Source organism: Shewanella sp. ANA-3, from assembly GCF_000203935.1.
Taxonomy (GTDB): domain Bacteria; phylum Pseudomonadota; class Gammaproteobacteria; order Enterobacterales; family Shewanellaceae; genus Shewanella.
Genome location: NC_008577.1, coordinates 1,956,248 through 2,071,590, shown reverse-complemented (window position 1 = coordinate 2,071,590; position 115,343 = coordinate 1,956,248). Strand labels below are relative to the sequence as shown.

Genomic DNA, 115,343 nt, shown 5'->3' with positions numbered 1-115,343 from the left:
CAGGTACACCACTCGTACCCTATCCCCCGCATTGAACACCATGCCGGGATCATAATCTTGGATCACCATGACTTGCGTGCCATCTTCCTGAGTGATCATCAGCTCCACTAGCTTAAGTGATTGCACCGTAGTGCCACTGCCATAACGATTGCCAACACCAGCGCCAATCAACGCCCCCAACACTGTCGCGATATCTTGGCCTGAGCCGCCACCAAATTGATGCCCAATCACCCCACCCGCTAAGGCGCCACCAAAGGTTTTCCAACCTTGGTTTCTGTCTTCAATCAATTGGGTTTCGGTGATATTGCGTACCGAGTTAATATCGCCATAGAGGACTTTTTCGACCGGCACAGCCTGATTACGATCGTAGCCTGCTTGCACGGGAGAAATCACTAAAGCACAAATAAACATAAAGCTCACTAGTGTAGGTTTCCACATATCCGAATTTCCGCTAACTTAATATAAGGGTCTATTACTGAATCATACGCAATTGTGAACTCACTGTCTTTTCTGAATCACGAATTTGAAGCTTTTCCTTCGCCCGAACTCGCTCTAACTGATCCAAACGGTTTATTGGCGATAGGCGGCGATCTTCGCCCTGAACGTTTATTGACCGCATATTATCATGGCATTTTCCCTTGGTTTAACGCCGACGATCCCATTTTGTGGTGGTCACCGGATCCACGCGCCATTTTTATTCCTGGCCAAGTGAATATCAGCACCAGTTTGCGTAAATATTTAAAAAAACAGCCCTGGCGTTTCACCATCAACCATGCCTTTACCGATGTCATGGCGGGCTGCGCTCAACCTCGGCGTAAGCAAGCCGGCACTTGGATAACCCATGAAATTCAAATGGCTTATCGCGAGTTGCACCATAATGGCCATGCCCATTCCGTCGAAGTCTGGCACGGCGAGCGTTTAATTGGCGGACTTTATGGCATTGCCATCGGCCAAGTCTTTTGTGGGGAATCCATGTTCCACCGCGAAACTAACGCATCCAAGGCGGCCATGGCGGTGTTGCAACAGCATCTTATCAAAATGAATTTTAAACTGATTGACGCACAAGTGATGAATCCCCACCTTGAGAGCTTAGGGGCCAAACCGGTGAAGCGCGCTGATTTTATTCAACTCTTAACTCAGTTTAGGGATAAGCCAGTCAACCCTGCGGCTTGGATACCAAGTGAGGTCACACTTGAACTCTAACGCAAGTAACACGCCCATCGCTATTGGGATCAGCCAAATCTTTCCCTGCAGTTATCTGGATGGACAGCAAGAACAACTGTTGGTGATCCAAGAGGAAACACTCGACCCGATTTTATTTGATCGCCTATTAGCCATCGGTTTTCGCCGCAGTGGCAGCGCCATCTATAAACCGCGCTGCCCTCGTTGCAGTGCCTGTCAGCCGATTCGGTTACCGATTAATGAGTTTATGCCTTCTAAACGGCAAAAACGCACCTTAGCACATAACCGCGATTTAACTTGGCGTATGACCTCTGAACATACCGAGGCCCAATATGCCCTGTATGAAAAATACATCCGTGAGCGCCACTTCGATGGCCCCATGTTCCCCCCGAGTAAGTCGCAGTATGAGCAATTCTTATTTTGCCATTGGCTACCGCCAACCTTTATCGAAGTCTATGATGGTAATCGACTTTTAGCGGTGGCCGTGACAGATACACTCCCCAATAGTTTGTCGGCCATTTACAGTTATTTTGACCCCGACGAAGAACGTCGCTCCCTTGGCTCACTGCTGATTTTACTCCAGTGCCGCTTAGCAAAATTACAAGACAAAGAATTTCTGTATCTCGGATATCAAATTGATGCCAATCGAAAAATGTCCTACAAGCGCTTATACCGCCCTTATCAGATTTTAACCCCCCAAGGCTGGGAGTATTCCCAAGTTTGCTAGGCACTTCCCCTTTACAGCAAGGTGAATTTGCGGCATGATACGCCCGTTTTTTATATTCGAAGGCTAATGGGATAACTAATTAATGGCGAAAGAAGACAACATTGAAATGCAAGGCACTATCCTTGAAACCTTGCCAAACACAATGTTCCGCGTAGAGCTTGAAAATGGTCATGTGGTGATAGCCCACATTTCTGGCAAAATGCGCAAAAACTACATCCGCATCCTGACTGGTGACAAAGTTACCGTTCAGTTGACTCCTTATGATCTGACCAAAGGTCGTATTGTCTTCCGCGCACGCTAATAGTACCCCTTAGTTGAAAAACCCGGCGAGGCCGGGTTTTTTTGTTGGCGAAAGATCAGAAAAATGGCTGCAATTGCAGCCATTTTATTGGTTTTCAAAGCATTTACGCTTTGCTGGTACTCTTCTCATGCCGTTCGGTGTGGATAACGATTTCCCCTTCCTTCGCATCAACATGGGCAATACCGCCATGCTCAAGCTCACCGAAGAGGATTTCATCCGCTAACGGACGTTTGATAAGCTCAGTCACCACACGGGCCATTGGCCGCGCGCCCATGCTCTTATCATAGCCTTTCTCGGCGAGTAAGGTTCTGGCTTCATCGCTGACTTCAAGCACCACATGCTTTGCATCCAGTTGCGCCTGCAATTCCACCAAGAATTTATCCACCACTTTGGCAATGATGGTCATGTCTAGATGGTTGAACCAAATGATGGAATCTAAGCGGTTGCGGAACTCAGGCGAAAAGACCCGATTGATTTCCGACAGGGCATCTTGGGTATGATCCTGCTGAGTAAAGCCAATGGACTTACGGATCGTTTCCTGAACCCCTGCGTTTGTCGTCATCACTAAGGTGACATGCCTAAAATCCGCCTTGCGACCGTTGTTATCGGTCAAGGTGCCGTGATCCATGACTTGCAGCAACAGGTTATAGACATCGGGGTGAGCCTTCTCAATTTCATCGAGCAGCACCACGCAATGGGGATTCTTAATCACAGCATCTGTAAGTAAGCCACCTTGGTCGTAGCCCACATAACCTGGAGGCGCACCAATTAAGCGAGAAACCGTATGGCTTTCCATGTACTCAGACATATCGAAGCGAACCAGTTTCATGCCAAGGCAACTGGCTAACTGATTGGTGACTTCTGTCTTACCAACCCCTGTTGGGCCTGCAAATAAGAAGCTGCCCACAGGCTTTTTATCGGTACCTAATCCACTGCGAGATAAGCGAATCGCCGAACTTAATGACTCAATCGCCTTATCTTGACCAAAGACTACCATCTTGAGATTGCGCTCAAGATTACGCAGTAAGTCTTTGTCCGTAGCAGACACAGACTTTTCTGGGATCCGAGCAATCTTAGCCACTATGGTTTCAATCTCGGCCTGACCTATGGTTTTCTTACGTTTGCTCTGTGGCAACATGGCCATGCGCGCACCCGCCTCATCGATCACATCGATGGCTTTATCGGGTAAATGCCGGTCATTGATGTGTTTTGCCGACAGCTCAGCCGCGCTGTTAATCGCCGCTTGGGTATAACGCACCCCGTGGTACTCTTCGTACTTGGCCTTGAGCCCCATCAGAATTTTCGTGGTTTCGGCCACTGAAGGCTCATTGATATCAACCTTTTGGAAACGACGCGCCAATGCCCGGTCCTTCTCAAAAATACTTTGATATTCTTGGAAGGTGGTCGAGCCCATGCAGCGCAAGTTACCGCTCGATAATAACGGCTTAAGCAGGTTCGACGCATCCATCACCCCACCCGATGCGGCGCCCGCACCAATGATGGTGTGAATTTCATCGATAAATAAAATAGCGTGCTTATCGGCGCTAAGCTCCTTAAGCAGACTCTTGAAACGTTTTTCGAAATCGCCACGGTATTTAGTGCCAGCAAGCAAGGAGCCTAAGTCGAGGGAATAAACCGTCGCCTGCGACATCACCTCTGGCACTTGATTATTAACGATTCGATAGGCTAAGCCTTCAGCAATCGCAGTTTTACCCACACCGGCCTCACCCACCAATAGCGGATTATTTTTACGGCGACGGCATAGGGTCTGAATTGCCCGTTCAATTTCTTGATCGCGGCCGATGAGTGGGTCGATAATCCCTTGTTTTGCAAGCTGGTTTAAATTGCTCGCAAACTGCGACAACATGCTGCGCTCTTCACCCGCTTCGGCTTGATCTTCGATGCGTTCGTGATCTTGATGGGCGTCGCTGTCCTCATTTTTTGAAAAACCATGGGAAATATAGTTCACCACATCTAAACGGCTGATGTCGCTGCGACGCAGCAGATACACGGCTTGGGATTCTTGCTCACTAAAAATGGCCACCAGCACATTGGCACCAGTGACTTCATTGCGGCCCGAAGACTGCACATGGAAAACGGCGCGTTGCAGCACCCGCTGAAACCCAAGCGTTGGCTGGGTCTCTTTATCATCATCCATATCTGCAATGATTGGGGTGGTTTGTTGGATAAAGCTTGCTACTTCATCTCTGAGTTTATCTAAATTCGCTCCACAGGCGATTAGCGCTTCTTGAGCCGCAGGGTTGTCGATCAGAGCCAATAACAGATGTTCAACTGTCATATACTCGTGACGTGCCTCTCTGGCTTGCTGAAACGCCAGATTTAAGGTGACTTCCAGATCTTTGTTCAGCATAAGCACCCCCAAAATTAACAACTGACAACAGAGTAAGCGCGGTTAAGCCTTCTCTAACGAACACAGTAACGGATGTTGGTTTTGTCTTGCAAATTGATTTACTTGTATCACCTTAGTTTCTGCAATGCCGTAGGGGAAAATCCCGCAGATACCCTTTCCCTGGTGATGAATAGTCAACATGATATCTGTGGCTTCCTGCTCATTCTTGCGAAAGAAGATTTGCAGCACTTCGATCACAAAATCCATTGGAGTGTAATCGTCATTATTGAGGATCACCTTATACATCGAAGGTGGCATTAACTCAGATTCCACACGCTCTTCAACGTGTTCTATGTTTCCTGTCTTACCCATTTTTTAATACTAGCCTCTCGTGTTGGCCTCTTCCAATTGCTATCTTCAAATTAATTAGTTGTTACCTCTTTGTTAATTTTAGCTTGACTTCCGCTTTTACTCCTTACATTCTGTAGCTCAGACGGTGAAACAATCCCGTCTATACAGGTTTTACTATCTTACTGGTAAGTAGACAACAGAAGGAAGTGGAAGTATGGCAAGCGGAACTGTTAAATGGTTCAACAACGCCAAAGGATTCGGGTTTATTTGCCCTGATCAAGGTGGCGAGGACGTTTTTGCACACTATTCTACCATTGAAATGGAAGGCTATAGAACTCTAAAAGCAGGCCAACCAGTTCAATTCGAAGTAGAACAGGGTCCAAAAGGAATGCACGCTTCAGCCATTTCACCAACAAAATAACGTTTGGTGAGGCCAATGATCTAAAAGGCAGGGATTATATCCCTGCCTTTTTATTGGGCGATTGACAACTTTTCTCAAAGATTGAGTCTGATAAAAAAGGCCTGCAATGCAGGCCTTTTCAGTATTAATGCTAAGTTAACGATAAATCGTTAAGCAATTAATAGCTTGTTCAGTGTCTCGCTTGGGCGCATGGCTTTTTCAGCTTTTGCGGCGTCTAAACGATAGTAACCGCCTAAATCCACTGGCGCACCTTGCGCATTGTTTAGCTCAGCAACAATCACTTGCTCATTTGCGCTTAACGCGTGCGCTAATGGAATAAAGTGAGCTTGTAACTGCTCGTCTTTGGTTTGAGCGGCTAACGCTTGTGCCCAGTACATCGCCAGATAGAAATGACTACCACGGTTATCCAGCTCACCAACGCGTCTTGATGGCGACTTGTTGCTATCTAAGAACTGACCGATGGCTTGATCTAAGGTATCTGCCAGTACTTGTGCCTTAGGATTACCCACAGTTTGGCTTAAATGCTCTAAAGAAGCCGCTAAAGCCAGGAACTCACCTAATGAGTCCCAACGTAAGTGACCTTCTTTTTCAACCTGTTGTACGTGTTTAGGCGCACTACCGCCCGCACCCGTTTCGAACAGGCCGCCACCATTCATTAATGGTACGATAGACAGCATCTTAGCACTGGTACCCAGTTCGAGGATTGGGAACAAGTCAGTCAGGTAGTCACGCAGTACGTTACCGGTAACAGAAATAGTATCTTTACCTTCTTTAATGCGCACTAATGAGAAACGAGTCGCTTCTTCTGGTGACATGATGCTGATGTCTAAACCGTCAGTATCATGCTCAGGTAGATATTGCTTCACTTTAGCGATCAGCTGCGCATCGTGGGCGCGATTCGCATCTAACCAGAATACCGCAGGAGTATTGCTTAAACGTGCACGGCGTACAGCTAATTTCACCCAGTCGCGAATTGGAGCGTCTTTAACTTGGCACATTCTCCAAATATCGCCCGCTTCGACGTTGTGGCTCATTAACACTTTGCCACTGGCATCAATCACGTTAACCACGCCATCCGCTGGGATTTCGAAGGTTTTATCGTGGCTACCATATTCTTCGGCTTTTTGCGCCATCAGACCCACGTTTGGCACGCTACCCATAGTGCTTGGATCGAAGGCACCATGCTCTTTACAGAAAGCGATGGTTTCTTGATACACACCCGCGTAGCAACGGTCTGGGATCAGCGCTTTAGTATCGTGCAATTTGCCATCAGGACCCCACATTTGGCCTGATGAACGAATGGCCGCTGGCATAGAAGCATCGATAATGATGTCGCTTGGTACGTGTAAGTTGGTGATGCCTTTGTCAGAATCTACCATCGCCAGCGCTGGGCGCTCAGCATAAACGGCGGCGATATCGGCTTCAATTTGTGCACGAACATCGGCAGGTAAACTAGCGATTTTGGCATATACATCGCCAAAGCCGTTGTTCACATCAACGCCTAGCTCAGCAAATAATGACGCATGTTTATCAAACACAGGTTTGAAGAATACTTTGACTGCGTGACCGAACATAATCGGATCGGACACTTTCATCATGGTGGCTTTAAGGTGCAGTGATAACAACACGTTTTCGGCCTTGGCATTGGCGATCTCACGCTCAAAGAAGCTAACTAGGGCTTTTTTGCTCATCACTGACGCGTCGATGATCTCACCAGCCAGCAGTTTCAGGCCAGATTTCAATACCACTTCTTGACCGTCTTTTTGCGACAGTACGATGTTAACTGTGTCAGCGTTAGCCAGCGTCACAGACTGCTCGCTACCGTAGAAGTCACCTTCGCTCATGTGAGCAACGTGTGATTGAGACTCTTTGGTCCACTTACCCATTGAGTGTGGGTTTTTCTTAGCGAAGTTTTTCACTGACAGCGGCGCGCGGCGATCAGAGTTACCTTCACGCAGTACAGGGTTTACCGCACTGCCTTTGATCTTGTCGTAACGCGCTTTGATAGACTTTTCTTCGTCAGTCTTTGGCTCGTCAGGATAATTTGGAATGTCGTAACCTTTCTGTTGAAGCTCTAAAATACAAGCTTTTAACTGCGGGATTGACGCACTGATGTTTGGCAGTTTGATGATGTTAGCTTCAGGTTGGTTCGCTAATTCACCCAGCTCAGCTAAGTGATCGCCAATCTTTTGCGCGTCAGTCAGTTTTTCAGGGAAATTAGCAATCACACGGCCCGATAAAGAAATATCACGGGTTTCAACCGCAACACCCGCCGCATCGGTAAAGGTTTTGATGATAGGTAACAGAGAAAGCGTTGCTAGCGCTGGTGCTTCATCGGTTTCGGTATAAATAATTGTTGGTGAGTTATCTTTCATGTTACATCCTACATTATTGTAAAATTATAATATTTTTATAATAATTTTATATCATGACGAACAAACATTGGCACGGCGGAATTCTCTATCGAGGCAATCGTGAACGCCTCTGCAACCTCAAAACCCGCGGCAACATCCTCTTTGCGTTCGCCAACGTGGGTAAATCGACTCATTAATACCTAACAAACATTTAGGCGTAGATCACATTTTCAGGCCGACATCATAGAGCATTCGCAGTAATATTCAAATTCCACTAACGGCGAATGCCAAGTACACTGTGTACAGATTATTGATACACGTCCTCAAACTTTTAAGTTCGGTCGTCAGCTTACAGCGACTATTAGCCACAGCATGAACAAAAACAGCACGCCAGCAACCGCATCCAGCCCACGCGCCAGCGGCAAACGCCCCGCAACAGGGCGCGCCAATCCGGCGGATAACCGCAATAGCGCCAAGAAACCCCATACCTTCGCCAAGAATGCCAAGCCAAGTTTACAGCAAGGGGCTAATTCTGAGAGACACAGTGCCAAGCGAAACAGTGCTGAGCGCAGCGGCGCCAAGTCTCGCCCGCAACAGCGCTCAACGGCTGCACGCACAAAACCCCAAGGCGAGCCGATGATCGTCTTATTTAATAAGCCGTTCGATGTCCTATGCCAATTTACCGATGAGCAAGGCCGTAAAACCTTAAAGGATTACATCCCGATTCCGGGAGTGTACGCTGCAGGACGATTGGATCGCGACAGTGAAGGCTTGTTACTCCTCACCAACGATGGTCAACTTCAGGCCAAACTCACTGAGCCGAAAAAGAAAACCTTTAAAACCTATTGGGTGCAAGTCGAGGGAGAACCCACGGATGCGGATTTAGCAAAATTGCGCCAAGGGGTTGAATTAAAAGATGGTATAACACTCCCCGCTAAGGTCAGCATCATGGCGACGCCGAATGTTTGGCCGCGTAATCCGCCGATTCGTGAGCGAAAAAACATCCCTACCACTTGGCTGGAGATTCAAATCCATGAAGGACGCAATCGCCAAGTTCGGCGGATGACGGCCCATATTGGTTTTCCAACCTTAAGACTCATTCGTTATAAAATAGGCCAATGGAGTCTAGATGATTTAGCCACGGGTGAGCATAAATGCATCCAAGTGACTCAAAAGGCTTAATGATTTAACAACACTGCGAATGCAATAAACAGGATGTCATTGTGCCCAGCCAACAGATAAAAAGGTGATTAGCGTGGCAGAAAAACTCAGATACAAACCCAATGTGACTGTGGCCTGTATTATCCACGCTCCTACCGAAGATAAGTATCTGTTGGTAGAAGAGTGGATTGATGGCGAGCAGCGCTTTAACCAGCCCGCCGGACATTTAGAAGCGAATGAGAGTCTGATCCAGGCCTGTAAACGTGAAGTGTTCGAAGAAACTGGGCTTACTCTTGAGCCGCAGGGTTTAGTGGGGATTTATCAGTTTAGTGCCAGTGAAGCCCTCGCTTTTGTGCGCTTTACCTTTTTTGTACAAGTCGATGCGCTGCTCCCACCTCAGCCACAGGATGGGGATATTGATGCCGCCCATTGGCTGAGCTTTGAGCAAATCGAGGCCAAAACGCAACAACTTCGTAGCCCATTAGTGCTCGATTGCCTTAAGGATTACCGCCATCAGCAGCAACAGGGGCAAACCTATTCCCTCGAATTACTCAATAGTCAGCGTCTGACGGGATGTCAAAGATAGCCCCAAGCGACAAGGCGTGATAGAATATGCCCCCGCGTAAATTAGCGATTCAACACGGCATTTAAGCGCTGTTTTAGCAAACACTCGCTCGATGAATCGCCCGCTTGCCTGCCATCAAACACAGTCAAAGCGAAAACGCAGATTTTAACGTGAGAGTGGCCAACCAAGGTGAGTCATTCTCACGGCTAACCAATACATATACTCAATGGTTTTTAGGATCTATGACATCAATCGAACCCACTCATACAGGAAAAAAAGTCATTGTCGGCATGTCCGGCGGTGTTGATTCATCTGTTTCAGCCTATTTGCTTATGCAGCAAGGCTATCAGGTTGAAGGCCTTTTCATGAAGAACTGGGAAGAAGATGACAACGACGAGTATTGCGCGGCCGCCGAAGATTTAAAGGATGCTCAAGCCGTTTGCGACAAGCTTGGGATCAAACTGCACACGGTCAACTTTGCCGCCGAATATTGGGACAATGTGTTCGAGTATTTCCTCGCCGAATACAAGGCGGGTCGTACCCCTAACCCCGACATCATGTGCAACAAAGAAATCAAATTTAAAGCCTTTTTAGACTTTGCCGACGATATCCTCGATGCCGACTACATCGCCATGGGTCACTATGTGCGCCGCCGCGATAATGCCGATGGCACCACGCAAATGCTACGCGGTGTCGATAACAACAAGGATCAGAGCTACTTCCTGTATACCTTAAGCCATGAACAAGTGGCGCGGAGCCTGTTCCCCGTCGGTGAACTCGAAAAGCACGAAGTGCGTGAAATCGCTAAGAAAATGGGCTTAATTACCCATGATAAGAAGGACAGCACCGGCATTTGCTTTATCGGTGAACGTAAATTCACTGAGTTCTTAGGTAATTACTTACCGGCGCAACCTGGCAATATCGAAACCGCCGAAGGCGAAATCATTGGCAAGCACCAAGGCTTGATGTACCAGACCTTAGGTCAACGTAAAGGTCTGGGCATTGGCGGCATGAAAAACAGCAACGACGATCCTTGGTACGTGGTCGATAAAGATCTCAAACGTAATGTCTTGGTGGTTGGCCAAGGTGGGCATCACCCGCGTTTGATGTCCAACGGCATGCTCGTCAATCAATTGCATTGGGTCGACCGCAAAGGTCCCGCCGAAGGCAGCCAGATTGTGGTGAAAACCCGTTACCGCCAACAGGATATCCCCTGCACCCTCACCTATCTTGATGACAATACCCTCAAGGTGGTGTTTGACGAGCCTGTTGCCGCCGTGACGCCTGGCCAATCAGCGGTATTCTACGATGGCGAAGTGTGCCTAGGTGGCGGGATAATCGATCAACTGATCCGAGGATAAGCCGTGAACGAGCAGCTCCATAATCGCACTATGGCCTTTGCAGGAATACTGCAGGCCATTGCGCAAGTTCAGCATTTAGCCCGTCATGGTGAGAGTGACACGGATGAGCTGGCGGCCAGCTTAAACACTATTTTAGTGACAGATCCTGAAAGCGCCGCCGATGTCTATCAAGACAAGGCTGCCCTGCACAAAGGTTATCAGTTGGTGTTAAACCAACTGGGCGACAGCAGTCAAAAGGATGTGGAAATCACCCGCTATCTGGTCGGCATTTTGGCACTTGAACGTAAATTAACTCGCTCGAACAGCGGGTTAGCCATGCTTGCCGAACGCATCAATCAAGTGAATCGTCAGCTACATCATTTTGCGATCACCGACGAGCAAGTCATTGCTAATCTAGCCAGTATTTATAGCGACATTATCAGTAATCTTGGACCTAAGATTCAGATCTCAGGCAATCCGCTGTGTCTGCAACGTCCACTGGTACAACACAAAATTCGCGCCCTGCTGCTCGCAGCCATGCGCAGCGCCGTGTTATGGCGACAACTGGGCGGTAAACGTCGACACTTAGTCTTCGCCCGTAAAGCCATCATAGACACAGCCAAGAAAAGTCTTACCCTATAATAAAATAAGTTTTCATCAAGGAGCTTCACATGGATCTTTCCGCACTAACTGCTATCTCTCCGGTAGACGGCCGTTACGGTAGTAAAACAGCGTCATTGCGAGGGATTTTCAGCGAGTTCGGTCTTACTAAGTACCGTGTTCAAGTTGAAATCAACTGGTTAAAATTACTCGCCGATTGCCCAGAAATCACCGAAGTGCCGCCACTGAGCGAATCTGCTATCGCAGTATTAGATGCAATTAAAGACAATTTCAGCGAGCAAGATGCGCTACGCGTGAAAGCCATTGAAAGCACCACCAACCACGACGTAAAAGCGGTTGAATACTTCATCAAAGAAAAAATCGCAGACAACGCTGAACTCGCCGCTGTGGGTGAATTTGTTCACTTCGCCTGTACCTCTGAAGACATCAACAACCTGAGCCACGGCTTAATGTTGACCGAAGCCCGTGAGCAAGTGGTTCTGCCATACTGCAATGAACTGCTCAGCGCCATCAAAAAACTGGCCGTTGAATACCGCTCAGTGCCATTGATGTCACGCACTCACGGTCAACCCGCTTCACCTTCGACTTTAGGTAAAGAAATGGCGAACGTTGCGGTGCGTTTAGAGCGTCAAATCAAGCAGATCGCAGCTGTTGAAGTCATGGGTAAAATTAACGGCGCCGTGGGTAACTACAACGCCCACTTATCTGCTTACCCAGAAGTGAACTGGCATGCACTGTCTGAGCGTTTTGTCACCAGCTTAGGCCTGCACTGGAACGCTTACACCACGCAAATCGAGCCACACGATTACATCGCCGAACTGTTTGATGCCATCGCACGTTTCAACACTATCCTGATTGACTTCGACCGTGACGTTTGGGGTTATATTGCCCTTGGTCACTTCAAGCAACGTACCGTTGCCGGTGAAATTGGTTCATCAACCATGCCACACAAAGTCAACCCAATCGACTTTGAAAACTCAGAGGGTAACCTCGGGATTGCTAACGCACTGATGCAACACTTAGCGTCTAAGCTGCCGGTTTCAAGATGGCAACGTGACTTAACTGACTCAACCGTACTGCGTAACTTAGGTGTAGGTATTGCCCACTCGCTGATCGCCTACCAAGCCACCTTAAAAGGCATCAGCAAGTTACAAGTGAACGAAGATCATTTACGTGCCGAACTCGACCAAAACTGGGAAGTCTTAGCCGAGCCAGTACAAACCGTTATGCGTCGCTATGGTATTGAAAAGCCATACGAGAAGTTAAAAGAACTGACTCGCGGTAAGCGTATTGATGCCCAGCAATTAGCGGTATTCATCGACGGTTTAGCCCTGCCTGAAGAAGTGAAAGCAGAGCTGAAGAAGATGACGCCAGCCAACTACATTGGCCGTGCTGAAGCCTTCGTCGACGAGCTTAACTAATATTTTTAGCTCTGCGGGGTTTGCTCACAAAGTAGCAAGAGCAAACATTCGCGAGCTGATATTGTTTATCAGCCACAAATAAGGATTAAGGCGGTTACATTCGTTGTAGTCGCCTTTTTTGACACTATGTATACACTCAATCTCGATATCGCCCAATTCCTCAAGGAACACTGGCAACAAAAACCTGTAGTCATCAAGGGGGCTTTCCCTGACTTTGAAGATCCGATCAGCGCCGATGAGCTTGCAGGCCTTGCCTGTGAAGAAGAAATCACCTCGCGCATTGTGGTCACTCAAAAAGACAACTGGGAAGTGATCCAAGGTCCGTTCGAGGATTACGACAATTACGGTGAAACCCACTGGCAATTACTGGTGCAAGCCGTAAACCACTGGTATCCGGACTCTCAGCCGTTAGTGGAAGCGTTTCGTTTTCTGCCCGACTGGCGATTCGATGATTTGATGGTGTCCTTCGCGACCCCGAGTGGCGGTGTCGGTCCACACGTTGATAACTACGATGTGTTTATCATCCAAGGTGAAGGCGAGCGTCGCTGGACTGTGGGAGCTAATACGCCGCAACAACGCCGTGGCGGCAACCCGAACTCGCCACTGGTGGAAGACTTCGAGCCAATCATCGACGTGGTATTAGAAAAAGGCGACGTGCTATATATTCCGCCTGGCTACCCACACTGCGGTGAAACCTTAACCTTAGCCTTAAGCTATTCAATTGGTTACCGTGCGCCGAGCCAACAGGAGCTCGCCAGTGAAGTTGCCGATTACTTGCTCGACAATAACTTAGGTCAGCAGCGTTTTACCTCGGCGACTGAGCCTGCAAATCCTGGCGTGATCAGTCAAGATCATCAGCTCGGGATCATGTCGCTCTTAAGTCAGCTCGCCCAAGATCCAACAAGCTACCAAGTGGTGCTAGGTAAACTGTTGAGTCAAAACCGTTTTGAACTGGATATTTGCGAGGGTGAAGAAGCCTATAACGCCGACGATCTGCAGGATGCCTTCGAGCAAGGTGCCGGCGTTAATCGTATCGGTGGCTTAAAAGTGCTGCGCTTAGAAAACGACACTCAATCACGCTTATTCATCAATGGCGAAATTTATGAGCTGCCCAATACGCCAGAAGCCGTGTTAATCCAGTTAAGCGATCATGTCAGCTTTGATAGCGACAGCGCCATGGCACTGTGTGAGCATGCTGAAGTGCAAGAACTACTGCTTAAGCTTATCAATCAAGGCTTATATTATTTAAGTGACGATGAAGCTTAAGCCTTAGCTCACTATTGCGTTAGGTCGACAGATTAGCGTCACCCAAAACAATAAAGGCACTCAACTGAGTGCCTTTAGTTTTACGCTAACACTAAATTAAGCATTGGTATTCCAAAGCTTTTCGTCATTGTGCATACGATACAAGCTCTCAGCACGTGATACTAATAACTGCGCAAATTTTGCCTGCGTCGCATCACGTTGAACCGCGCCTGAGCGGATCAGGTTTTCGGCCTGCATCTGCCACATCATAGAGAAGTGACGAATCGCATCGCGCGCCGTTTTCGCGACTTTGACGTCGACAAAATCCGACGGTAAATCGCCAGACATCACCCAATAGGTTTTGGCCGAAGGACGCTTAGATTCCATTTTCCAAATCGCTAAATAAGGCGCCAGATAACGGCTTTCGTCGGCTAACACTTTGCTTGGGATCACCCCTTTTTCCGCTAAAAAACGGTTCGCTTTTTGGAATTGAGTTCTGACCCACTCTTGGCGCAGTTTCTCCATTTCTTCTGGAGAGATTGTTGGTTGAGCCTGGTCGACAGCTTGTTCAGTCATACTTCCGTCCTATCTTATTGTTATTACGCGGCTCTCATTCTTGGGACAGCACGCGAATCGTTCTAATGTCTGAGATTATCCCAGTAAAAACTGGTTTCACACTAAAAACCTTACGTTTACGTAAAGTGGAAAGCTAGATTGCCACAAATAATCTATTTATTCGGTCATTATGCATGGTTGAGAGTATCGCTAAATGCTATGGTTCTGCAATAAATATAACGAGCTGTCGATGGGAAGTGATTCCATCGACGTTTTATTGTGTATAGCGGAGAACTTCACGTGGCTGTATTTAATCATGTATCCTTTGATGAACATGAACAGGTCGTATTCTGTCATGATAAAGAGAGTGGCTTAAAAGCCATCGTTGCCATCCATAACACCAACTTAGGTCCTGCTGTGGGTGGCTGTCGGATGTGGAACTACCAATCCGACGATGAAGCCCTGACAGACGTATTACGCCTCTCCCGCGGTATGACGTACAAAAACGCCCTCGCAGGTTTGACTATGGGTGGTGGTAAGTCAGTAATTATTGCCGATCCTAAGCGCCCTGATCGCGAAGCCCTCTTCCGTGCTTTTGGCCGTTTTATCAATAGCCTGGGTGGACGTTACTATTCAGCAGAAGACGTAGGTACCACTACAGCGGATATCATGATCGCCCATCAAGAAACCCCATACATGGCGGGTCTTGAAGGCAAGAGCGGCGATCCATCACCCTTTACTGCATTAGGCACCTATTTAGGGATCAAAGCAGCCGTTAAACACAAACTCGGTTTAGACAGCTTAAAAGGCCTTAAAATTGCCGTTCAAGGTGTGGGCCATGTAGGTTACTACCTGTGTAAACACCTGCATGAAGAAGGTGCAGAGCTTATCGTCACCGATATTCACCAAGCTTCACTCGACAAAGTGGCTACCGACTTTGGCGCCATCGTCGTTGCCCCACAGGATATCTATGCCCAAGACGTTGATGTCTATGCGCCATGTGCATTAGGTGCCACCTTAAACGATGTGACCTTGCCACAGCTTAAAGCTAAGATTGTTGCCGGTTGCGCCAACAACCAATTAGCCGAAGTTCGCCATGGCGAGCAGTTAAAAGAAATGGGCATTCTGTATGCACCAGACTATGTGATTAACGCTGGCGGTATCATCAACGTGTCATTTGAAAAAGACTATGACGCGGCGAAATCAGAAGCTAAGGTCAGAGAAATCTACAATACATTGCTGAAGATTTTCACTAAAGCCGATGCTGAAAACCGCACTACTGCGGCGGTTGCAGACGAAATGGCCCGTGCCATTTATCAAGCGGCAAAAGCTTAACACTGCTTTCGGCGGACAACGACTTGTTGTCCGCCTCAACCTCTTCCCTCGCTTCGCTTATCCAGCTAAAAAATAAATTCCTCTTAATACCAATCAGATACCAGAACGCCACGTAAAATTCACTTTTCTGTAGTGGAAAAGCCTATGTGCCTCTGCTTGAATTAATCACTCGTCTGTCAGTAAAGGGATTGCATATGGTCAGTTTTAAGTACGAGTTAAATCAGGACTCGGTTGAGCTACAGGCCAGTGATTGGTTTGGAATTGAACGTGTGTTCGTGAATGGGCAGATGGTGTCACGCAAATTCAACTTTGGCCCGAACAGCGTACATAAAGTACAGCTCAATGATGGCCATCAATGCAGTTTCAAGCTGTTTATCGATCCTCAAACCGATGAGCTCACTTGCCGAATTTATAAACACAATCAACTTATTACCAGCTTAAAACAAGGTAAAAACAGCCTTATTCAAGGCCAACGCCTGCTGCAACAGGGGTTACTGCTGGGCTCCAGTTTAGTGCTGCTTGCCGTGCTCTTCCCTTTCTAAGCCGATGTTAAAAATTCAGTAATAAAAAACCGCTATTGCCTAAACAATAGCGGTGTAATCCAAACTACTCTGACGTATTACTTCAGCATATAAACCCGCATCATAGTCTGCTGCGCAGTGCTACTGCCATCATTCATTTGTACACGTAAATGCACAAAATTACCCGCGGCAGTATCATTAGGAATGGTCGCAACCCACTGACCATCGACCATTTTGACTTCTGCCGTTTTCCATGCACTTTCAGCAAATTTACTCGCTACGGGGCAGTAAATCGATACAGAGACTGCTGCCAGAGAACACTCTTGGCCATAACCGTACTCTAAGCTGACATCAGCCAAGTCAACTTGACCTATGCCATCCATCACACCCGCAAGCTTGACGGTAACCGCTTCACCCGCAGCCACAGTGTTATCAAGCGCGATAGGGATATCAATTTTAGGTACCAATACCGCCTGAACACCTTGCTTACTCGAATCCGTGCTGAAGTGATAAATCCCTTGGTAGAAAGAGCCTAAGTTATCTTTAATCGGCGAGCTGCTACCGACACCTCGGGCGTAGGAGCGAATTTCGAGCTCTACTTGAGCATTCGAGTCAGGAAGCGTCAGCAGCCCACTGTCGAGATAAGTGTTCTGACCATTCACTTTCAACCCATAGAGAGACTGTGAATTGTAGCCACCTTTGCCATCATGCCCTGCCGCATCACCGAATCGCACAATACTTAAATCGATAGTATTAGTGTCGCGATAGGCAATCGCACCACCATTAGTGAGCAAACTACCCGCCTTAGGTCCTTTAAGCCAAGAGGTGCTCTCAACGGTGCCTTCGGTCATCATACGTGGACCATCGAAGTAAGCGCCTTCGGCCGTCATCGCAGAGCCGGGCATAACGATGTTGGTCCACATATTTTTACGGGTTGCCGTGTAGTATTCATCACGGATTATCGGTGTCATCACCATTTGCGTGCTGCCCGTGGAATAGAACTCGCCCGTACTATTGGTCATCCCCATCACATCCACAAACACAGGACGTTCATCATTTTGTGAATGATAGGCCGCACTAATTTTCTGCATCTTGTGCTCTTGCAGCACCACTTGCCCACCATCGATACGCCCGTCAGTGATATGGTTAATGGAATAAGCATAGGGTGTACGCTCAGCGGCAATTCCTGACCAACTCACCAGATTGTTGCCCGCTTCGACCTGCGCCAATAGGGCTTCACCTTGATCTGAACTGATCCCTACAGCAGGAATGCGCGGCGTGCCACCAATCGTTCCCTTGTAACGCCCCTTAAGACCAGGACGATAGAAAATCACCCCAATCGCGCCATTTTTCAGGGCATTGTTCACCATGGTGGAGGTCAAATAATAGGGATTGCCTATGAGTGCAATGCGTCCCTTAAGATCGAACTGAGTCCAATCCGTGCTGTAACCGCCATCGCCCACAAATACCACTTCTGCTCGGCCTTGGCCATTGAAGGACATTGCCAAACCTTGCTTGTTATACTCCAGCACTTCCCCATTTTGCATCGTCAGCACAGCTTCGGGGGCAATAGCACGAGTCGTCACGAAGGAGCGGAATCTGTCATCGTGCCCCTGTGACCAAGTGTACATATCCTTCACATAGTCAGGTGCAAAGTCCATCGCCGCCAATTTTGCGAGCTTGTTATCATCCAATGCGTAGGTAAATCCAAAGGAGAAACCTTGCGTCGCTAACGGCTTGCTGGCTTTAAACTGCAGTTTTTCAGCATTACGGGCATCAAACTCAAGGTGGGTATCTTGGCTTAACTTGCGATTAAGCACCGCCATTTGTGTCGCCGATTCCACTAAACCATTTGAAGTAAAATCATTGTCATAGGTCATAACATTAGCGACGATTGAATAGTTACCCTCAGGCACTTTCACGCTCGCTTGGCCATTGGTTAAGCTTACGGCTTGTCCCCAATCATCTTCCTCATTCATCAAATACACTTTTGATGGCGAGGTGGCAGGATGACCACGCATATCGGTCACACTTAAGCTCAAGTTTACCTGCGGCGGCTCAATCCAAAACGACACAGGTACAGTGACCCGTTCATCGGATTTACCCGTTGTTGTACCTTCGATGCGCCCAGTGATAGTGCCATAGGCGCCACTACGCAGTGCCACACTCGAGTCTATCCACACAGGGATCTCAGCACTCCCCTTAGCAGGGACGGTAATACTGTTAAGGCTTAATCCCGCTAGTGTGGCTGGCATACGGGTTTTACCATCTTCACCTATCAAGCTCATTTTCAGCTTAAGATTGATGTCCTTGTCAGATAAGTTGCGCAAACTAATGGTTTTTTCTGTAACGCCAATATCCTGATCATAGGCAAAGGAGCCAAGCTCCATATTGGGCGGCGCGATAATGCTTTGAGCGATTGCGCGATTCACATCCATAGGCCCAGCTCCCTGCTCAAGCACGTGTGAATCGTTCGGTAATACCGAAGAGGTCAACACTTCTTTCACTTGCCGCGGACTCAATTCGGGTCTGGCTTGCATCACAATCGCCGCGCCGCCTGACACATGGGGCGCCGACATGGAGGTACCCGACAGAGCGCGATAGGCCGTCGAGCCAAATCCCCCAGAAGCTGCCGACACGACATCCACACCTTGTGAGGCGATATCGGGTTTTGCAGAATGACCATCAGGAGAGGGTCCACGGGATGAGAAAGATGCAGTGTGATTATCGCGGTCAACGGCTCCCACAGTTAACGCACTCGGGGCACATCCTGGGATCCCCACCGTCTCGCGGGTAAAACTATTGCCCGCCGACACCACAAACAAGGCTTTGTCACTCAAGGCTTCGACCATATCGACAAGCGGCCCAGTACAGCTAGTGCCACTACCACCTAAAGACATGCTGACCACATCGGCGCCTTGAGCCACGGCCCACTGCATACCACTCAAGATCCCACTAGTAGAGCCGGAGCCCGCATTTGTCAGCACCTTGCCCACCAGCAACTTAGCTCCTGGCGCCATGCCCGCCCAGCGACCATTAGATTCGACACCTGTGCCTGCAATGGTGGCCGCAGTATGAGTGCCGTGGCCATTGAGATCGTCTATCCCATTACTGGAATAGGTAAAATCTTTACTGACAAGCACTTGCTCTGCTAAATCGTTATGATCAAGATCATAACCAGTATCAAGTACTGCAACAGTGACACCTTGACCATTGAAGTGCTTGGCTAAATTGCCATAGGTACCGGTTAACGGCACGGTTGGGGTTAAGTTTGCCAAGGCATTCACGCCATTTGGCACCTCTTTATCGGCATGCACCACGGCATCTAACCATACAGATTTCACCGAAGCATCCGTGCTGAGAGTTTCCCATACCTTGGCCGCTTTCGACTTACTCACACCAAAGGCGGCGCTGTCGATAAGCTCAATTTCATCGGTTAATGTCGCCCCTTCAATCGGATTCGGTACCGCAGAGCCCGCCAGCGTGCCATCTTGGTATTCGATAATCACGGGCAGCTTATCGGTGGAAGCATCGTCATAGCCCGCTGCATGTAATTTAGTGATGTTAAAAAGCTCTAAATCGACGGCTTGGGATGTCACCAGAGGTTGGGCTTTGGGTGTAATAAGATATTGGCCATTCGCATTTTGAAAAATACTGGTGATCACCTCGGCCCCATGTTCACCGAGCAAACGGATCCCGCCGAGTGAGCCATCAGCACGCACGACTGCTGTGACCACCTCACCGGTAATTAAGGTAAATTGCACCGCACCAGACTGTGCATCCACGAACGCGCTATCATCCGCCAGTGTGGCGTAACTGGTCGCGAGCCCCATTGCCATAAGACAGGTCGCAGCAATACGGCTGCGCTTAAAGAGTTGTTTCATTTCATGTTCCCTGAAAAATCACCTTGTAATTGCTCAGTCGACAAACCAATCTGAGCAATGGTTTTTGTGTTGGAATGCAAGCTTCCAGTGCAACAAGATGGCGTCCAGTGAAACATTTTTGCAACAATACTCGGGTAGCAATTTGTACTGCTGGTTAAAACAAGAATGAGTAATAGGCCGGAGTATTAGTAACAAACCAATACGCTGAGAAAACAAACATTGTGATAGCAGTTTAATCGCCGTTAGCGAATGCGTGGAGACGGTTAAACAGCATTGTCTAAGGGCAGAGCTTACAGCTCTGTGAGTGAAGGTAAGCGATTTATCTTATTGAGTAAGCGCATAAACTGCTGGCGCTCCTCTTCGCTGAGATTGGACAGGTATTTTTCATTGACCCGCTCAGCCTCACGGATCAAATCCTGCTCCAGCGCTTTAGCCTCATCGGTGAGGAAAATCTGGAATGCACGGCGGTTATCGAGCTCTTGGTGACGGGTGATCAATCCCTGAACCTGCAACTGATCGAGCAAACGGGTCATGGTATAGTTGGCCACATCGCAACGCTTAGACAGCTCGGTCTGAGAGATCCCCTCCTCCTGCCAAAGCGCGAACAACACTGGCCACAACTTAATGTCGAGCTGATAGCGTTTCAGCTGTATATCGAGCTCATTTTGCAGCTCAATATTCAAGTGGGAAACAAGATAGCCTAAGCTTTCATAGCGGTTCAAACAGCACCTCCGAAAACACCATTTAGCCCCAACAACACTGACCCAAACCCGAGAAGGATTGGCCGAGGTCAGTTTTAATACTATCACTTAACCCGTAATAAACTAGTCAGCTTGCCCAAGTAATTGCAATCAAAATCTTTACGCATCTGCCTCTTCGTCGTCGGGTAAATTGAATTCATTCACAAAATTATAGTAACAAGCACGGCTCAATTTTCCCCATAGGCCGCGCTCTAGCGGCAGATAAATCCCAAAGTCGGTGAGCTTTAAGTGATTGAGTGTCGCCAGATAATGCTCAGTGCCAATACTACTGCGCAGCGTTAAACCCGATGCTGTTTCATCTTTCACATAATCGACAATCAACAGTGGCGCATCATCCACCTCGACTCGCACCTTCTCGACTGGCGTGATCAGAAAATGTTCGCCATCGATACCATGTAAAATACTGGCAAATAACTTGGCAAACTTGGTCGGTAATGGGCTGTCCTGATATATCCAGTCACTGGAGAGTTGGATACGAAATAACGCGACTTCACTACACAGCGCCGTTGGCTGTGTGACAACATCCGGCGCTGGCTTGCTGGTGAATTCCTGTAGCGTGTCGATAACATTGTCCGTGTGTTTTTCCATAGCGTCCCCTCAATAAAAAAACCAGCCTGACGACTGGTTTAGTGTGGCATTGCTGTAGGGATTATCCAATCCCTAATACAAAATTGCGTTAAGCCTTAACGAGCTCCAATAAAGCCTCTAATGGATGTTTTGGCTTGTAACCGGCGAAACGTTTCACTTGGCTGCGACAAGAGTAGCCAGAGACTAGCACCTGCGACGCGTCTATCCTGCTTAAAGTGTCTTTCCACGACATATCAAACAAGGTCTTAGAACGCTCAAGATTCTCAGCCTCATGGCCGTAAGTACCCGCCATGCCGCAACAACCCAGATTCACCGCGGTTAATTTAGCGCCAAAGTGAGTGAAGATTTTGCTCCACTCATTGGCGGTATTGGGTTTAGCCGTAGACTCAGTACAATGGCTAAACCAGGTAAATTGCTTATCTTGCATGGCCTTAGTCGGAATATCCTGCAGAATGCTAAGCAGCCACTCGTTAGCCAGTTTCACCTCAAACGCGCCGCGATTCGCCCCTAAGATTTCTTTATATTCATCGCGATAACAGAGCACTAAGGCGGGATCGATACCCACCATAGGCATGCCTAACTTATGCACTTGGTTTAAGAAATCCGCGCTCGACTGCGCCGTTTTAGCAAATTTATCCAAGAAACCCTTAATGTGGGTCGGTTTACCATTGGGTTTAAAGGGCAATAGAACAGGCTTTAATCCTAACGTTTCAATCAGTTGGACAAAGCGATACACCAAGCCAGCATCGTAGAAACTGTTAAATGGATCTTGCACCACTAACACAAATTTGGCGCGCTCATCCGCGGGAATGGCCTGCAATGCCGCCAGATCATAACCACGGCTCGCATGACCATCGAGCCGTTGTTTTAATGTCGGCACCGACAGCGCTGGCGCATCCACATAACCGATGGCCTTTTTGATCACCCATTGGCTGAGCGGGTTTTGCGAGGCGAAATTGGTCAGCCTTGGCGCCGCCGCCATAATGGGCAGACTGTCTTCGATGCCCGCCACCAGATAATCTTTAGCCGGACGCAGATAACGTTGATAGTAAATATTAAAGAACTGCGCCCTAAATTTAGGCACATCCACTTTCACAGGACATTGGCTCGAGCAAGCTTTACAGGCCAAACATCCCTTCAGTGATTCCATCACTTCGTGGGAATAATCGTAATCGCGCTTCGCATTGATGGTATTTTGCATGCGCTGCAAAATACCTAAGGGTTTAGCTCTGGCCAGCGCATTGACATCGACGCCTTCGGATTCGAGTAAACGCAGCCACTCACGCATTAAGCCCGCGCGACCTTTAGGCGACTGAACTCTGTCCCCCGTCACTTTAAATGACGGACACATAGGTGAGAAACTGCTGTAGTTAAAGCACAGGCCATTACCGTTACAGTTCATCACATCGGGATAGGCATCGCGTACTTCGACCGGAATTTGCCGGTCAAACTTGCCGCGCTTGGTACTGTCCACATCAAAACACAGGCCACCCGCTTGCTTTGGCGCCACTAATTTGCCTGGGTTGAGTCGATTATCAGGGTCAAATAGGCCTTTAATATCTTGCAGCACGCCATAAAGCTCATCACCAAACACCGAAGGACCATATTCGCCGCGCACGCCCTTACCGTGCTCGCCCCACATCAGGCCACCATATTTGAGTGTCAGCGCCGCGACTTGATCGGAAATCACCCTCAGCAGTTTTTCATCTTCGACATCGCACATATCCAGCGCAGGCCTAACGTGTAATACGCCCGCATCCACATGGCCAAACATGCCGTATTGCAAATTGTGACTATCGAGTAGTGCGCGAAACTCCATAATATAATCGGCGAGCATTTCGGGCGGCACTGCCGTATCTTCGGCAAACGCAATGGGTTTGCGACGTCCTTTGGTAGCACCGAGTAGGCCCACAGCTTTTTTACGCATGCCGTAGATTTTCTCAATGCTGGCCTTATCTTGAGTGACTTGATAACCAACCACGCCACACTCACCACGGTTGATTTGTTCGGTCAGCACGGCTTCGAGTGCCGCAAGCTTTTCGCTCACCTCAACGGCGTCGCCAGCAAACTCGACCATATTGAGCCCATCGATCACTTTGCCCGGTACTTCTTGAATAAGGTCTGAAACCGAATGCCAAACAATGTCCTCACGGGCAAGGTTAAGCACTTTTGAGTCCACGGTTTCAACCACAGTGGCCCGCGCCGCCACTAAGGATGGCGCATGCCGCAGTGCGGACTGGAAGGAGTCATACTTAATGTTCACCATCGCTCGCTCACTCGGCAGTGGTGTAATGTTGAGTTTCGCTTCGGTGATCACCGCCAGCGTGCCTTCAGAGCCAGTTAAAATACGTGAGAGGTCGAACTGGGTTAAGCCGTTGTTCCAGACATTCTTTAAGTCATATCCGGTTAAGAAACGATTGAGCTTAGGAAATTGTTGTTCGATCAGCGCACGCTTCTCGCGGCACACCTCGGCAATCGCAGAAATCAGTTTTTGCCCAAGTGGATTATCGCTCACGTTATCCGGGTTACATAACAGACCCGCATCGAGGGGACGCGTGTCGAACACACTGCCATCAATCAATATGCTGCGTAGCGCTAGCACATGATCTGAGGTTTTACCGTAAACTAAGGATCCCGCGCCCGAGGCATCGGTATTAATCATGCCGCCGATAGTGGCACGGTTTGAGGTTGAGAGATCGGGGCTGAAGAAATAACCGTGGGGACGCAGCGCATCGTTTAGCGCATCTTTGACTACACCCGCTTCGACGCGCACCCAGCCCTGCTCATGGTTCACTTCCAATACGCGATTCATGTAGCGTGACACATCGAGGATCAAGCCGTGGGTCAGCGATTGGCCATTGGTGCCCGTACCACCGCCTCTGGCACTAAAAGTCACACCCGCAAATTCTGCTTTTGCCGCCAGCGACAAGGCAATTTGAATATCTTTTTGATGCTTAGGATAAAGCACTGCCTGCGGCAAAAATTGGTATACGGAGTTATCCGTAGCTTGCACGAGGCGCGCGCTGTAGCGCTTATCGATATCACCGGCGTAGCCACTTTGCGCTAAGGCATCAAGATAGGCCAGATAGACAGGTTCTAACGTTTGTTGGTGTGATAACAGAGGTAACATGAGCGGCTTCAGTCAATTATTGTTATGCGGCCCATTATAAACAAAAAAAAGCCGCTAAAAAGCGGCTTTTTTAACACCTTTATAAAATTACAACCGAGATCAACCGTGCGCTTCGGCTAAATATAACCAAGTATCAATCACTGTATCAGGGTTTAACGATACGGTATCGATGCCTTGTTCAACTAACCAAGCCGCGAAATCGGCGTGATCTGAAGGTCCTTGACCACAGATACCGATGTAAGCGCCCTTCGCCTTAGCCGCTTTAATGGCCATAGACAGCAGGATCTTAACGGCTTCGTTACGCTCATCGAACAGGTGGCTGATGATGCCAGAGTCACGGTCAAGACCGAGTGATAGCTGAGTTAAGTCGTTTGAGCCGATAGAGAAACCATCGAAGTGCTCAAGGAATTGATCCGCTAACAGCGCGTTTGACGGTACTTCACACATCATAATGACGCGCAGACCATCTTTACCACGCTCTAAGCCCTGCTCTTTCAGCAGTTCAATCACTTGCTCGGCTTCTTTCACGGTACGGACGAATGGGATCATCACTTCAACGTTTTTCAGACCCATCTCGTTACGCACGCGCTTAATCGCTTCACATTCTAACGCGAAACAATCGCGGAATGATTCAGAGATATAACGGCTTGCACCACGGAAGCCCAACATTGGGTTTTCTTCCTCTGGCTCGTAACGGTCACCACCCACTAAGTTCGCGTATTCGTTAGACTTGAAGTCAGACATACGCACGATCACTTTCTTCGGATAGAAAGCAGAACCGATTGAGGCGATACCTTCGACTAAACGGGCAATGTAGAACTCAACTGGAGAGTCGTAACCTGCGATCATCTCGTTGATTTCTTCCTGCAGCGCAGCGTCTTGTTGGTTGAATTCAAGCAGCGCTTTCGGGTGAATACCGATCATGCGGTTGATGATGAATTCTAAACGCGCTAGACCCACGCCTTCGTTTGGTAAGCGAGCAAAGTCAAAGGCGCGATCTGGGTTACCCACGTTCATCATGATTTTCATCGGTAATGCAGGCAGAGCGTCAACGCGGTTAGACACCACTTCGAACTCTTGCTTACCTTCGTAGATGTAACCAGTGTCACCTTCGGCGCAAGAAACAGTCACTAACTGACCATTCTTGATACGGTCGGTCACGTCACCACAACCGACTACCGCAGGTACGCCTAATTCACGGGCAATAATCGCCGCGTGACAGGTACGGCCGCCACGGTTAGTCACGATGGCGCTGGCGCGCTTCATGATAGGTTCCCAATCTGGGTCAGTCATATCGGTCACTAACACATCGCCAGGTTGGATTTGATCCATGTCAGCGATTGAAGTTAATACCTTCGCCACACCTGAACCCACTTTATGACCGATAGCGCGACCTTCAGAGATCACCGCGCCACGGCTCTTTAAGTGGTAACGTTCAATTAATTGTACGTCTTCACGGCTACGAACCGTTTCTGGACGCGCTTGAACGATATAAAGTTTGCCATCGTTACCGTCTTTTGCCCACTCGATGTCCATTGGACGACCGTAGTGTTTTTCGATAACCATAGCTTGTTTAGCCAGTTCCATCACTTCGGCGTCGTTGATGGAGAATTGACGACGTTTTTCAGCAGCAACGTCTTCAATTTTCACTTGTTTGCCGTGAGAAGCATCATCGGAATACACCATCTGGATGAGCTTGCTACCGATATTACGGCGAACAACGGCTTTATGGCCTTGAGTGAGGATAGGTTTGTGAACATAGAATTCGTCAGGGTTTACCGCACCTTGAACAACCATTTCACCCAGACCGAAAGATGAAGTGATAAACACTACATCGTTGTTGCCTGATTCAGTGTCCATGGTGAACATTACACCTGATGCAGCTTTGTCTGAACGAACCATGCGTTGTACGCCGGCAGACAGGGCAACACCGTGGTGCTCATAACCTTGGTGAACACGGTATGAAATTGCACGGTCGTTAAAGAGTGACGCGAACACGTGCTTAATCGCCACGAGTACTGAGTCAAATCCTTTCACGTTTAAGAAGGTTTCTTGCTGACCAGCAAAAGAAGCATCTGGCATGTCTTCTGCGGTAGCAGAAGAACGCACCGCGAATGATGCATCGCTCGTTTCAGCGGCAAGTTTGTCGTAAGCTTCACGAATCGCTTGCTCTAGAGCTGGTTGGAACGGGGTATCGATAACCCATTGTCTGATCTGTGCACCTACTTGTGCCAGTGCATTGACATCATCTACATCCAATGTTGCTAGGATGTCATAAATCTTCTGGTTTACTCCACTTTGTTCAAGGAACTCATTGAACGCATAAGAAGTAGTCGCAAATCCGCCAGGTACTTGAACACCGGCATTAGCTAGATTGCTGATCATCTCGCCAAGAGAAGCATTTTTACCGCCAACCAAGTTGACGTCACCCATGCCTAATTCCTGATACCAGAGTACGTATTGCTGCACAGTTCTATCTCCGCAAGTTTATTTCAGTGGCCCCTTCACACGAGGGCAGCGGCATTTTACACTCCCGCCGAAGCAGCGTAAATCTATAATTTTATTTGTAATTTTATTACTACAAGAGGTCAGTATGGCACCAAAGGTATTTTACATCTCCGACGGGACAGCGATCACAGCTGAGGTTTTTGGGCATGCAGTACTCTCGCAATTTCCATTAGAATTTGAGTCACTTACAATTCCATTTGTTGAAACATTGGCAAAAGCCGAGAACGTTAAACGACAAATTAATGATTGTTTTATTACAACAGGTGAAAGGCCGTTAGTGTTCCATTCGATCGTAAAACCTGAAATTCGGGACATTATTTATTCGAGTGAAGGACTCGATTACGATTTTTTAAATACCTTCGTTGCACCACTTGAACAACATTTAGGCGTTAGCGCCTCTCCGGTGTTACATCGCACCCACGGGAAAGCCAATCACGGCTACGAAGCCCGTATCGATGCCATCAATTTTGCGATGGACAATGACGATGGCCAAACCATGAAACATATGGATCAGGCGGATTTAATCCTGCTTGGCGTGTCACGCTGCGGTAAAACACCGTCCAGCCTCTATTTATCGATGCAGTTTGGTATTAAAGCGGCTAACTATCCCTTCACCGAAGACGATATGGATAACCTGAAACTACCTGAAGCGTTAAAACGCAATAAGAAGAAGTTGTTCGGCTTAACCATCGATCCGGTGCGCTTACATGAAATCCGCCAAAGCCGCATGGAAAACAGCCGCTACTCGTCCTTAAAGCAGTGTCGTTTAGAGGTAAAAGAAGTCGAGATGATGTTTAAACGTGAACGTATTCCTTATATCGACACCACCAACCACTCGGTCGAAGAAATCGCCACTAAGATTTTGGATGTGACAGGCTTAGAACGCCATATGTTCTAATCTTGATGATTTCGAACGAGGCAATCGAGTCCCTCGATTTAGGCTAAATAGGTCTAACTTAAATCAAATTCATTGCACAGTTGCCGACAATTAACACAATTGGCACTGTGCAATGCTGTTCGATTCGTTATAATCCGAGGCAATCTGGCGAAAAGCGCCGCACGCAAGCTCGGTATTTTGAATGACCATTAAAACAGACGAATTACGCACTTCCTTATTAGCTAAAGTCATCTCACCTGCACAACTGGCATCTGAGTACCCGTTAACCCAAGATGCAGCCGATTATCTCGTTCAGCAACGTCGTGAAGTCGAAGCCATTATTATGGGCGAAGATCAACGCCTATTAGTGATCATTGGCCCCTGCTCCATCCATGATACTCAAGCCGCCCTCGACTACGCTCGCCGTTTAGCAGTATTGCATCAAGAGTTGAAGGACGATCTCTGCATTTTAATGCGCGTATATTTTGAAAAGCCACGCACTATCGTCGGTTGGAAAGGGTTAATCTCCGATCCTGATTTAGACGGCAGCTTCGAGCCAAATAAAGGTTTACGTATTGCACGCGAGTTATTGCAGCAAATCACAGAGCTCAAATTACCGATTGCCACCGAATTTTTAGATATGGTGAACGGTCAATACATTGCCGACCTAATCACCTGGGGCGCTATCGGTGCCCGCACCACCGAAAGCCAAGTCCACCGCGAAATGGCCTCGGCACTCTCCTGCCCCGTGGGCTTTAAAAACGGTACCGATGGCAATATTAATATCGCCGTCGATGCGGTGCGCGCAGCAAAAGTGCCACATATCTTCTATTCGCCTGATAAAGACGGTGCCATGTCTGTCTATCGCACCCATGGTAATCCTTACGGCCACATCATTTTACGTGGCGGTAAAAAGCCGAATTACTTTGAGCAAGACATTGAAGAAGCAAGATTAAAACTTGAGTCTGTCGATGTAACACCACGTATGGTGGTTGATTTTAGCCATGGTAATAGCGAAAAGAATCACCTGAAGCAGTTAGTTGTTGCCGACAATATCATGGCGCAAATGCGCGCAGGCAGCACGGCAATTGCGGGGGTGATGGCCGAAAGTTTCTTACAGGAAGGCAATCAAAAAGTGGTTGAGGGTCAACCTCTGTGTTACGGCCAAAGCATCACAGATGCGTGCCTGCATTGGGATGACTCGGAAAAGTTACTGCGCGATCTGGCTAAAGCCTCCCGCGATAGACGTGAGTTTCTCGGCAAATAAGTCGATGACCCACGGCAAAAGGCTTCCACTGGAAGCCTTTTTACTTTTCGTGCAGTCTTAAAACCTAACGATATAGCCGTTTTCTACCATTCAAATTGAAAACTCACTATAATTGCGCCTCTTCAAAAATGCATAACCTCAGGTTGCCGTATGCCAAACTCGCTCGACTCTAGCCGCCCCGCCTTTTCTGACGCCATCGAACAGCGGATCAATCAATCCGAAGCGCGGGTGATCAAGGCGGTATTCCCGTCTATCACCAATCACCACAACACCTTATTCGGTGGCGAAGCGTTAGCCTGGATGGATGAAACCGCCTTTATTGCAGCGACTCGCTTTTGCCGCAAAACCTTAGTGACTGTTAGCTCCGACAGAATCGACTTTAAAAAACCTATTCCAGCAGGCACCTTAGCCGAACTCATCGCCCGCGTGATCCATGTGGGTAATACCTCGTTAAAGGTGGAAGTGAATATTTTCGTCGAAGACATGTACCAAGATCATCGCGAGCATGCGATCCGCGGCGTATTCACCTTTGTTGCGGTTGACGAACAACGCCACCCAACCCAGGTGTGGACCGCTGAATAAGATTTAGTCAGCCAAGATAACGCACTCTCGCCCTTAAACACGCTCGTTTGAGGGCGTGTTTTTGTTTGAATAATCCGCCCACCTTTGATAGACAAAAGTATAACAACCAGAAACATATAAAAATTTTGTCAATCTTACTGCATAAAGCAATAGGATCCTCGATTACTTTTCTGTTACATTGGGTTTAATCTTCACGTGCCACGAACATAACCAACAAAGCCATGAAGCTAGAAAACTTAAATATAATTATTGCCGATGACCATCCATTGTTTCGAAATGCACTACGTCAAGCCCTCAGTAGCGCCTTTGAGCACACTCAATGGTATGAGGCCGACAGTGCCGATGCATTGCAGTCAGTGTTAGATTCACAAACTGTGAATTACGATTTGGTTTTGCTGGATCTGCAAATGCCTGGCTCCCATGGCTATTCGACGCTTATCCACCTGCGCTCCCACTACCCTGAACTGCCAGTGGTGGTGATTTCGGCCCATGAGGATATCAATACTATTAGCCGTGCTATCCATTATGGCGGCAGTGGTTTTATTCCTAAATCGGCCTCGATGGAAACCTTAAAAGAAGCGCTCACCGCCGTATTATTTGGGGATATCTGGTTACCTGCTGGCGCCGAAATCATCCCGATTGAAGATGATGATACGGATAAGATGGCGAATAAACTTTCCGATCTGACGCCGCAGCAATATAAAGTACTGCAGATGTTCGCCGAGGGCTTACTCAATAAGCAAATCGCCTATGACTTAGGTGTGTCTGAAGCCACCATCAAAGCCCACGCTACCGCGATTTTTAGAAAGCTGGGTGTGCGTAATCGTACTCAAGCCGTTATTGCCTTAGGCCAGCTTGAAATGGATAAAGTGGATTTGACCTAATTCGGCCGTGACTGCTGTCAATTTCGCATAAAAAATGCCGCATTCATTGCGGCATTTTTTATTGTCTCTAACAACCGCGAATCAACGCATTGGCAAGTTTTTATCGGCAAACATTTCATCAATCAATTGCTGATCGCGTAATGCCACCGCCTTTTCAACGACATCGCGAGTCAAATGCGGTGCAAAGTGTTGAATAAAATCATACATATAACTACGTAAGAAACTGCCTTTTCTAAAACCAATCTTAGTCGTGCTGTGGGCAAATAAATGGCCCGCATCGATAGCCACTAAGTCTTTATCGATATTAGGGTCAATCGCCATCGAGGCTATCACCCCGACTCCTAAGCCTAAACGTACATAGGTTTTCAGCACATCGGCGCTGGTCGCACTAAAGACCACCCGCGGCTCGAGGTTTGCGCGGTTAAAGGCTTTTTCAATTTCCGAGGCACGGTCAAAACCAAACACATAAGTGACTAATGGGAAACGGGCTAAATCTTCAATACTGATATGGGTACGGGTCGCCAAGGGATGATCTTTGGGAACCACAACCGAGCGATTCCAATGGTAACAAGGCAACATGATTAAGTCGGAATACAAGTGCATCGCTTCGGTGGCAATCGCAAAGTCAGCATCGCCACGCGCCGCTTGTTCGCTGATCTGCGATGGCGTGCCTTGGTGCATATGCAGGTTGACTTTAGGATAACGGTCAATGAACTGGCGAATGATATGGGGTAACGCATACCGCGCCTGCGTATCCGTGGTCGCGATATTCAATTCCCCCTGATCAGGTTTAGTGTATTCCTCGGAGACTTTTTTGATGCTTTCAACTTTGCCTAAGATGTCATTGGCGATATTTATCACCTGTTGTCCGGCGGGTGTCACGTGGGTCAAATGTTTACCGCTGCGACCGAAGATTTGAATGCCTAATTCATCTTCCAACATGCGAACTTGCTTACTGATCCCAGGTTGCGATGTATATAAATTTTCCGCGGTGGCCGATACGTTAAGGTTGTGTTTGACGACCTCAGCAATATACCTGAGCTGTTGCAGTTTCATCTTATGTCCTTGTCTCAAACAGGCTGAATTGGATTGGCGAAAATGGCACAACTCAGTATCAGCTATAATCAATCGTTATAGTATATAGTAAAAATTAAAGCAAATAGGAATATAGAGCACAAGTCTTAAGTTTCATACGACAGAAATGATAACCTAGGCTAAGATAACTATGCTAGTTTATTGATTTATTGTAGCATTAGCCCAATTAGATAAATAATGGAACAGCTATGACATTCACCTTGGTTCTGATCCTCATCGGTGCACTTTTACTGCTTGTTATCGGAATTAACGTTATACAACAACAAAAAGAACGTGCTGAGGCTGAACGTCGCATAGAATTTGCCCGTCAACGCGCAATTATTGATGAAACTGAAACCGTATTGTCCAACACAGGGATGATCCCTTGCAGTACACACATCATTTTAGTGCTCTATCGTCGCGTGCAAGAAGCGTTAGAAATCGCCACCACTTTAAGTGCGAGTCAACAGCAATCGGATTTTCAACGTCGTCTTACCGATCTCAAGTCACAAATCGAGACATTGCAATCTAACACGCCACAGATGCCCCCTATTGAGAATTTTAGATTGCCGGATAATGACAAGCAGATCTTAGTGTTAGTACAAACACTCAAGAAACTGAAAGCCATTTTACGTGCAGAGCACAACAAGGGCCGAGTCGACCCCAATGTTTTTGCTCAGGAAGAGAATCGTATCGATAGTTTACAGCTACGGATTAATGTTGATTCCATGCTGTCCCGTGCCCGTGCCGCGAGCTTTATGAAGCAATATGGTTCGTCTAAGCAAATGGTCACAAAAGCTTTAGCAACCCTACACGCTATTAAAGCGCAAACACCGAATGATCCTTTTATTGCCCGCAAGGTCGATGAAGCCAAAATGTTGTTAGATGAGATTATGGGTGCACAAAAGCTTTCTGCGCCGAGTGCGCCTAGACCCAAAAATGAAGAAGATGACATCGATATGCTGTTTCAACCGAAGAAGAAATGGTGATATCGCATTGCTCAATTAAGAACGTTTTCCATAAAAAGCCAAGTCTGTGACTTGGCTTTTTTATGCGTGGTATTTTTATTCACAATATCTCGGTTATCGATACGCCAACATCATTACTGCAATCGGCGATTGTAAGAACCCTAGATAACAAAATGGGCTCACCTAAGTGAACCCATTTATAACCACGAAGAAAAGGATCCTAAACCCTATTCAGATCAGGTTACTTCTTAGCTTTCTTCGCCGTCGATTCAGTCACCCATTTACCATTCACATAATGCGCCGACCATCCGGTTGCTTTACCATCAACTTCGGTCGCCACATATTGCTCTTTGGTCTTACGGCTAAACTTAACCGCCGCTTTATTCCCCTCATCATCGGCGATAGGAGCATCGGCAAGATACTGATATTTTGGCCACAATAGCTCGCGATATTTCACTAACTCTTCAACCAGTGGCGCCCGGGTTTCCCGAGATTTAGGGAAAGTACTGGCTGCCAAGAAAATCCCTGCCGCACCGTCACGCAGCACAAAATGCGCATCAGACTTGCTGCATTTCAGCTCTGGCAGATAAATAGGATCTTCTTTTGGTGGCGCAGCTTCACCGTTTTTCAGTAACTTACGAGTATTCTTACATTCCTCGTTAGTACAACCAAAATATTTACCGAAACGGCCGTTTTTCAGCTCCATATCATGGCCACAGCGGTCACATTCAATTAATGGACCTTCGTAACCTTTGATCTTAAATTGTCCTTCTTCGACTTCATAACCCTCACAGATGGGGTTATTACCGCAAACATGCAGCTTACGCTTTTCGTCGATAAGATAGCTGTCCATCGCAGTGCCACAAATGCCGCAACGATGCTTGGCGCGTAGCGCATCGGTTTCAGCATCTTCACTGTCGCTAATCGCTTCAATGCCTGGCGTTAAGTTCATGGTGGTTTTGCAGCGCTCTTTCGGTGGCAACTCGTAACCCGAACAACCCAGGAACACCCCAGTTGTGCCGGTACGGATCCCCATGGGGCGACCGCAAGTCGGACACTTAATATTGGTCATCACCATTTGATTGAGGCGCATACCGCCTTCTTCTGGTGCCAATTCCGCCTTCTCGAGTTGTTTAGTGAAGTCGGCATAGAAACCATCGAGAACCTTTTTCCAATCCAGCTCACCACTGGCGACATCGTCAAGGGTCTGTTCCATGCTGGCGGTAAAGTCGTAGCTCATCAGCTCAGCAAAACTACCGACTAAACGCTCACTGACAATCTCGCCCATTTTCTCTGCGTAGAAACGGCGGTTTTCAACTTTGACATAACCCCGCTCTTGAATCGTCGAAATAATCGTGGCGTAGGTTGAAGGACGACCGATACCACGCTTCTCTAATTCTTTTACCAATGACGCTTCGCTGTATCTGGCAGGCGGCTTAGTAAAGTGTTGCTTAGGCTCTAGTTCAACCAGAGACAACAGATCACCTTCGTTCACCGATGGCAAGGTATTGTCTTCTTCATTTTTCTTTTTCAATGCGGTTTGAACACGAGTCCAACCGTCAAAGCGCAGGATACGTCCCGTCGCTTTCAGTTCATAGTCACCCGCCTTAACCGTGAGTTTGGTCGCATCGTATTGGGCAGGTGTCATCTGGCATGACACAAACTGACGCCAAATCAGCTCGTAGAGACGCTGTGCATCACGTTCCATATCGGTTAATGCAGCCGCTTCGACCTTCACGTTTGATGGACGAATCGCTTCGTGCGCCTCTTGTGCGCCTTCCTTAGAGCCGTAGCGAATTGGTTCGGCAGGTAAATACTTGGCGCCGTATTCCTTGCCGATCATCTCACGCACACTGTCTAACGCTTCTTGGCTTAAGTTTGTCGAATCGGTACGCATATAAGTGATGTGACCCGCTTCGTACAAGCGCTGGGCCATCATCATGGTTTTCTTCACCCCAAAGCCTAGGCGAGTACTGGCCGCTTGTTGTAGGGTTGAGGTAATAAAAGGAGCCGAAGGTTTACTTTGAGTCGCTTTATCTTCACGAGCGATCACTTTAAAGCTGGCAGAGGATAAGGCTTGAACGGCGGCTAACGCTTGCTGCTCGTTTGTGGGCTCGAAGGCTGAGTCTAAGTACTTTACCACTTCCATGCGTAGCGCTTCGCTCGCAGGCGTATTCAGCTGTGCGTGCACATCCCAAAACTCTTCAGGTACGAAGGCTTTGATTTCGCTTTCACGCTCCACCACAAGACGCACGGCCACGGATTGCACCCGTCCTGCGGATAAGCCGCGGGCAACCTTTTTCCACAACAGTGGAGACACCATAAAGCCGACGACACGGTCTAAAAAGCGTCGCGCCTGCTGGGCATTCACCATATTAGTGTCGAGGGAAGAAGGTTTACTAAAGGCTTCTTGAATCGCAGATTTGGTGATTTCGTTAAATACAACGCGTTGATACCGTGAAGGATCGCCACCAATCACCTCTTGCAAATGCCAGGCGATGGCTTCCCCTTCACGGTCTAAGTCCGTTGCAAGATAGATTTGGTCAGCAGAATCGGCTAAGGCTTGCAGCTCTTTAACGACTTTCTCTTTACCCGGTAGGATTTGATATTTAGCCGCCCAGCCCTTTTCAGGGTTAACGCCCATACGCGACACCAGCGCCTGGTGCTCTTTCACCTTTTTATATCGCGCCTTTTCTTCTGGCGACATCTTCTTCACTTCGGCGGCGGATTTCACCTTTTCATTGCCGTCAGATGAAGAAGAGGTTGGTAGGTCACGGATATGCCCCACGCTCGATTTAACGATGAATTCTTTGCCAAGATATTTATTAATAGTCTTAGCTTTGGCCGGTGATTCGACAATAACTAGCGATTTACCCATAGTTTGATTTGCGCCAAAAAATCTCAAGAAGGTGGAAATTGGCTCCATATATAGAGGGTTGCATTGAGAGTTTCAAGCTAATCCCTCTTTTATATGTACCAGCGAGTCACTTTTTAATCAAAGTTGAAAAAATGTAAAAAAATAATATTGCGTAATTAAAAACTAATATTTCATTATTTGCCAGCAAGCAAGAAATAGTTATGCATTTATCGTGAAAAAGTCGCTTTGAGCACAAAACCGTGCGCTTGTGCCCACAAAAACCTTCAGTATACTGGGTCGCTTCAGGGACCATTTGAATAAATAATAACCTTCCCTATCACAAGGATAAGCAATGAAGCACTTTGAAGCGAATTTCGACGGACTCGTTGGGCCAACCCACAATTATGCCGGTTTGTCTTTTGGCAATGTGGCCTCACTCAACAACGCCGCTTTAGTCTCAAATCCTAAAGCCGCCGCTAAACAGGGTTTGCAAAAAGCCAAAGCACTCGCTGATTTAGGGATGATCCAAGGCATGTTAGCGCCACAAGAGCGCCCAGATCTTAATACACTGCGCCGAATTGGTTTTTCTGGCAGTGATGCCCAAGTTTTACAACAAGCCGCTAAAACCGCGCCTGCGCTGCTTAATGCCTGTTGCAGTGCTTCAAGTATGTGGACGGCGAATGCCGCAACCGTGTCGCCCAGTGCCGACACCCGTGACGGTAAACTGCATTTTACCCCTGCCAACTTAGTCGATAAGTTGCATCGCAGTATCGAGCCCACCACAACGGGGCGCATCTTAACAGCAACTTTCAACGATCCCCACTATTTTCATCACCATAATCATTTACCTGAGCATAATAGCTTCGGTGATGAGGGCGCCGCGAATCATACTCGCCTGTGTCAAGAATATGGTCATGCTGGGGTCGAGCTGTTTGTTTACGGCCAAGAAGCCACCAATCCTAATGCACCAAGACCACAAAAATATCCCGCCAGACAAACCCTCGAAGCGTCGATGGCGATAGCAAGATTGCACCAACTCGAGGAGGATAACTGCGTCTTTATTCAACAAAATCCCGATGTCATTGACCAAGGGGTATTCCACAATGACGTGATCGCCGTGGGTAACCAAAATGTGCTGTTTTACCATGAGCAGGCATTCTTAAATACACAGGCTAAATTGGATGAAATAAGACGAAAACTCGATACCGAATTATTCTTTATCGAGGTTCCAACCACCAAAGTGGCGATTAACAATGCGGTAAAGAGTTATCTATTCAATACCCAAATCATCACTCTCCCCTCTGGCGAAATGGCCATCATTGCCCCAACAGACTGCCAAGAAAATCCTGCTGTTTATGCATATTTAAATGAGCTACTCACGTTAAATACGCCAATCAAGCAAGTGCTGTATTTCGATGTGAAACAAAGTATGCAAAACGGTGGCGGCCCCGCCTGCTTGCGTTTACGGGTTGCCATGAATGAGCGAGAAGTGGCTGCTGCGAATCAACACACTTTACTTAACGATGCTTTATTCGCGCGTTTAAATACTTGGGTGGATAAACACTACCGCGACCGTTTATCGACTCAAGATTTAGCTGATCCGCAATTAGTGGTTGAATCACGCACCGCATTAGATGAGCTCACCCAAATCATGAAATTGGGAAGTGTGTATCCATTCCAAAGATAAACCTCTATCTAACCACGCTAAACCACAAAAATTAAAGGCGATGCTCTGATCGCCTTTAATACTGTTAAGTGAATATTAAGCAGGCTGATTAACCACCATCTTTGACATTCACTGTCACACTCACAGGCGAACCTTTTGGTGTTTTTACGGTTATGACAAGAGCACCAGAGAGCTTTTGGTTAGCTTGGTCTTCTTGACCAATAGTAAATGCATATATTAACGGTTTATTAGATGCATTACTCGCGATTGAGTAACTCCCTCCCACAGGGACTATGAGCTTTCCATTGTCTATTGATGTCGTTATTTTAGTCTCGTAAGGTAATGTATTGTTATTTACATCAGAAACAAACAGATAAACTGTTTGAGGCTCTTTTTCTATCGGGTTTAGTGGATCTGTTCTGTCAATCAAATCTATTTCTGTTACTGCTGTCATCGTGTCTTTATCAGCTGGATCAATCTTTACTAATCGAACCATTGGTGTACTACCAGACATAACAATTGGAATATTTCTGAAGATATTTAGTTGAGCTCGATTATCATCTAAACCAGTGTCAGTGCAAGCAGCACTCGAACCAGAAGCACATAATAGCCCTGTGTATTTATTGTCAGCTTTATTAAAGATGCCATCAAAATTGTAATCAACAAACTCCTCATTCACCGAACCTGCTGGTTGAATAGGTAAATCAGCTAATGAGGAAGGTGAAGCTTTCCGGTAATAACCATCTTCATTATGATCAGTAAAAGCTTCGGATCTGTCAGTAAATGGTTCATTTGTATCAAATAAACCATTGCCATTTAAATCCACAAAACTTTCCTCACCAATAGCATAAGCTGTGATAGTCGCTCTACCTGGCCTAGGTTCTGTCAATATTGAATTGATTCCTGAATCAAACAGACTCTTTGATGGCCCCATACAAGGAGGATTAATATCTCCATAAAATGGTACAGGACATTGCACTACTGTACTCGAAAATGGTCGTGGGCTCTGGCTCCGCCACTGAACACCACAAGCCCCATCAGGATTAGTTAAACCACCAGTTGTACAAGAGCCAGGTATTGCACCGCCTTCTGCAGTGAAAACAATTACTGTGCCAGCGGGTACCATGTTATTAAAATGATCAGCCGCCAATATATTAATATCTACTGTTTCATTATCGTAATCCCAACCTTCAGGATTAAATATGGATGCTGATACAGAAAAACTGTCATCATCAGCAAGGCCTGTTGTGATTGCAAGTTGATCTGACACATTTGAAATAACGCCATTATGGCCATCCGCAGAACTCCCTGCCCATAATGCAAAAACTTTTACAGGAGTCGCTCTATCACCACTTCTTACAATAACAGAAGCGAGTCCTGCACTGTCCGTTACGGCAACAGCATACTTATTAGGCACACTTAAATCAGCAGGATAGTTAGGAGAATTTGGTTTCGGGAAATTAGGGCAATCGAGATAATCTTGCGCTAATGGAGCAGGACTTAGGCTAATCCCTCCTACTTCGGTGCTTAATTCAAAACAAACTCTTTCTTGTCCCGCTGGTGCAGCTGTTTCATCTAACAGCTTGAATGTTACTACTGATGTTTCAGAACGAGCACCCGCACCTGCGATCCCTCCAGTTCCTTGTAAAGCCAACAATGTCGGGCTAGCCGTAACATATTGCAAAGCTCCAACTTTAATAGAATCAATATTGATTACAGCTGTTGAACTTACACTTCCTCCGCCTGTTATAGCAGAAACTGATACTGTGTCCTGTGTTTCGCAACCAGTACTTCTATAAGTCGCGTATCCCTTTCCACCATTTGTAATAACAGGTGAGTCAATTATTGCTTTATTGGATGCTTGGCATTCAGAAGTAAATACAAGAGTAAAAGGTTGACCTGTTGCTAACGAACCGTCTGGATTTAAAACAGTAACATCCAAAATGGTGGAACCACCAGCTGGAAGTAAATTACCGCCAAGGGAAGTTTCTAGTTTAAGTGAAATATTAACCCTACCAATTTCAAAAGCTTTGGTGGCCGTTACATCTTTCACTTTCAGTGAAATCTCTCCAGCTCCAACATTGCCATTCGCATATAAATCGAGAATTGCTTTACCTTCAGCATTTGTAATAGCAGTGCCTGAGCTTGGGCTAATTGCCCCTATAGTAGTCGCAGCAGTAATCAACACTTGTTGCAAAGCTTGTGTGCTGCCGGAACGAGTCACTTTAGCACCGACAATGCCGGGTTTATCATTAGTAATATTGTCTGTAGCCTTACAAACTTCGAAGTTCTTTAACGCTTTATCCCAAGTTGCAACATCATTACAATCATAGATATCAAAGCTAATTTCAGGGCTTGCTTCAACAGGGTCAATTTCATCTCCCGCGGTTACAAATCCAATAATCGCTTTTGCAGTTCCATAAGTTGCAGTAATTTCACCAGCACCTTCAATACTTCCCGCGGTTAATGTAATAGATGCACGGCCAAGAGAATCTGTTAACGCTGTTCCTTGAGTCGGTAGAAAGTTACCTAATGTACTACTAAAACTAACAACTTTACCAACCAAGGGAGTCGAATCTTTATCCACTAAAGCAACAGTTACTTTACCAGGCTGTGTAGCACTAATATCGGTGGTTGGAACCCCTGTCTGACTATTTGTCAGCTGAATAGACAAAGAATTTGCTTCGCCATTACCACCAGGAGCATCACCTGCAACTTCAAAGTTAAAGCTATCAGTTATTGTTTCGTTTTCAAGTGAAAAACTTGCTGTGACAGTACCAGCCCCAGCATTAGTACCAGTCACTAAGGTCACTGATGCATGACCATTCAAGTCAGTTAATGCAGTTCCAGATGAAGGATTTAATGTACCCTGGCCTGTTAAATTAAATGAAATTGTTTGGTAACTAGTTGGAACCCCATCTTTTCGCAGAGTTGCAATCACAGAACCTGGAACACTATGACTAATATTCCGTAATTCTTGACCTTGTGAATCTGTAATCGTTAACGCAATGCTATAGGCATCAATTGGTTTAACAACAACTTCATCGCCTAAGGTATTAAATCCAAAAGCTTCTGACTCTGTATCATCAGCTTTTGCAATAATTTTACCAGCACCAGCGACAGTTCCTGCTGTTATAGCTATTTTAGCAAGACCCTGTGTATCTGTCAGAGCAGTACCTGATTCAGGCTGAAATTTACCTAACGTAGAAGTAAAGGTAATAACCTTACCTACAAGAGGCTCGTCTGAACTATTAGTATATAGTGCTTTAACAACTCCAGGAGTTGCTGTACTAATGCTTGTTATGGCTTGCCCTTGAGCATTCACAAGAAATAGCTTTAGTTTATTTCCCGTTCCCGGATTAATGGCTCCATCGCCTTTAGAATAAAATCCAATACTAGCGGACTCACCTGTTACAATACTAGCAGTCACACTTCCTGCACCTGCTAAATTCCTCGTTTCAAGCTTGATCTTCGCAACCCCAGATGAATCAGTTAACTGAGTACCAGTGGAAGGCGTAAAAGTGCCCAATTCGTCATTGTCGAGCTTAAATGTAACGACAATACCAGCCTTAGGTCCTGTTTTAGAATCCACAACGGTAGCCTGCACTTCCGCAGGAGTATCAAGTGAAACATTGTCACTATTCGAAATACTAAGAGTGACAGTCACTACACTAGGCTGGGGTGTCGTTCCTGTGCCATCGTCGGAGATACTGCCTCCGCCGCCACATGCGACCAAGAAAAGTGAACATAATCCTGCGAGAAAAACCTTATACGCTGACTTCATTGTCAGGCTCCCTGTTACTCTGATGATAATACCAAGATTGACGCTTTTAACTTATAGGCTAACATTACACAATTTTCACCTAACTTTTCCAATACTCTCTCATTTTATTTCTCATATTTTGCAGTCAGTTTAACATCGGAACTCATTTAAACTTCTGCATTTTCTTGCTAGGCTTGTCGTCGCCAATATTAGAATGTATAAAAAACACACAGGAATCCCCATGGCAACCTTATTACAAAAGAAATTCGGCCTTACAAGCAAAATTCTGTTCGGTATGGCAACAGGTATTGCTTTAGGTCTCATACTCCGCAACGTCTTTCCAGAAAGCGATATCGTAAAAGACTATATTACTGAAGGTTTCTTACATGTTATCGGCACTATCTTTATCTCAAGTTTGAAAATGCTAGTGGTTCCACTGGTATTTATTTCATTAGTTTGTGGCACTTGCTCACTGAGTGAACCTTCAAAATTAGGTCGTTTAGGCGGCAAAACATTAGCCTTTTATTTATTCACAACAGCGATTGCTTTAATTCTCGCCATTGTCAGCGCGGTATTAGTTCATCCAGGTAATGCTTCGCTCGCTTCCGAAAAAATGGAGTACACAGCCAAAGAAGCGCCTAGTCTTTCGAGCGTCCTAATCAATATAGTGCCAACGAATCCGATGCAAGCCATGAGCGAAGGCAATATGCTGCAGATTATTATCTTTGCGGTGATTTTTGGCTTTGCGATTGCGCATATTGGCGAACGTGGGAAACGTGTTGCCGCGTTATTTGAAGATTTAAATGAAGTGATCATGCGGGTCGTTACGCTGATCATGCAGCTTGCGCCTTACGGGGTGTTTGCACTGATGGCAAAACTGGCTTTAACGCTAGGTTTGGGAACATTCGAAAGTGTGGTCAAGTATTTCTTTGTCGTGTTGGTGGTGTTACTCATCCACGCCTTTATCGTCTACCCGACCCTGCTTAAGTTATTCTCAGGCTTAAATCCGCTGATCTTTATTCGTAAGATGCGTGATGTGCAGTTGTTTGCCTTTTCAACCGCAAGCTCAAACGCCACCTTACCGATTACGATTGAGGCGTCTGAGCACAGACTCGGTGTTGATAATAAAATTGCCTCTTTCACCCTGCCATTAGGTGCCACCATTAACATGGATGGCACGGCGATTATGCAAGGTGTCGCTACTGTATTTATCGCCCAAGTCTTTGGTATTGAGTTAACCATTACCGATTATGCTGCCGTTGTTGTCACCGCGACCTTAGCGTCAATCGGTACTGCTGGGGTTCCGGGCGTAGGCTTGATCATGTTAGCTATGGTGCTTAACCAAGTTGGTCTGCCCGTTGAAGGTATTGCCCTCATTATCGGGGTTGACCGACTGCTGGATATGGTGCGCACCGCGGTTAACGTAACAGGCGATTGCGTCGCGACTGTGGTGATTGCCAAATCTGAAGGCGAATTTAACGAAACCGTATTCAACAATACTCAAGCCGGTAAAGTCGCCAGTAACTTCGATGAACAAGTGCATAAAGTAGAGTAATCCTCACTTTCGAATGCATCTATATCTACTAAAAAGCCCAACTCAGTTGGGCTTTTTTATTTGTCTTATCCTAATTTTGTGAACAAGCAAATAGAATAGTCCTTTAAAACCCATTACATTAGACCTCGTCAATATAGAAAGATAGAGAGGAAAACTATGTGGTGGAGAGTGAGCTGGATTATTGTCGCCTTTTGGCTGTTAAGCGCGCATTTTCTACGCTATGACCAGCTTGTATTAACTGGCCTATTTGCATTCGCGCCTCTTGGTTTACTCATCAAACACCCTGTCGTCATTCGACTACTGCAGGCGATATTATTCATCAGTGTGGTTATCGTTTGGGGCACAACCGCGATCGATGCAGTACAAGTGCGTATCGCCCACGGCGCGCCTTGGATAAGGCTGGCAATCATCATGGGCGGCGTGATGCTCTTTAGTCTTGGGGCGGTCTGGAGTGCGAACGGAATTTGGCGCAAAAGAGCGCGTTATAGCAAGTCGGCATTCTAGCAATCCGAGACATCACTAAATTGCTTTAAAGACAATAAATTAGTACTTATTTTAGCCACTACTTTAGCTTGGTCAGCCGAGGTTAAGTTGCCATTGGCTAAAATAAGACAATATTTGGCTCCCGCGTATATTTTGCGTACACTGAGTCCAGTCGACTTTAAGGCATGAGAATTATGAGAATTTTGGTTGTTGAAGATGATCTTATTTTATCCCACCATCTAAAAGTACAGTTAAGCGATTTGGGCAACCAAGTTCAAGTCGCCCTCACCGCCAAGGAAGGATTCTTCCAAGCGACTAACTATCCCATCGATGTGGCCATCGTCGATTTAGGTTTACCCGATCAAGACGGCATTAGTCTTATACAACAATTACGCGAAGAAGGCGTTAAGGCGCCTATCTTAATCCTAACGGCCCGAGTTAACTGGCAAGATAAAGTTGAAGGCCTCAACGCGGGTGCCGACGACTATTTAGTCAAACCCTTCCAGAAAGAAGAACTGGTTGCCAGACTCGACGCCTTAGTCAGACGCAGCGCAGGCTTTGTTAAACCCGTTATCACCAGTGGTGAGTTAAAACTCGATCTTGCCGCTAAACAGGTCACCCTCGCGAATGAAGTCATGGAAGTCACTGCCTTTGAATACCTCATCTTGGAATATCTGATGCGCCATTGCCATGAAGTCGTCGCCAAACAGCGGCTACTGGATGTGATTTACGGCGACAAAGAAGGCGATCCTAACACCATTGAGGTTATGGTGAGCCGTCTACGTAAAAAACTCACCCGCGACGGCATAGACAACCCTATTGTGACCATCCGTGGCCAAGGTTATAAATTCAATCTGCCATGCAATTAAGACTCAAAATGAAGAAACGTCTGCTCACGCGGATGTTTCTCACCTCATTATCAATCATCACCTTAGTCGGATTTGGCCTCGCATGGATGGTCAATATTCTGCATGCGCAAAATAGCTACAACGAAGAAACTGCGCAGCTGATCGCCGAGATCCCCCAAGTCGCCGCCGAGTTGAGGGAACATGACTTGATCCCCGACACCAGCGCTTGGTTGGAGGAAAATAACAAGCAAGAACGCTATGTGATGGCGAGCTGCGATGAAAAATTTAAGCAAGTGTGGACATCTTCCCTCGCAGTTGACCGAGGATTGTTTGATACCTGCGAGCGTTTCAACGAAATCCGTAATGACTCCCCGCCCTACTACCTAACTATGGCCGATGACAGAGGCTACTTTGTGTATTTACTCGCTGTCGAAATCGCGGGAGTACATTACAACCTGCTGGTGATGAAGGATGCCGCCAAACTCGAGCAGGAATACAGCAAATTCAGTAAACGCACCTATATACGTTTAGCCATGGTGCTCGCCCTCGCGCTCATTCTGCTGGTCAGTGCGGCTTATTGGGGGATGCGTCCGTTGGTACGGATGCAAAATGAACTGCAATCGATTAACCAAGGTAAGACGAAATCGCTTTCAGAGGGTTACCCTGTTGAGCTTGAAGGGGTTACTCAAGCCCTTAACCAACTCTTACAACAATCAAGCGCGCAACAGCAACGCTATCAAAATGCGATGAACGATCTGGCCCACAGCCTAAAAACCCGTCTTGCCGCCGTTCATGCCATTACCGATGACACGAGTCTCAGTAAACAATCTGCCAATGAAAAAATCATGGAGCAGATCAGCCAAATGGATCAACTGGTTAAATATCAACTTAAACGTGCCATGTTGGGTCGCCAAGGCTTAAAGCAGGAACACACCGCCATCGCCCCGCTCGTCGACCAACTCGCGCAAATGTTGTTTAAAATTTATCGCGAAAAACAGGTGCAATTTAAGGCTAACATTCCCACAAACCTGCAGTTTCCGGGCAATAAGGGCGACTTGATGGAGCTATGTGGCAACCTGATGGAAAATGCCTTCCGTTTGTGTATCAGCCAAGTTCAGGTCAGCGCCCGCTATACAGATCAAGGTGATTTTGAATTAATCGTCGAAGATGACGGACCTGGGGTTGAAGAGAAGCTGCGCCAAAAAATCATTCAACGGGGCGTGAGAGCCGACACCCAATCTCCAGGCCAAGGTATTGGCTTAGCCGTATGTGATGAGATTGTCAGCAGTTATGGCGGCGAACTCAGCATTGAAGAAAGCCATTTAGAGGGCGCGCGCTTTCGCATTCGCATCCCCGTCTAAATAATTCCTAGAATTTTATGCATATACCGCGTATAACTGCTCGGCGCGGTTAAACATTACCCATGACGTGGCAATATATTTATCGTTACTGATCGGCATATTGCCGCGATGGGAATGGGTAAAGCCCGCGGGCGCAATCACCATAGTGCCTTTCTTTGGCGAAATCTTACGCTGCTGGTAATAAAACTCGGTTTCTCCGCCCTCTTCCACATCGTTCAAATAAAACATATACAGCACGACACGGTGCAGCGCCTCATTGTGGTTTAGTTGGGGAAATTGCTCCGAATGCCAGTGGGGATATCCGCCTTTATTTTGCTGATATTGCTGCACATTGATACTGCCACTGCGGTACAAATATTTGACTAAGGCTTCGGCTCTTGGCTTGCCGAGGCGCTCAAAATTATTCGGCGTTAAGGTTACCGCTTGGCCTTGCTCGTCACTCACCGAAACCGCCACCGCGCCCATTAAGGCCATCGAATACTTAGTAAAATAATCCGTTGTGCCCTTTAGGGTATAAGATAACAGTTCATTCTTGATGGGTTGTAAATCGGCAAAATTATCTAAGGTGAGATCGCGGCTGATCTTCTTTTCGAGGTCGACACCATTACCCGTTTGACCATCGACCACACCGGCATGTTGTTCAAATGCAAGAATGAGACGATCACATAGGTCATCGGGTAACGCATTAGGGTATACTTCAATAAAGTCCATATATGCTCAGTGCTTCGGCTATTTTCTACCCTTACTATGCTGACACGTTAGTTAAGTAATTGTAAAGCTGCATCATTGATATAAAATAACCCCATTGGCTTCACGATAACAAGAATATGAAAAAAAGCTGTAAAGTTTCAGTTCATCAATTACAGGTCGGCAATTTTGTGCGTTTGCCCGTGGCTTGGAAAGATCACCCTTTTTTATTCAGTAGCTTTCACATCAAACAAGCTGCGCAGATTGAGCTCATTAAAAATCTGGGCATCGAATTCGTGATTGTCGATTTAGAGCGCAGTGAAACCTCCCCCTTAAATCCAGATGCCGTTAATCCAATAAAATTGCCGCCGACGGCCGAGATCAATGTGTTAAAAAACGACATGGATCAATACAAGGCCGAGCAAATTGAAGTGCAAAAAAAGCTGCGCCGCGATATCCATAAAACCGAGCAAAACTTTACCCGCTCAGTAGCTATGATGCGCAGTCTTATTGCTAAGCTTCGCAATCGCCCACTCAATGCAGTAGATGATGCCAAGGATTTAGTCCATACCATTGTCGAGCAATTGTTAACCTCCGATAACCTAGTACTGCATTTAATGAGTGATGCCAAACAGGATGAGAGCATTTACTACCACTCATTAAACGTAGCCATTCTCTCTATGCTCATCGCCAAAGAGATGGAATGGGATCGCAGCGAAATCGAATTAGTAGGCTTAAGTGCGTTATTTCACGATGTCGGCAAACTCAAAGTGCCGCCGCAAATTTTGAAAAAGACTACACCTTGGTCGGCGCCAGAGCTGAATTTTATCAAGCAACATCCGCTGCTGGGGATTGAACTGCTTAAACTGGCCGATAACTTCCCTGAAGCCGCCTTGCCTCCTATTACCAATCACCATGAGTTTCTCGATGGTACGGGTTATCCAAAAGGGTTAAAGGAAGCAGATCTGGATAAAATCTCCCAGTTGTTAGCCGTCGTAAACGAGTACGACTCGCTTTGTTATCCGAGTAATCAGGGTAAGGCGCGTATGCCCTATGCCGCCTTGGGCTATTTATATAAGCAGTACAAAACCAAATTAAATCAGGAATATATTGGTAAGATGATCAAAATGCTCGGCATTTATCCGCCAGGGAGCGTGGTGGAGTTGTCGAGCGGTCAATATGCCATGGTGATGTCGGTCAATCTGCAAAAACTACTTTGCCCGAAAATCCTTGTGTATGATGCACTGGTGCCCAAAGATCAGGCGCCGATTGTCGATCTTGAAGTCGAAGGGATAACGATAGTCCGCTGTCTGCCGCCCGCCGCACTGCCTGAAAAAGTACACGAGTACCTCAATCCTCGCGAGCGCGTGAGCTACTATTTTGGCGGCGATAGTCGTAAATAATCCATAAAGAGATTCATTTGCCCAATAAAAAGCCGGAGTGACTCCGGCTTTTTGTCTCTTTCGAAATCATTGAATGTCTATTACAGCCAATGCTTACGTTTAAAGAAGAAATACGTTCCCGCAGCACTGGCGAGCATCATCATGATTGCCATCGGATAACCATATTGCCAACCTAACTCAGGCATACCATGGAAGTTCATCCCGTAACTGCTGGCAATCAAGGTGGGCGGTAGGAACACCACAGCGGCAACCGAGAAGATTTTAATGATCTTATTCTGCTGTAAGCCACTGAAACCCATGGCAGCATCGAGCAGGAAGTTTAACTTATCGAAGATAAACTGACTGTGGGGCATTAACGACTCGATATCCGAGAGCATTTCCCGTAAGTCTTTCAAATGTTCATCGGACAATTGGCCACGGTAGTAGCGCTGCATATAACGCAGTGAGCGCTGGGTATCGAGCAAGCTCAATCGAATTTTACCGTTAGAGTCTTCCTGCAAGGTAATAAGCTTAAACACATCATCGAGTTCTTCGCTGTCGAACACTTGTTCACCGACGTTTTCGAGCACGGTATACACGTCTTCAATCAAGTCGGAGAGGTAATCCACTTTGAGATTAAACAGCTCGAGGAATAATTCCTGCGGGGTTGAGACTTCGAGTCGCCCTAAACGTAAATAGTTACGCAACAAACGGATAAGGCCGACATCCTCCTCACGTATGGTTAACAGGAAATTCGTCCGCAGGTTAAAGGAAACGTTCACCCCACGCACGTCTTGCCCCACTCTTTGGGGGAATAACGAATTGATATGTAAGCCGTCGCTGTTTTGATAAAAACGCGCCGAGGCCTCAATCTCGTTGATATCCTCTTCGTCGGGCACTTCTTCAACGGAAAAACGACTTAACCATTCTCGCTCTGCATCATCAGGTTTATAGAGATCCAACCATATGGTCGACGCCGGAATACTGTCTTGTGTGTTAATCTCAGTGACCGTCAGTTGACGGTTTTCGTAGACATAGGCAGTAATCATGTGTCCTCCTGAAAAAAACTTAAGCTAAAAAGTCCACTTAAGTGCAGGCTAAAAAATTGTCGCTAGTTTAACGCATAACTTAGTAATGAAAAGGCGGGAGCGATAAATTCATAAAATAAATCTGTGTTAGTCTTCGAGAATTTCCAGCCGCTCCGCATTAGAAAAGCGAATATGTACGCCCTCAACCGTCACCATTTTGGCCTCAGAGATATCCCCTTTACGCGCCTTGTACACGCCGGATAACACCCCGGCAGGGGACACTATCGTCACAGTCACGACTTTATGTTGATCGCGCCAATACCACACACTGTAGCTTAAAAGACTGAGCCCCAGCAGTAAAAATGCGCCCCGCATGCCGTAACGGCGCCACAGACTCGGCATCGGCGGAAGATCCACCGAAGAGGCAGACGCCTGCTTAGGTCGTCGATTAGCCAGCAGTAAAATCGCCATAATGATAACGGCTAATGTGAGCAGCAGTTTTGTTAACAAGGAACACTCCTGAGGGCGGGACTTAGCTGATTATAATCGACATTGAAATGCGAAACTGTCATTAAGATCAAGCTTATGCAACACAATATCGCGACGGCATAGCCGCTGACACCTATATCAAACTAACAGCAGAAGATGACAACTTATCACTTATCACTTAACTGAGAAAATCGAGTCAATTGAAAGTCAAGTCAATTGAAAGTCGAGTCAATACAAAGCGATGACACGCTAAATGCCATCTACACAGCGGCAGATGAGGCGCCCTAGAATGCCTCAAACTGCGCGGCCATACGCCGTATTTGATTTAGCGGCACACCATGACGATTACGCTCAGCGCACAATTGTTGATGCGCGCGGTCCAAAGGCTCGCCCACCAGTACGATACGCACTTGATAACCTAAGGCTTTCGCTGCCGCCTCATAGGCCATGTATTCCCAGCGGCAAAGATTAGTGTTGTCACAAATCACGATAGGCAGAGCGCTACTGAGCGCGTGAATAAACGCGGTTAAATTACGTTGATGGTATTCGGAGAGTTTTTTCGCATCGAATCGATACTCCTCTCCTTCGTAGAAAAAACTATCGGTCGAAAAAATGCCGCCTTGACGGACGCGCAGCGCCTGTTCTAAGGGCTGATTAGCAACAAACTGCTCGACCCAATGGGATTTACCGCTGCCCGGCAATCCTCGCATAATAATCGCCAGTTTTTGCGTCATACGCTCGCTGCTCATTGTTTTTAATCAGCCCAGTTAAATCAGATTAGATCAGACTCGGCTAAATCGGAGCCAATCACTTTGCCTGCGAGTATGGTATCGACTAATTTAGGCACCAACTCCCCCGCCTTACCGGTTAAATGATATTGGAACTGGCTATGCCTGTCGGGTGTGACTAAATTAACTTCCACCGTTTGCGCGCCATGATGATTGGCCGTATCGACAAACCCTGCCGCCGGATACACAGTGCCAGAGGTGCCAATGGCGATAAACAAATCGCAGTTATCGAGCGCATCGTGAATTCTGTCCATCCCCAGCGGCATTTCACCAAACCACACCACATGGGGGCGTAATCGTTGCGCAGGAATACAGCATGTACAACAGTTATTGGGGCCGAAGGGTTCTCTCAATAAAAAAGTTTGGCGAGAGCGTGGGCAGCGACCTTTGGATAATTCCCCATGCATGTGCAATAAGCGCCGTGAGCCAGCCCTTTCATGTAAGTCATCGATGTTTTGAGTCACAATCAATAATTGCCCGGCAAATTCCGCCTCTAGCTTAGCTAACGCCAGATGCGCCGCATTGGGCATCACGGCGCCACTGTGCAATTGCTCCCAACGACTGTTATAAAATCGCTCAACCAGTTCGGTATCGCGGGCATAACCTTCGGGAGTGGCCACGTCTTCAATATGATGTTCTTCCCATAGACCATCTTGATCGCGAAAGGTACGTAATCCCGATTCGGCAGAAATGCCCGCGCCAGTTAACACCACAATATGCTGGTACATACCGCTTCCTTTTATTGTAATTATTCTGTCCATTGTCCCGACATTTGCGCGTCGTGAACATTATTCCTTGGTATAACCTTACAAAAACTATGCTTGAATTGCCGCAATTTATTGCAATTTCGCGCTAAGTGACACAATTTATCTGCATATAGACCCATAAAGCTAGAACAAAGGTTTAAGTTTTTAATTTGACCCCCTATAATGGCATTCACTATCCACGGATGAACCTATTGGTTCTGCAATCAAGAGATTAGCAATGACAGATGGAAATCAAGCGCTCAAAAAAGCCGGTTTGAAAATCACCCTGCCACGAGTCAAGATCCTCGAACTGATGCAAGGACCTGAAAACCAACATATCAGTGCAGAAGACTTATACAAGAAACTGCTCGATTTAGGTGAAGAAATTGGTCTAGCAACAGTTTACCGTGTATTAAACCAGTTTGATGATGCCGGTATCGTATCTCGCCACCACTTCGAAAGTGGCAAGGCGGTATTCGAGTTATCGACTCAACACCACCACGATCACTTAGTGTGCCTCTCTTGCGGCAAAGTGATTGAGTTTTCAGACGAAGTGATTGAACGTCGTCAAGACGAGATCGCTAGCAAGTACAACATTAAACTGACTAACCACAGCTTATATTTGTACGGTCATTGCACTAACGATAAGTGCGATCATAACGACGAGTAAGCAGATTTAGCTCAATCTGGATATCAACCAGACAGGCCTAATAAAAAAACCAGCCATCTAGGCTGGTTTTTTTATTGAAACGCTCAGGCACTGTTAGAGCACCTTTGCGTAGACATTCACTTTATGCCCCATAAACTCGCTAGGTTCACGCCAATGCATGCCTATGCGTTTAGCAACGCCTTCAGAGCCAATGTTACCCTCTAGGATCAATGCAATGATTTGCGTAATGCCAAACTGCGGGAACACGCTAATTGCCGCTTGAGCAGCTTCGGTACCAATCCCCTTGCCCCAATACTCGGGGAAATAGCGATAGCCAATTTCGACTTCGTTATATTCAGGAATAAACTTTGGTCCGCAAAAGCCAATCACTTTATTATCGGCTTTATGCTCCACCGCCCAGCGACCAAATCCTCGCTGCTGATAATCCTGCGAAATCACGTTATGGAACAGTTCACGTGCCTGCTCACGCTCAGTAAAAGGCACGGTTGGAATGTATTTCAACATCGCAGGGTTACTGTTCATCAAATAGAGGGCATCGATATCCTGCTCGGTAAATGGCCTGAGTATTAAACGCTCTGTTTGTATAATCATTTTGGCTTCCTTCATATTGCCCTCTACACACGAATATCCAGCGCGATTAACGGTGGAAGTCACCGCTACGCTCTGGCTGATAAACGATTTCTTCGATACGCACTTTGACCATTGAGCCACCTGGGCCTGGCCATTCGATTTCATCCCCTTGGGATAAGCCCAATAAGGCACTGCCCACGGGAGCGAGAATAGAAATGGTGCCCTCACCTGCCGCATCCTTTGGATAGACTAACCGTAAGCAGAAGGTATCCTGACTGGATGACACGCTAAATCTCACTTCAGAATTCATCGTCACCACATTACCGGGCATTTGCGCTGCGGGCACAATGTCGGCCCGGTCGAGTTCCGCCTCCAATGCCGCACGCCCTGGGAAGGCGTTCGCCGGTAATGACTCCAACAGACGCTCGAGTCTTTCTAAATCGATTTCTGAAATAATGATCTTTGGTGTTTTCACAGTCTTTCCCTCGTGTAAATAGATGTCCCTTAGGGTTAAACATCTGTGCTGGCCTATCCTCCCCCAATGGGATAAACCGATATAAAAATACGCTCGCAGCTTAATGCCGCAATCGCGTGGTAATTAAGTACAAGATTTATTGCTGAACAGCCGTGGTGCCATAAGCGCAGGGCTTAGGGTTGTGGCTCTACGAATGCATTCACACGTCAATAAGGTGATGACGCTTGGTAGAGAGGCTCAATCTAACCCTTTGTAAATAAAAATGCTAGCCCGCGCGGTGTTAGCTTTGCCCATTCTCACACTTTACTGCTCAGCACTCGCTAACAGACACGCAATAAAAAAGGCGCCTTAGGCGCCTTTTCGTGTGTTAACGGTTAGATTACCAACCCGTTTTAGCACGCAGCGCTTTGCCGATATCCGCTAACGAACGGACAGTTGTCACGCCCGCTGCTTCTAATGCAGCAAATTTGTCAGCAGCAGTACCTTTACCGCCAGCAATGATCGCACCCGCGTGACCCATACGCTTACCAGCAGGAGCAGTTACACCCGCGATGTAAGACACAACTGGTTTAGTCACGTTAGCTTTGATGTAAGCCGCCGCTTCTTCTTCAGCAGTACCACCGATTTCACCGATCATCACGATGGCTTCAGTCTGTGGATCGTTTTGGAACATTTCCAATACGTCGATGAAGTTAGTACCTGGGATTGGGTCACCACCAATACCTACGCAAGTAGATTGGCCGAAACCTTCGTCAGTAGTTTGCTTAACCGCTTCATAGGTCAGCGTACCTGAACGAGAAACGATACCCACTTTTCCTTTTAAGTGGATGTGGCCTGGCATAATACCAATCTTACATTCACCTGGAGTGATAACACCTGGGCAGTTAGGACCGATCATGCGAACGCCAGTTTCTTCTAGCTTCACTTTCACTTCCAGCATATCCAGTGTTGGGATACCTTCAGTGATACATACGATCAGCTCGATACCACCGTCGATTGCTTCAAGGATTGCATCTTTACAGAAAGGAGCAGGAACGTAGATAACAGAAGCAGTTGCGCCAGTCGCAGCCACAGCGTCTTTCACAGTGTTGAACACTGGCAGACCTAAGTGCTCAGTACCGCCTTTACCTGGAGATACACCACCAACCATTTGCGTACCGTAATCGATAGCTTGTTGAGAGTGGAAAGTACCTTGACCACCGGTAAAGCCTTGGCAGATTACCTTGGTATCTTTGTTAATTAATACAGACATTATTTGCCCTCCGCAGCTTTAACTACTTGCTCAGCCGCATCAGTCAGACTGTTAGCTGCAATGATATCAAGACCTGATTTAGCTAATACTTCACGGCCTAATTCAGCGTTAGTACCTTCTAAACGCACTACAACTGGAACTTTAACGCCAACTTCTTTAACAGCGCCAATGATACCTTCTGCGATCATGTCACAACGTACGATACCACCGAAGATGTTAACTAGAACGGCTTTCACATTGCTGTCAGACAGAATGATCTTGAATGCTTCAGCAACACGTTCTTTAGTCGCGCCACCACCTACGTCGAGGAAGTTAGCTGGCTTGCCGCCGTGCAGGTTAACGATGTCCATAGTACCCATCGCTAGGCCAGCACCGTTCACCATACAACCTACGTTTCCGTCTAGCGCAACATAGTTCAGTTCGAACATTGCAGCGTGAGCTTCACGGGCGTCATCTTGAGATGGATCGTGCATTGCTTTGATTTTTGCTTGACGGAACAGTGCGTTACCATCGATACCAATTTTACCGTCTAAGCAGTGCAGGTTACCTTCAGTGGTGATAACCAGTGGGTTGATTTCCAGCAGAGCGAAATCGTGATCAACGAACATAGTCGCCAGACCCATGAAGATCTTGGTGAATTGCTTCATTTGAGTTGGGTTTAAGCCCAGTTTGAAGCCAAGATCACGTGCTTGGTATGGTTGAGGACCAGTCAGTGGATCGATGATCGCTTTGTGAATGAGTTCTGGCGTTTCTTCGGCCACTTTCTCAATCTCAACACCACCTTCAGTTGACGCCATAAACACTACGCGACGGGTAGCGCGGTCAACTACTGCACCTAAGTACAGTTCGTTAGCGATGTCAGTGCAGCTTTCTACTAAAATTTTAGCAACCGGCTGACCTTTCTCATCAGTTTGATAAGTCACCAGATTTTTGCCTAACCAGTGTTCGGCAAAGGCTCTGATTTCTTCTTTATCGCCAGTGACTTTAACGCCACCCGCTTTACCGCGGCCGCCTGCGTGTACTTGACACTTAACAACCCATAAATTTCCGCCAATACGGCCTGCCGCTTCTACAGCTTCTTGGGCTGTATCACATGCAAAACCTTCTGACACTGGTAAACCATATTCGGCAAATAGGGATTTTGCCTGATACTCATGCAAATTCATGATGATCTATCCGTATACTTCTAATCAAATCCAACTGGCCCCACGGGGCCAGTCACGAGGGTATGTCTGACGCTTGTCTTTAACTAACAGGCTAAACTTTATCGTTTAGCGCATTAGATTATAGGTCAAGTAGCAGACGAGTTGGGTCTTCCAAGAAGTCTTTAATGGCGACTAAGAAGCCAACTGACTCACGGCCATCGACAATACGATGGTCATATGAGAGAGCTAGGTACATCATGGGCAGGATTTCAACCTGACCATTGACTGCCATTGGGCGGTCTTTAATGGCGTGCATGCCTAAAATCGCGCTTTGTGGCAGGTTTAAAATTGGGGTAGACATTAACGAGCCGAATACACCACCGTTAGTCACTGTGAAGTTACCGCCAGTCATATCAGCCACAGTCAGCTTGCCATCACGGCCTTTGATCGCCAGATCGCGGACTGCTTTTTCGATATCAGCTAGGCTCATAGTATCGGTATCACGCAATACTGGAGTGACCAGACCACGAGGAGTCGATACCGCGATGCTGACGTCGAAGTAGTTGTGGTAAACAATATCATCACCGTCGATTGACGCGTTTACTTCTGGGAAGCGTTTCAGCGCTTCGGTTACCGCTTTCACGTAGAAAGACATGAAACCTAAACGGATACCGTGGCGCTTTTCAAAGATATCTTGATATTGCTTACGGATATCCATGATTGGCTTCATGTTCACTTCGTTGAACGTCGTGAGCATTGCAGTAGAGTTTTTCGCTTCTAATAAACGGTTAGCGATAGTCTTACGTAAACGAGTCATTGGAACACGTTTCTCGCTACGACCCGCAGCGAGTGGTTGTACCGCAGGAGCCGCAGGGGCAGCAGCTTTAGGCGCAGACTTGATAAAGGCTTCAACGTCTTCTTTAGTGATACGGCCACCGACACCAGTGCCCTTCACTTTGCTCGCATCAACATTGTGCTCAGCCAGTAAACGACGTACTGATGGGCTTAATGCATCGTTAGACTCTTCAGTTGCAGCAGCGGCAACAGGTGCAGCAGCTTCAGCTTCGGCTTTAGTCACTTCTTGACCAGAAACCGCACCCGCGATGAACTTAGCAATCACTTGCTCGCCCAGAACGGTGTCGCCTTCTTGGAACAGGAACTCACCGATGTGACCATCTTCTGGTGCAACCACTTCCAGTACGACTTTGTCAGTTTCAATATCAACCAGATTTTGATCACGAGAAACTTGCTCACCCACTTTTACGTGCCAAGTGGCGATAGTTGCATCGGCAACAGATTCTGGCAGTACGGGTACCTTGATTTCGATACTCATGAAAAACGATCCTTTTTTATAAAATGTCTATTACTACAGTCTTAGCTATTACAGCTTTAGGGCACTGTTCACTAAAGATTCTTGTTGGTGAGCATGCAGCTCAGGGTAACCACAGGCTGGTGCAGCAGATGCTTCACGGCCAGCATAGGTCAGTTTTGCACCCGCAGGGATAGCAGCCCAGAAGTGATGTTGGCTAGAGTACCAAGCACCCTGGTTTTGCGGCTCTTCCTGACACCATACAAAATCGGTCACATGTTGGTAGTCAGCTAAGGCTGCAACCATTTCTTCATGTGGGAACGGATATAACTGTTCGACACGGATTATTGCGATGTTGTTGATGTTTTCTTTACGGCGTTTTTCCAGTAGCTCGAAGTACACCTTACCGCTACAGAACACGACGCGATCGACTTTGCTCGCTTCTAACGTATCGATTTCACCGATCACGTTTTGGAAGGTGCCATTAGCCAATTCTTCCATGCTAGAAACCGCTAATGGGTGACGTAGCAATGACTTAGGTGACATCACCACCAGTGGACGACGCATTGGGCGCACCACTTGGCGACGCAGCATATGGTAAACCTGTGCTGGCGTTGATGGCACACACACTTGCATGTTGTGGTTAGCACACAGCTGCAAGAAACGCTCTAAACGGGCACTTGAGTGTTCTGGACCTTGACCTTCGTAACCGTGTGGTAACAGCATGGTCAAACCGCATAAACGGCCCCACTTCTGCTCACCAGACGACAGGAACTGGTCGATAACCACTTGCGCACAGTTAGCGAAGTCACCGAATTGAGCTTCCCAAATCGCCAGACCACCAGGCTCTGCTGTGGTGTAGCCGTATTCGAAGGCCAGTACTGACGCTTCAGACAATACTGAGTCTGTGATGTCGATTGGACCTTGGTCTTCAGACAAGTTGCGCAGCGGCATATAGGTGGTTGCATCGTTTTGGTTGTGCAGAACCGCGTGACGGTGGAAGAAAGTACCACGGCCAGAGTCTTGACCCGTAATGCGAACGCGCTTGTTGTCTTCAAGAATCGTGGCGTACGCTAAGGTTTCAGCAAAGCCCCAGTCGAGTAATTTCTCGCCCTTCGCCATAGCAACGCGATCGCCGTAAATCTTAGCAACGCGTGAATGCAGTGGGTGGCTCTCTGGCACGTAGCTGAGCTTGTCAGCCAGATTTTGCAGACGCTCAAGTGGTAGAGATGCTTGATACACTTCGTCCCACTCACGGCCAATGTAAGGAGTCCAATCCACTGTGTGCAGTGTCATTGGGCGCCATTCTTTCACCACACAGTCACCTTGGTCTAAGGCGTCACGGTAGGTGTTGATCATGCTGGTCACTTCATCAGCGCCGATGCTGTTTTCAGCGATCAGTTTGTCAGCGTAGATCTTACGTGGCGTTGGGTGTTTCTTGATCTTGGCATACATCAATGGCTGAGTTGCACTTGGCTCGTCAGCTTCGTTGTGGCCATGACGACGGTAACACACTAAGTCAATCACCACGTCACGTTTAAACTCGTTACGGTAATCAACAGCAAGCTGAGCAACAAAGGCAACGGCTTCTGGATCGTCAGAGTTCACGTGGAAAATCGGTGCCTGAACCATCTTAGCGATGTCAGTACAGTATTCAGTTGAACGCACATCAAAGTGGTTTGACGTTGTAAAACCAACTTGGTTGTTTACAACGATACGGATGCTTCCGCCCACTTTAAAGCCACGGGTTTGAGACATGTTGAATGTCTCTTGCACGATACCTTGACCAGCAATTGCAGAGTCACCGTGAATCGTAATTGGCATCACCTGTAAACCGTCTTTACAACCACGGCGGTCTTGACGAGCACGGACAGAGCCCATAACCACAGGGTTAACGATTTCAAGGTGTGATGGGTTAAAGGCCAGTGCTAAGTGCACGTTGCCGCCCGGCGTTTCGAAATCTGAAGAGAAGCCTTGGTGGTATTTTACGTCGCCTGAACCGTGGGTATCGGCGTGCTTACCGGCGAACTCGTCAAACAGTTCTGCTGGACGCTTACCTAACACGTTCACCAGTACGTTTAAACGACCACGGTGAGCCATACCGACTACGATTTCTTTAGTGCCCGCTTCGCCTGCGCGGTAAATGATTTCGCGCATCATAGGGACTAACGCATCGCCGCCTTCTAACGAGAAGCGTTTTGCACCAGGGAATTTAGCGCCTAAATATTTTTCAATGCCTTCAGCAGCATTTAGGCCTTCGAGAATGCGGGTCTTAACGCTTTTATCGTAGTTGGCTTTACCTAAGGATGGTTCGAGACGTTGTTGGATCCAACGCTTCTCATCGGTATCGGTAATGTGCATGTATTCGGCGCCAATCGAACCACAGTAAGTGGCTTTTAGCGCTTTGACTAAGTCAGCCAGCTTCATGGTTTCGCCGCCGTGGGCGAACGAGCCAGTGTTGAACTCACGTTCCATGTCTTCTTTGGTCAGACCGTGGAATGCGGGATCTAAATCGGCAACAGGTTCACGTTTCCACAATTCTAACGGGTCGAGGTTAGCCCCTTGGTGACCACGGAAACGGTGGGCGTTGATCAGCTGTAGCACTTTAACTTGCTTAGCATCCAACTCAGGATCGGTCACACGAGCTGCGCTCTTATGACGTCCGTCCATCGCTAAACTGCGAAAATAATCACGTACTTTGGAGTGAGCCGCTTCAGGCGCGTCTTTAGAAGCACCGTTCACCGGAGGGAGATTATCAAATACCGCACGCCAATCGTCAGAGACTGACTGTGGGTCTTCTTGATAGGCTTCATACATCTCTTCTACGTAGGTCGAATTTGCACCACTTAAGTGAGATGATTCGAGCCAGGCTTTCATGATGCCTTGGTGCATTGCTATTCCTTTCAAACTTTATACACGTGCTTAGCCATAGTTTTTATATGCAATCTCAAGCAATTACCTTCGACGCATAAATTTTGCCGCCCCTAGATATCCAGATTTCACGGCGCGTTGTCTTCCATTACATACACAAAAGAGCCACCTTCTATACCCAGAAAGTGACTCTTCGAGAGCTATATTATTATTGATTTAAGCTCGGGTTCTCGCATTACACAGCTCGCTTAAGCAGCATTGACTTAATGTGACCAATTGCTTTAGTCGGATTAAGTCCTTTTGGACAGACGTCAACGCAGTTCATGATGCCGTGGCAACGGAACACGCTGTAGGCGTCGTCCAGCTCAGAAAGACGTTCTTCTGTCGCTGTATCGCGGCTGTCGATCAAGAAACGGTAAGCGTGTAGCAGACCGCTAGGACCGATAAACTTATCAGGATTCCACCAGAACGATGGACAAGCCGTAGAACAACATGCACACATGATACATTCGTACAGACCATCTAAATGCGCACGCTGTTCAGGTGACTGTAAATGTTCACGAGCAGGCATCTTCTCATCGTTGATGAGGAACGGCTTGATCTTCTCGTACTGCTTGTAGAACTGAGTTAAATCAACCACTAAGTCACGTACGACTGGCATACCTGGCAGTGGACGAATTTCCAACTTCTTACCTTTGAAGGTAGAGATTGGCGTAATACAAGCCAGACCGTTTTTACCGTTCATGTTCACACCGTCACTACCGCAAACACCTTCACGGCATGAGCGACGGAACGCTAACGTTGGGTCCTGTTCTTTTAACTTGATCAGTGCATCAAGCACCATCATGTCAGAGCCTTCAGCCACTTCGAGGCTGTAATCCTGCATGTAAGGTTTTGTATCTACATCAGGATTGTAACGATAAACTGCAAATTCCAATTTCATCTTTGCAACTCCTAGTAGGTACGTTTCTTCGGCGGGAATGCTTCACGTAACTTAGGCGCCATATTCACAGCACGACGGTCCATGGTTTCAGTCACAGGGTCAAACAGGGTGTGACATAACCAGTTATCATCATCACGCTCTAAATAGTCTTCACGTGAGTGAGCACCACGGCTCTCTGTACGGAAGTTAGCAGCATAAGCGGTGGCAATTGCCGTCGCCATCAGGTTGTCTAACTCTAAACATTCAATACGTTGAGTGTTGAATTCGCGAGAATTATCAGACAACTTGGCATTTTCTAAACGCTTACGGATAGCTTTTAACTGCTCTAAACCTTCTGCCATTGCATCGCCACGGCGGAATACAGAGAAGTTTAATTGCATGCAAAGTTGTAAATCTTTACGGATTTGCGCTGGGTCTTCGCCAGACTTGTTGCTTTCCCAGCGGTTTAAGCGTGCTAAAGTCGCTTGAATTTCCGCATCGGTCGCATCTTTTGGATCCGCAGTCTCATCGAGTGCTTTACCCAAGTGTTGACCCGCAGCGCGGCCAAAGACCACTAAGTCGAGCAGAGAGTTACCGCCTAAGCGGTTAGCACCGTGTACAGACACACAGGCAATCTCACCTACTGCGAATAAACCAACCACATCTTGCTCGCTGCCGTCGTCATTCTTACGAATAACTTGACCGCTCACCTTCGTTGGCAGACCACCCATCATATAGTGACAGGTTGGCAGAACAGGGATTGGACCATCGGCCGGATCGATATGCGCGAAGGTACGAGAAAGTTCACACACGCCTGGTAGACGGGCTTCTAAGGTCTCTTTACCTAAGTGGTCGAGTTTCAGCAAGCAGTGTGGGCCTAATGGACCATCTAAACCACGGCCTTCACGGATTTCAGTCATCATAGAACGTGCTACCACGTCACGAGATGCTAAGTCCTTGGCGTTTGGAGCATAACGCTCCATGAAACGCTCGCCGTCTTTGTTCAGCAGGTAACCGCCTTCACCACGACAACCTTCAGTCACAAGTACACCCGCACCAGCGATACCGGTTGGGTGGAATTGCCACATTTCCATATCTTGCATCTGAACACCAGCACGCATTGCCATACCAACACCGTCACCGGTATTGATGTGTGCGTTTGTGGTTGATGCGTAGATACGACCAGCACCGCCAGTCGCGAGTACAGTGGCTTTGGCTTTGAAGTAAACGATTTCACCCGTTTCGATTTCAATCGCAGTACAACCTACGATGGCACCGTCTTGGTTTTTCACTAAATCGAGGGCATACCACTCAGAAAACACTTGGGTTTTGTGTTTAACGTTCTGTTGGTATAAGCAGTGAAGCAGTGCGTGACCAGTACGGTCTGCTGCTGCAGCGGTACGCGCCGCTTGTTCACCACCGAAGTTTTTAGATTGACCACCGAAAGGACGTTGGTAAATCTTACCGTTATCGAAACGAGAGAAGGGTAAACCCATGTGCTCGAGTTCAATAATGGCTTCTGGACCGGTTTGACACATAAATTCGATAGCGTCTTGGTCACCGATAAAGTCGGAACCTTTTACGGTATCGTACATGTGTTGTTCCCAATGGTCTTCATGGGCGTTACCTAACGCAACGGTGATACCACCCTGCGCAGAAACAGTATGAGAACGGGTTGGGAATACTTTAGATAAAAGCGCACAGCTCTTACCTTCTTTAGAAATCTGTAATGCTGCGCGCATACCAGCACCGCCGGCACCAATCACTACAGCATCAAACTCACGTACTGGAATACTCACTTAGACACCCCACACAATAACAATGCCGGCCGCCAGATAACAAAAGACGGTGACGACGAAGGTGAACTGTAAAACACCGCGTAACGAAGTGCACTTGACGTAATCCGTCAATACTTGCCATACACCAATCCAGGCGTGAACAAGCAGTGCAACTAGCGCAAGCAGGGTAAACACTTTCATTGGCAGAGCGCTAAACAGGCCGTGCCAAACGTCATAGGTGAGAGGGGAACTACATGCAATAAAGCCAACCATGAAAATGGTGTAACAGGCGAGGATTACTGCACTAGCGCGTAGTAGAATAAAGTCATGAACACCACTGCGTCCAAAACTTGCTGCATTGGTTACCATACCCATAACCCCGCTAAAATTGAAAAGGCTACCGTCAGTACAAATACAGCTTTCGCTGAGGCGGTGCCCGAAGCCAACTCTTCCCAACGACCGGTATCCATTACTAAGTGGCGTAGGCCACCGAATAAGTGATAAGCCAGTGCAGTCAAAATGCCCCACATGATGAACTTCACGACGAAGTTATCAAACAGAGATTGTACGCCTGCGAAACTTTCAGCGGAGGCTAAAGATGAATTTAGCAACCAAATAAGAATGCCAACAGCGAACAGCATGATGACACCGGATACACGGTGAAGAATTGACACAATCGCTGTTGCAGGAAAGCGAATGGTCTGCAGATCTAAATGGACAGGTCTTTGCTTTTTCACGTTCTGCTCACTCAGCTCCATTGAGCATTTTTTTTGTTATGTGAACCGCTTTTGTACAAACTTTAAACCGAGGGGTAAATCAGGGCAAAAGTAAACACAAAAGCAAAGTTTAAACAAACAGATAACTATTTGAACACTCACTTATTTAACATGTAAACAAAGGGTGTTTTAACATCATCGTTTGCAGCCCTTATTAGGCGGAGGCAAGTATACTCGCGCGAAATGTCAAATACAAACATCACAGAATGCAAATTTTGTTTTTTTAAGGATATTTTCACCTAAGTGCCAGCTGCACCAAGGAAAGTAAAGAGATTTATACCATGGTCTAACAAATTTAAACGCTTATTTAAATTGAAATGTGATCTAGAATGGCTGTAAAGTAATGGCGGTTTGACATGCCGCACTCACAGATAAGAACGAAGTAAGGAGAACGGGGTATGGCTGATTTAAAAGCCAAATTAGAATTACCAGGGAACGACTCGATAGAATTGCCAGTAAAGCAAGGATCCGCTGGTTTTGACGTAATCGATATCAGTAAACTTGGCAGCAAGGGTTACTTCACTTTTGATCCAGGTTTTCTCGCGACAGCCTCCTGTGAATCTGCAATTACCTATATCGATGGCGATCAAGGTATATTGTTACACCGCGGCTATCCAATCGAGCAACTCGCCGTTGACTCAGATTACTTAGACCTGTGTTACCTGCTGCTTTACGGTGAACTGCCGACGAAAGAGCAATATGCTGAATTTGTACACACAGTAAAAACCCACACTATGGTTCATGAGCAACTCGCCTTCTTCTTTAGAGGTTTCCGTCGTGATGCTCATCCTATGGCGATGTTATGTGGTGTTACTGGTGCATTGTCTGCATTTTATCAAGACTCACTCGATGTCAACGATCCTCGCCACCGCGAAATCGCCGCGTATCGCCTAGTCTCCAAAATGCCAACGATTGCCGCTATGTGCTACAAGTACTCTTCTGGCCAGCCATTCGTTTACCCACGCAATGACTTAAGCTACGCAGGCAACTTCTTAAGCATGATGTTTGCCGTGCCTTGTGAAGAATACAAGGTAAACCCAATCGTTGAACGTGCTATGGATCGTATCTTCATTCTACATGCGGATCACGAACAAAACGCGTCAACATCAACCGTACGTTTAGCCGGTTCTTCAGGCGCGAATCCATTCGCGTGTATCGCTGCGGGTATTGCTTCTTTATGGGGCCCTGCACACGGCGGCGCGAACGAAGCTTGTCTACAAATGTTAGAAGAAATCGGTTCAGTAGACCGTATTCCTGAATTCATCGCCCGTGCGAAAGACAAGAATGACCCATTCCGTCTAATGGGCTTCGGACACCGTGTTTACAAAAACTTTGACCCACGTGCCAAAGTGATGCGTGAAACCTGTCACGAAGTGTTAAAAGAGCTGAAAGTACAAGATCCATTATTAGATGTGGCCATGGAACTTGAGCGTATCGCGCTGGAAGATGAGTACTTCATTTCGAAGAAACTCTATCCAAACGTTGACTTCTACTCTGGCATCATCATGAAAGCCATTGGTATTCCAACTAGCATGTTCACCGTACTGTTCGCATTAGCACGTACTGTGGGTTGGATTGCTCACTGGAAAGAAATGTTGGATCAACCAGGTCACAAGATCAGCCGTCCACGTCAGCTATATACTGGCGAGACTTCGCGTGATTTCGTAAGCCAGGATAAACGCTAATCGGCATTTATCGATTAAAAGCGCCCACTGGGCGCTTTTTTATTGGGATTTTCATACCCGCCCTTCGCTCTTCTTATCACTCCCAGCCACACAATCCCGAATGACCTCGCTTCAGCTTATTTAGCATTTCTCATCACTTTTTAAACTTTTTAGCTACATTTAGTAAGTTTGCCTAATCTACAATCTGACAAATTTAAGTTAATCTACTGAAATTAATGCATTTTTAACTTTGGCATGTTTTCTGCTTTCAGATGGCATCACAAAAATGACAACAGGTAATACTCTTATGGAAAAGTCAACAATTGCTAAGTTCGCCCTACCCGTGCTGTTAGTGTCAATGTTAGCAGCATGCGGCGAAGAGGAAGTGGCTAAAAAAGAAGAACAATATGCCATTCCCGTCGAAACCACTACCGTGATGCAGGGTAATGTGTCTTCGTTTTATAGCACTACCGCCACCCTCGAAGCCCCACAGGAAGCTAACGTCGTGAGCCGCATCGCAGGCCTTATCGAAGCCATTAATGTCGAAGAAGGCGACCGGGTGCAAAAAGGACAAATCCTCGCGGTTATCGATGCCAAACGCCAGCAATACGATCTCGACCGCTCCGAAGCCGAAGTGAAAATCATCGAGCAAGAGTTAAACCGCTTGAAGAAGATGACCAATAAAGAGTTTATCAGTGCCGACTCCATGGCAAAGCTCGAATACAACCTGCAAGCCGCCATTGCAAGACGGGATCTTGCTGAATTACAAGTTAAAGAAAGCCATGTGGTTTCGCCCATCGATGGTATTGTTGCTAAACGTTATGTCAAAGCGGGCAACATGGCGCAGGAATTTGGTGACCTCTTCTATATCGTCAATCAAGACGAGCTGCACGGGATTGTCCATTTACCCGAGCAACAATTAACTAGCCTACGTTTAGGCCAAGAAGCCCAAGTCTTTAGCAATCAACAGAGCAAAAATGCCATCCACGCGAAAGTGCTGCGCATCAGCCCTGTGGTCGACCCACAGAGCGGCACCTTTAAAGTCACCTTGGCCGTGCCCAATCAAAATGCGCATTTAAAAGCCGGGATGTTCACACGGGTCGAATTGAAGTATGACACCCATGAGAATGTGATCACTGTGCCCTACAGTGCCCTGATCAACCAAGACAATAAGCAAGCCCTGTATGTGATTGACGGCAGCAATGCCAACCGCCGCGAAGTCGAAATCGGCTACCGCGAAGGTGACTCGGTGGAAGTCGTCTCCGGTATCAAACCCGGCGAGCAAGTCGTGACCCGTGGTCAGCAAAATTTGAAAGACCAATCCTTAGTTGAAGTCATTACCCCACTCGATTTGGCCTCAGCGAAGAACTGATAGGAGTCTTTCATGTCAATCATCAGCACCTCAGTTAAACGGCCAGTCACGGTATGGATGTTCATGCTGGCCATTATGTTATTCGGTATGGTGGGGTTTTCGCGCTTAGCGGTAAAACTCCTGCCCGATTTAAGTTACCCCACCTTAACCATTCGGACCATGTACGATGGTGCGGCGCCCGTTGAAGTAGAACAACTGGTCTCAAAACCCATTGAAGAAGCCGTCGGCGTGGTGAAAGGCTTGCGTAAGATAAGCTCTATCTCCCGCTCTGGCATGTCCGATGTAGTGCTCGAGTTTGAATGGGGCACCACTATGGATATGGCGAGCCTCGATGTGCGTGAAAAACTCGACACTATCGCACTACCACTGGATGTTAAAAAGCCATTATTGCTTCGCTTTAACCCCAACCTTGACCCTATCATGCGCTTAGCGCTGTCGGTGCCTAATGCGTCTGAGGCTGAACTCAAGCAGATGCGTACCTACGCCGAGGAAGAACTTAAACGCCGTTTAGAAGCCCTCTCTGGTGTGGCTGCGGTGCGCTTATCCGGTGGCTTAGAACAGGAAGTGCATATTCAGCTCAATCAGGAAAAGTTATCCCAGCTCAATTTGAATGCTGACGACATTAAACGCCGCATCAACGAAGAAAACATCAACTTATCTGCGGGTAAAGTGATCCAAGGCGACCGCGAATATCTGGTACGTACCCTTAACCAATTCAATTCATTGGAAGAATTGGGACAAGTGATCGTCTATCGCGACGCACAGACCTTAGTACGTCTATTCGAAGTCGCCACCATTACCGATGCCTTTAAAGAGCGTAGCGACATCACCCGTATCGGCAGCCAAGAGTCGATTGAACTGGCTATCTATAAGGAAGGCGATGCCAACACGGTCGCGGTGGCTAAAAAGCTGCGCGATGAGCTAGTCAAAATCAACCAAGATCCGAAGCAAAACAAACTGGAAGTGATTTACGATCAGTCCGAGTTTATTGAGAGTGCCGTTAGCGAAGTGACCTCGTCCGCGTTGATGGGCAGTATTTTGTCCATGCTGGTGATTTACCTGTTCCTGCGCAATATTATCCCGACGCTGATTATCTCTATCTCGATCCCCTTCTCGGTGATTGCCACCTTTAACATGATGTACTTTGCCGATATCAGCTTAAACATCATGTCATTAGGCGGTATTGCGCTCGCCATTGGGCTCTTGGTTGACAACGCCATTGTGGTGCTGGAAAACATCGACCGCTGCCGTAGTGAAGGCATGAGCAAATTAGATGCGGCAGTGACTGGAACCAAAGAAGTGGCGGGCGCGATTTTCGCCTCCACCCTAACCACACTCGCGGTGTTTGTCCCCTTGGTTTTTGTCGACGGTATTGCCGGCGCCCTGTTCTCGGATCAAGCCCTCACAGTGACCTTTGCTCTGCTAGCATCACTCTTGGTGGCATTAACTTCGATTCCGATGCTAGCCTCCCGCGAAGGCTTTACAGCACTGCCAGAACTCATCAAGAAAACCCCGAAGGAGAAACCCACTACTAAGCTCGGTAAGTTAAAACACTACAGTGCGACGGTATTTTCCTTCCCGATTGTGTTGCTTTTTAGCTACTTACCGAGTGCATTGCTGACATTAGCGTTAGTCATTGGCCGCTTCTTCTCTTGGCTGCTTGGATTAGTGATGCGCCCACTGAGCAGTGGTTTTAACTTTGTTTACCACGCTATCGAGTCGGTTTATCACAAACTGCTGGCGATGGCGCTACGTAAACAAGTCGCCACCTTGTTACTGACCATTGGGATCACAGGTGCCTGTATTAGCCTGCTGCCCCGTCTTGGTATGGAACTCATCCCACCGATGAACCAGGGGGAGTTTTATGTGGAGATCCTGCTGCCTCCTGGCACTGCGGTCGGTGAAACCGATAAAGTGCTGCAACAACTCGCGATGTCGATTAAAGACAGGCCCGAAGTCAAACATGCCTATAGCCAAGCAGGCAGCGGCGGTCTCATGACCTCTGATACCGCCCGTGGCGGCGAAAACTGGGGGCGTTTACAGGTCGTTCTGAACGATCACACGGCTTACCACCAAGTAACGCAAGTGCTGCGAGACACCGCACGCCGCATCCCTGAACTGGAAGCCAAAATCGAGCAACCTGAACTCTTCAGCTTTAAAACCCCATTGGAGATTGAACTCACAGGTTACGATTTACACTTGCTCAAACGCAGTGCCGATAATCTGGTTAAGGCGCTTTCCGCCTCCGAGCGCTTTGCCGATGTGAATACTAGCCTGCGTGATGGTCAGCCAGAACTTAGCATTCGCTTCGACCATGCTCGCTTAGCCGCCTTAGGCATGGATGCGCCCACGGTCGCCAATCGCATTGCCCAGCGCGTCGGTGGCACGGTCGCCAGTCAATACACAGTACGTGACCGCAAAATTGATATTTTAGTGCGTAGCGAACTGAATGAGCGGGATCAAATCAGTGATATCGATGCGCTAATCATCAACCCCAACAGCCCACAACCGATAGCCCTGAGCGCCGTGGCCGAAGTGTCATTGCAATTAGGTCCATCGGCAATTAACCGCATCAGCCAACAACGCGTGGCCTTAGTATCGGCCAACCTTGCCTATGGCGACTTAAGTGACGCAGTGGCCGAAGCGCAGCAAATTTTGTCGGCACAAGTGTTGCCCGCCTCGGTTCAAGCACGCTTTGGTGGGCAAAATGAAGAAATGGAGCATTCATTCCAATCACTGAAGATTGCATTAATCCTAGCTGTTTTTCTGGTGTACTTAGTGATGGCGAGTCAGTTCGAATCGCTGCTGCATCCGCTGCTGATCTTATTTGCAGTGCCGATGGCGCTGGCAGGTAGCGTGCTGGGGCTCTATATCACCCAAACTCATTTGAGTGTGGTGGTGTTTATCGGCCTCATCATGCTCGCGGGGATTGTGGTCAACAACGCCATCGTACTCGTGGATAGGATTAATCAGCTGCGCACCGAAGGCGTGGACAAGCTTGAGGCCATTAAGGTCGCAGCCAAATCCCGTCTGCGCCCGATTATGATGACCACCTTAACCACAACTTTAGGTTTACTGCCGATGGCCTTAGGTTTAGGCGATGGCTCAGAAGTCCGCGCACCAATGGCGATTACCGTAATCTTTGGTCTGAGCCTCTCGACCCTATTGACCCTGATTGTGATTCCAGTGCTCTATGCCTTGTTTGACCGTAAAGAGTTTACGCATACCGCCACAGAGCAAGACAACACGGCAGAAACCACGGAGGCTCGCCTATGAACCTCACCCGTTTAGCGATAAAACGCCCTGTCACCACCAGCATGTTTTTCTTTGCTATCTTGCTGTTTGGTTTGGCTTCTAGTCGCCTATTGCCGCTCGAAATGTTCCCCGGCATCGATATTCCACAAATTGTGGTGCAAGTGCCTTATAAAGGCTCAACGCCAGCGGAAGTTGAGCGCGATATCACTAAGGTGCTCGAAGAGTCCCTCGCCACTATGGGCGGTATCGATGAGCTGGAGTCCGAATCCTCCCAAGAGGGTTCGGAAATCGAAATCAATATGAAATGGGGCGAAAACGTCGCCACTAAAAGCTTAGAAGCGCGGGAAAAAATCGATGCGGTGCGGCATTTATTGCCCAAGGATGTTGAACGGGTGTTTATCCGCCAATTCTCCACCGCCGATATGCCAGTATTGACCATACGGATTTCGAGCGACCGCGAGCTCTCTGGCGCATTCGACTTGCTTGATAAACAGCTCAAACGCCCGCTGGAGCGGGTCGAGGGGGTGTCTAAAGTCAATCTCTATGGGGTTGAGCAAAAGCAGATTGAGGTCAGGATCAATGCTAACCGCCTCGCCGCCAGTGGCTATTCGGCAACCGAGTTACAGACGCGTCTCGGCCGCGAAAACTTTGTGTTGAGCGCTGGCACTTTGCGGGAAAGTAATCTGGTTTATCAGGTGTCACCTAAGGGCGAGTTTCGCAATCTAGAAGACATTAAAGCCCTAGTGCTATTGCCTGGGCTGACCTTAGGTGACGTTGCCGATGTGCAATTTGCGCTGCCTGAACGGGTAGAAGGGCGTCATTTAGATAAGCATTACGCCGTGGGTTTGGATGTATTTAAAGAATCCGGCGCCAACTTAGTGGAAGTGTCTGATCGGGTATTAAAGGTGATTGAGCTTGCCAAGCAAGATCAACAATTCCAAGGTATTCGCTTGTTTATCATGGAAGATCAAGCCTCTGGCGTAAAATCTTCCCTCTCGGATCTGCTGCTGTCGGGATTAATCGGCGCCTTGCTGTCTTTTATCGTGCTGTATTTATTCCTGAGAAACTTCAAGATGACCTTGATTGTGGTGTCATCAGTGCCGATTTCGATTGGTATGACACTGGCCGCCATGTATCTACTGGGTTACAGCTTAAACATTCTGTCGATGATGGGACTGTTATTAGCGGTCGGTATGCTTATCGATAATGCGGTCGTGGTCACCGAGAGTGTGCTGCAGGAGAAACAAGGTAAAAATACTAAGAGTGTTCAAGACAATGAAAATGCGGTCATGACAGGGGTCGATAAAGTCAGTCTTGCCGTACTTGCGGGCACTATGACCACGGCTATCGTATTTTTACCCAACATTTTTGGGGTTAAAGTCGAGCTCACCATCTTCCTTGAGCATGTGGCGATTGCGATTTGTATTTCGCTGGCGGCCTCACTGTTAGTGGCTAAAACATTAATTCCATTGATGTTGACTAAGTTTCACTTCGATATCACGCCGGAGAAAGCGCCAGGTAAGTTACAAAACTTCTACAATCGTAGCCTCAACTGGGTACTGCTGCGTCCTTGGCGTTCTGGGCTGATTTCGGTGGCGATTTTAATATCCACCGCCCTGCCGCTGTCGATGGTCAAACAGGATCAGGAGGACAGCCAAAGTAAGGAGCGCATTTACGTCAACTACCAAGTGGAGGGTCGCCATAACCTCAATGTGACCGAGGCAATGGTGAGCCAAATGGAAGAGTATCTTTATAATAATAAAGAGGAATTCCATATCGACTCAGTGTATAGCTACTATGCGCCCGACGATGCCTCTTCGGTGATTTTGCTGAAAAAAGACCTGCCCATGCCACTGGATGAATTAAAGAAGAAAATCCGCAGCGGTTTTCCTAAATTCTCCATTGCTAAGCCTCAATTTGGCTGGGGCAATGATAACTCGGGCGTACGCGTCACGCTCACAGGTCGCTCCACCTCAGAGCTTATCCATTTGAGTGAGCAAGTATTACCCTTACTCTCCAATATCAAAGGGTTAGTGGATGTGCGATCCGAAGTGAACGGTGCGCAGCAGGAAGTGGTGATCCGCATAAATCGTCAGATGGCGGCACGACTGGATTTAAAACTCAACGAAGTGGCTTCTAGCATATCAATGGCCCTGCGCGGCTCACCGCTACGCTCATTTAGACACGACCCCAATGGGGAACTGCGTATCGAAATGGCCTATGAGAAGGAATGGCAAAAATCCCTCGAGAAGCTAAAACAACTGCCGATCGTGCGTATCGACCAACGTCTGTATACCCTTGATAACCTTGCCAGTATCGAGATCCAACCTAGGTTCGATACCATCAAGCACTATAATCGACAAACCTCGCTTTCTATCGGGGCGAACTTAGATAATCTCACCACAGAGGAAGCCCAAACGAAGATCAAACAGGTGATGGAAAATGTGCGCTTCCCGAATGGTTATAACTATTCGCTGCGCGGTGGATTTGAGCGTCAGGATGAAGATCAGAGCGTGATGGCTATCAATATGCTGCTTGCTATCGCTATGATTTACATCGTAATGGCGGCGCTGTTTGAATCTTTATTATTACCGACGGCGATTATCACCTCAATTCTGTTCTCGATCACAGGGGTCTTTTGGGCTTTGCTGCTCACAGGCACGCCTATGTCAGTCATGGCCATGATAGGGATCTTGATTCTAATGGGCATTGTGGTGAATAACGGCATCGTATTGGTCGACCAAATCAACCAAATGACGCCTGAACTCGATAAGCTGCCGGATACCATACGCGAAGTCTGTATTACCCGTCTGCGCCCGGTACTGATGACAGTGGGAACAACCGTGCTGGGCCTTGTGCCACTGGCGATGGGCGATACCCAAATCGGCGGCGGTGGCCCACCGTACTCGCCAATGGCCATCGCGATTATCGGCGGTTTGTCGTTCTCAACGGTGACGAGTCTATATTTGGTGCCATTATGTTACCAACTGCTCTACAGAATGCGTTATCGCGCCGCGGTGCGCCTGGGTGAATCGAACCGCATCGCCCAAAAGCTCCTACCTTGGACGGTTTAACTAGTTAATGTTTGCGAGATAAGTTCTCATTCCACTTGAAAGATAATAGGCTGACTTGCATCAAAACAAGCCAGCCTATTTTTTATAAACAGAGCTTAGCCAATAGCGTTAACCAATGGGTAAATCAATGGGCTAAATCAACAGGCTTAGTCAATTCAGTTAATTAATAGGGTGCGCCCTTGTATTCACAACACAAAAGTGAATTTGAAATAACTGCTCAAGGCCGGGATAAATCTCTTGGATCACTCGGCGCAGCTCAGGCAGCGTCATATTCTCCTGGGCAGCATGTTGCTCTGTCAGCGCCGAAAACAATACAGGCACAACCTCAATCACCTTAATATCACAAAACCAACGGTCAGCTTCGAAGGTCGATACCGGCAAAATTTGCCCGGCAAATACATGGGACTCGGCTTCATTCCTTAAGGTAATGGTCTTAGCCCCTGACAAAATATCCTGCTCGAAACGCTCAAAGAAAGTGATCTTAGTTAACAAGTGACCTCCACCTATTGCTTTTTAAAGCATTAAAAATTGATGACTATCAATACGTTAAATGGGTAGCTCACGCTAATTTTGACATAAATAAAGTGCATTACCCATAAAAAACGCCATATTCTAGCACGGCTTAGATCTCGCTCTAGATACAGCTTCGACTGCGCCGTAACAGCAAAACATGGAGAGATTGGCAATATTCAGTTAGAATCCAGCTTTAATTGAGCCACTGGACTCAGCCTGCATAGGCAAAAACCGAATTAGAGATGTTATGAACAAGAAGCAAAAGATCGTTAAGAAAATGGCTAAGCGCGAAAAAGCCAAACAAAACAAAATCGAGAAGCCCAAGGTGGGTGTAAAGCCGCGTTATATTTCTAAAGCGGAGCGCGCGCGTCTTGAAGCCGAAACGCCAGAAGCCGTGGCTTTAGAAGTAGCGCAAGAGATCGCAGGTGTCGACGCTTCTAGCGCGGAAGATAAGGCTGCGAGCTAAGCCTCTTTGTGCCGTGACTCTCGGGATGCTCGCACTCGCATAAAACGCTCTCGCGTGAATGCGAACATACCAAACATAAAGGCCACTTTTCAGTGGCCTTTATGCTTTATGAATTTTTATGACTCTTTAAATTACCAAGATGGTTATCTCAGGGTTTACGGCGTATTCGGTTTCGCTTTATCAAAATCCACCGCGGCCGTGGCCGCCTCGCATTCCTGCTCTTCGGTCAATTGGCCCATTTGCACATGGGAGGATGAAAACGGACTCGTAGATGAGGGCAGATTTTGGCCAACACAATTGGCAATTTCTTCCTCATCCCCCGCCAGTAGCTGCTGGCACTTATTCTGCGCCTCTTCGGTATCGCTCACGACAGGCTGCGCTGCGCTTGCACGACTTGCGACTGCGACTTTATCGACTAAGCGGTAGGCCACCCATACACCCATGACCCCAAAAAGAATGGAGCCTAATACTTGGCCGATTAACACACCGTATACCCCGCCCCACTGCGCGCCCAAATACACGAATGGCACAGTGCCTAACGTCGCTTTACCCACGTTGAACAGGGTGGAATATTTGGCTTTACCCAGATTATTAAACGAAGCATTGGCCACAAATAAAATGCCAGAGAAGGTAAAAAACACCGCGATATAGCTACAGAAAAACTCAATAAGCGCCGCGCTATCGCCTTTCATATCGAACAGGCTCACCACCTGCGATTTGAGCAAGAACAGCAATAGCGACATCACCACCACATACAAGGTACAAAATTGAATCGCCTTGGTTAAACTCTCACGCACCCGGTCGAATCGGCCCGCGCCAAAGTTTTGCCCAACAATCGGCCCAATGGCACCGGATAACGCAAAAATCATCCCAAAGGTGACTGGGATTAATCTACCAAGCACCGCCCAACCGGCAACATAGGCATCACCAAAATCGGCAATCGCGCGGGTCACAAAGGCGTTACCTATGGGCGTAGCGATATTCGTCAGCATGGCGGGCCCGGCAATGGCGAAAATCGGTTTGAGATCGGCAACAAAATAGCTGAAGTTAAACTTACCCAGCAGCTGATGTTTTACGACTACGCCGCGCCCGGCAATGATAAAGACCGCGATACGGGCAAGCACCGACGCCAGTGCCGCGCCTTCAATCCCCATGGCAAACAGAAAAATAAAAATCGGATCCAGTACCGCATTAACCCCGCCGCCCGCTAAGGTCGACATCATCGACAGCTTGGCATCCCCAACGGCACGCAGCGCACCGCCAAGGGCCATCGCAAGGCAAATAAAGGGTAAAGAAGGCACCAAAATGTACAGATAACTCTCGGCAAGTTCGGCGGTATGGCCGCTCGCCCCCACCAAGGTCACTAATTCGGGAATAAAACAGGTCACCACCACACTCACAAAGAGGCTGATTAAGGTGGTCACCGCCGCACTATTGAGCAATAGGCGTTTGGCCAGTTCCACATCCTTTGCGCCAATCGAGCGGGAAACTAACGCGCCGAGTGCAATCGAGAGACCAATACCAATCGAAGTGGTAAAAAACGAAATGCTGCCCGCATAGCCCACCGCCGCGGCCAGTTCATGTTCACCAAGCAAACTTAAGAAGAAAATATCGAGCAAATCGACTACAAATAAGGCAGAAATCCCCACGGCGGCGGTCGAACTCATCACGAGGATATGACGAAGAATCGAACCTTCAACGAATTTGGCTTGGGTCATGGGGTTGTTTTACCTTGATCTATTGGATGGACTGACATCAAATCCAGTCTGTGGCTCTCGCCACTTTAGCAGTCTCTTGAGTAAGTAAGCCTACCATGAGGCAGCGCACATAATAAATCATTAAAACGATTTGGTTTGTTACGAATAACTTACACACTCAGGCCTTTACTCTCACAATAGCCTGTTTGGTTCGAATGCCCTCAAGCCATGTAACTCGGTCGTGCTTAAGCCCGTCACTTAAGTCAGTCGCTTAAGCCAAACGGCTTATTCCAAATAGTTAGTCCCAACCTGTTAAATCCAATCACTTAAGCCCAACCAGTTGGTCTAAGTATCTTTCTTTAGTCAGGTCGATGATAACCAGTGGATATCGACATCTCGTTTGGGGGAGTTGCCAAACAGACGCGAGTATTCGCGGGAAAATTGCGATGGACTCTCATAACCAACACGATAAGCGGCTGCGGCAGCATCTATGCTCTCGCTTAACATCAATCGGCGAGCCTCCATCAAGCGTAACCGTTTTTGATATTGCAGCGGACTCATCGAGGTCAATTGACGAAAATGATGGTGAAAGGTCGATTTACTCATTCGGGTCATATCGGCTAAATCATCGATGCTAAAATGCTGGGCAAAATTCACTTTAAGCCACTCGATAGAATGCGCGATGCGTAAACCATGGCTGCCCGCCGACACGATTTGCCTTAAGCGCGCGCCCTGCTCACTGATAAGCACTCGCCAAAAAATCTCTCTTTTAATCAGAGGCGCAAGCACAGGAATCGACTCAGGCTCATCGAGTAAGGCAACTAAACGGCTGAAAGCATTCAACAAGCTTGGGGTGGAATGGCCTAAAATCATGCCTTGGTCGGTAACCGTATCCTTTTGCCTCGCTAAGGGCGTTTGCAACATTAAGTCACTCATCACCGCCAAATCGAGTTTTAGCACGACACCGAGGTAAGGTTTTTCTGTACTGGCCTCTAACACTTGCATGGTGGCGGGTAGTTCTAACGAAGTGATTAAGAATCGACTCGGATCGTAGATCAATACCTGCTCCCCCAAGGTCATACTCTTCGCGCCTTGCACCACAACCGCAATACTTGGCTCGACAATACAAACCGAGTTGGAGGTGGGTGCATTCTGCCGATAAAACTCGAGCCCCTCGACCTCAGATGATGCCCATTCGACGCCAAGGGTTCTTTTGGCCACATTGTCGGCAAGCACTTGAGAAAAACCATTCATCATTTGCATCTCACTCATCTGTTTTCACCCGTTTTTATCAGTAGCAGTAGGCACTCGGTCATTTGAATTTATCTTACTCGCTACCTAACTCGTTAGCATACGAAATGCCTAACAATTGGAGAATTAGGCAAGCATTACCGACGAATGAACTACCCTGCGCGTTTGCAAGTGGCAAGAATAAGGGATCCGAACAAGTGATTTTTTAGCCATTGAATAAGGATGAATCGATGAAACCTATGCATTTTGGATTAGGCTCCCTGCTATTGTTAACTCTTGGCGTTCAGGCAGCAGAGCCAGTGCCAGCATCAGTGCCTGTGTCAGTGCCTGTGTCAGAGGCAAGGCCTAAAACCGTGATTACTGCTGAGCAAATCAGTATTGCCCGCAATGGCACTCAACTCCCAGTGACAGGGCTCGAAGACTATTTTACTGGCCCAGTGCGCGTTGAGCCTTTATTCCAAGCCAAGGGCGAAGGTCGCGCATCTGGCGCCTTAGTCACCTTTGAGCCGGGCAGTCGCACCCATTGGCATACTCATCCAGTGGGGCAAACCATAATCGTCACCTCTGGAATGGGCTGGGTGCAGCAAGAAGGTCAAACACGCCTTGAAATTCACCCTGGGGATGTGGTGCAGATCCCTGTGAATGTCAAACATTGGCATGGCGCGACGAGCAACACACCCATGACGCATATCGCCATACAAGAAGCCAACGCGGGTAAGGTGGTCACATGGCTAGAAAGTGTTTCCCCAGCTCAATACGACAAGCCCTGAATCAAGCTTAGCGACTCTTCGCCAAAGCAAGTTAAACCAAATCAAGCTAAAAACGCCATGACGCAATCTAAGGAGACTTCGATGAACATTATTGTGACCGCAAACGGCAAAGCCTATCGATTTACCCTCCTCGATAATCCAACGGCAAAGGATTTCTACGCCAGCTTACCCCTAAAGCTAACGCTTAAGGACTATGCCAATACCGAAAAAATCGCCATGCTTGAGCAAAAGCTCACCAAAGCGCAGGCCCCCAAAGGCACCAGCGCTAAGCGTGGCGATATCACCTATTATGCCCCTTGGGGTAACTTAGCTCTGTTTTATAGGGACTATGGGTATGCCGATGGCTTAATCCCGCTCGGCACTCTTAATCAAGAGATGAGCAAAGCAATGAGTGAAGAATTTGTCGAACTGCTTAGCGGCGACGATCTCGATGTGGTGTTCGATAAACAGCCCTAATCATCAAAAGCACAACATCAAAAGCAAAACATCAAAAGCAAAAAAGGCGACACTGAGTTCGCCTTTTATTTTAAATTCCGAGTACTTTCGCCAGTGATTGAGTTACTCGCTGACACTGCCGCTATTTAAGTACACTGTATCAGTAACAGGTTCAAACCAATCGACCGGTTTACCATCAAGCGCCTCTTGAACGGCCACATGCTGCATGGAAGATGATGCTGTTGCACCATGCCAATGACGCTTACCACAATTACACCAAATCAAATCCCCGGGGCGAATCGTGGTGCGCTCCCCCCCTTCACACTGGGTCCAGCCTTCACCTTGAGTGACCAATAGCATTTGCCCGAGTGGATGGCTATGCCAATGGGTTCGCGCGCCCGCGGAAAAGTTCACTACGGCCATACCCACCCGCGCGGGTGGCGGCGCATTAAATAAGCTGCTGATCACCACCTCACCGGTAAACCATTCACTCGGCCCTTTAATCGGCTGTTGTGTTCCAGCGGGGATCAGTGTCATAGATGCGGTTTCTAAGGTATTCATTAAAAACTCCTTTACTGACGTTGTCTTAAACTGATTTTTAAAAGTGATGGCGGCATGGGGAATGATCCGCAAACCGTCCTTTTAACAAATGAAATAACCTTCTTAAGCCTAGAAGGAAGAGGCCTGCATATCGATCACAAATCGGTAATGCACGTCGGATTTTTCCAACCGCTCGAAGGCTTCATTAATCTGCTCCATTTTGATCATCTCGACCTCAGGCAAAATGTTCATCCGGCCGCAGAAATCGAGCATCTCCTGAGTCTCGGCAATGCCACCAATGAGTGAGGCGGCAATACGGCGACGTCCCATCACCATAGGCACAGTATTTACTTCAGCAATCGGCCCCACTTGACCGACTAAGGTGAGCGTGCCATCCACATTCAATAATGGCAGGTACGGGGTAATGTCATGCTTTGTTGGCACTGTATCGATGATAAGCTCGAAGCGATTGGCGGCTTGCTGCATGCGCTCAAGATCTGAAGAGATCAAAAAGTCACTCGCACCCAGTTCGAGCGCATCGCTGCGCTTACTTTCCGAGCGGCTCAGTACAGTCACATGGGCGCCCATCGCGGCCGCAAGTTTGATCGCCATATGGCCTAAACCGCCCATACCAATAACAGCAACTTGACTGCCAGGCCCAACGTTCCAAGTTCTTAAGGGCGAATAGGTGGTGATCCCCGCACAGAGTAAGGGCGCGACTTTAGCAAGGTCGAGCGATGTCGGAATACTCAGCACAAACTCTTGGCGCACTACGATATGCTTGGCATAGCCGCCCTTGGTAAGCTCTTGGGTTTGCCTATCGGCACTGTTGTAGGTTTGGGTAAAACCCTGCTCACAGAATTGCTCTTCACCGTGATGACAGTGAGTACATTCCTGACAGCTGTCGACCATACAGCCCACAGCGACATGATCGCCCACCTTGTATTTGTTCACTTGGCTGCCCACTTGCACCACGCGGCCAACGATTTCATGGCCTGGTACAGTAGGATAAACCGTCCAGCCCCAATCGTTTTTCACTGTATGTAAATCGCTATGACAGACGCCGCTATAGAGAATTTCGATAGCGACATCGTTGTCCCGTAATTCACGGCACTCATAGTGATAAGGTTCTAGCGGGCTTTGCGCCGATGCTGCGGCATATCCAATGGTTTGCATATTTCATCCCCTGTGGATTGAGGCAGAAACGTAAAATGACACGCTTCTGCGAAAACGAATCAAGGCCAGCAAAAGCGCTGGCCCATGAGCTAAATTACAGATATTGAGTGAAAAACTGCGTCAACTTATCGAAGGGGATCAGCTTCACTCTGTCATACAAGTCAACATGGCCAGCACCTTTTACCAGATAGAGTTCTTTAGGCTCCGCTGCGAGGCTGTAGGCTTCTTGGCTAAACTCCAGTGAGTGCGCTTCATCGCCAGCAACAAATAACAAGGGGCGCGGAGAAATAGACTCAATATCGTTAAATGGATAGAAATTCATAAACTTAGTGTTACTGCTTAGGGTCGGATGCGTCGTCAGCTCAGGCGATGATCCCGCTGGCGTAAACTCTCCCCTAGGGGTGCGATAGAAATCATAAAACTCCTTAGCAATGGGGTGAGAGTTTTCATCGATTTCATGGGGCGTACCGCCGGTGTATTGGGTTTGACCGCCGCTAAACTCCACATAACGCTGCGCGGCCGCCTCGGCGATCATTTGTTGGCGCTGCGCTAAGGTCAACGACTTGCCATAGAGATGACGGCTAAATCCGCCCATGTCATACATGCTGACGGTGGCAATGGCTTTCATGCGTGGATCAATTTTCGCGGCGCTAATGGCAAAACTACCGCTGCCACAGATCCCGAGCACGCCAATGCGCTCTCTGTCGGCAAACTCGCTAGTGCCCAGAAAGTCTACTGCAGCGCTAAAGTCTTCAGCGTACATGTCCGGCAGCACGGCATTGCGGGGATTGCCCTCACTCTCACCCCAGAAGGATAAGTCGATGGCAAGGGTTACAAAGCCACGCTCGGCCAGTTGCTGGGCATAGAGCACGGCGCTTTGTTCTTTTACCGCACCCATAGGGTGGCCTACGATAATGGCGGCGCGTTTTTCGCCAGCCTTCATATCCTTAGGCAAATAAAGATTGCCCGTGACATTCATCTTGTATTGATTTGGAAAAGTTACTTTTTGCATAGTCAGGGTTTCACTCCGATAAAATTGTTAGCACCATGGGATAAATCACCATGATGGCCCGATGTTGCCGCAAAGGCCGACAAGCTGGTATTTATCAACAATGCCGAGATCAGCAATACCGCCAAAGACAATGCACCGTTCGATGTTTTCATATTCAGTCCTTAATGGGCTTAGGCGATATGCGTTAAATGCCATGGCAACTCATGCTGAAATTGTCGACAAAACGACCACAATATTGAAGCCATGAAACTCGTGGTTACTTGCCTAAAACTCCAAAAATGCGGAAATTGCGCAATGAGAGATGAGGAAATGAATGCCCGATAAGGCAGCAGAAATGTCGCGCTCGGCTGTATGTATCGGTTTAACGCGAATACCCGCAAGGGCAAATTAGGTGTACAAAAAGGCCAACGGGGAGTCGTTGGCCTAAGCGTTCATCAAATATTGAATCTGTGGCGAAGAGCTGCGCCAACGGGCCTAGCAAACTAGAGCGTCACGCGGCTCATCTGGGTCTGGTGATAACGCAATCGACCGATAGCTAAGGCGATTAATGCAAGGAGAGTTAATGATCCCATCACCACTCCCTGCCACTCGGCTTTATGCCAAAATAGCATCAGGTAAGGCCCGCCCAGCGCGGCGCCTAAGTAATAGCAACATAAATACAGCGAGGTGGCTTTAGCGCGGTCACGGCTTGCGCGCATCGCCACAAAGGAGTTACAGCAGCTGTGGGTTAAGAAGAAGCCACAGGCCGTCATCAAAAAGCCTAGGCTAATCGTGACTGGCGTATCAAACAGGGTCAATAAACTGCCCAGTAACATCAAGCACCAAGACCATTGATATAACTTGTGCTGACCAAATTTGGCCAGCCACTTGGCAGTAAAATAAGAAGCCACGGTACCACTGGAATAACACAGGAAGATCAACGTCGCTTGGAAACGGCTCCACTCGTAAGGTGCGGCCATCAAATGCAGCTGAATAAAGCTAAATTGATTCACCATCATCATAAAAGTGATCCCACCGATGGCATAGGCTAAACGCATCTGTGGATCGGTTAGGTGATGGCTAAAGCCATAAATATCCTGTAATAAACGTGCCCGTTTTGACAGTGTTGGCGAGGTGGTTTGTCCGCCCGATACCGCCTGCGCATCGGCGCCAGAAGGCAATAAATAACTGGTTAAGGCAACGCCCGCAAGCGTAACTAAAAACAGCAGCCACATGGACTCTTGCCAAGATAAAAACTGCGACATCACCCCGCCCAGTAACCGACCGACAATCCCGCCGATACTGTTGGCCATGATATAAATACCCGCGGCTTTGAGCATAGTGCTTGGCGAGAGTTGCTCCTTAAAATAGGCCATGGCAATGGCGGGCACCGCCGCTAACAGCACGCCCTGTAAAAAGCGGACGTAGACAAGAGCATTAAAATCCCCAGCCCAAATCAACAGCAGATTCGACAGCGCCAGTAGCCAGAGACTCACGACAATCGGCGTGTGGCGGCCAATTCTGTCGGACACAACCGCATAAATTAACAGCGAAAACGCCAGCGAAAAGCTGGTGACCGAAAGGATAAGCGTTGCCTTAGAGCCCGATACCGCAAAATGCTCGGCGATCAGCGGTAACATGCCCTGCATCAAATACAGATTGATATACACCACCACGGAAGCCACACACAGGGCCCACATCAGTCGGGTATCACGTTGTTTACTGTCGATAATAGTGTCTAACACGGCTTGCACTTTTGGCCTCGATAACGCATCACACTCAGGATAGACAAAGATTAGCACTGGGCATAACATAACAATAATAGATAATTTATATTGAAATTATTGATTTTTGTTATAGCTAACAGTTGCGATACACCCTGTTATCGGCCAAGCAATGCGAGATACGACAGTACAGGGTTGTAGCGCATTATTAACCCTTAAAGCACAGTGCCCTCAAGCATAAGAATAATCGTGCATAAGTGCGCTTGAGCATAAGTACCATCCAGCATAAAAGATGAATCATCATGGATATACGCCAACTTAAACATTTAGATGCGCTGGCCAATACCGGCAGTTTTACCGCGGCGGCCAAGAAGCTCAATATGGCGCAGCCGGCCCTAAGCCAAAGCATTAAACGGCTTGAGCAGTCGCTTGGAGTGACACTGATTAATCGCACCAGCAATAAGAATGACAAGCACCTCGCGCTCACCGCCGAAGGATTAGTGCTGCATCAACATGCCACTTTGATCCTAAAACAAATCAAACAGGCCGAAGCGCAAATCCGCGCCATGGCGAATCTCACCTCAGGGGAAGTGCGGATAGCGGTGCCGGGCATGCTGGGCTCCTTCTATCTGCCCTCTCGTCTCATGGCGTTTCGCCATCAATATCCCGAGCTAAAGCTCTCACTGTTTGAAGGCGGTACCCGTGACGCGCTGCGGATGTTACAGCAGGAAGAAGTAGATATCGCCATCATTACCGCCCAAGATTTACAGAGTGACTTCGATAGCCAATTATTGATCCGTGAACAGATGGTGATCGCCATGGGCGCCGAGCACCCGCTCGCCGATCATCCTGCCGTCAGCCTCAACGACTTCTTTGACCATGAATTAGTGATGTTTAAAACTGGCTATTTCCACCGGGAATGGATCCTCTCCCAGGCCAAAGAGCTGGGTAAAAAGCCCAATATTGCCTTTGAGACCAACCTGATTAACTTAATCAAACAGATTGTGTCACAGGGATTTGGTATTACTAGCGTGCTCGAAATGGCCATCAGTCCAAAAGACGACATTCTCGCCAAACCCTTTGACCCACCGGTGTTTTTAAATCTGCATATCGCGTGGAAAAAGCAGCGCCCCGTCAGCCAAGCCGACCGCGCCTTTGTGGAATTTTTAATGAAAAACCGTTAACACAAAGCAATAAAAAGGGCCGATTGCTCGGCCCTTTTAATGCGTCACCTAACGTTTAGGTGAAATCATTTTACTCGTCGCAGATTAACGCTGTTTACGGCGACCAAAAGCAAATGGCAGCAGTAATAAACTTAACCAGCCTAAAGCACCACCGTCATCCTTCTTCGGCGGAGTATCGGTAATCGATACCGAAACTAAGCTCGAATCGCTGTTGCCGTGGTTATCGGATACCGTCAGTTGGAATGACACGGTTTGCGCCGCACCATTCACACTTGGCGCCACTAAGTTTAATTTGGCCGCCGTGGGGTCAAAATTAAAGCTGGTGCCACCTAACTGCGTCCACTTGTAGGTCAGCGGATCATTGTTCGCATCCGATGATTTGCTCGCATCGATAAACAGCGGCTTACCTTCTTGGACTGTGGTTGGCGCTTCAACCTTAGCAACTGGCGCCACTTCAGACACATCAAACTGGTAACTTTGAGTCAGGGTTTCTGACGAGGCATTGTTGACCTTGTTTGTCAGGCTTAACTGATTATCGACACTCGCCTTACGTGGAACCAACTCAAAGCTGATGTCTTTCGCGTCAGCGCCCGATGGCATCTCGACCGTCCAAGTGATCTTATTACCATCTTGCTTACCGTCATGGCTGATGTTAGCCACTTCATGGCCTTCAGGCAGCATAGCTTCTAAGTTATACACACGCGTTTCTTGGGTTCTGTTGGCTTCGATGCGGGTTTTCATCACCTTAGCAACGCCCGGTGTCAACTGACCACTTAGCGCATTGCCCAGAGGCGATAGCACATCATCACCGACACGTTCAAAGATAACGGGTAACTTCACTGGCGCCACTTTGTCATCACCCGTGGTGAGGGTCAGCATGGCTAAACCATCGTCACCCACTTTGAGCGCATCCTTCCACGCCAGCTTGACGTCGAAGTCTTTAGTATCACCAGAAAGCGTCGCCGTTAGGTTATCCGCTGCGGTTTCATTGTTGTAGAAGGTCAATTGTTTCAAACCAAACACGTCATCGGCCGTCGCGGATGAGGCGCTGTAGTTTTGCACAATCACATAGTAACTGCCCTTCACCGGATTATTGAGTAAGACACTTTCCTCTGAACCGTCTTTAGCCGATGAACCCACTCGCACAAGTTTGCTGCCATCGTTTTTATCGAGTAGCACGTACATATCGAGATCAGGGGATGTGGTGTAGCTAATGGAAGTACGGAAGAACAGTGCATTCTCATTCACGTCAAACTTAAACACTTTGACGCCATCGGCGAGATCATCAGTGTATGAGGCATTGTTTGAGTCTTGCTTCACACTTGACTCAATGGTTTGGCTCAGCTTTAGGCCCGTCACTTCGGCGCCCACGCTGGCAAAATCCACCGCCTTTAAGCCTTCAAGATTGATTTCATCCGCATTACGGGTCGCTTCAATGTTCACTAAATTGGGCAGGTTACGCTTACCAATCTTAGCGGCAATCGGCATAGTCGCCGTTGGGAAGCTTGCCGACTCGAGCACTAAGTTGCCAAAGCCCCAATCTGCGCCCACTTGTGTCACATCGGCGGTCACGGTAATGGTTTGGCTCGCGCCTTTTTTCAGGGTAAAGCTTTCAGGTGACACGGTTAATGCTAACTTATCGGTCACCGCTTGGCCCTTCGCCGTCCAACTACCATCTTGGGTTGCTGTTACGGTACGGGTCCAAGTACAGGTATTCACGCAGCGAGAATCGGCCATGCTGGGCACGTTTAACTTACGTGGGTCGCCGTTCACGACTGGGTTGGCAATTTCATAGTTCAGGGCACTTTCGTCCATCACTAAACCCGTTTTTGCCGCTAAATCCACACGTATACGGCCAGCGCCCACGTCGAACGGATCGGCAACGGTTTTAGCATCGGCTTTTTTCATCGCCTGCGCAGTCGTAGCGGTCAACATTAATGCGGAGCGAATATTGTCCGGTGTCCAATCCTTGTGCAGTGACTTTAACAGCGAGCCCGCACCCGCAACATGCGGGCTTGCCATTGAAGTGCCCGACATTAAGGTAAAGTCGGCAGGATTTGTGCCCGATTTATCATGGCCAAATTGTTGATCAGCATAAGCAGCGTAAATATCCGTACCCGGAGCAGCCACCGAAGGCACAATCACATCATTGGTCGCATTTGGGCCAATCAGTGAACTGGCAGATAACACATCGGCCTCACGGCTAATCGCTTGCGGTGTCGGGGTTAAGGTTAGCTCCACTGCTGGATTGGCGGCCATGGCCTCGAGTAAGGCTACGCCATCGGTATTACCAATAAATACCGCAGGGACATTTAACTTCTCCAATGCCGACATGGTTAAGCGCGCATTGCCTTCACCATCACGGTTGTACACGATAACCGCTTTAGCGCCCGCCGTTAATGCACCCGATACTTTAGTGGCGAAATCACATGAACCGCGTTTGATAACGGCAATCTTGTCTTTAAAGGCATCGGCAGGGAATACTTTACAGCCTTCCACATTGGTCGCATCAACTGCGCCTGCAAATACGGGCAGTCCTTTCACAACGTCGGTTTGCACAGGGCCAGAGCCTGGGGTGAATTCAAAGGTCTTGCCATTAAATTCCAGCTCACGTACCACTTCACGATTGTGAGTCGAGTTAGCCACCGAGGTATACCAAGGTGCGTTTTTAGACGATGAATAAGGTACCTGCGCGATGTTTGCCCGGGTGTTACCCGCCGCAACCGCAGCAAAAATACCCGCATTACGCACCGCTAAGAAGCCTTGCTCTGTCGCGCTGTTCCATGGATTGCCGCCGCCACTGATGGAGAAGTTGATCACGTCCACGCCATCTTTAATCGCATCATCAATCGCTTTTAAAATCGGCGCAGTTGAACAGCCATTGTAAGTATCTTCTTGATCGCCAGGCTTACAGACTTGATAGGCAATAATGTTTGCGTGGGGAGCCACGCCGGACATTTGCGCAAACGTTAAGCCAGTCGGGATCCCCGAACCTTCGAGTTTACCCACTTCTCCCTCAACATAAGGAACATTGAGCAGGATGTTTCCTGCCGCGGTGCTGGCAACGTGGGAGCCATGACCACCGTAATCTTCGCCGTTTTTAGCGGGCGGCGTCGCGCCGAAAACCTTTTCATCATCATAGACATCGGTGATTTCAGGGTAGCTGCGCACACCAATCAGCTTGTCATTACACATGCTGGCAAAATCGGTTTTACAGTCACCAACATAAATCCCTTGGCCTAAGGGGTTGGTGTGATCGTAACCATCTTCACCGACATCGGCGAAAGAAGCGTGATCAGAGTTAATCCCTGAGTCGATAATCGCCACAATCACGCCTTCCCCCATAGCTTTAGTGCCGGTTGCACTACCGTCCCACACCTTTGGGGAGCCGATCAATGCCTGACTCACATCGGTTTCAAGCTGTTCGACTTTCTCGCGCTCGATATAAACCACTTCAGGTAATTCGGCCAGTTTGATGGCTTGCGCCTGAGTCATACGCACGGCAACACCGTTGATGGCGTATTGGTAAGTGGTCAGCGGCTCAAGACGGCTACCAATGGCCGCGCTGGCACTTGTTAAAAAGCGCTCTTGCTTGACCTTGAGGAAACTGACGTAATTTTTGACTTCAGGTGCGGCGGCATTAAGTTTGACATTACCTGTCTTACCTGTGCTTTTTGCCTGCGAGGTCGGCTGTACATGTTGTGGGCTGGTGGCCTTAAAGCCTGGAATATCCCCCTGATAATTCGCGACCGCGCTGTCACGTAATCTCACGATATAGGTATATTCTCCCTCGGCTAAATCTGGCTCAGGAATAAATTTTACATCTTGGTTGTTAACCGCAGTTAATTGACCTCGGGTCGAATCATTTGATAATTCCGCTGGAATATCTAACTGTAACGTTTCACCAGTTGGCGATAATACGGTTTGCGCATTTGCCGCAGCCGACAGCAATGCCATAGACACCGCTAGTGCAATTTTTGTTTTCATGTTCGCTTCCTTCGCTATATTAAAATTACTACCGAAGTTCCATTTTTAATATTTATTCAGTACAGAAACATCATTAAATGACTGTAACTGAGAGAACTTTACCGCAGCGTTTTAACACGCAATGATACATATTGAAACACCTTATTAACCGAATAATTACCCATAAAATCAATTAATAAGAATGACGTACTCAATAAACATTCATCGCTTACAGGTTAACGGAATGGCAGATGGTTTACACTGTGAAAAGGAATGTTAGCAAGTGCTTAAAAGCAAAATAAAAAATTCATTATCACTCATTAATAAATCCTTTTCTTAATTGATAATTAACAGTTTGCAAAACTGATAAATCAAGATAGAAACGGATTAGATTTAAATGAAATTATTTCAAGCAGACATAATTTCTCACAATTAAGGCTGTGATGAGTTCAATGATTGCATGGACAAATAACCGGCATATTATTTAACGAATGTCGTACTTATTTATCTAAGTCACAGTCATACGAAACGCAATGTACGTAATACTCTGTACGAAATACGCAGTATGGTCACCCAATAATAGTAAGACCGCCGGATAACAGAACTGAAAAAATAGCTGAGTGAAAAACAAGCAATAAAAAAGGGGATTAACTCCCCTTTTCGATAAAATGCAATCACGCATCCTGCCTATAGGCTTTAAAACATTCGACTACTGTTCAGTGCGAACCGCTTTCATCAATACTTCAGTGGTGTATTTATCATTGTTAATCACAGGGAAGCGGTCATAGGTTTGAAAAATCACCTTATCCTGATACTTGATCATGGCCACCACGCCGTAATTAATGCGTTTATCGATAGATTTCGCCGGTAATAAGAACTTAAACGGCACAGGCGCCCTAGCGATATTAAAGCTCTTTTGGGCAATGATGACGCCGGGCGTGTTCAAATCGATAATAGCAATGGTAATTTCACTGCCTTGGGGCAGGAGAATTTTTTCCAAATAGCCCGCCGCCCCATTAACCACCACCGGAGGATCGGGTTGAACCGTCACGCAGCCACTTAAGGCAAATGTCACCAGTAAAAATGACATAAACAACTTTATTTTCATCAACATATTAACTTCCTTTTACCATACGGATCAGCCCCTCTTGAGTCGTCGAGGCGACAAGCTCACCCTGCTGATTAAAAAATTGGCCTCGTACATAACCTCGTCCACCGCTGGCGGTTGGACTGTCGATACTGTAGAGCAACCATTCTCCCATATTAATTGGGCGATGGAACCACATCGCATGATCGATTGTTGCCATGCGGATCCCCGGCGTTAAAAAGGACACACCATGGGGCTGAGCCGCCGTGACTAAAAAGTTAAAGTCAGAGGCGTAGGCCAGCAAATACTCGTGAATATGGGCATCCGTTGGCATTGGCCCATTCGCCCTTAGCCACACATAGCGATAGGGTTCGGTTTCTTTTGGCGCGAAGGGATGCAAAGGATTGACTAACCGCATCTCAATCGGCGCGTCTTCCATAAACTTTTCGAGAATGCGCGCGGGCACTTTATCCCTTAAGGTCATCGCCAGCTCGTTTTGATTCAATAAACCTTCAGGGCCCGGCACCTCAGGCATTTGGGCCTGATGGTCAAAGCCCGCCTCGGGTTCTTGGAAGGAGCAGGTCATATGAAAAATCGGCCGCCCCTTTTGTATTGCGCTCACGCGTCTAGCACTGAAACTGCCGCCGTCACGCATATTTTCCACTTCATAGACTATGGGGAGCTTCTCATCCCCTGCGCGTAAAAAATAAGAGTGTAGCGAATGCACTTTACGTTCGGCTGGCACGGTTTGCTTAGCGGCGCTCAAGGCCTGCCCCATCACTTGACCACCAAACACATGCCCAAATCCTAAGTCTTGGCTTTGACCACGAAACAGCCCGATTTCAATTTGCTCGAGGGATAATAATGATAAGAGATCGTCTAATACCTGACTCATGGGATCCTACTGAAAATTAGCAACTAATGCCCAAGGGTAACTCAGTTAGACTAGGGCTGACCAGTAGAGAGTCGTTAGCTTATTGCATCTTGTGGCTTCTGCACGCCCAAAGCACTACTCAATCTTAATATGATGCTCAAGGGCACTCTGTTTTGACCAAGCCAACACTTTATCTTCGCCGCAGGTATGCAGATTAATCGGAAAGGCATAATGCAACTCAGGCCAGTACTTGACCAGTTTATCGGGTGTGCACAGCCCCTCACTGAAATAAATGGACTGAAATTCGGCAAACATCCCATGACTCACGCTGCCCGCCCCCGCGAGCAAATGTTGGCCATTCGGTGCGGCATGGCTGACTAAAAATGCCATGGTCGCTGTGACCGTATCAAAGGAAAACAGCGGTTGAATCGCTGGCGCTAAGTGTTTATGGGTCATGGCCGTGAGTGCCTGCGGGCACAGACTATTGATATGGATGTTATATTGCTCGCCCTCTAAAGCAAGGCTGTTAACCATACCGACGAGGGCCATCTTGGCGGCGCTAAACGGGACTTGATGTAAGTCACCAAACAACGCCGACACCCCAGTGATCATCAAAATTCGGCCATAGCCATGGGCCTTCATCAGCGGCCAAATTGCTTGAGTCAGATAAAAGCTACCATGCACATCCACATCAAACTGTCGCTGCCAGTCGGCTTGTTGGATATGCTCGAAGGAGCACGCGCCGTAAACCCCGGCGTTATTGACCAAAATATCCACGCGTTGCCAATCTTGCTGTAGGCGATGCACCATCGCCTTGACGTCATCCTGCTGGCTAACATCCACTTCAAAATACAGGCATTCTCCCCCGAGCTTCAAAATGGCCTCATGGGTTTGCTGCAGTTCTGTGTTAGTTACCTGAGTTAAGTTAGAAGAGCTAGTTGCCCTCAATGCCTCGCCTTGGGATGGACGTCCCTTAGGTTGGTCAACTAATACCAATTTGGCGCCCCGCTCAGCCAACATAATGGCATAGGCTCTCCCTAGCCCGGAGCCTGCTCCCGTTACCAACGCCACTTGATTATCGAAACGCATCCTATCGTATCCTTATCATTGACATTAACGCTGAACGCCACACTTAACCATTCACACCACAGCTCTGGTTATTGCAAAAATAGGGGTGAAGTTCATCGGCTTAACCGATGTTCGGCTGTGGATCACAGGGGATATAAAAACACAGGCATAGTGGATTTTCTTTGAACTTGGCGACAAATCTTTCCCCTGAAAGCGAAACATCTGTGCGCCAATTCAAACTCTATTACATGCGTGTATTAGATAGTACTCACTTTAACGCAATTTCTTGTTATGCTATGACGCTGTTCACTACCCAATTCTTTTCTTAGATAACGACTGGACATCATGAATCCTTGGATTTTAGCCATCAGGCCCCGCACCTTACCCGCGGCAATCGGTCCCCTGTTAATTGGTAATATTCTGGCACTGCACCTTGAGCGTTTTAGCTGGTTAATTGCCGCCACCTCGATGTTGTGCGCCATCCTATTGCAGATCGCCGTCAACCTCGCCAATGACTACTTTGACTTTAAAAACGGCATTGATACCGCCGAACGTATTGGTCCGGTTCGCGTAACCCAGAGTGGCATGATACCCCCCCATAAAGTACGCAATGCGATGGTCCTCTGCTTAGTACTAGCATTAACCGTGGGCTCGTATTTGATTTGGCATGGCGGCTGGCCGATTGCTATTTTAGCGGCGGCGGCCATTTTAGGCGCCCTCGGCTACAGCGGCGGCCCGTATCCTCTGGCATCACACGGGCTAGGTGAAGTCGCCGCCTTTGTGTTTTTTGGCTTAGTCGCCGTGGTCGGCAGCTATTATCTGCAGGCGGGTGATACCAATATGAATGCTTGGCTACTAGGCTGTGCGATTGGCTTATTTAACGCCGCCATTATGTTGGTCAACAACACCCGCGATATTCGTACCGACACCCAAGCGGGCAAACATACGCTCGCGGTAAGGATTGGCGAGGCGCAGGCCAAAGTCTTGTATCAAGCCTTAATTTACTTGCCCTTTGGTTTAGTGATCGCGGGATTCTTACTGGGGATTCTGCCGGGCCTACCGGTACTGCTGGCGGGCTTATCCCTGCTTATTGCCCGTAAACTCAGTAGCGATTTCTATGCCGTATCGGGTGAAGCGCTCAATCCGCTATTGGGACGTACGGCAAAACTCACCATGATTTTCAGTACTCTATTCAGTGTGGGACTAGTGTTTACCGCCTAAACGGGAATATCAACGTCTCGGAATTGCCCCATAGTTGAGTTAAAAAACTGCCCACAGGGCGGCTAGTAAAATAGACCAGGCTTAAAATACAAAAGGTTCGTCACGAAGCGTTTAATACGCAACATGACGAACCTTTTGCTTTTAGGGGCAAATTAAGACCAGAGATAACCCGATATTGCGGTGTTAAATAACACGCCACTAAATTGATGCATAGCTTTTGGCGTCTGCAAATGCGCCGCCCCAAAACACACATGTAAAGGGATTAAGTGCTCTTCCCTTGGGTGGCTAAAACGCGCCTCTGGCGCCGATTGCCAATCGATTAATTGTGCCTTGGCGTGGCTATCGCCTGATGTCACTACATCGGTTAACCAAGTATCAAACGCTTGGCTGCGAGGCAACACCTTAGGATCGCCGGAGAAAAACGCGCGCATATTGTGAAACGACATGCCAGAACCGACAATCAACACCCCTTGCGCGCGCAATGCCGCAAGCGCCTCGCCGATCGCGATATGGGCACTCGGGTCGAGGTGCCGCACTAAGGACATTTGCACCACAGGAATATTCGCCTCAGGATACATCAACTTAAGTGGCACAAAGGTGCCGTGATCGAAGGCGCGCTGATTGTCGAGCCGCACCTCAATTCCACTCGCCTTAAGCAAACCGGCAATCGTTTCGGCAAGCTGTGGCTCACCGGGCGCAGGATAAGAAAGCGTATAGGCCTCAGGGGGAAAACCATAGTAATCGAACAACATGCCAGGATGGGGATGGCTCGACAGTGTCACCTGCGCCTCTTCCCAGTGGGCCGTCACCAATACAATGGCCTTGGGTGTCGGGATAGTATCCGAAACCTTGGATAAAAATGCCCTTAACTCCAGATGATTTACATCATTGAGTAGCGGTAATGGCCCGCCACCATGGGGAACAAATAACACTGGCATTAAAGCGGAATTCGCGTGCGTCATAATAAACTTCTCTTGATGAAACCGTTAGTTATCACTTGTAAATCAGATCTTGCCAGCCTTGTGACTAAGAATTAGAAAGCCGCTTTCATGTCCACCAGCTGACGTTGAAAACGCACTAATCTATCAACGGTTTCATCGAGCTTGATGATTAAAAACAACAGCGCAGATAAAGACAGTGCGGGTAACGCGCTCAGGGTGGTTTCGTAATTAAAGTGGTAGTAAATAGCCCCCATCATCACCGACAGTAATGCCGTCGCCGACAGGACTCGATATTCACGCCAGCCAATGCCAATCGCGCCCAGCACTTCAATCACACCGATAAAATAGCCAAAACCCGTGGGCAAATTCATCACGCTAAAGGGCACATGGAAAAACGGCACGCTGAGTAACTTGCCCATGCCCGAGAATAAAAACACTATGCTCATCGCCAGCGTCACCACCACCGCCGCACGATTTAAGGTATTGGCACAGATAAAGAGTTTTTGAGGGTCAGTCTCGGCAACGGTTTTATCTGCATTGCCTTTGGCTAAACATAATTGATTTATCGACATAACTACCTCATTACTCATCTCTTTTAGCCCCTGTTCAGCATTAACCCTCGCTAAACGGCACCCTAAACGCAAAGTAGTGGACTCGCATTGAGCCCACTACTGTCATATGGCGGAATTATGCGCCCACAAAAAATAAATAAATATGGAATAATATCTAACATCTCCTAAAATAATTCTTTATTTGTTTAAGAGTCTTGCCATGACCTTAGAACAACTGCTGATGTTCAATACCGTCGCCCTCGCCGGCTCACTAAAGGCCGCCAGTGACAAACTTCATAAGACCCAACCGGCGATCAGTCAGAGCATTAAACAGCTGGAATCCCAGTTAGATTTAGTGCTGTTCGACCGCCAAGGGTATCGCTTAACGCTCACTCAAGAGGGCCGAAAGCTGTTGCAATACGCCCAGCGCGTGTTGAATGAAGCGCAGGAGATGCGACAAGTCGCTAAGCATTTAGCTAAAGGTAACGAGGCCAGCATCACCTTAGCCTTCGAAGCATCCTTTAATCTTACCCGCATCTTGCCGATACTGGAGCGCACACAAAATGAGTTCCCTCACACTCAAATCATTCTTAAACAAGAATATTTAACCGGCGCGCTTGAAGCCTTAAATCAAGGCAAAGCCGATATTGCCATTTCAGCGGGCGGCATCGAGCCAATACGCTCAAGCCATTTTGAGCTGGCCTACTTATTTTCAGGCAGTCTCTTGGATGTGGCCTCGCCGCGCTTACTGAGTCGCCACCCCACTCTAGGCCATGTGCGCGAATTGGTGAACGAGTACCAAATTGTGATCCAAGATACCGGCACTGGCACCGCCAATATCGAATTTGGGGTGCAAGCTGGGCAACGCCGTTGGTATGTTAATGATTTTTATACGAAGAGAATGCTCATTCAGAGCGGCATGGGCTGGGGGAAATTACCACATTATTTAGTGGAACAAGCCCTTGCGGATGGAAGCCTATTACCACTGGAGCTGCGGGAAAGGCAGAACCTTATCCAACTCGATTACTATGTGATGCGTCCACCCCACTCGCCATTAGGCCCAGTGGCGCAGGCACTGTGGGAAAACTTAGTCCAATTAGCCGCTAAGCAAAGCGTCTAAGCAAGCAATCTGGGTATCACACGCTCAAGATATGTCGACTGAATAAGCATTTATGGAGCAGTCGAAGAGCTAATGACTAAGCAGATTCAACCACTCTTGGGGACTGGCCAAAATAAATTGATACTCGCTGCCATCAATCAAGGTGATTTTTATCGCATCAGAAGTCACAGGTAAAATGCCTCCGCCCTTACCCCAACAGGATTCAACCTTGGCGATATCCTTCCTTTGCAGCTGATATGGCCCAAGTCCTAAGGTTTTATTGTAAGGGGAAAAACAAACCATCTGCTCAGTAACACTTAGCTGGCCATCGGCTCGCACCACACCATCTTGCGCCGTCGCGATAGCAGACTTGATTAGGCTTTCTTGCATAGTTAAGCTTTCTTGAATAGTCTGATTTTCTTGCATAGTTTCACTCCATTGAATAGTGCTAACAGCTTTATTCCAACTTACCAAACACTGTGGGGATTTCAAGTTTAAGGATATTCACGTGCACGATACGACCTACAACAGGCTCTCACGAAAGCCTCTCACTTTAGGCTCTTACGATAGCCCATCACAATAGCACATCACATTAAGCTCTCAATTTAGGCACTAAAGCTGACGCATACACTCGCAAGAGTAAAGCAATTGGTCACTATTAATAAGTAGTGCCAAAAGATTACTGCTCAAAATAAATGGCAGCCTCTTCACGCACATGACCCGAATTAAGCGTCCAAAACGATTCGGTGATAATGGCTCTGTCACTGTCAGATATCCAAATAATCCAATAACTCACATCGGGAAACTGCCCTACTACCTTTTTCATGGCCGCCAAATACATGGCATAGAGTTGCTCCATAAACTCCAGCGCCACCTCTGTGTAGCAAAAAGCTTCATCAGTTACGGTATAGACCTGTGAAAATGCCTGATATAAGGCTTTGTAAGCATGCTTAACCTTCGCAAAATGGTCATCGTGCCATTCGAGCCATTCATCGGGAATGTATCGACTGTAAGTATCAGTGGGGTCGACTAAATCTGACTCACAATTTGTCACCGCAATGGGATACGCCATTTGCAGATCTTCGCCTAGCAGTAACGCATAACCATAGGGGGATTTTTGAGTACTTGCCGCCTGGATAGAAGCAATAAGTTCAGCCTCAAAGAGCCGTTGAATGGATGCGAGTGATTGAATAATATCGTTTTTCATGATGCTGATACTGAAAGTCTATCGTTGGTTTATCCTGCAATCTGCAGCCACTGTGACCTAATTTGCCCGACATACCGCTTAATCATTCTTATCCCGCGAACAAATTCGCTCAGCGTTGATAATAAATAATTGACCAAAAATCAAACTGTTCGCCTTTAGCGGCGCACCAATCCGGAAACGGCTCAACCCCAACAAGAGTGGAATACTCCTCCCAGCAATTGATCATCGACTGGTAATAATCATGCTGGTTTTGCAGCCTTGATTTACTCTCCTTCGTCTGTAATCGTGCGATTAATGCTTGTGCTGACGCTAACGAATCTTTTGCCCGCGATATCTCCCCCAGCAATACAGATTCAGATAAATGGTGGGTCTGAAAATCGACACTGTTTAAATGGGACAACGCGACTTGAGTGAGGCAAATTTCATCGGTAGGCTCGAGCGCCAACGCCCTTTCATAGGAGGAGATATCCTCGCCAATGAAGCCTAACCATTTGTGGGGGATGGGATTATTGGGCTCATCTAACGTCCATTGGGACAATACGCCTTTTAGCAGCATGATAAGGGGATAAGCGAGTAACTGGTGTGTTTCACGGTGCCAAAAGCCTAAGGAAGATAGCTCCTCTGCGATATGCCTTTGCTCTGCCAAGGGCAGGGTCTTACAGTGCGACACGAATTGGTTTACCGTCGCAATCGCTTGCTTCTTTAGTCCTTGCTCTTTTTGCAAGCAATATTGACCAAAAAGTTCATACCCCTTCCGGGCAGAATACAGGGCCCCTATCGCCTTTAATCCTTCAAAGTTGTCGCTATTCCAGTAGTTCATAGAGGTGTTTGAGTTAGGTGCTTGAGCTGCGTTGTCTTCAGCCGCTAGGTATTGGCTGCAGTCAGTAAAAATATAACCCTTAAGCGCAGATTGTAATCACCAAGCCCGCCTAGAACCAGATGATTTATCATTAAGTAGTTAACTATCCACGGTTTTTATCTCAACTTGGCCACTTTTATCACTTCTATTGAGCAGACCATCAGAATAATAAAGGGCCTTGCGGCCCTTTATTCGATGTTAACCTAACAAGATGATTATTGGATTTCTTGCTTGGCGAGTGCGCGGTCAAGTTTGGCGCGCTCAACCTCTGGCGAGGCTTTAATCGCTTGAATTAAACCGAGCAGATCTGTGCCCTCATCGGCAGCAAGCAACAATAAGTTATTGTTATTTTGCCAATCTACTTTTAGACCATGGGCCTTAGCAAAATCGGCAGCCGACACACCAGGTTTTAACTTAACCACTAATTTACCCGTCATTTCGGCAAAGGCCTTACCCGATTGGGTGACCACTTTTTGCCCTTTGACCAACTGCTTAGCCTGCTTAACCCCTGACTCAGTTTTTACAAAGTAAGGCGTATCCAAACCTAAAAACTCAGCACGACTAACCTGAACACCTTTAGACTCGGTTTGAGGTTCAGTAAATTCGACTTTGTCATGCGCCATCGCCTGCACCGACAGTGAAAGGGCCACAGCCACTAACGATAAATTTAACGCTTTCATTGATTACTCCTTAAGATGCAGACTTGGCAGCATGGCCATGGAAACGAATTGACCAACCTTTCAGCTTGCCATCGGCTTCGTTAGGGATAGAGATATAGCCTTGATCGTATTTAACAAATCGATAGCTACCGCTATTCACATCAATCAGCTTGATTGTCCATTCACCTTTTGATGATTCGCCATAGAAGGCATTCGATAACATAGGAGTTGCATCGTAGCCAGTGACCAGATCATCAGGGTCAGTTTTATCCATCACACCTTGGTAAACTAAACCGTTATAAGGTGTCATCAACACACTCTTAGTACCCGAAGGTGAAATCAGCTCGACCGCTAAATCCGGTAGACGTAGGTGGTCGGCAGTCAGCTCAATCTGTACGGCTTCAATCACTAAATCGTCTGCGACCACTTGGGTATCAGTCACACCATTGACGTCCGCATCGGGGATAGCCTTAGTGAGTTCAGGGCTTGCTTGCCACTCAGTGACCACATAGTCACCTAAATCTTCGGCATAGGATTTAGCCAGTTTAACGGCTTCGGTAAGATCCACACGACCAAAACCATAGAGGTTATGGAAAGAGAACCCAGCCGCGTTTTGCAACCAGCCAGGGATAGCCGTATACACTGGAGCGGCTTCACCCTCACCTATGGTCACCGTTTTAGGCGCAATATCCGCATCTACTTTGGTTGCTGTCTTGGCGAGGATATAGCGAACATCACGCCAAGAGAGATCTGGATTCGCACTCATGATCACCGCCACCGCGCCCGAGGTATTTGGCGCTGCAGACGAGGTGCCGTTCATGGTCGAAGTGTAGTCACAGTTAGGGTTTAATGGGTTCAACCCACCGTGGAATGGCGTGCTCGGTCTATCTTCAGCAATCGCGGAACCATTCTCACATCCCATACGGTCAGTAGTCACAATTGCTGGATCGTCATCACCATATTCACCACCCGGTGCAGTGACGAAAATGTTCGAACCCACAGATGAGTAGCTTGAGAGCTCGCCCTTAGCGTTAATGGCGCTGACCACTAAGTTATACACGTTAGCATTGTCAGAGGACATGTTGGAGTTATGGAAAGGTAAGCCATGGTTAGCAGGCTTTTCCGCCGTTGCAGTGAAGTAATCCCCAGGCAACCAGAAGGTGCGGTAACGGTAGTAGTTATAGCCGTTGCCTGCAGATTTAACGAAAATACTGCCTTTACCATCGAAACTTTGGGTTGCAATATCTTGATAAACTTCGGTTTCATCCTCATCAAAACCATGTGGGAATGGCACGCTGTAACCATAGCTTTGGTTAAAGACACGCGCGCTATCACTATAGGCACTAGCACCATGTGATTTAGCAAAGTTTTCAAATGTTTGAACGTTCTCGACTTTACCCGTTGGGTCTTGGTCTAAAAAGTTAAAGCCAATCAACTTAGCCTTAGGTGCAACACCACGACCGCCGATACCATTCCAGCCCTCGGCCGCAATAATTCCACCAACGGCGGTACCATGGCCCGATTCACCCGAGAAAGGCGTTGGGTCAACTGTGCCGGTAATCAAATTATAAGAACCGCCATTGACCGTGTTGTTCATCAAATCTGGGTGCGCAATCTCTAAACCATCATCTACCACAGCAACGGTAATACCTTGTCCCATGGCATTATCTGAAATCGCACCGCTCACATTCATATCTTCACCAGCCACACCGCGGTGAGCCGCAAAAGCATTCTGCCCGGTGTTTTTTAAATGCCATTGGTAGGTAAAGAGTGGATCGCCATGCTTAATATTGATTGTCAGATTGGCTTCAGCCTGTAATTGGCCGTCTGACACTTTGAACCGAACCACTTCAGTCCCTTCGCTGGCATCGGATGCATAGGTAAATTCGCCAGTGTTTTTATTCACTAGCGTAAAGGTGCCCAGTTTAAGATCGGCTGGGTCAACCAATGAATAGGTCAAACCACCTTCGGCATCGCTCGCTTCTAGTTTTCCAGTAAACAGCATCGACTGTGACACATCAACAGTCATATCCGCCGTGGTCGGGGCAGTATTCACTTTAGGCACAGGTGCCGGAGCCTTCTTATCATCGCTCCCACAGCCAGCCAATAAGGCCGCCGTGATGCTCAATGCAACAATGGACATACGCATAGTAGACATTCCTTCTTGTCATTACTTATTGCAACTTAATTTGGCGTGATAATTTTGATTAACCTTATTCCGCATTAAGTTCTGTTATTTTAGTTATTCCCTATGATTCCCGATAAAACACAAGCACCAAACAGGAAGCAAAGATTTAACACAAAAGAAATAATTGTGAAAACAAATATAAATAGAATGGTAGACCGATTAAATATTTGTGATTATTTTATCGACAACATTAAAAAGAAACCAAGATAAGCTAAAGCGAAGCATATTGAGTTAAAACTAAATTAAAACAATAAATTATATAAAATTAAATTGTTTTAAATTTACAGTATGACAAACAGTTAAACACACATACTTTTTTACATTTTTAAATATTCAAATCCTTTTATGATGTTACATTTATAAAAATAACCATACTATAGATACGGCAAATAATATAATTAAACACCTCTAAATCAACATTTAAATAACATTCAGTATTTATCAAAATAAAGCCAAGCAATAAAAAAGCCCCTATTTAGGGGCCTTTTTACAATTTATCTAGAGTTTAATTAATACCCTGTTTGGGGCACTCCAATCTAAATGATATTTCTCGCCAGCGGGCTTATCTAAGCGCTCAAAGGTATGGGCACCGAAAAAGTCCCTTTGACCTTGAAGCAAGTTTGCTGGCAGGGTCTCGCTGCGGTAACTGTCGTAATAGGCCAGTGCCGAACTAATACAAGGTACAGGGATCCCTTGCATCACAGCCGCTGCTACAGCACTGCGCCACTCGGTTTGTTTTTCCGACAAGGTAGTTGCAAAGATGTCTGCCATCAATAAACAGCTTAAGTCCGCATCCGCTTGATAAGCTTGAGTGATTGATTGCAAGAAGGTGGCACGAATAATACAACCCGCACGCCAAATCTTCGCGATTTCAGCAAAATCGAGCTGCCATTTTTGCTCCTGCGCCGTCATCGCCATCAGTTGGAAACCCTGGGCGTAGCAACACACTTTCGCGCAATAGAGCGCACTCTCTAAGGCATCGATTAAACTGGCTTTTTGAGCATCATCCATCGCCACGGAGGCAGGACCTGCGAGCTTTTTACTGAGCTCAACACGGAGGGATTTTTGGGTGCTCACCGCGCGCGCATAAACCGCTTCGGCAATAGTGGGAGCGGGACAACCAATTTGCAAACTGCTGACCGCAGTCCAAAGCCCGGTGCCCTTTTGCCCTGCTTTATCGAGGATCATCTCAACTAACGGCTGACCGGTTAGTGGATCCGCCTGTTTGAGTACTTCGGCGCTGATCCCCATCAGATAGCTATTTAAACTGCCCTTATTCCAGCGTTCAAACACCTCACCCACTTGTGCTGCACTCATGCCTAAACCATCGAGCATTAACTGATAGGCTTCGCAAATCAGTTGCATATCGGCGTATTCAATCCCGTTATGCACCATTTTCACATAATGCCCGGCGCCAGCTGGACCAATATAGGTCGTGCAAGGCTCACCGTCGGTCACGGGATTGCCCGGCTCAAAACGTTCAATCGGCAACCCTGTTTGAGGATCAACCTTAGCAGCAATGGCCTTCCAAATCGGCGCCACATTCTGCCAAGCCCCAAGATCGCCACTTGGCATTAATGAAGGGCCAAAACGGGCACCGACTTCCCCACCCGAAACCGCCGAGCTGAAGAAGATAAATTTCCCTTGGTAACGCTTTTCGCGCTCAACGGTGTCCGTCCAAAGACTGTTGCCCGTATCGATAACGATATCGTCCGCTTCGATACCGGCAGAAATCAGGGCATGACATACCCCATCCACAGGCGCACCCGCAGGGACTGACAGCACGAGAATACGGGGGTGAGCGAGGCTTGCTAACATTTCTGAAAGATTAGCACAGCCTGTAATACGCAGCTCCTGTCCTACACGTTCTTGTTTTTCTTGTTGTAAAACACCATTGACTTTAACAGGATCAAGGTCGAAGGCACTGACGCGATATTGATTGTCGGCAATGTTTAGCGCGAGGTTTTTTCCCATCACGCCAAGGCCAATAACGCCAATGTCATTAAGATTGCTGTGGTTTTGCATTATATAATTCCCACGGGTCACAGAGGTTAGAAATAACCAATTTGGAGGTGTAATTATATCGGGCTTTGTAACTTAATTACCAGAGACAATAGACGATACATACGATTGGCAATCTCGATTACAGCCTAAGATGTGTTGTTTTTTCAGGAGAATATTCCTAGATCTCATCAAACATCTTTACCAATCGTATACATCTGGGCAAGCTCTTCCCTAGGGAAGTAAATGGATTAATGAGCGAGTTTTAAGCCGAGCACGCCAAGTAAAATCAGGATTAAGCTGGCGATTTTCAGCAGGCTCACGCCCTCACCTAACAAAATAATGCCCGCAATTGCCGTGCCCATGGCACCGATGCCGACCCAAACACCATACGCCGTGCCTATCGGCAGCTGCTTAACCGCCAGCCCCAACAGCAGCACACTCACTGTCATGGAGAATACAGTAAACACACTCGGCCAGAGGCGGCTAAATCCGTCGGTGTACTTAAGCCCGATCGCCCAACCAATTTCAAATAGCCCAGCAAGAATTAATAGAAACCAGCTCATAGAGAACTCCCATACGGGGTCGTCCCCAAATTGATATCGGCGTATTTAGGGTCGTCCCTAAGCCGTTGTGAAATGTTTAATGTCGCTAACAATTTGAATCTAGATATAAAGTTTAGATCCAATGCCTTAATAGTGCTTCGTAAAGGCTTACTATTAAGCATGCGGGCTAGACTAGCAAATAGTGATGTATAAGAGCAAGCCTTGGGCTCCAGCCCTTTCCGCAAAATAAAAGCGATAATCAGATGGGACTGCTCTCATCGGACTATCGCTTTATCTTGGCTGTACGGCCCTTATTTTTGACCGCTCACTACTGCCTTGTCACTTAGCCCACAAGAGCATCGGCATAGCCCATGCGGGTTAAGGTCGTGCGGACTAAGTCGAGGGTTTGTGGATCTTCAATCGTCGCTGGCGCCGTATATTGCTGATTGTCGGCAATTTTACGCATAGTGCCGCGCAGGATTTTGCCCGAGCGGGTTTTCGGCAGCTTTTGAATCGCGCTCACCAACCTAAAGGACGCGACGGGACCAATTTCTTGGCGAACGAGGGCAATTAACTGCTTATGCAGTTCCTCGTCCGTAATGGTCACGCCCTTTTTCAGCACCACTAAGCCCAAGGGCACTTGGCCTTTGAGTTTATCATCGACGCCAATCACGGCCGCTTCGGCCACATCGGGATGCTGGCACAGGACCTCTTCAAACCGCCCGGTGGAGAGTCGATGGCCAGCAACGTTAATAATGTCATCGATACGGCTCATGATATACAGATAGCCATCTTCATCCATGTAACCCGCATCCCCCGTGAGGTAATAGCCTGGGTACATAGATAAGTAACTGTCTTGATAGCGTTTATTATTTTGCCAAAGCGTAGTGAGCGTACCCGGTGGCAGCGGTAATTTGATGACCACGTTGCCTGAGACATTCGCCGCCACTTTGGCGCCCAGTTCATCGACCACATCGACTTCATATCCTGGGACGGGTCGACCAGGCGATCCCGCTTTAACGGCTATCGGTGCCACCCCCATCAGGTTTGCCGCTACTGGCCAGCCCGTTTCTGTTTGCCACCAATGGTCGATAACTGGTTTATGCAGTTTGGCTTCAGCCCAATGTAAGGTATCAGGATCGCAGCGCTCCCCAGCTAAAAAGACATTCTTCAAGCAGCTTAAGTCGACACCTAGAATAAATTCGCCGTCGGGATCCTCGCGCTTAATGGCGCGGATCGCCGTGGGCGCCGTAAAAAAGCTTTTGACTCGATATTTAGCAATCGTGCGCCAAAAGGCGCCGGGATCCGGCGTGCCTACGGGTTTTCCTTCGTATAAAAGCGTCGTCGCCCCGACAAGCAGCGGGCCATAGACAATATAGGAGTGTCCCACAACCCAGCCCACATCCGATGCAGCCCAAAACACATCCCCTTGGGCAATATCGTAAATGTTGGCCATGGACCAAGCCAATGCCACCGCATGACCGCCATTGTCCCGCACCACCCCTTTAGGTTGACCCGTGGTCCCCGAGGTATAAAGCACATACAAAGGATCGGTGGCTTTCACCGTCACACAATCGGCACTGTCGCTAGTGCATAAAGCAGTTTGCCAATCCTTATCGCGCCCCGCTTGCATCTGCGCCTCATATTGGGGGCGATTTAAAATCAAGCAGTGCTCAACTTTATGCACGGCTTCATTTAATGCTTTGTCGAGTAAGGGTTTATAGGGCACCACGCCCGAAGGTTCAATCCCGCAGGAGGCGGACATCACCAACTTTGGCTTAGCATCATTGATACGGGTCGCCAGCTCATTAGCCGCAAAGCCGCCGAAGACCACCGAATGGATGGCGCCAATGCGCGCGCAGGCAAGCATGGCATAGGCAGTCTCGGGCACCATGGGCATGTAGATGACGACACGGTCTCCCTTAGCCACACCCACACTTTGTAAATAGCCCGCAAGCCTTGCCACTTGAGCCTGCAACTCACGATAAGTAATGCTGTATTCGGTTTCCGTCACAGGGCTCACGTAATGGATGGCAATTTGCTCACCACGCCCCGCCAACACGTGTCTGTCCACCGCGTTGTAGCAAGTGTTTAACTCGCCATCGCTAAACCAGTGATAAAACGGTGCCTCGCTTTCATCTAATATTTGTTTGCTCGGCGTAACCCAATCTAAGGCCTTGGCGGCTTGTTGCCAAAATGCCTGTTTATTCGCAATAGATGTCTGATGTAATTGTTGTCCAGCATCTGTCATAAGGCCTCCCATCATGACACTCACCCGTGTCACCACAGATGAAACTCTCCCCTTCCTTCCCAAATTGATTATGACCTGCCCCGCACTATTCCCCCATTAGACTAAGGGATATAGCCGCTAAAATTGTTAAACATGTTGGATAATTGTACAGCACACTTGCTGTGCGAAATGATTCAACATAGTCTTATGTCTTTAATGGATTTTTTCATGGAAAGAAATACTCATTATGATGCGCTTCAAACAATTCAAACCTACCTTACTCCTGCTCCTCAGTCTCGTTAGCGCGAGCGGCATTGCTTCAACCCAGCAGCTAGAAACTTTACTCGAACCCTTATCTATTGGTGAACGAGCCAAGGTCGACAATACTCAGGTCATTAGTGCCAAGTTGCTGTCGCGGGTCTACCAAGTGCGTCAATATCAGCCGCTCTGGCAAGACAGAGACTACGCGGGCACTATGCTAGATGTGATTAAAAGTGCCGATGATGAAGGGTTGTCGAAGGAAGATTATCACTACTCCAAGCTAGTCGAACTTTACCAACAGCTCAGTGCCTCGAATTGGCAGGATGAATACCGCAGCAGTGTATTTGAAGTGCTACTAAGCGATGGGATCATCACCTACGCCATTCACTTGCTAAACGGCAAAGTGAACCCCAGTATGCTCGGCAAAACTTGGAATTATGATGAAACCCATCTGGATTTCGATACCACGTTAAAGCAGCTCGAAGAACACATAAAAGCACACACTGTGGCTGATGCTATTGCAGGCTTAGCGCCTAAGATTGAGCCCTATCACCAGCTAAAACAGTATCTTGCCCAGTACAAAGACTTAGCGGCACGCTATCCCTTTAGCCCCATTCCCTATACGGAAGTCATCAAGCCCGGCAGCACTTCCCCTTCGGTACAAGGCATTGCTACACGGCTAACAGAGTTAGGTTACTTAGCGGCAAGCGCGCCAGCGGACAATAGCGCCGCCGTGAACCAGCCCTTAACGTACGACAGCACGCTTGAAGCTGCGGTGCGTCAATTCCAAACCGACCATAGTCTCAAAGCCGATGGCGTGATTGGTGCGGGCACTATGGCGGCGCTGAATGTGCCCTACTCGCAACTGGTCGATCAGATCCGTATTAACCTCGAGCGAGCGCGCTGGTTATCGGCAAACTTGCCCACCAATTATCTTATCGTCAACTTGGCAGGTTACGAGCTGTTACTCTTTAAAGACAACAGCTTAAGCTGGCGAACCGACATTATCATCGGCAAAATTAACGCTAAAACACCACTGTTTAAATCCAAGTTAAAATACGTGGTCGTTAACCCTACTTGGACTGTGCCCCGCAGCATCTCGACTGAAATCATCAATCACTTGCGTAAAGAGCCCGATTATTTACAGAAGAAACACTTTAAAGTGGTCGAAGGCTCGGGCACACCCGTGGATGCAAGCGGCATCGACTGGCATAGCATGACGCGCAAAAACTTCCCCTACTGGTTTGTGCAAGACCCGGGTGAAGATAACTCACTGGGATTAGTGAAGTTTATCTTCCCTAACCAATACTCGATTTATCTACATGATACGCCAGCAAAAAGTCTGTTTGAACAAACGGATAGAGCCTTCAGTCATGGCTGTATTCGAGTCAAAGATCCGCTCGTGCTGGCGGATAAATTGCTGAGTGCCAATGCCAATTGGTCAAGTAGCACGCTCAGTAGCAAATTAAGTGAGGGAAAAACGGAAAACCTGTTCTTAGATGAACCCTTAGACATTTTGATCATGTATTGGACCGTCACCTTAAAGGACGGGAAAATCAAGTTTTACAATGACGTATATAAACGCGATCCGGTCCTTATCGAGGCGTTAAACCGCCCAACCTATGAGGGTGTGTTAGCCGATGATGGCTTGCTCAACACCATGGAGTAAACGCCGATAATCGCGGCTTTTGATACAAGTTGCTTGCTCAATCCACTGCGCTGCGTTGCCCAATTTCAAGACGAGGGCAACGCGGCACTTCCCCGCATCAAAAGTGCCTTTCCTACTCAGTGTTTAGCTCATTAATATCAATAGGTTGATTTGAGGTCATTCGAGCGAGTGGCAACAAGAATTGACAAAAAATTCAGACTAACCACGAAGCAATCTTTACCTTTACGTAAACTTCATATATCTTGCTAAAAAATGATTAACTAAGGTGCCTGAATGAGCGCAACTAACACGCCACAAACGACTTATTCGATCAGTGATCTCTCTAAAGAGTTTGATATCACGACCCGAAGCATTCGTTTTTACGAAGACCAAGGCTTACTTAAGCCAAAACGTCGCGGTCAAACCCGTATTTACAGTCTCAAAGACAGGGTTCGACTCAAACTTATCCTGCGCGGCAAGCGCCTTGGGTTCTCTCTCGCGGAAACCCGTCGCCTGTTCGAACTTTACGATGCCGACAAGAGCAGCACCACCCAGCTCAATACCATGCTTGCCCTAGTGGAAGAGAAAAAATCCGCACTGCAGCAGCAAATGGATGACATTAAAGTGGTACTGATGGAGCTGAATTCGGCCGAGCAGCAATGCCGCCTCGCTTTAGAAGAAAGCAAGGCCAAGGCCTAATTCCTTCGAGGCTTGCGAGCATAGCATTAATCAACACCTCAGTTGGTACGACCGCGTGACAGGGATATATCACGCACTGTAAGACGGTTTTAAAGACTCAAGCACCTAATAATCATAAAAATATAAATTAGAACCTAAGATAGGACACAAGCAATGAACTCACTCTACACCAGTCTCAATTTTGGCCTAGGCGAAGAAGTCGATATGCTGCGCGATGCGGTGCAAGATTTCGCTAAACACGAAATCGCCCCTATTGCCGCTAAAGTCGACCACGACAACGCCTTTCCTAACGAAATTTGGCCCGTACTCGGTGGAATGGGACTCTTAGGTGTTACTGTGCCTGAGGAATACGGCGGTGCAAATATGGGCTATCTTGCCCACGTGGTCGCCATGGAAGAGATCTCCCGCGCCTCGGCCTCAATCGGATTAAGTTACGGCGCCCACTCTAACCTGTGCGTAAACCAAATTAACCGCAACGGTAATGCAGAGCAAAAAGCCAAGTATTTACCAAAGCTGGTCAGCGGTGAACATATCGGCGCACTGGCGATGAGTGAGCCCAATGCAGGCTCAGATGTGGTTTCGATGAAGCTGCATGCCCGTAAAGAAGGCGACCGTTACATCCTTAATGGCAACAAGATGTGGATCACCAACGGTCCCGATGCCAATACCTATGTGATTTATGCCAAAACCGACTTAACCAAAGGCGCACACGGTATCACCGCCTTTATCGTTGAGCGTGGTTTTAAAGGTTTCAGCCAAGCGCAAAAACTCGACAAACTGGGGATGCGCGGTTCAAACACCTGTGAACTGGTGTTTGAAGATGTCGAAGTACCAGAGGAAAACATTCTCGGCGGCCTCAACAATGGCGTTAAAGTGCTGATGAGTGGCTTAGATTACGAGCGCGTCGTGCTCTCAGGCGGCCCGCTTGGGATCATGAACGCCTGTATGGACATCGTCGTGCCTTATATCCACGAGCGTGAGCAATTTGGTAAATCCATCGGTGAATTCCAATTAGTCCAAGGCAAATTAGCCGATATGTACACAGGTATGAACGCCGCTAAAGCCTATGTGTATAGCGTAGCGAAATCCTGCGATCGCGGTGAAACCACCCGTAAAGACGCCGCAGGCGCCATCCTTTACAGCGCGGAGCTGGCGACCAAAATGGCTCTGGATGCCATTCAATTACTCGGCGGTAACGGTTACGTCAATGAGTATGCGACTGGCCGCTTACTGCGCGATGCCAAACTCTATGAGATTGGCGCTGGCACCTCAGAAATTCGCCGTATGCTGATTGGCCGCGAGCTCTTTAACGAATCGAAATAAGCAGCCTAGGGCGAACGGCGCATGACGAGCTTTAGCCTTTCATGCTCCTCGCCCACCGAGCCAACTGATACTGAGTTACCGCTTTATAAGGACAATCAAAGTGACGCAATTAAGCAGTCGTATCAACGCCCGTAGCGATGAATTTAAAGCCAAATCCGATGATATGGCCGCCCTAGTGGCCGATCTTAAAACCAAACTCGCCAAAATTGAACTTGGCGGCGGCCCCGTTGCCCTAGAGCGCCATTTGGCCCGCGGCAAACTCCTTCCCCGTCAACGGGTTGAGAAACTCCTCGACGCTGGTTCGCCCTTTTTAGAACTGTCCCAGTTCGCCGCCTTCGACGTTTACGATGAAGAAGTACCCGCCGCAGGAATTATCGCCGGTATCGGCCGAGTGAGCGGCGTAGAGTGCATGATTATCGCCAACGATGCCACGGTCAAAGGCGGCACTTACTACCCTATCACGGTCAAAAAACACTTAAGGGCACAAGAGATTGCCAGCCGCTGTCATCTGCCCTGCATCTATTTAGTCGACTCTGGCGGCGCTAACTTGCCCCGTCAGGATGAAGTCTTCCCGGATCGCGACCATTTCGGCCGGATTTTCTACAACCAAGCACAAATGTCCGCCAAGGGCATTCCGCAAATTGCGGTGGTGATGGGTCTGTGTACCGCGGGCGGCGCCTATGTGCCTGCCATGGCCGATGAATCTATTATAGTTAAAGAACAAGGCACTATCTTTTTAGCTGGGCCGCCGTTAGTTAAAGCCGCGACCGGTGAGGAAGTCAGCGCCGAAGAACTCGGCGGCGCCGACGTACACACTAAAATTTCGGGTGTAGCGGACCACTTAGCCCAAAACGATGAGCATGCCTTAGAGCTTGCCCGCCGCGCTGTGCTGCGTCTGAATCATCAAAAACAAATCAATAGTCTGCTGAGCCCAGTTAAGCCACCTAAGTTTGATATCAGCGAACTCTATGGCATTGTCGGCACCGACTTGAAAAAGCCCTTCGATGTGAAAGAAGTGATCGCCCGCATCGTCGACGACTCCGATTTCGATGAGTTTAAGGCCAACTATGGCGCTACTTTAGTCTGTGGTTTTGCCCGTATTCACGGTTATCCCGTAGGGATTGTGGCCAACAATGGCATTTTATTCTCCGAATCAGCGCAAAAAGGCGCGCACTTTATCGAACTGTGCTGCCAGCGCAAGATACCGCTGCTGTTCCTGCAAAACATCACCGGCTTTATGGTGGGTAAAAAGTACGAACACGAAGGTATCGCTAAGCACGGCGCCAAGATGGTGACCGCAGTCTCCTGCGCCAATGTGCCTAAATTCACTGTGATTATCGGTGGCAGCTACGGCGCGGGTAACTACGGTATGTGTGGCCGCGCCTTCGAACCAACCATGATGTGGATGTGGCCCAATGCGCGCATCTCTGTGATGGGTGGCGAGCAAGCCGCAGGCGTATTAGCCACAGTGCGCCGCGACGGCTTAGCCCGTAAAGGCGAAGAATGGTCTGCTGAGGATGAAAAGGCCTTCAAGGCGCCGATTATTGCCCAGTACGATAAAGAGGGTCATCCCTACCATGCCAGCGCCCGCCTGTGGGATGACGGCATTATCGACCCGGCGCAAACCCGTGATGTGGTGGGCCTTGCCCTGTCAGCCGCATTAAATGCCCCTATCGAAGACACCCGCTTCGGCGTCTTCCGTATGTAACGCATCTTGCGATGCCTTACGTATCACTCATAGAGGGAATCACTATGACGGGAATAATAATGACTGACACACAACACCAGAACACTAGCACTCAATCCTTAGCTAATTTGCAGCACGTCAGCTATGCGCTGAATAACGGCGTGGGCGAGTTAATCCTTAACCGCGCAGAAGTGCACAACGCCTTCGATGAGGTGATGATCAGCGAAATGATCGCCGTCCTCGGTTATTTTGCCGAGCACAAAGACTGCAAACTGTTGGTATTAAAAGCCAATGGCAAAAACTTCAGCGCTGGCGCCGACTTAAACTGGATGCGCAAACAAGCCAAGATGGATTTTGAGCAAAATCTGAATGACGCCAAGGCGCTGGCTAAGCTGATGCAGGATTTAGATACCTTTCCAAAACCCACTATCGCCTTAGTCCAAGGTGCGGCCTTTGGCGGCGCGCTTGGGTTAATCTGCGCCAGTGATATTGCCATCGCCACCGAGCGTGCCAGTTTCTGCTTAAGCGAAGTCAAACTAGGGCTGATCCCTGCGGTGATTAGCCCCTACGTTGCGCGCGCCATGGGCAATCGCGCCTCACGCCGCTATATGCTGACCGCGGAGCGTTTTGATGCGCAAACGGCGCTCAAACTCAATGTTATCCATGAGATTAACGATGATTTAGCGGCCGCAGCCCAACCCATTATCACCGCGCTACAGGCCAACAGTCCGCAGGGAATGGCATGGGTAAAGACCTTACTTGCCCGCCTCGAAGATGGCGTGATAGACCAAGATACGATTGATTACACCAGCGAGCGCATCGCCCGCATTCGGGTATCTGATGAAGGCCAAGAAGGTTTAAACGCCTTCTTTGAAAAACGTCAGCCGAACTGGCACACGCCAACAGATACTCAAGGAGTTCTTTGATGTTGACTAAGCTTTTAATTGCTAACCGTGGTGAAATTGCCTGCCGCATTATCAAAACCGCGCAGGCCATGGGCGTTCGCACCGTAGCCTTATATTCCGATGCCGATAAAAACGCCCGCCATGTTGCTATGGCCGACGAATCGTTTTACTTAGGTGGCAGCGCTCCAGCGGATTCTTACCTCAAGGGCGACTTGATTATCGAAATCGCCAAAAAAGCCCAGGCGCAAGCCATTCACCCAGGTTATGGCTTCTTATCGGAAAACGCCGATTTTGCCCGTAAGTGTGAGGCGGCTGGAATCGTATTTGTTGGCCCTGGCAGCGATGCCATAGATGCCATGGGCAGCAAGAGCGCGGCCAAAGCCATTATGACTGCAGCCCAAGTGCCTTTAGTGCCAGGTTACCATGGCGACGATCAAACCGACGCAACCCTCAAGGCCGAAGCCTTAAAAATCGGCTTCCCCATGCTGATTAAAGCCGCCTACGGTGGCGGTGGCAAAGGTATGCGTATCGTTGAGCATGAAGGCGAAATCATGGACGCCATCAACTCGGCGCGCCGTGAAGCGGCCTCCTCCTTCGGTAACGATAAGTTATTGATGGAGCGTTATTTACGCCAGCCTCGCCATGTCGAAGTGCAAGTGTTTGCCGATACCTTTGGCAATGCAATTTACCTATCGGATCGCGACTGCTCGATTCAGCGCCGCCACCAAAAAGTGGTCGAAGAAGCGCCTGCGCCCGGTTTAAGCGATGAGCTGCGCACCCAAATGGGTGAAGCCGCTGTCGCTGCCGCCAAGGCCATCGATTATGTTGGTGCTGGAACCGTTGAATTCCTGTTAGATACCGACAATAGCTTCTACTTTATGGAGATGAATACCCGTCTGCAGGTAGAGCATCCAGTGACCGAAATGGTGACGGGCCAAGACTTAGTCAAATGGCAGTTAATGGTTGCCAGTGGCCAGCCGTTACCGCTCAAACAGGACGAAGTGCGTATCCATGGACACGCCTTTGAGGTACGTATTTACGCCGAAGATCCGCAAAATGAGTTCTTACCCGCCAGCGGTAAGCTCAACTTCCTGCGCGAACCCGAGCAAAGCAAATACGTGCGTATCGATTCAGGCATCCGTGAAAACGATGTGATCAGTAATTTCTACGATCCTATGATAGCTAAGCTCATCGTGTGGGATGAGTCGCGTCCACGTGCGCTGCAACGCCTAGTGCATGCCCTCGAGTCCTATCAAATCAGCGGGCTTAAACACAATATTGAATTTTTAGCCAATATTGCCGAGCATCCCGCCTTTGCCAAGGCAGACTTTAGCACCGACTTTATCAACCGTTACGGCGATGCGCTGATTAGCAGTGCTTCAAGCGAAACCGACACTGCACTTGCCTTTGCCGCGCTGTATCAAGTGCTTGCCCGTAAAGAAGCCGCCAAGGCACAGGCGATTAATAGCGCCGATCCTTACTCGCCTTGGGGCCAAGTCAGTGGCTTTAGACTCAACAGCGTTAGCCAGCATTCTATTGCCCTGCTCGACGATGCCCACGAGTTACAACAATTGGTGCTATTAGACTTTGGTGATCACTACCAATTATCCCAACCCACAGCAGATGGCCAAGTGAGCAAGTCCCTTAGTGGTGAGCTTAAGCAGGATTTACTGTTAGCCGAAATCAACGGCCATAAGAGCAAAGTGCCTGTTAGCGCTCAGGGCGATGATTTTACGCTGTTTTTACCCTCAGGCAGTTATCACTTCAGGGCGGTAAAAACCCAAGTGGTTGAGGCAGAATCGAGCAATGAAGATAAGCTCAAGGCCCCAATGAACGGCACCGTCGTGACCCACTTAGTGGAAGTCGGTGCTGAGGTGAATGCGGGACAAGGGCTACTGGTGATGGAAGCGATGAAGATGGAATACACCATCGAAGCGCCCTTCGACGGTATCGTTACCGAGTTCTACTTTAAGGCGGGCGAGTTAGTGAGCGACGGCGCTGTGCTGCTCCATGTTGAGCCCAAAGCCCAGAGCGAGGAAGCCTAAATGTCTGCGCTGGATCTTTCGACCTTAAGCGCCAGCTCGGATAGGGTTAGCCTATTCGAGATGGGGCCCCGTGATGGCTTGCAGAATGAGGCCGCCGTCCCAACACAGGCCAAAGTCGCCTTGATTGAATCCCTCGCCGATGCGGGCGTGAAGCGAATTGAAGCAGGCAGTTTTGTGTCACCCAAATGGGTGCCACAAATGGCCGATAGCGGTGACGTATTGCGCCAAATTCGCCGTCAAGCGGGCGTGGTTTACAGCGCCCTCACCCCTAATGTCAAAGGCTTAGAACTGGCGCTGGATGCAAAAGCTTCCGAAGTCGCTATCTTTGGTGCGGCGTCACAAAGCTTTAGCCAACGCAATATCAACTGTTCGATTGAAGAGTCGATTGAACGCTTTATCCCGTTGATGGACATGGCAAAAGCCGCCAATATCCCAGTGCGTGGCTATGTGTCCTGCGTTTTAGGTTGCCCCTATGAAGGGGAAATCGCGGCGAGCGAAGTGGCAAGAGTGTCTGAAATCCTTTACAAAATGGGCTGTTACGAAATTTCGCTCGGCGACACTATCGGTGTAGGCACGCCGTTAAAAGCCCGTAAAATGCTGCAGGCCGTGATGGAGCGAGTCCCGGTTGAAATGCTCGCCTTGCACTTTCACGACACCTATGGCCAAGCATTAGCCAATATTACCGCCTGCCTCGACTTAGGTGTGCGCAGCTTTGACGCCTCAGTGGCGGGTCTTGGTGGCTGCCCGTATGCAAAAGGCGCGTCGGGCAATCTGGCGAGTGAGGACTTGGTCTATATGCTCCACGGACTCGGTTTGAAGACGGGTATCGATTTAGAAAAACTGGCATTAGCGGGTTTTGGGATCAGCAAACAATTAAATCGTCTTAATGGCTCTAAAGTCGCCAATGCAATCTTGCAGGGCGCCAAAGCCTAGACTCAAGCGTCGAGGCGCTCAACATACCTAGCGCCTTGGGGACTGAATAACAGTAAAAGGACATCAAAATGGCAGGACTCAATAAAGTCGTCAGCAGCTATGAAGAAGCGTTAACAGGTTTATCCGATGATATGACCATTATGGTTGGCGGTTTTGGCCTGTGCGGTATTCCTGAAGGCTTAATCAATCAAATGGTTAAGATGGGCATTAAGGGCTTAACCGCCATTTCGAATAATGCCGGTGTGGATGATTTCGGTCTGGGCTTATTGTTAAAACACCGCCAGATTTCGACCATGATCGCCTCCTACGTGGGTGAGAACGCCACCTTCGAGCAGCAAATGCTCTCGGGCGAACTGAATGTGATTTTAACGCCACAGGGCACGCTGGCGGAAAAAATCCGCGCCGGCGGTGCAGGTATTCCGGCATTTTTCACCGCCACAGGCTACGGCACCCCCGTGGCGGAGGGTAAAGAAACCCGTGAAATCAAAGGCCGTCACTATGTGTTAGAAGAATCTCTGACCGCCGATTTTGCCCTCGTTCGCGCTTGGAAGGCCGATACTATGGGTAACTTAGTGTTTCGCAAAACCGCCGCGAACTTTAACCCTATGATGGCGACTGCGGGTAAAATCACGGTAGTGGAAGCCGAGTTTATTGTTGAGCCGGGCGAGCTCGATCCTGGTCATATCCATACTCCCGGCATTTATGTTGATCGCGTCATCCAAGGCAAGTTCGAGAAACGTATCGAGCAGCGCACGGTAAAAGCGGCGAAATAAGAAACGCGAACGATTAACAACGCAAGCTAAAGCGACAGAGTCTAAGCCCTAAATAAAGACCGAAAAATTGAGGCCAATAGCGACTCTAGGTAAAGGAAGGATAAAGATCATGGCATTATCAAGAGAACAACTGGCACAGCGCGTTGCCAAAGAATTACAAGACGGCTACTACGTCAACCTCGGTATTGGCATTCCCACGCTAGTGGCTAACTATATTCCCGCAGGAATGGAAGTGATGCTGCAATCGGAAAACGGCCTGCTCGGCATGGGGGAATTTCCGACAGAAGAAACCATAGATCCGGATTTAATTAACGCCGGCAAACAAACCGTTACCGCAGTAAAAGGTGCCTCGTTTTTCTCCTCCGCCGAAAGCTTTGCGATGATCCGTGGCGGCCATGTGGACTTAACCGTACTCGGCGCCTTTGAGGTCGATGTGAATGGTTCCATCGCCTCATGGATGATCCCAGGTAAGCTTATCAAGGGCATGGGCGGCGCAATGGATTTAGTGGCGGGCGCGGAAAATATTATCGTGACTATGATGCACGCCGATAAGTACGGTAACTCTAAGCTGTTACCCGTGTGCGAATTGCCCCTCACAGGTTACGGCTGTATCAAACGTGTTGTTACCGATTTAGCCTTTATCGAGATTAAAGATGGCGCCTTTCATCTGTTAGAACGCGCACCGGGTGTCAGCGTTGAAGAAATTGTTAGCAAAACCGCTGGCAAATTAATTGTGCCAGACCATGTACCAGAGATGGTGTTTTAAGCGTTCTTTAAAATGCGCAAATAACCTATAGCAATAAGGCTTGAAACTTACGTTAAATTGAAGCTTTAGCCTAAAAAGTGTTGAGCGTTAACCAATATTTTAGTTTTAAAAAGCCCAGAAGAGGATTCTGGGCTTTTTATTGCTTTGATTAACGCATTGACCTGTCGAGTGCAACAGCACTTATGCTCTGGAGACACACCGTAAATCCATCCTTGGGAGCTCAACGAAAAAGTCCCTTTTTTCGATGGTCACCAACGCATCAGCGCTGTTTGCTGCAATGTTCTGCGTATTCAACCCTGCTTTACACATCGTGTGCATTGGTGACTTGTATAGCCGCCGTTTTACTTCACAGTTAGCCACCAAGTATGCAGTTACGGTAAACTCACCGCAGACCAAATAGTAAGGATGCTCAAGTTGTTAGCTAAATTTCTCAATAAACGCAGTCGCAGTCGTAGACATATGCGCGATTATGCCAAAAACGTCTTTGAATATGACCAGTATTTACTGACCGATTATATCGACAGTGGAATGACAGATGGTTTCGAAAGAGTGAAACAATATCGTGAGTTTGATGAGGATTTTCGGCAATGGCAATTGTTTGGAGCTGAGTTTGGTGTACCCGAGTGTCATTGGGGCAATGTAGCCCAACTTACCTATATTGAATCGGGCTTGCTGGAGCCTAAGCCGCTTATGTGCTCGCTTGCTTACGGCTATTTTCGTACCGCGATAGACTACTATCAATACTACACTGCGGTTGAGAAAACAGGTGAAGTAGCTAATGCCGGATGGATGACAACCAGTGTTTTTCGGCTTGTACTTATGCTGTTTTCTGAGCAGAAGACTGAGACTGACGAACTGTATCAAGCCTTGGCGACCGCCTGGCGCGCTTGCTGGATAATTCGTTCCCACGGGTTTATCGGTGATTTTTTGGTGTTGTTATATGGGCGATATTTGGGTGTTATTGAGCCGCCTTTTGCTACTGAAGTACAAGTGACACTTCGTAAAACAGCCTCCTTTCCCTATGCTGAATTTCTAGATAACTGGGATACTCAAGATGAAGTGTTTGTTCGCACTATGTTGCAAACCCTGTGTGACCATCAGGTAGAGCAAGCGGTTATCGGCGATAAAAAGTGCTTTTTTGAGTTCAACGGAGGACCACATACATATTTACCGCTAACAGCGTTAATGCTGCTGAAACTGCGGTCTCTTAGAGGCTTGCCTAATCCGCAGTTCAGTCATCCCGCATTTGGCGATATAACAGCGTTGTTTGAGCAAGTCTCCACAGCCTTTAGCGACTATGT

General features: G+C 47.9%; 94 protein-coding genes (2 of these 94 running past the window's edge). 44 read left to right on the top strand and 50 right to left on the bottom strand.

Annotation, left to right across the window (positions count from 1 at the left end; all coding sequences use genetic code 11):
* Positions 1 to 438, bottom strand: the 5' portion of a protein-coding gene (locus SHEWANA3_RS09270; protein WP_041412605.1) for a glycine zipper 2TM domain-containing protein. 33 nt of this gene lie to the left of the window's left edge; only the first 438 of its 471 coding nucleotides appear in the window; it begins with the start codon at positions 436 to 438; its stop codon lies beyond the left edge, outside the window.
* A 54-nt stretch (positions 439 to 492) separates the two neighbouring features.
* On the opposite strand from SHEWANA3_RS09270, the gene aat reads away from it, so the two are divergent.
* The 3 genes from aat to infA all read left to right on the top strand — a co-directional run bounded on the left by aat (position 493) and on the right by infA (position 2,210).
* The gene (gene aat, locus SHEWANA3_RS09265; protein ID WP_011716772.1) at positions 493 to 1,203 is read left to right on the top strand and encodes a leucyl/phenylalanyl-tRNA--protein transferase; all 711 of its coding nucleotides are present in this window, start codon (positions 493 to 495) and stop codon (positions 1,201 to 1,203) included.
* Complete coding sequence (locus tag SHEWANA3_RS09260) at positions 1,193 to 1,909, top strand: arginyltransferase (protein WP_011716771.1); 717 nt, start codon at positions 1,193 to 1,195, stop codon at positions 1,907 to 1,909. Before aat ends, SHEWANA3_RS09260 begins: the two co-directional genes overlap by 11 nt.
* A gap of 82 nt (positions 1,910 to 1,991) precedes the next feature.
* Positions 1,992 to 2,210: a translation initiation factor IF-1 gene (infA, locus tag SHEWANA3_RS09255; protein WP_006081934.1), complete on the top strand. Its 219-nt coding sequence runs from the start codon at positions 1,992 to 1,994 to the stop codon at positions 2,208 to 2,210.
* 103 nt (positions 2,211 to 2,313) lie between these two features.
* Here infA and clpA read toward each other — a convergent pair whose 3' ends face one another.
* Positions 2,314 to 4,581 carry an ATP-dependent Clp protease ATP-binding subunit ClpA gene (gene clpA, locus SHEWANA3_RS09250; protein WP_011716770.1) on the bottom strand — a complete coding sequence of 756 codons (2,268 nt, stop codon included), beginning with the start codon at positions 4,579 to 4,581 and terminating at the stop codon, positions 2,314 to 2,316.
* Between the two features lie 42 nt (positions 4,582 to 4,623).
* Complete coding sequence (gene clpS / locus SHEWANA3_RS09245; RefSeq protein ID WP_011622425.1) at positions 4,624 to 4,932, bottom strand: ATP-dependent Clp protease adapter ClpS; 309 nt, start codon at positions 4,930 to 4,932, stop codon at positions 4,624 to 4,626.
* A gap of 193 nt (positions 4,933 to 5,125) precedes the next feature.
* Here clpS and cspD point away from each other — a divergent pair, with 193 nt between their 5' ends.
* Positions 5,126 to 5,332 carry a cold shock domain-containing protein CspD gene (gene cspD / locus SHEWANA3_RS09240; protein WP_011072576.1) on the top strand — a complete coding sequence of 69 codons (207 nt, stop codon included), beginning with the start codon at positions 5,126 to 5,128 and terminating at the stop codon, positions 5,330 to 5,332.
* Between the two features lie 149 nt (positions 5,333 to 5,481).
* On the opposite strand, the gene SHEWANA3_RS09235 is transcribed toward cspD, so the two are convergent.
* Positions 5,482 to 7,707 carry an NADP-dependent isocitrate dehydrogenase gene (locus SHEWANA3_RS09235; protein ID WP_011716769.1) on the bottom strand — a complete coding sequence of 742 codons (2,226 nt, stop codon included), beginning with the start codon at positions 7,705 to 7,707 and terminating at the stop codon, positions 5,482 to 5,484.
* A 351-nt stretch (positions 7,708 to 8,058) separates the two neighbouring features.
* Between SHEWANA3_RS09235 and SHEWANA3_RS09230 the strand changes: the two genes are divergently transcribed.
* The 6 genes from SHEWANA3_RS09230 (at position 8,059) to SHEWANA3_RS09205 (ending at position 14,060) form a co-directional block, all read left to right on the top strand.
* Positions 8,059 to 8,868, top strand: coding sequence for an rRNA large subunit pseudouridine synthase E (locus tag SHEWANA3_RS09230; protein ID WP_011716768.1), 810 nt, complete (start codon positions 8,059 to 8,061; stop codon positions 8,866 to 8,868).
* A gap of 73 nt (positions 8,869 to 8,941) precedes the next feature.
* Positions 8,942 to 9,433 (top strand): NUDIX hydrolase, encoded by a 492-nt coding sequence (locus SHEWANA3_RS09225; protein ID WP_011716767.1) that lies wholly within the window; start codon positions 8,942 to 8,944, stop codon positions 9,431 to 9,433.
* Between the two features lie 221 nt (positions 9,434 to 9,654).
* Positions 9,655 to 10,773: a tRNA 2-thiouridine(34) synthase MnmA gene (mnmA, locus tag SHEWANA3_RS09220; RefSeq protein WP_011716766.1), complete on the top strand. Its 1,119-nt coding sequence runs from the start codon at positions 9,655 to 9,657 to the stop codon at positions 10,771 to 10,773.
* A 3-nt stretch (positions 10,774 to 10,776) separates the two neighbouring features.
* Entirely contained in the window at positions 10,777 to 11,394 is a 618-nt protein-coding gene (gene hflD, locus SHEWANA3_RS09215; RefSeq protein WP_011716765.1) for a high frequency lysogenization protein HflD, read from the top strand.
* A 29-nt stretch (positions 11,395 to 11,423) separates the two neighbouring features.
* Positions 11,424 to 12,794: an adenylosuccinate lyase gene (gene purB / locus SHEWANA3_RS09210; protein WP_011716764.1), complete on the top strand. Its 1,371-nt coding sequence runs from the start codon at positions 11,424 to 11,426 to the stop codon at positions 12,792 to 12,794.
* 126 nt (positions 12,795 to 12,920) lie between these two features.
* The gene (locus tag SHEWANA3_RS09205) at positions 12,921 to 14,060 is read left to right on the top strand and encodes a cupin domain-containing protein (protein WP_011716763.1); all 1,140 of its coding nucleotides are present in this window, start codon (positions 12,921 to 12,923) and stop codon (positions 14,058 to 14,060) included.
* 96 nt (positions 14,061 to 14,156) lie between these two features.
* Here the strand turns inward: SHEWANA3_RS09205 and SHEWANA3_RS09200 are convergent, their stop codons facing one another.
* Positions 14,157 to 14,615, bottom strand: coding sequence for a DUF4826 family protein (locus tag SHEWANA3_RS09200; protein WP_011716762.1), 459 nt, complete (start codon positions 14,613 to 14,615; stop codon positions 14,157 to 14,159).
* A 279-nt stretch (positions 14,616 to 14,894) separates the two neighbouring features.
* On the opposite strand from SHEWANA3_RS09200, the gene SHEWANA3_RS09195 reads away from it, so the two are divergent.
* Positions 14,895 to 15,929 (top strand): Glu/Leu/Phe/Val dehydrogenase dimerization domain-containing protein, encoded by a 1,035-nt coding sequence (locus tag SHEWANA3_RS09195; protein ID WP_011716761.1) that lies wholly within the window; start codon positions 14,895 to 14,897, stop codon positions 15,927 to 15,929.
* Between the two features lie 194 nt (positions 15,930 to 16,123).
* A complete protein-coding gene (locus SHEWANA3_RS09190; protein ID WP_011716760.1) occupies positions 16,124 to 16,471 on the top strand; it encodes a hypothetical protein in 348 nt (115 codons plus the stop codon).
* A gap of 77 nt (positions 16,472 to 16,548) precedes the next feature.
* On the opposite strand, the gene SHEWANA3_RS09185 is transcribed toward SHEWANA3_RS09190, so the two are convergent.
* From SHEWANA3_RS09185 to ppsA, 5 genes are all read right to left on the bottom strand, one after another.
* Positions 16,549 to 20,334, bottom strand: a complete 3,786-nt coding sequence (locus SHEWANA3_RS09185; RefSeq protein ID WP_011716759.1) for a S8 family serine peptidase — start codon at positions 20,332 to 20,334, stop codon at positions 16,549 to 16,551.
* Between the two features lie 290 nt (positions 20,335 to 20,624).
* The gene (locus SHEWANA3_RS09180) at positions 20,625 to 21,056 is read right to left on the bottom strand and encodes a MarR family transcriptional regulator (RefSeq protein WP_011716758.1); all 432 of its coding nucleotides are present in this window, start codon (positions 21,054 to 21,056) and stop codon (positions 20,625 to 20,627) included.
* A gap of 138 nt (positions 21,057 to 21,194) precedes the next feature.
* Entirely contained in the window at positions 21,195 to 21,683 is a 489-nt protein-coding gene (locus SHEWANA3_RS09175; RefSeq protein ID WP_011716757.1) for a DUF1285 domain-containing protein, read from the bottom strand.
* An 88-nt stretch (positions 21,684 to 21,771) separates the two neighbouring features.
* Positions 21,772 to 24,813, bottom strand: a complete 3,042-nt coding sequence (locus tag SHEWANA3_RS09170) for an FAD-binding and (Fe-S)-binding domain-containing protein (RefSeq protein ID WP_011716756.1) — start codon at positions 24,811 to 24,813, stop codon at positions 21,772 to 21,774.
* 99 nt (positions 24,814 to 24,912) lie between these two features.
* On the bottom strand, positions 24,913 to 27,282 hold the full coding sequence (gene ppsA / locus SHEWANA3_RS09165) for a phosphoenolpyruvate synthase (protein WP_011716755.1): 2,370 nt from the start codon (positions 27,280 to 27,282) through the stop codon (positions 24,913 to 24,915).
* A gap of 124 nt (positions 27,283 to 27,406) precedes the next feature.
* On the opposite strand from ppsA, the gene SHEWANA3_RS09160 reads away from it, so the two are divergent.
* From SHEWANA3_RS09160 to SHEWANA3_RS09145, 4 genes are all read left to right on the top strand, one after another.
* A complete protein-coding gene (locus SHEWANA3_RS09160; RefSeq protein WP_011622371.1) occupies positions 27,407 to 28,219 on the top strand; it encodes a pyruvate, water dikinase regulatory protein in 813 nt (270 codons plus the stop codon).
* Positions 28,220 to 28,400: 181 nt separating this feature from the next.
* Complete coding sequence (locus tag SHEWANA3_RS09155) at positions 28,401 to 29,465, top strand: 3-deoxy-7-phosphoheptulonate synthase (RefSeq protein ID WP_011716754.1); 1,065 nt, start codon at positions 28,401 to 28,403, stop codon at positions 29,463 to 29,465.
* A gap of 150 nt (positions 29,466 to 29,615) precedes the next feature.
* Positions 29,616 to 30,047, top strand: a complete 432-nt coding sequence (locus SHEWANA3_RS09150) for an acyl-CoA thioesterase (protein ID WP_011622369.1) — start codon at positions 29,616 to 29,618, stop codon at positions 30,045 to 30,047.
* A gap of 221 nt (positions 30,048 to 30,268) precedes the next feature.
* The gene (locus tag SHEWANA3_RS09145; RefSeq protein ID WP_011716753.1) at positions 30,269 to 30,931 is read left to right on the top strand and encodes a response regulator transcription factor; all 663 of its coding nucleotides are present in this window, start codon (positions 30,269 to 30,271) and stop codon (positions 30,929 to 30,931) included.
* An 81-nt stretch (positions 30,932 to 31,012) separates the two neighbouring features.
* Here the strand turns inward: SHEWANA3_RS09145 and cysB are convergent, their stop codons facing one another.
* Positions 31,013 to 31,987: an HTH-type transcriptional regulator CysB gene (cysB, locus tag SHEWANA3_RS09140; protein ID WP_011622367.1), complete on the bottom strand. Its 975-nt coding sequence runs from the start codon at positions 31,985 to 31,987 to the stop codon at positions 31,013 to 31,015.
* A 227-nt stretch (positions 31,988 to 32,214) separates the two neighbouring features.
* On the opposite strand from cysB, the gene zomB reads away from it, so the two are divergent.
* A complete protein-coding gene (gene zomB, locus SHEWANA3_RS09135; protein ID WP_011716752.1) occupies positions 32,215 to 32,994 on the top strand; it encodes a flagellar motor control protein ZomB in 780 nt (259 codons plus the stop codon).
* A 220-nt stretch (positions 32,995 to 33,214) separates the two neighbouring features.
* Here zomB and topA read toward each other — a convergent pair whose 3' ends face one another.
* The gene (topA, locus tag SHEWANA3_RS09130; protein WP_041412994.1) at positions 33,215 to 35,851 is read right to left on the bottom strand and encodes a type I DNA topoisomerase; all 2,637 of its coding nucleotides are present in this window, start codon (positions 35,849 to 35,851) and stop codon (positions 33,215 to 33,217) included.
* Between the two features lie 331 nt (positions 35,852 to 36,182).
* Here topA and astB point away from each other — a divergent pair, with 331 nt between their 5' ends.
* Positions 36,183 to 37,517: an N-succinylarginine dihydrolase gene (gene astB, locus SHEWANA3_RS09125; protein WP_011716750.1), complete on the top strand. Its 1,335-nt coding sequence runs from the start codon at positions 36,183 to 36,185 to the stop codon at positions 37,515 to 37,517.
* An 88-nt stretch (positions 37,518 to 37,605) separates the two neighbouring features.
* On the opposite strand, the gene SHEWANA3_RS09120 is transcribed toward astB, so the two are convergent.
* Entirely contained in the window at positions 37,606 to 41,280 is a 3,675-nt protein-coding gene (locus SHEWANA3_RS09120; protein ID WP_011716749.1) for an invasin, read from the bottom strand.
* 220 nt (positions 41,281 to 41,500) lie between these two features.
* Between SHEWANA3_RS09120 and SHEWANA3_RS09115 the strand changes: the two genes are divergently transcribed.
* The 4 genes from SHEWANA3_RS09115 (at position 41,501) to SHEWANA3_RS09100 (ending at position 45,506) form a co-directional block, all read left to right on the top strand.
* Positions 41,501 to 42,814 (top strand): dicarboxylate/amino acid:cation symporter, encoded by a 1,314-nt coding sequence (locus SHEWANA3_RS09115; protein WP_011716748.1) that lies wholly within the window; start codon positions 41,501 to 41,503, stop codon positions 42,812 to 42,814.
* Between the two features lie 156 nt (positions 42,815 to 42,970).
* Entirely contained in the window at positions 42,971 to 43,318 is a 348-nt protein-coding gene (locus SHEWANA3_RS09110; protein WP_011716747.1) for a hypothetical protein, read from the top strand.
* A 173-nt stretch (positions 43,319 to 43,491) separates the two neighbouring features.
* Positions 43,492 to 44,166, top strand: a complete 675-nt coding sequence (locus SHEWANA3_RS09105) for a response regulator (protein WP_041412604.1) — start codon at positions 43,492 to 43,494, stop codon at positions 44,164 to 44,166.
* Complete coding sequence (locus SHEWANA3_RS09100; RefSeq protein WP_011716745.1) at positions 44,157 to 45,506, top strand: sensor histidine kinase; 1,350 nt, start codon at positions 44,157 to 44,159, stop codon at positions 45,504 to 45,506. Before SHEWANA3_RS09105 ends, SHEWANA3_RS09100 begins: the two co-directional genes overlap by 10 nt.
* A 15-nt stretch (positions 45,507 to 45,521) precedes the next feature.
* Here SHEWANA3_RS09100 and SHEWANA3_RS09095 read toward each other — a convergent pair whose 3' ends face one another.
* A complete protein-coding gene (locus SHEWANA3_RS09095; protein WP_011716744.1) occupies positions 45,522 to 46,217 on the bottom strand; it encodes a 2OG-Fe(II) oxygenase in 696 nt (231 codons plus the stop codon).
* 116 nt (positions 46,218 to 46,333) lie between these two features.
* On the opposite strand from SHEWANA3_RS09095, the gene SHEWANA3_RS09090 reads away from it, so the two are divergent.
* Complete coding sequence (locus SHEWANA3_RS09090; protein WP_011716743.1) at positions 46,334 to 47,596, top strand: HD-GYP domain-containing protein; 1,263 nt, start codon at positions 46,334 to 46,336, stop codon at positions 47,594 to 47,596.
* A gap of 80 nt (positions 47,597 to 47,676) precedes the next feature.
* On the opposite strand, the gene corA is transcribed toward SHEWANA3_RS09090, so the two are convergent.
* From corA to cobB, 4 genes are all read right to left on the bottom strand, one after another.
* Positions 47,677 to 48,624 (bottom strand): magnesium/cobalt transporter CorA, encoded by a 948-nt coding sequence (gene corA / locus SHEWANA3_RS09085; protein ID WP_011716742.1) that lies wholly within the window; start codon positions 48,622 to 48,624, stop codon positions 47,677 to 47,679.
* 126 nt (positions 48,625 to 48,750) lie between these two features.
* Positions 48,751 to 49,113, bottom strand: a complete 363-nt coding sequence (locus tag SHEWANA3_RS09080; RefSeq protein WP_011716741.1) for a hypothetical protein — start codon at positions 49,111 to 49,113, stop codon at positions 48,751 to 48,753.
* Positions 49,114 to 49,376: 263 nt separating this feature from the next.
* Positions 49,377 to 49,826 carry an ATP-binding protein gene (locus tag SHEWANA3_RS09075; protein WP_041412993.1) on the bottom strand — a complete coding sequence of 150 codons (450 nt, stop codon included), beginning with the start codon at positions 49,824 to 49,826 and terminating at the stop codon, positions 49,377 to 49,379.
* Between the two features lie 38 nt (positions 49,827 to 49,864).
* Positions 49,865 to 50,608 carry a Sir2 family NAD+-dependent deacetylase gene (cobB, locus tag SHEWANA3_RS09070; RefSeq protein WP_011716739.1) on the bottom strand — a complete coding sequence of 248 codons (744 nt, stop codon included), beginning with the start codon at positions 50,606 to 50,608 and terminating at the stop codon, positions 49,865 to 49,867.
* A gap of 256 nt (positions 50,609 to 50,864) precedes the next feature.
* On the opposite strand from cobB, the gene fur reads away from it, so the two are divergent.
* The gene (gene fur, locus SHEWANA3_RS09065) at positions 50,865 to 51,296 is read left to right on the top strand and encodes a ferric iron uptake transcriptional regulator (RefSeq protein ID WP_011716738.1); all 432 of its coding nucleotides are present in this window, start codon (positions 50,865 to 50,867) and stop codon (positions 51,294 to 51,296) included.
* Between the two features lie 93 nt (positions 51,297 to 51,389).
* On the opposite strand, the gene SHEWANA3_RS09060 is transcribed toward fur, so the two are convergent.
* The 10 genes from SHEWANA3_RS09060 to sdhC all read right to left on the bottom strand — a co-directional run bounded on the left by SHEWANA3_RS09060 (position 51,390) and on the right by sdhC (position 62,376).
* The gene (locus SHEWANA3_RS09060; RefSeq protein WP_041412603.1) at positions 51,390 to 51,887 is read right to left on the bottom strand and encodes a GNAT family N-acetyltransferase; all 498 of its coding nucleotides are present in this window, start codon (positions 51,885 to 51,887) and stop codon (positions 51,390 to 51,392) included.
* Between the two features lie 46 nt (positions 51,888 to 51,933).
* Positions 51,934 to 52,341 carry a nucleoside diphosphate kinase regulator gene (gene rnk, locus SHEWANA3_RS09055; protein WP_011716736.1) on the bottom strand — a complete coding sequence of 136 codons (408 nt, stop codon included), beginning with the start codon at positions 52,339 to 52,341 and terminating at the stop codon, positions 51,934 to 51,936.
* 379 nt (positions 52,342 to 52,720) lie between these two features.
* Positions 52,721 to 53,593, bottom strand: coding sequence for a succinate--CoA ligase subunit alpha (sucD, locus tag SHEWANA3_RS09050; protein ID WP_011622417.1), 873 nt, complete (start codon positions 53,591 to 53,593; stop codon positions 52,721 to 52,723).
* Positions 53,593 to 54,759, bottom strand: coding sequence for an ADP-forming succinate--CoA ligase subunit beta (gene sucC / locus SHEWANA3_RS09045; protein WP_011716735.1), 1,167 nt, complete (start codon positions 54,757 to 54,759; stop codon positions 53,593 to 53,595). Before sucC ends, sucD begins: the two co-directional genes overlap by 1 nt.
* A 118-nt stretch (positions 54,760 to 54,877) precedes the next feature.
* A complete protein-coding gene (gene odhB / locus SHEWANA3_RS09040) occupies positions 54,878 to 56,071 on the bottom strand; it encodes a 2-oxoglutarate dehydrogenase complex dihydrolipoyllysine-residue succinyltransferase (protein ID WP_011716734.1) in 1,194 nt (397 codons plus the stop codon).
* 48 nt (positions 56,072 to 56,119) lie between these two features.
* A complete protein-coding gene (sucA, locus tag SHEWANA3_RS09035; protein ID WP_011716733.1) occupies positions 56,120 to 58,939 on the bottom strand; it encodes a 2-oxoglutarate dehydrogenase E1 component in 2,820 nt (939 codons plus the stop codon).
* A 214-nt stretch (positions 58,940 to 59,153) separates the two neighbouring features.
* Positions 59,154 to 59,861, bottom strand: a complete 708-nt coding sequence (locus SHEWANA3_RS09030) for a succinate dehydrogenase iron-sulfur subunit (protein WP_011622413.1) — start codon at positions 59,859 to 59,861, stop codon at positions 59,154 to 59,156.
* An 11-nt stretch (positions 59,862 to 59,872) separates the two neighbouring features.
* Positions 59,873 to 61,639 (bottom strand): succinate dehydrogenase flavoprotein subunit, encoded by a 1,767-nt coding sequence (gene sdhA / locus SHEWANA3_RS09025; protein WP_011622412.1) that lies wholly within the window; start codon positions 61,637 to 61,639, stop codon positions 59,873 to 59,875.
* Positions 61,640 to 61,987, bottom strand: a complete 348-nt coding sequence (sdhD, locus tag SHEWANA3_RS09020; protein WP_011622411.1) for a succinate dehydrogenase, hydrophobic membrane anchor protein — start codon at positions 61,985 to 61,987, stop codon at positions 61,640 to 61,642.
* Entirely contained in the window at positions 61,981 to 62,376 is a 396-nt protein-coding gene (gene sdhC / locus SHEWANA3_RS09015) for a succinate dehydrogenase cytochrome b556 subunit (RefSeq protein WP_011622410.1), read from the bottom strand. Before sdhC ends, sdhD begins: the two co-directional genes overlap by 7 nt.
* Before the next feature lie 416 nt (positions 62,377 to 62,792).
* On the opposite strand from sdhC, the gene SHEWANA3_RS09010 reads away from it, so the two are divergent.
* The 4 genes from SHEWANA3_RS09010 to SHEWANA3_RS08995 all read left to right on the top strand — a co-directional run bounded on the left by SHEWANA3_RS09010 (position 62,793) and on the right by SHEWANA3_RS08995 (position 71,759).
* Positions 62,793 to 64,079, top strand: a complete 1,287-nt coding sequence (locus SHEWANA3_RS09010; protein WP_011716732.1) for a citrate synthase — start codon at positions 62,793 to 62,795, stop codon at positions 64,077 to 64,079.
* Between the two features lie 286 nt (positions 64,080 to 64,365).
* On the top strand, positions 64,366 to 65,430 hold the full coding sequence (locus tag SHEWANA3_RS09005) for an efflux RND transporter periplasmic adaptor subunit (RefSeq protein ID WP_011716731.1): 1,065 nt from the start codon (positions 64,366 to 64,368) through the stop codon (positions 65,428 to 65,430).
* A 12-nt stretch (positions 65,431 to 65,442) separates the two neighbouring features.
* The gene (locus SHEWANA3_RS09000) at positions 65,443 to 68,706 is read left to right on the top strand and encodes an efflux RND transporter permease subunit (RefSeq protein ID WP_011716730.1); all 3,264 of its coding nucleotides are present in this window, start codon (positions 65,443 to 65,445) and stop codon (positions 68,704 to 68,706) included.
* The gene (locus SHEWANA3_RS08995; protein ID WP_011716729.1) at positions 68,703 to 71,759 is read left to right on the top strand and encodes an efflux RND transporter permease subunit; all 3,057 of its coding nucleotides are present in this window, start codon (positions 68,703 to 68,705) and stop codon (positions 71,757 to 71,759) included. The genes SHEWANA3_RS09000 and SHEWANA3_RS08995 overlap by 4 nt, the downstream gene beginning before the upstream one ends.
* 159 nt (positions 71,760 to 71,918) lie before the next feature.
* Here SHEWANA3_RS08995 and yqfB read toward each other — a convergent pair whose 3' ends face one another.
* A complete protein-coding gene (gene yqfB, locus SHEWANA3_RS08990) occupies positions 71,919 to 72,251 on the bottom strand; it encodes a N(4)-acetylcytidine aminohydrolase (protein WP_011716728.1) in 333 nt (110 codons plus the stop codon).
* A 268-nt stretch (positions 72,252 to 72,519) separates the two neighbouring features.
* Here yqfB and SHEWANA3_RS08985 point away from each other — a divergent pair, with 268 nt between their 5' ends.
* A complete protein-coding gene (locus SHEWANA3_RS08985) occupies positions 72,520 to 72,738 on the top strand; it encodes a DUF2986 domain-containing protein (RefSeq protein WP_011716727.1) in 219 nt (72 codons plus the stop codon).
* A gap of 155 nt (positions 72,739 to 72,893) precedes the next feature.
* Here SHEWANA3_RS08985 and SHEWANA3_RS08980 read toward each other — a convergent pair whose 3' ends face one another.
* Both SHEWANA3_RS08980 and SHEWANA3_RS08975 read right to left on the bottom strand, forming a co-directional pair.
* Positions 72,894 to 74,456 carry an MATE family efflux transporter gene (locus SHEWANA3_RS08980; RefSeq protein ID WP_011716726.1) on the bottom strand — a complete coding sequence of 521 codons (1,563 nt, stop codon included), beginning with the start codon at positions 74,454 to 74,456 and terminating at the stop codon, positions 72,894 to 72,896.
* Positions 74,457 to 74,798: 342 nt separating this feature from the next.
* Positions 74,799 to 75,707, bottom strand: coding sequence for an AraC family transcriptional regulator (locus SHEWANA3_RS08975; protein WP_011716725.1), 909 nt, complete (start codon positions 75,705 to 75,707; stop codon positions 74,799 to 74,801).
* A 209-nt stretch (positions 75,708 to 75,916) separates the two neighbouring features.
* On the opposite strand from SHEWANA3_RS08975, the gene SHEWANA3_RS08970 reads away from it, so the two are divergent.
* Both SHEWANA3_RS08970 and SHEWANA3_RS08965 read left to right on the top strand, forming a co-directional pair.
* Entirely contained in the window at positions 75,917 to 76,456 is a 540-nt protein-coding gene (locus tag SHEWANA3_RS08970) for a cupin domain-containing protein (RefSeq protein ID WP_011716724.1), read from the top strand.
* Between the two features lie 81 nt (positions 76,457 to 76,537).
* Positions 76,538 to 76,912 (top strand): cyclophilin-like fold protein, encoded by a 375-nt coding sequence (locus SHEWANA3_RS08965; RefSeq protein ID WP_011716723.1) that lies wholly within the window; start codon positions 76,538 to 76,540, stop codon positions 76,910 to 76,912.
* 102 nt (positions 76,913 to 77,014) lie between these two features.
* On the opposite strand, the gene SHEWANA3_RS08960 is transcribed toward SHEWANA3_RS08965, so the two are convergent.
* From SHEWANA3_RS08960 to SHEWANA3_RS08945, 5 genes are all read right to left on the bottom strand, one after another.
* On the bottom strand, positions 77,015 to 77,452 hold the full coding sequence (locus SHEWANA3_RS08960) for a cupin domain-containing protein (RefSeq protein ID WP_011716722.1): 438 nt from the start codon (positions 77,450 to 77,452) through the stop codon (positions 77,015 to 77,017).
* Between the two features lie 108 nt (positions 77,453 to 77,560).
* Positions 77,561 to 78,607 carry an NAD(P)-dependent alcohol dehydrogenase gene (locus SHEWANA3_RS08955; protein WP_011716721.1) on the bottom strand — a complete coding sequence of 349 codons (1,047 nt, stop codon included), beginning with the start codon at positions 78,605 to 78,607 and terminating at the stop codon, positions 77,561 to 77,563.
* 94 nt (positions 78,608 to 78,701) lie between these two features.
* The gene (locus SHEWANA3_RS08950; protein ID WP_011716720.1) at positions 78,702 to 79,619 is read right to left on the bottom strand and encodes an alpha/beta hydrolase; all 918 of its coding nucleotides are present in this window, start codon (positions 79,617 to 79,619) and stop codon (positions 78,702 to 78,704) included.
* 2 nt (positions 79,620 to 79,621) lie between these two features.
* Positions 79,622 to 79,771, bottom strand: a complete 150-nt coding sequence (locus SHEWANA3_RS23575) for a hypothetical protein (RefSeq protein WP_166485346.1) — start codon at positions 79,769 to 79,771, stop codon at positions 79,622 to 79,624.
* A 330-nt stretch (positions 79,772 to 80,101) separates the two neighbouring features.
* Positions 80,102 to 81,352, bottom strand: coding sequence for an MFS transporter (locus tag SHEWANA3_RS08945; protein WP_041412602.1), 1,251 nt, complete (start codon positions 81,350 to 81,352; stop codon positions 80,102 to 80,104).
* Positions 81,353 to 81,624: 272 nt separating this feature from the next.
* Here SHEWANA3_RS08945 and SHEWANA3_RS08940 point away from each other — a divergent pair, with 272 nt between their 5' ends.
* A complete protein-coding gene (locus SHEWANA3_RS08940) occupies positions 81,625 to 82,506 on the top strand; it encodes a LysR family transcriptional regulator (RefSeq protein ID WP_011622400.1) in 882 nt (293 codons plus the stop codon).
* Positions 82,507 to 82,590: 84 nt separating this feature from the next.
* Here the strand turns inward: SHEWANA3_RS08940 and SHEWANA3_RS08935 are convergent, their stop codons facing one another.
* From SHEWANA3_RS08935 to SHEWANA3_RS08920, 4 genes are all read right to left on the bottom strand, one after another.
* Complete coding sequence (locus tag SHEWANA3_RS08935; RefSeq protein ID WP_011716718.1) at positions 82,591 to 86,493, bottom strand: S8 family serine peptidase; 3,903 nt, start codon at positions 86,491 to 86,493, stop codon at positions 82,591 to 82,593.
* Between the two features lie 688 nt (positions 86,494 to 87,181).
* Positions 87,182 to 87,586 (bottom strand): YbaY family lipoprotein, encoded by a 405-nt coding sequence (locus SHEWANA3_RS08930; protein ID WP_011716717.1) that lies wholly within the window; start codon positions 87,584 to 87,586, stop codon positions 87,182 to 87,184.
* Position 87,587: 1 nt separating this feature from the next.
* Positions 87,588 to 88,454 carry an acyl-CoA thioesterase II gene (tesB, locus tag SHEWANA3_RS08925; protein ID WP_011622398.1) on the bottom strand — a complete coding sequence of 289 codons (867 nt, stop codon included), beginning with the start codon at positions 88,452 to 88,454 and terminating at the stop codon, positions 87,588 to 87,590.
* Between the two features lie 114 nt (positions 88,455 to 88,568).
* On the bottom strand, positions 88,569 to 89,522 hold the full coding sequence (locus tag SHEWANA3_RS08920) for an SDR family NAD(P)-dependent oxidoreductase (RefSeq protein WP_011716716.1): 954 nt from the start codon (positions 89,520 to 89,522) through the stop codon (positions 88,569 to 88,571).
* Between the two features lie 324 nt (positions 89,523 to 89,846).
* Between SHEWANA3_RS08920 and SHEWANA3_RS08915 the strand changes: the two genes are divergently transcribed.
* Entirely contained in the window at positions 89,847 to 90,722 is an 876-nt protein-coding gene (locus SHEWANA3_RS08915; protein WP_011716715.1) for a 1,4-dihydroxy-2-naphthoate polyprenyltransferase, read from the top strand.
* 152 nt (positions 90,723 to 90,874) lie between these two features.
* Here the strand turns inward: SHEWANA3_RS08915 and SHEWANA3_RS08910 are convergent, their stop codons facing one another.
* Together SHEWANA3_RS08910 and SHEWANA3_RS08905 are read right to left on the bottom strand one after the other, a co-directional pair.
* Entirely contained in the window at positions 90,875 to 91,684 is an 810-nt protein-coding gene (locus SHEWANA3_RS08910; RefSeq protein WP_011716714.1) for a class III extradiol ring-cleavage dioxygenase, read from the bottom strand.
* A 71-nt stretch (positions 91,685 to 91,755) separates the two neighbouring features.
* Positions 91,756 to 92,235, bottom strand: coding sequence for a DoxX family protein (locus SHEWANA3_RS08905; RefSeq protein ID WP_011716713.1), 480 nt, complete (start codon positions 92,233 to 92,235; stop codon positions 91,756 to 91,758).
* A gap of 199 nt (positions 92,236 to 92,434) precedes the next feature.
* Here SHEWANA3_RS08905 and SHEWANA3_RS08900 point away from each other — a divergent pair, with 199 nt between their 5' ends.
* Complete coding sequence (locus SHEWANA3_RS08900) at positions 92,435 to 93,334, top strand: LysR family transcriptional regulator (RefSeq protein WP_011716712.1); 900 nt, start codon at positions 92,435 to 92,437, stop codon at positions 93,332 to 93,334.
* A gap of 69 nt (positions 93,335 to 93,403) precedes the next feature.
* Here SHEWANA3_RS08900 and SHEWANA3_RS08895 read toward each other — a convergent pair whose 3' ends face one another.
* The 8 genes from SHEWANA3_RS08895 to SHEWANA3_RS08860 all read right to left on the bottom strand — a co-directional run bounded on the left by SHEWANA3_RS08895 (position 93,404) and on the right by SHEWANA3_RS08860 (position 103,023).
* Complete coding sequence (locus SHEWANA3_RS08895; RefSeq protein ID WP_041412989.1) at positions 93,404 to 93,703, bottom strand: hypothetical protein; 300 nt, start codon at positions 93,701 to 93,703, stop codon at positions 93,404 to 93,406.
* A gap of 289 nt (positions 93,704 to 93,992) precedes the next feature.
* On the bottom strand, positions 93,993 to 94,520 hold the full coding sequence (locus SHEWANA3_RS08890) for a hypothetical protein (RefSeq protein WP_011716710.1): 528 nt from the start codon (positions 94,518 to 94,520) through the stop codon (positions 93,993 to 93,995).
* 109 nt (positions 94,521 to 94,629) lie between these two features.
* Complete coding sequence (locus SHEWANA3_RS08885) at positions 94,630 to 95,244, bottom strand: hypothetical protein (RefSeq protein WP_244096602.1); 615 nt, start codon at positions 95,242 to 95,244, stop codon at positions 94,630 to 94,632.
* Positions 95,245 to 95,594: 350 nt separating this feature from the next.
* On the bottom strand, positions 95,595 to 96,059 hold the full coding sequence (locus tag SHEWANA3_RS08880; RefSeq protein ID WP_011716708.1) for a hypothetical protein: 465 nt from the start codon (positions 96,057 to 96,059) through the stop codon (positions 95,595 to 95,597).
* Between the two features lie 10 nt (positions 96,060 to 96,069).
* Complete coding sequence (locus SHEWANA3_RS08875; RefSeq protein ID WP_011716707.1) at positions 96,070 to 98,187, bottom strand: S8 family serine peptidase; 2,118 nt, start codon at positions 98,185 to 98,187, stop codon at positions 96,070 to 96,072.
* 537 nt (positions 98,188 to 98,724) lie between these two features.
* Positions 98,725 to 100,251, bottom strand: coding sequence for an NADP-dependent phosphogluconate dehydrogenase (gndA, locus tag SHEWANA3_RS08870; RefSeq protein WP_011716706.1), 1,527 nt, complete (start codon positions 100,249 to 100,251; stop codon positions 98,725 to 98,727).
* Positions 100,252 to 100,478: 227 nt separating this feature from the next.
* On the bottom strand, positions 100,479 to 100,793 hold the full coding sequence (gene sugE, locus SHEWANA3_RS08865) for a quaternary ammonium compound efflux SMR transporter SugE (protein ID WP_011716705.1): 315 nt from the start codon (positions 100,791 to 100,793) through the stop codon (positions 100,479 to 100,481).
* Positions 100,794 to 101,115: 322 nt separating this feature from the next.
* Positions 101,116 to 103,023, bottom strand: coding sequence for a propionyl-CoA synthetase (locus tag SHEWANA3_RS08860; RefSeq protein ID WP_086017250.1), 1,908 nt, complete (start codon positions 103,021 to 103,023; stop codon positions 101,116 to 101,118).
* Between the two features lie 226 nt (positions 103,024 to 103,249).
* Between SHEWANA3_RS08860 and SHEWANA3_RS08855 the strand changes: the two genes are divergently transcribed.
* From SHEWANA3_RS08855 to SHEWANA3_RS08810, 10 genes are all read left to right on the top strand, one after another.
* Positions 103,250 to 104,932 (top strand): L,D-transpeptidase family protein, encoded by a 1,683-nt coding sequence (locus SHEWANA3_RS08855; RefSeq protein ID WP_011716703.1) that lies wholly within the window; start codon positions 103,250 to 103,252, stop codon positions 104,930 to 104,932.
* A 273-nt stretch (positions 104,933 to 105,205) separates the two neighbouring features.
* Positions 105,206 to 105,610 (top strand): MerR family DNA-binding transcriptional regulator, encoded by a 405-nt coding sequence (locus SHEWANA3_RS08850; protein WP_011623082.1) that lies wholly within the window; start codon positions 105,206 to 105,208, stop codon positions 105,608 to 105,610.
* Positions 105,611 to 105,763: 153 nt separating this feature from the next.
* Positions 105,764 to 106,933 carry an isovaleryl-CoA dehydrogenase gene (locus tag SHEWANA3_RS08845; RefSeq protein WP_011716702.1) on the top strand — a complete coding sequence of 390 codons (1,170 nt, stop codon included), beginning with the start codon at positions 105,764 to 105,766 and terminating at the stop codon, positions 106,931 to 106,933.
* Positions 106,934 to 107,033: 100 nt separating this feature from the next.
* Entirely contained in the window at positions 107,034 to 108,641 is a 1,608-nt protein-coding gene (locus tag SHEWANA3_RS08840) for a carboxyl transferase domain-containing protein (protein ID WP_011716701.1), read from the top strand.
* A 59-nt stretch (positions 108,642 to 108,700) separates the two neighbouring features.
* On the top strand, positions 108,701 to 109,546 hold the full coding sequence (locus SHEWANA3_RS08835; protein WP_041412601.1) for an enoyl-CoA hydratase-related protein: 846 nt from the start codon (positions 108,701 to 108,703) through the stop codon (positions 109,544 to 109,546).
* Positions 109,546 to 111,570: an acetyl/propionyl/methylcrotonyl-CoA carboxylase subunit alpha gene (locus tag SHEWANA3_RS08830; RefSeq protein WP_011716699.1), complete on the top strand. Its 2,025-nt coding sequence runs from the start codon at positions 109,546 to 109,548 to the stop codon at positions 111,568 to 111,570. Before SHEWANA3_RS08835 ends, SHEWANA3_RS08830 begins: the two co-directional genes overlap by 1 nt.
* Complete coding sequence (locus tag SHEWANA3_RS08825; protein ID WP_011716698.1) at positions 111,571 to 112,503, top strand: hydroxymethylglutaryl-CoA lyase; 933 nt, start codon at positions 111,571 to 111,573, stop codon at positions 112,501 to 112,503.
* Between the two features lie 68 nt (positions 112,504 to 112,571).
* A complete protein-coding gene (locus tag SHEWANA3_RS08820; protein ID WP_011716697.1) occupies positions 112,572 to 113,276 on the top strand; it encodes a CoA transferase subunit A in 705 nt (234 codons plus the stop codon).
* Positions 113,277 to 113,385: 109 nt separating this feature from the next.
* On the top strand, positions 113,386 to 114,042 hold the full coding sequence (locus SHEWANA3_RS08815; protein WP_011623089.1) for a 3-oxoacid CoA-transferase subunit B: 657 nt from the start codon (positions 113,386 to 113,388) through the stop codon (positions 114,040 to 114,042).
* A 414-nt stretch (positions 114,043 to 114,456) separates the two neighbouring features.
* Positions 114,457 to 115,343: the 5' portion of a hypothetical protein gene (locus SHEWANA3_RS08810; RefSeq protein ID WP_041412600.1), read on the top strand. 136 nt of this gene lie beyond the right edge of the window; the window shows 887 of its 1,023 coding nt (coding positions 1-887); the start codon lies at positions 114,457 to 114,459; its stop codon lies off the right edge, out of view.

What these genes read in the sequence shown, in the direction of transcription:
- infA (WP_006081934.1), top strand. Translation starts at nt 1,992, where the DNA reads ATGGCGAAAGAAGACAACATTGAAATGCAAGGCACTATCCTTGAAACC.
- clpA (WP_011716770.1), bottom strand. Translation starts at nt 4,581, where the DNA reads ATGCTGAACAAAGATCTGGAAGTCACCTTAAATCTGGCGTTTCAGCAA.
- clpS (WP_011622425.1), bottom strand. Translation starts at nt 4,932, where the DNA reads ATGGGTAAGACAGGAAACATAGAACACGTTGAAGAGCGTGTGGAATCT.
- cspD (WP_011072576.1), top strand. Translation starts at nt 5,126, where the DNA reads ATGGCAAGCGGAACTGTTAAATGGTTCAACAACGCCAAAGGATTCGGG.
- SHEWANA3_RS09235 (WP_011716769.1), bottom strand. Translation starts at nt 7,707, where the DNA reads ATGAAAGATAACTCACCAACAATTATTTATACCGAAACCGATGAAGCA.
- SHEWANA3_RS09230 (WP_011716768.1), top strand. Translation starts at nt 8,059, where the DNA reads ATGAACAAAAACAGCACGCCAGCAACCGCATCCAGCCCACGCGCCAGC.
- mnmA (WP_011716766.1), top strand. Translation starts at nt 9,655, where the DNA reads ATGACATCAATCGAACCCACTCATACAGGAAAAAAAGTCATTGTCGGC.
- purB (WP_011716764.1), top strand. Translation starts at nt 11,424, where the DNA reads ATGGATCTTTCCGCACTAACTGCTATCTCTCCGGTAGACGGCCGTTAC.
- SHEWANA3_RS09205 (WP_011716763.1), top strand. Translation starts at nt 12,921, where the DNA reads ATGTATACACTCAATCTCGATATCGCCCAATTCCTCAAGGAACACTGG.
- SHEWANA3_RS09200 (WP_011716762.1), bottom strand. Translation starts at nt 14,615, where the DNA reads ATGACTGAACAAGCTGTCGACCAGGCTCAACCAACAATCTCTCCAGAA.
- SHEWANA3_RS09190 (WP_011716760.1), top strand. Translation starts at nt 16,124, where the DNA reads ATGGTCAGTTTTAAGTACGAGTTAAATCAGGACTCGGTTGAGCTACAG.
- SHEWANA3_RS09185 (WP_011716759.1), bottom strand. Translation starts at nt 20,334, where the DNA reads ATGAAACAACTCTTTAAGCGCAGCCGTATTGCTGCGACCTGTCTTATG.
- SHEWANA3_RS09175 (WP_011716757.1), bottom strand. Translation starts at nt 21,683, where the DNA reads ATGGAAAAACACACGGACAATGTTATCGACACGCTACAGGAATTCACC.
- SHEWANA3_RS09170 (WP_011716756.1), bottom strand. Translation starts at nt 24,813, where the DNA reads ATGTTACCTCTGTTATCACACCAACAAACGTTAGAACCTGTCTATCTG.
- SHEWANA3_RS09160 (WP_011622371.1), top strand. Translation starts at nt 27,407, where the DNA reads ATGGCACCAAAGGTATTTTACATCTCCGACGGGACAGCGATCACAGCT.
- SHEWANA3_RS09155 (WP_011716754.1), top strand. Translation starts at nt 28,401, where the DNA reads ATGACCATTAAAACAGACGAATTACGCACTTCCTTATTAGCTAAAGTC.
- SHEWANA3_RS09150 (WP_011622369.1), top strand. Translation starts at nt 29,616, where the DNA reads ATGCCAAACTCGCTCGACTCTAGCCGCCCCGCCTTTTCTGACGCCATC.
- SHEWANA3_RS09145 (WP_011716753.1), top strand. Translation starts at nt 30,269, where the DNA reads ATGAAGCTAGAAAACTTAAATATAATTATTGCCGATGACCATCCATTG.
- cysB (WP_011622367.1), bottom strand. Translation starts at nt 31,987, where the DNA reads ATGAAACTGCAACAGCTCAGGTATATTGCTGAGGTCGTCAAACACAAC.
- zomB (WP_011716752.1), top strand. Translation starts at nt 32,215, where the DNA reads ATGACATTCACCTTGGTTCTGATCCTCATCGGTGCACTTTTACTGCTT.
- topA (WP_041412994.1), bottom strand. Translation starts at nt 35,851, where the DNA reads ATGGGTAAATCGCTAGTTATTGTCGAATCACCGGCCAAAGCTAAGACT.
- astB (WP_011716750.1), top strand. Translation starts at nt 36,183, where the DNA reads ATGAAGCACTTTGAAGCGAATTTCGACGGACTCGTTGGGCCAACCCAC.
- SHEWANA3_RS09120 (WP_011716749.1), bottom strand. Translation starts at nt 41,280, where the DNA reads ATGAAGTCAGCGTATAAGGTTTTTCTCGCAGGATTATGTTCACTTTTC.
- SHEWANA3_RS09115 (WP_011716748.1), top strand. Translation starts at nt 41,501, where the DNA reads ATGGCAACCTTATTACAAAAGAAATTCGGCCTTACAAGCAAAATTCTG.
- SHEWANA3_RS09110 (WP_011716747.1), top strand. Translation starts at nt 42,971, where the DNA reads ATGTGGTGGAGAGTGAGCTGGATTATTGTCGCCTTTTGGCTGTTAAGC.
- SHEWANA3_RS09105 (WP_041412604.1), top strand. Translation starts at nt 43,492, where the DNA reads ATGAGAATTTTGGTTGTTGAAGATGATCTTATTTTATCCCACCATCTA.
- SHEWANA3_RS09100 (WP_011716745.1), top strand. Translation starts at nt 44,157, where the DNA reads ATGCAATTAAGACTCAAAATGAAGAAACGTCTGCTCACGCGGATGTTT.
- SHEWANA3_RS09095 (WP_011716744.1), bottom strand. Translation starts at nt 46,217, where the DNA reads ATGGACTTTATTGAAGTATACCCTAATGCGTTACCCGATGACCTATGT.
- SHEWANA3_RS09090 (WP_011716743.1), top strand. Translation starts at nt 46,334, where the DNA reads ATGAAAAAAAGCTGTAAAGTTTCAGTTCATCAATTACAGGTCGGCAAT.
- corA (WP_011716742.1), bottom strand. Translation starts at nt 48,624, where the DNA reads ATGATTACTGCCTATGTCTACGAAAACCGTCAACTGACGGTCACTGAG.
- SHEWANA3_RS09075 (WP_041412993.1), bottom strand. Translation starts at nt 49,826, where the DNA reads ATGACGCAAAAACTGGCGATTATTATGCGAGGATTGCCGGGCAGCGGT.
- cobB (WP_011716739.1), bottom strand. Translation starts at nt 50,608, where the DNA reads ATGTACCAGCATATTGTGGTGTTAACTGGCGCGGGCATTTCTGCCGAA.
- fur (WP_011716738.1), top strand. Translation starts at nt 50,865, where the DNA reads ATGACAGATGGAAATCAAGCGCTCAAAAAAGCCGGTTTGAAAATCACC.
- SHEWANA3_RS09060 (WP_041412603.1), bottom strand. Translation starts at nt 51,887, where the DNA reads ATGATTATACAAACAGAGCGTTTAATACTCAGGCCATTTACCGAGCAG.
- sucD (WP_011622417.1), bottom strand. Translation starts at nt 53,593, where the DNA reads ATGTCTGTATTAATTAACAAAGATACCAAGGTAATCTGCCAAGGCTTT.
- sucC (WP_011716735.1), bottom strand. Translation starts at nt 54,759, where the DNA reads ATGAATTTGCATGAGTATCAGGCAAAATCCCTATTTGCCGAATATGGT.
- odhB (WP_011716734.1), bottom strand. Translation starts at nt 56,071, where the DNA reads ATGAGTATCGAAATCAAGGTACCCGTACTGCCAGAATCTGTTGCCGAT.
- sucA (WP_011716733.1), bottom strand. Translation starts at nt 58,939, where the DNA reads ATGCACCAAGGCATCATGAAAGCCTGGCTCGAATCATCTCACTTAAGT.
- SHEWANA3_RS09030 (WP_011622413.1), bottom strand. Translation starts at nt 59,861, where the DNA reads ATGAAATTGGAATTTGCAGTTTATCGTTACAATCCTGATGTAGATACA.
- sdhD (WP_011622411.1), bottom strand. Translation starts at nt 61,987, where the DNA reads ATGGTAACCAATGCAGCAAGTTTTGGACGCAGTGGTGTTCATGACTTT.
- sdhC (WP_011622410.1), bottom strand. Translation starts at nt 62,376, where the DNA reads ATGGAGCTGAGTGAGCAGAACGTGAAAAAGCAAAGACCTGTCCATTTA.
- SHEWANA3_RS09010 (WP_011716732.1), top strand. Translation starts at nt 62,793, where the DNA reads ATGGCTGATTTAAAAGCCAAATTAGAATTACCAGGGAACGACTCGATA.
- SHEWANA3_RS09005 (WP_011716731.1), top strand. Translation starts at nt 64,366, where the DNA reads ATGGAAAAGTCAACAATTGCTAAGTTCGCCCTACCCGTGCTGTTAGTG.
- SHEWANA3_RS09000 (WP_011716730.1), top strand. Translation starts at nt 65,443, where the DNA reads ATGTCAATCATCAGCACCTCAGTTAAACGGCCAGTCACGGTATGGATG.
- SHEWANA3_RS08995 (WP_011716729.1), top strand. Translation starts at nt 68,703, where the DNA reads ATGAACCTCACCCGTTTAGCGATAAAACGCCCTGTCACCACCAGCATG.
- SHEWANA3_RS08985 (WP_011716727.1), top strand. Translation starts at nt 72,520, where the DNA reads ATGAACAAGAAGCAAAAGATCGTTAAGAAAATGGCTAAGCGCGAAAAA.
- SHEWANA3_RS08980 (WP_011716726.1), bottom strand. Translation starts at nt 74,456, where the DNA reads ATGACCCAAGCCAAATTCGTTGAAGGTTCGATTCTTCGTCATATCCTC.
- SHEWANA3_RS08975 (WP_011716725.1), bottom strand. Translation starts at nt 75,707, where the DNA reads ATGAGTGAGATGCAAATGATGAATGGTTTTTCTCAAGTGCTTGCCGAC.
- SHEWANA3_RS08970 (WP_011716724.1), top strand. Translation starts at nt 75,917, where the DNA reads ATGAAACCTATGCATTTTGGATTAGGCTCCCTGCTATTGTTAACTCTT.
- SHEWANA3_RS08965 (WP_011716723.1), top strand. Translation starts at nt 76,538, where the DNA reads ATGAACATTATTGTGACCGCAAACGGCAAAGCCTATCGATTTACCCTC.
- SHEWANA3_RS08960 (WP_011716722.1), bottom strand. Translation starts at nt 77,452, where the DNA reads ATGAATACCTTAGAAACCGCATCTATGACACTGATCCCCGCTGGAACA.
- SHEWANA3_RS08955 (WP_011716721.1), bottom strand. Translation starts at nt 78,607, where the DNA reads ATGCAAACCATTGGATATGCCGCAGCATCGGCGCAAAGCCCGCTAGAA.
- SHEWANA3_RS08950 (WP_011716720.1), bottom strand. Translation starts at nt 79,619, where the DNA reads ATGCAAAAAGTAACTTTTCCAAATCAATACAAGATGAATGTCACGGGC.
- SHEWANA3_RS23575 (WP_166485346.1), bottom strand. Translation starts at nt 79,771, where the DNA reads ATGAAAACATCGAACGGTGCATTGTCTTTGGCGGTATTGCTGATCTCG.
- SHEWANA3_RS08940 (WP_011622400.1), top strand. Translation starts at nt 81,625, where the DNA reads ATGGATATACGCCAACTTAAACATTTAGATGCGCTGGCCAATACCGGC.
- SHEWANA3_RS08935 (WP_011716718.1), bottom strand. Translation starts at nt 86,493, where the DNA reads ATGAAAACAAAAATTGCACTAGCGGTGTCTATGGCATTGCTGTCGGCT.
- SHEWANA3_RS08930 (WP_011716717.1), bottom strand. Translation starts at nt 87,586, where the DNA reads ATGTTGATGAAAATAAAGTTGTTTATGTCATTTTTACTGGTGACATTT.
- tesB (WP_011622398.1), bottom strand. Translation starts at nt 88,454, where the DNA reads ATGAGTCAGGTATTAGACGATCTCTTATCATTATTATCCCTCGAGCAA.
- SHEWANA3_RS08920 (WP_011716716.1), bottom strand. Translation starts at nt 89,522, where the DNA reads ATGCGTTTCGATAATCAAGTGGCGTTGGTAACGGGAGCAGGCTCCGGG.
- SHEWANA3_RS08915 (WP_011716715.1), top strand. Translation starts at nt 89,847, where the DNA reads ATGAATCCTTGGATTTTAGCCATCAGGCCCCGCACCTTACCCGCGGCA.
- SHEWANA3_RS08910 (WP_011716714.1), bottom strand. Translation starts at nt 91,684, where the DNA reads ATGACGCACGCGAATTCCGCTTTAATGCCAGTGTTATTTGTTCCCCAT.
- SHEWANA3_RS08905 (WP_011716713.1), bottom strand. Translation starts at nt 92,235, where the DNA reads ATGTCGATAAATCAATTATGTTTAGCCAAAGGCAATGCAGATAAAACC.
- SHEWANA3_RS08900 (WP_011716712.1), top strand. Translation starts at nt 92,435, where the DNA reads ATGACCTTAGAACAACTGCTGATGTTCAATACCGTCGCCCTCGCCGGC.
- SHEWANA3_RS08895 (WP_041412989.1), bottom strand. Translation starts at nt 93,703, where the DNA reads ATGCAAGAAAGCCTAATCAAGTCTGCTATCGCGACGGCGCAAGATGGT.
- SHEWANA3_RS08890 (WP_011716710.1), bottom strand. Translation starts at nt 94,520, where the DNA reads ATGAAAAACGATATTATTCAATCACTCGCATCCATTCAACGGCTCTTT.
- SHEWANA3_RS08880 (WP_011716708.1), bottom strand. Translation starts at nt 96,059, where the DNA reads ATGAAAGCGTTAAATTTATCGTTAGTGGCTGTGGCCCTTTCACTGTCG.
- SHEWANA3_RS08875 (WP_011716707.1), bottom strand. Translation starts at nt 98,187, where the DNA reads ATGCGTATGTCCATTGTTGCATTGAGCATCACGGCGGCCTTATTGGCT.
- gndA (WP_011716706.1), bottom strand. Translation starts at nt 100,251, where the DNA reads ATGCAAAACCACAGCAATCTTAATGACATTGGCGTTATTGGCCTTGGC.
- sugE (WP_011716705.1), bottom strand. Translation starts at nt 100,793, where the DNA reads ATGAGCTGGTTTCTATTAATTCTTGCTGGGCTATTTGAAATTGGTTGG.
- SHEWANA3_RS08860 (WP_086017250.1), bottom strand. Translation starts at nt 103,023, where the DNA reads ATGACAGATGCTGGACAACAATTACATCAGACATCTATTGCGAATAAA.
- SHEWANA3_RS08855 (WP_011716703.1), top strand. Translation starts at nt 103,250, where the DNA reads ATGATGCGCTTCAAACAATTCAAACCTACCTTACTCCTGCTCCTCAGT.
- SHEWANA3_RS08850 (WP_011623082.1), top strand. Translation starts at nt 105,206, where the DNA reads ATGAGCGCAACTAACACGCCACAAACGACTTATTCGATCAGTGATCTC.
- SHEWANA3_RS08845 (WP_011716702.1), top strand. Translation starts at nt 105,764, where the DNA reads ATGAACTCACTCTACACCAGTCTCAATTTTGGCCTAGGCGAAGAAGTC.
- SHEWANA3_RS08835 (WP_041412601.1), top strand. Translation starts at nt 108,701, where the DNA reads ATGACTGACACACAACACCAGAACACTAGCACTCAATCCTTAGCTAAT.
- SHEWANA3_RS08830 (WP_011716699.1), top strand. Translation starts at nt 109,546, where the DNA reads ATGTTGACTAAGCTTTTAATTGCTAACCGTGGTGAAATTGCCTGCCGC.
- SHEWANA3_RS08825 (WP_011716698.1), top strand. Translation starts at nt 111,571, where the DNA reads ATGTCTGCGCTGGATCTTTCGACCTTAAGCGCCAGCTCGGATAGGGTT.
- SHEWANA3_RS08820 (WP_011716697.1), top strand. Translation starts at nt 112,572, where the DNA reads ATGGCAGGACTCAATAAAGTCGTCAGCAGCTATGAAGAAGCGTTAACA.
- SHEWANA3_RS08815 (WP_011623089.1), top strand. Translation starts at nt 113,386, where the DNA reads ATGGCATTATCAAGAGAACAACTGGCACAGCGCGTTGCCAAAGAATTA.